Consider the following 115,343-nt stretch of genomic DNA (forward strand, 5'->3'; position numbering starts at 1 on the left):
CGGATAGATGGCGACGTAGTGCCATCATGGTGCGCTGATCACTGCCGGGTGCGCGCCCTAGCCCAAGATCGATGCGGTCAGGATAGAGTGACGCAAGGGTGCCAAACTGCTCAGCTATCACCAGCGGCGCATGGTTGGGCAGCATAACGCCCCCCGACCCCACGCGGATGGTACTCGTCCCGCCGGCAATATAGCCAATTAACACCGAGGTCGCGGCGCTGGCAATGCCGGTCATATTATGGTGCTCAGCCAGCCAATAGCGGTGATATCCCCACTTTTCAGCATGTTGAGCCAAATCCAGCGAAGCATGAAAGGCATCGCGTGGCGTTTTACCTTGCGCTATGGGGGATAAATCGAGCACCGAGAGTGGCACGAGTGATCTGCTTGCGAGAGAAACATTGTTATCATTCATAGAATCGTCCATCTTAATCTCATGTCGAGTCGCTTGAAGGGCGAACACATTAATTTACAAACATATTTTTAAAGCAATATTGCGTCATAACCGCATTTATTCACGAACAAAAAGTCACATAAAATGCAAAGCTATTACCTATAGCAGCATAAGCTAAATAGCCACTGCTGATGGGGTAATAAATGCGGCGATTAAAGGATTAGTGAACCTATGAAGAAGAAAACGTTATTTACCCTGTTATTAGTGGTGGTCGTTATTGCCATGGCAGTGCTATTTCGCGCTCATAATCAAGACTTGCTGTTGCAAGGGGAAGTGGATGCGCCGGAAGTGATTGTATCGTCTAAAGCCAAAGGCCGAGTGATGGAGCGCCATGTAGAACGCGGTGATGACGTCAAAGCCGGGCAATTGCTGATGACATTAGAAAGCCCGGAGCTGATGGCACAATTAGCCGGATTGGAAGCCGCGCGTGACCAGGCGCAGGCCCAGTTAGATGAATCGCTCCATGGTACGCGCGAAGAGAGTCTGCGTAATTTAAGGGCAAATTTGGCCCAAGCGCAGGCGGAATATGAGAATGCGCTCCATACCTATAACCGCAATAATAGTGTGGCGACCAAGGGGTTTATTTCGGCTTCAGAGCTTGAAGATTCGCGCCGTGCCAAAGATAGCGCCTATCAGCAAGTTCAAGCCGCCCAAGCTAATTTGGATGAAGGTTTACACGGCGACCGTTCAGAGCTGCGTGATAAATATGCCGCAGCGGTTCGTCAGGCCGAGCAAGATTTAGCACAATTGACAGCCCAAACCGACGATTTACACGTACGCGCCCCAGTTGCCGGTGAAGTCGGCCCGATCCCCGCGGAAGTGGGCGAATTGCTTAATGCCTCCAGCCCATTACTGACGCTAATCCGCCTACCACAAGCTTATTTCATCTTTAACTTGCGCGAAGATATTCTGGCCAATGTACGCAAGGGGGACAAAATCACGCTGAGAATTCCTGCATTAAAAGACCAAGAGGTGGTGGCGGAAGTGCGCTATATCGCCCCAATGGGTGACTATGCCACCAAGCGAGCAACCCGAGCTACCGGTGATTTTGACCTGAAAACTTTCGAAGTTCGCCTCTACCCAGCACAGCCTGTCGACGGCTTGCGGCCAGGGATGAGCGCATTGTGGCAGTGGAAAGAGTAAGTGGCCAAGGTCAGAGGCAGGGCGCTCGATAGAATACAGGCGGGTTGGCGCTGTTTTAGCCGCTATTTTGGTCAAGAAACGCGGTCAGCGTTGCGCAGCCCGGTATTTCACTGGCTAAGCTGGTGCTTCCCATTGCTGCTATTTATCTTAATTAGTAGCAATTTTTCTGAAGGGACATTGCTGGATTTACCCGTTTCCGTGGTTGATAACGACCATTCGCCGTTATCACAGTCATTAATCCGTCAGCTGGATGCGGGACCCCATGCCCAGGTTGTGGCTTATGACGGGGGGCTAGAGGAAGCATTGCACCGTCTGCGCAGCGCGCAGGATTATGCCCTACTGTATATTCCAACTGATTTTGAAGCTGATGCTTTGGCGGGCCGTCAACCCAGTATTGTGCTGTATTATAATGCATTATTCTATGGTGCCGGTTTATACGCGACCCAAGATTTCAGTGGGCTGATAGCCGAAGCTAATACCGGATTCCGCACGATTATTGCTGGAGAAATGGGGGAAACATTGCCTCCATTAGCCAATGTCACGCTTTCTTATGGCAGCTTATTCAATGCCAGTGGCAGCTATATTTACTATCAACAGTTTGCTGCCACTATCCATTTATTGCAGTTATTTGTTATCACCTGGATGATTTATGTATTGGCCCGCAGTAAGGCGCTGCTGACCGCCAAACCTTTCAGTCTGGCCCTGCTGGGTAAATTGGCCCCTTATACCTTATTTTTCACCACGTTACTGATGGTAGAAATTGCCATGCTAGTGGGGTTCTTTGGCGCACGGGTCAGTGGTAATCCGCTGTTTATGCCGCTGATTGGCTTCTTTTATGTCATGGCGGCGCAGAGTATTGGCGTGCTGCTATTCACCTTTACCAGTAGCGCAATCACGGCTTACAGCTTGATTGGGATTATTGTGAGTATTGCATTAACTTTTTCAGGTATGGCGGTGCCAGAGCTGTCTATGCCGTTGCCCGCGCGCATTATTTCCAATTTTGAGCCACTGACGCACGCCCTCTATGCCATGTTTGATGTGTTTTTGCGCCAAGTCCCGGCCAGTGCAATTTTTAGTGTTTGTGCCATTTTGCTGGTTTACCCGCTAGTGACCTCTTTGCTGGTGCGCCATCGCCTGCTGCTTCGGCTACAAAAGCAGGAGACTATTTGATGCCGAGCGGATTAAAAAGCTACTGGCAAACATTCAGCCGCGTGTTGCTGGGGATGCTGGAAAAACCGATGTGGCTAATGCTGTTGGTCTCACTGTGTGTGATGAGTATGGTTTATGCCAATCACACCGTATGGGATCTGCCGGTCGCCGTGGTTGATCAAGACCACAGCACTGCCAGTCGCCAATTGATTCGCCAACTGGATGCAACCTCAAAAATATCTATCAGAATTTATGACAATCTGCCAGATGCCCAGCGGGATCTGGCGTGGCGAAAACTGTTTGCGGTGATCATCATGCCGACGGATCTGGAGCAAAAGATCCTCAATGGCGACAGTATCGTGATCCCGGTTTATGGGGATGCGACCAACCGCTTGGCTAATGGGCAGATCCAACAGGATGTGGTGGCGGCTTATCAGCAATTATTGAATGAATATAACAGCGGTTTATTATTACGCAGCGGCTTTACCCCGCGCCAGGCCGAGGTGCTGTTGGCCCCGATTCGTGGACAAACGCTGGATGTGTTTAACCCCGGAATCAGTTTTGCCGCCATAATCTTCCCCGGCTTGTTAGTGATGCTATTGCAGCATTCATTATTGATTGCTTGTGTGCGGGTCAGTATTGCTCTGAAGAGCGCGCCCTCCGGCAAGCCCTCCATTCCGGTGTATCTGGGCGGGCTTTCTGCTTTGTTACCTATCTGGCTCTTTCTGTCTATTGTGTTGTTTGTGTTGTGGCCATGGGTGCTGGGCTACCGCCAGACGGCATCGATTCCTGAAGTGTTGCTACTGACTTTCCCATTCTTGCTGGCGGTGCTGGGGCTGGGGAAACTGGTGACAGAATGTCTGCGCAGTGTGGAAATGATCTATCTGACACTTTCGTTTGTCACCATGCCGATTTTTTATATTTCTGGCACGATTTGGCCGCTGCAAGCTATGCCCGGGTGGGTTCGGGCCATTTCCTCCATGCTGCCATCCACCTGGGCCACCAAAGCTATCGCCGGGGTCAATCAGATGGGGCTATCACTGCGGGATGTCGGGGGGGACGTGCTGATGTTATTGCTGCTGGGCGCGATTTATACTCTGATTGGCATTAGCGTTGGAATATTACGCAACCGCGTGAAATTGCGCGCGCTACTCCGGGGGAAATCGGCGGCTAAATAATGAAAAACCGGGCGAGATACTGCGCCCGGTAACATGCTAGGAAACTAACTCTAATCCGGCAAGTCGCCGCCAATAGCCGTTGCAATCGGCTTTATCAGTCAATATCAGCGGATTCAACCCCGACTCATTGGCGCGGAACTGCTCAATAACACTGAGGGTTTCTGTGCTTTGTGGCGAAAGTCGAACAATATCCACTAAACCTTGCATGGAAATCAGGTCATTGCCCAAGTTGTAGCAGTAGCCACTCTGGGTTTGAATGCCATTGAGGACAAACACCTGCTGGTCTTCTTGTGATAGCACCGCTCGCCCCTGCGGGTATTTTATACAGCATGTTTCGCACTCGTCCTTGGCCCGGTCTTCTGAGCGCGCAGTGAAACAGCGAGCAGAATAAGCCAGCGGTAAATGGCCGTAGCTCAATACCTCGACTTCAAATTGATTGCGAAACCCTAACTCTTCACACTGTTGCAGTACATTCACCAGCCAATCGCGCGACAATTCAACGGGCATACACCAGCGCATCATGCCCTGACGATGTAAAATCCGCAGAGTATAGGCGTTGTAGCAATTGAGGGCATGGCCAGCAACAAACGGTAAACTGCGTTCAGCGGCCATATTCACCGCGCCTAAATCATTGGCTTCCAGCAAAAACTCGCCGTTTTCCACATAGCGCTTCAATTCATTGAGTTCTGATGGCGCTTGCAACAGTGCCAGTGTGGAAATCACCACCTGCTTACCGCTGGTGGCGAGCTGTTTAGCGAGTGCCAGCCAGTCACCGACTTTCATCTCGCGGCGTTTGGTGCACACATTCTCACCAAGATAAATGATGTCGGCGCTGCTGGTGGCAGCGGCTTGATAAAAAGCTTCAATATCGGTTTTTGGCCAGTAATAGAGCACTGCGCCTAAGGCGTATTTCATGTTTCCTCCGGCTACTGCCACTTGCGATGATAAGCGCCCAGGGTCGTTTGGGTGCCCTCGGACATGGCGCCCAGTTGTTCCATCCACTCTTCTTTGGCAGAAAATTGCGCCGGATTGGCCAGATAGCGGTCAATTGCCTGACGCCACACTTTGGCAACTTGACTGACATAAGCGGGGCTGCGCTGGCGTCCTTCAATTTTCACTGAAGCAATATTGGCGGCAAACAACTCGGGCAGCAGCTCGAGGGTATTTAGGCTGGTCGGCTCTTCCAGTGCATGATAGCGCTGACCATCCACCCGATAGCGCCCTTTGCACAATGTCGGATAACCGGCATTTTCGTTATCCTCATAGCGGTCGATCAGCACCTCATTGAGACGGGATTCCATCCCTTGCGGGGTTTGCTGCCAGCGCACAAAGCGCGCCGGAGAACAAGCCCCCACCGTGTTAGGGGACTCGCCGGTCAAATAAGATGAAAGATAGCATCGGCCTTCAGCCATAATGCACAAACTGCCAAAGGCAAAAACCTCCAGAGGAACTGGGCTGGTGCGCGACAGCTGCTTGACCTGATGCATGGATAACACGCGCGGTAAAACAACACGCGCGACATCAAAGTGGCGTTGATAGAAGCGGATAGCTTCCTCATTAGTGGCAGAGGCTTGCACCGAAACATGGCGTTCAACTTCTGGGTAATGTTCAGCGGCATATTCTAGCATCGCCAAATCCGCCAGAATCAGCGCGTCAGCCCCCAGTTGTGCCGCCATATCTACCGCCCGTTGCCAACGCGAATAGCCACTCGGGTGGGCGAAAGTATTAATGGCGATATGCAGTTTGCGCTTACGGCTGTGGACGTAAGTGACCGCTTCCTGTAATTTTTTATCGGTGAAGTTAAGGCCGGCAAAGTGGCGGGCATTGGTATCATCTTTTAGGCCGATATAAACCGCGTCGGCACCATTATCGATTGCGGCCTTTAATGCGGGTAAATTGCCGGCAGGGCAAAGCAGCTCCATAGAATCTTCCCCATCCGAAGATGATATTCATATTTTATCGAGTGGCGATTTTAGTTAACCTGCCGAGCACTGACCTTGATTTAAGGCAGTTTCTTTCGCATTGGTGGCATTCTTCTGATTTTTAGCAATGCACTGATGCAAAATTTATTGATATAACCCGCTTTCCTATTTTACCAATGTGGCAAAATACCCTTCATACTTGAAACCGCAGGGGTGTTCGCTGCGGGTACTTACCCAAATCACTTATTGACATAAGCTCATTGGGATTGACTGGCTGGCAGCCGACCTGCAATTCCAATGACTTTGGGTAGTTATCTTTTTATCTGGGTTAAGAGGAGTCAGCCTGTGTTGGGAGAACTACGAGCACGTCTGGTGCGTCAAGGGCCAGCGCTGTTGCGGGGGCCGTTAAAATTTACCCCATTTGCTTTACAACGCCAGATACTGGAACAAGTTCTGGGTTGGCAATTCCGCCAGGCGCTGCTAGACGGCGATTTAGCGTTTTTGGAGTCTCGCTGGTTAAAAATTGAAGTGCGCGACCTTGCATTGCAATGGTTTATGACCGTAGAAAACGGTAGGCTGGTGGTGAGCCAACAGGCTGAAGCCGATGTTAGCTTCAGTGGTGATGCCAACGATCTGATTTTGATCGCTGCCCGTAAAGAAGACCCGGATACGCTGTTTTTCCAGCGCCGGTTACGAATTGAGGGAGATACCGAATTGGGCCTGTATGTAAAAAATCTGATGGATGCCATTGAATTGGAATCTATGCCGACGCCCCTGCGAGTGGGCCTGCAACGGCTGGCTGAGTTTATTGAAGCGGGTCAGCAAGAGGGTACGGCGAGTTCTGCCCGTACATTAGCATCGTGTTGATCAGGGTTGAAATTCCAGTCGATGCCCCGGGAATTGACACCTTATTACGCCGGGCGTTTGAGGGCGATGATGAAGCCGAACTGGTGCAGCAACTGCGCGAAGACGGCTTACTGACGCTGGGCATTGTGGCAACCGACGACGAGGGCGGTGTGGTTGGCTACGTGGCATTCAGCCCGGTCGATGTCGGCGGTGAAGACCGTCAATGGGTCGCACTGGCTCCGCTAGCGGTAGAGGAGAGTCTGCGCCGGCAAGGTCTGGCGGAGAAACTGGTGTATGAGGGGCTGGATTCTCTCAATGAGTTCGGTTATGCCGCTGTCGTGGTGTTGGGGGAACCTGCTTATTATCAGCGTTTTGGCTTTGTACCCGCCGCCCAGCATCAATTAACTTGCCGTTGGCCTGGCACTGAAGAAGCTTTTCAGGTTTATGCGTTAGCGGAAGATGCATTGGCTGACGTGGATGGCGAAGTGGTATTTTCGGCACCGTTTAATCGGTTTTAACCGCTGATTGCTTATTGATAATTTTCTTATCGATGAGCAAGGTATTTAAGGTAGAAGGCTGGTTTATCACCAGCTTCTCTTTTTGCTGCTTACTGAGTTGTTTCACCCGATATTCCAGTTTCAAGGCCGTCGAATGATCCCCGGCTTTGCAGTGAAATACCAGCGCTAACTCTCCTTTACCCCGCAGCGCTTTAGCGCCTTTCCCAGCTTGATGCTGCGAGAGTCTTCTTGCCACATCGGTTGTAATACCGGTATACAGCATGCCGGTGGCGGTGCGCAGCAGATAGATATACCAAAGGCTGTCCGACATAATCTTATTCCAGTCCGGGGGTAGCGGTTCGGAACATTATTACCGGAATTCCATGTTGCATCCTGACTTTTTTATCTGCTGGCACCTATTCTGACTAAATTGAGACTCTTTTACTTACTTCGCTTTTGCTGCAAATTCAAAACGCGGTGAAACTAAGCCGTACAGTGTCCAACCGAGGAAGGTCACAATTGCGCCCCACGTCATGGCTTCCTGACCGGAACTGTAAAGGGCATAGAAGCTGTACATCGCGCCGATAAAGGCGATGATATTCGCTTTACGCGCTTTGGCTGGCGCAACATTGGCGGTTTTCTGAATTATGACCAAGGCTGCCATCGACAGAATATAAGGGATGATATTGGTGACAACCGCCAAATTGACCAGCACGTTGAATTGTTTATTCAGTGATGGGCTAATGGTCATCAGCGACAACACACTCTGGATGATAACAATGGTCAGCATCCCTTTGATTGGTGCATCAGCTTTACTGACTTTAGAGAAGATTTTCGGGAAGAAACCTTCATCGGCAGAGGATTTGAACACCTGGGCGATGGTGAACTGCCAGCCCAGCAATGAACCCACGCAAGACATAATCATCAATGCCATGATGATTTTACCCACCGCTGGGGTGAACATATAGGCGAATGCTAAGCCAAACGGTGCAGTCGAGTTGGCCAAATCCATATTAGGCACAATACCGGCGATGACGTTAGTCGAAATAATATAAATAACCGCTGCACCTAAAGTCCCACCCAATACGGCGATCGGAACGTTACGTTCAGGGTTTTCGACGGCGTCGGTGTTCGCGCAAGCAGATTCCAAACCAAGGAAAGCCCATAATGTCATTGAGATGGAAGAACCGATAGCTTCAAAGGTCGGTACGCCATGTGGATTCCATGCCGCGACGTAAGCTGAGCCGCTAAACCAGAACCAGCCAATAATTGAAATACCCACCACCGGGATAATCACCCCCCAGATAGTTACGCTACTGATCTGCCCGGTAATCCGCGCGCCGCCGAAGTTAGCCACAGTGGCTAACCACAGCACGCCAATAGTGGCGAGGCAGATACCTAATGGGGTTAGTGTGGCACCCAATAATTCCGTCCCGTAGCCCACCGCCGAGATAGCAATGGCAATGTTGGCAATCAACAGGGATGCCCCATAGGTATAGTTGGCCATAAAGTTGCCGGATTTACCGAAAGCGTATTCGGCATAACCGCCCATCCCGCCAGATTTACGGCTAAACATCCCGCATTGAGCAAAAGCATAAGCCAGCGCCATGGAGCCGACGGCGGTGACTAACCATGAAACGATAGAAATCGTCCCAACTTCGGCGAGTTTGGTTGGCAGCATAATTATGCCTGACCCCATCATATTGACGGCCGTCAGAATTGTTAGCTGTACTACTCCCATCTTATTATTTGATTTACTCATTTTTATTATCTCTTTTTAAATTTCAGAGACTGCGGGAATAATTAATCCCCGCAGGTTTGAGCGAATGTTGGTGTTGTATCAATCCATTTCATATCTGAGGTTACAGCACTATTATTTACCTTGCTGCAACACCAAATAAGTTGTGGAATAAACTCTTTTTCTTCATTATTTCATCATATAGCCGTATGCGCGGTTCCATCCGTCTTCATCGACTTGTAAATAAACACCTTGTAATTCCGGTGCAAAACCTGGCAATAAATTGATACTTTCTTCAAGTGCCAGGAAATAACGCTGAGCTGCGCCACCCCATACTTCGCCAGGGACAACACATAATACTCCTGGTGGGTAAGGAAGTGCGCCCTCCGCAGCAATTCGACCTTCTGCTTTACACAATGGAACTAATTCAGCATGCCCACGGACGAATTCAATATTGGCATCTTGCGGATTCATCATGACTTTAGGGAAATACTGTTTACGGAACATTTCTTTTTGCAGCTGTTTCACATCGTAGCTGACATAAAGGTCATGCATTTCCTGACATAATTTACCGATGGTATAATCTTTATAGCGGGTTTCATTATTACGATAAACAGTCGGTAAGACTTCACATAACAGAGCGTCTTCTTCAATAAAACGTTCAAAACGAGCAATTTGTGCAACCAGGTGTTGCATTTTTGCTAAGTCTTCTGCTGGTGTTAATAAGAACAGAATTGAGTTAAGGTCACATTTTTCTGGCACAATACCATTTTCGCGCAGGAAATTAGCCAGAATAGTTGCTGGAATACCCGATGCTGTATATTCACCGGTATTAGTATCAATACCTGGTGTAGTTAATAATAATTTGCATGGGTCAACAAAGTATTGTGACTCTTCATAACCCTCAAATGCATGCCATTTTTCGCCGGGAATAAAATTAAAGAAGCGTAAATCTTGTGCCATGGCATCGGTGTCATATTCCTGCCAAGGTTTACCATTAACTTCTACCGGGACAAAAGGTTTAATCATGCTACAGGTATTTAACAGCATTTTACGCGCTTCAATACCGGTCTTAACACAATCGAGCCACATACGCTGGCCACTTTTGCCTTCATGCATTTTCGCATTGACATCTAATGCCGCGAATAATGGATAGAATGGGCTAGTAGATGCGTGCAACATAAAGGCATTATTAAAACGCTTATGATTGCAGTAACGATCTTGGCCTTTAATATGTTTATCTTTCTTATGTATTTGTGAAGTTTGCGAGAAACCCGCTTGTTGTTTATGTACTGACTGAGTGACGATAATACCTGGATCGTTCTCATTCAGTTCAAGTAATAATGGTGAGCAATCTTTCATCATTGGAATAAACTGTTCGTAACCCACCCATGCAGAGTCGAACAGAATATAGTCACAAAGATGACCAATTTTATCTACTACCTGACGAGCATTATAAATGGTGCCGTCATAAGTCCCTAATTGGATAATCGCCAGACGGAATGGGCGAGCTTCATTCGCACGTTCAGGTGCTACGCTACGTATTTGTTCACGCAGGTATTTTTCTTCAAAACAATGAGCATCGATACCGCCGATGAAGCCAAATGGGTTACGGGCAGTTTCCAGATATACTGGTGTAGCTCCTGCTTGAATTAGAGCGCCATGGTGGTTGGACTTATGGTTATTACGGTCAAACAGCACCAGGTCACCACGAGCTAATAGGGCATTAGTTGCTACTTTATTAGAAGCCGATGTCCCGTTCAGTACGAAATAGGTTTTATCGGCATTAAATACTTTTGCGGCATGTTTTTGAGCATCACAAGGTGCGCCCTCATGAATCAGCAAGTCACCTAATTTGACATCAGCATTACACATGTCAGAGCGGAAAATAGTTTCGCCGTAGAAGTCAAAAAATTGACGGCCAGCGGGATGTTTGCGGAAGAATTGACCACCTTGGTGCCCTGGACAAGCAAAGGTAGAATTTCCCATTTCGACATATTTTTTTAATGTGTTGAAAAAGGGTGGTAGCAACTCTTTTTCATATTTATCAGCGGCTGATTCTAGTTGTTTACCGTAAAAATCAGTATTATCGCCGCACAGTTCAAATACCCCATTTAAAGACGGTAATACATCGCTATTCAGTTCCTCTTCACAACAAACTGCCGCAAAAATAGGAATCTCTAGACCTAAGGAATGAATGCTTTCAATGACACCATTATTAATGTCTTGAACAGAAAGCACCACGGCAGCAACATCAGTAAAGTCTGTGTGTAAAACATCTACTACTTCACGCTGTGATTCGAAACAGGTTATGGCTGACGTACTCGCCGCGATATTTAATTTTTTCATTTATTTTTTCTCTCTTATTTTATTTAGGGTATATGAACCCATCCAACATTTTTGCAATTTGGATTTAGTCTTTTAATAAATTTTGTGTACAGCAGTCCGTATCAATGAATTAAAATTCATTAATAAAAAGTCTGCTTTTCTGCGTAACACTTTGCCGTTATGTAAAACAATAACTAAATTTCAGGCGAAGTGATCCTCATGTCATTAAGCATTGATGACAGAGGTGACATTATTTTTACGGGATAGCTATGTTTCTGCTGAAAGACTTTAAACACCAGGCCAATAGAGCGTGAGTTATAATTTTCAACAATCTATTAGGCGTAAAAATATTACCGAGTGTTAGTCTGTTCGGAGAAAGCAGATAATAGTTAACATAACGCAAAGGTAGCAAACACTTTTCGTATCTGTTAAATATTGAGCATAGACAATGACTATCCAATAAAAACGGATGTCATCGCAGGAAGGATATTATCTATAATGAAAATAGGAAAAGTTAAAATAACTACGATGTGCCGGCATCATTAAATGCGTTGTCCGCCTTATATGCGCCATTTTCTTGTTGTTATTTTCCATTTGCGTAAGGTCTCTGTTTTTTTTAAACAAATTTCTGGTTTTAAATAAGGTTTTCGTTTTAAACAGAATTTTCGAAAATCGAACTGATGGCGGCTATTTTAGTCATAACACTTATTCATTCTGTGACTCACGTCATGTTTTTATCTGATTTTTAAATGCCTTTTGACTAAAATGTGAATAAAAAAACGATTATATTCATTTTAAGCGGTATTTATTCAAAACTGTATTGGGTGTTATGCAAAACAGTGGCGTTATATTTAACATGGCGGATACATTGGTCGAGCTATTATTATGGAATATAAGCAATGAGAGCGGGTTATTAATAAAATTTGTATTTTATTTGTTAATCCAAAATTATTTGTTACATCCTGGTTTATACGCGAATTTTGCATATAAATTCAGATTGGTCATATGCGGTAAATGTTAGCTAAATCACGTTATTAGCCACTTTATCGCTAGAGGCCCTATTATCAGAGAGGATATGCTGTGAATGGCTCGGCTGAAAGAGATAAGTGTGGGGAAAGAGGGGCAATCCTGCCCCAGGCTAAATAAGTTTAACTGAATAGCGGTAGGCTACTGTCGGTAAAGGGGATTTTTACCTGTATTACCTGCTGCTGACGAGTCAATTTGATAGATAATATCTCGCCGTCATTGTCTATCTGCACCTGTGATAGCGGGGCGTGATGATTCATATCAAATACACAGGTCACCAGCGATTCGGCTTGCCGATGACGTAAAATCAGATAACTGATATCACGTACCGATGGGTTTGCCGGTGCTAACCCTTGGTATAGCGCGGCATCAGCTGCTAGCCAGAGTGACAGTGGGTGTGTAGCGGTTTGATAATGACACTGAATGACACCGGTCAGTGGTTGAGCGGTAACTTGATGTAAATATTGCATCGGCCCACTTTCGCTGAAAGTTGCACTTTCTCCCATTGGTGGCACTGCCACCCCATCGATATGTAGTGTCCAGTTCCACTCCTGTTGATGTGGATTGACGATATTGCTGAGATCAATAATGGCGTCTTCCAGCCACAAAATACGGCGGCGGAATTTTACATCTCGGTAAGCATCGCTATCCCACTGGACCCGGGTATGGCTATCCAATTCTGGGGCTTTTTTACCCCAATCGACTTCTGTATCCAACCAACTAAAGTTTGCCGATTGATGCCAGTTATGAATAACCGGCACGGCGGGTGGCTGATTTGCTTGGTTAATATTGAGTGTATTGTGAGTCGCACTGTTTTTGTAGTAGCCATAATGCAGTTGAGCACCATAGCCGGTGGTGCCTAAATCCGGCAGGATCTCTTGCCCTTGTTCAAACAGAATTAAATTCAGCCGATCATAATGATCATGTTCACCGCCATAAGGGCTGTGTTTTACCAACAAAGCACGATCAAACTGCGGTTGACGTAAAATGGTCAATCCACAGTCTGGTGCATGCAGCGTATCTGTTGGAATAACATCAATTATTTGCGGTGGTAACTCTTCAACGCCATACAGCAGCGCATCTAAATTTAGGCGGGGTTTCTGGCGATAAATATGGTGCAGGGCCGCAGCATATTCATCATTACCATAGGTTTTAAAAGCAAATTCATATACATGAGCATGATTGAGCTGCTCTTGGCCCGCAGTGCAATCATTAATGCGCGGGAATGTGCCATCGGGCATCAGCAGTTTTAAGGGGAAACTGAGCATATCCCGGTAATAAGGCAGCGCCAGCAAACTATAGCGGCTACCGGCGGCCAGTTTTTCAAATGACCAGAAACCTTGCAGCGCATAAAAGTGATAATGCACCGAGCCTTCAAACCATAATCCCTCATTGAACAGCCCGTGTTCTAGTTGATAACGCAGGCCATACTCGGCATTCACCGCAAACTCGACATAATGCTCATCTTCAAGGATCAAGCCGATGACCGCGATAGCGCTGCTGATTTTCACTTCATGGTTGTGCAATTGGCGGCTCCGGTGCTGCATCAGGAAATCAGCCCCTTCGCGCAATAAGCGCCCGGCGATACAGTCGCGTTGCTCCTGACTGAGTGCATCGGCAATAAAATCATAACCCAATGCGAAATCGAGCAGACAATTTGCCTCACACAGTGTCTGCGCATTGGCCTTGCCCGGCCCGTTGTAGGGAATGCCGCCGTGGATTTCATAGTCAGGATAATAGCGGGCATAATTGATGAGAATATCCCGCACCTTTTCGAAGTAGCGTATCTCCCCCGTCAGTTGCCACAATAAACCGAGTTGATTACAGGCCTTGGCATTTAAGCCGTTAAGTGCCCGCCACCAAGCACCATCATAGGGTTCCCCACTAAATGAATGAGAGTCTATCGGGCAACGGTGCTGAGTCGGTGAGTTGCGGCTCCATTCCAACTTCACACCGTGATCAGGGCAATAATAATAATGGTTCCAAGTGGCAACACCGGTGGTAGGGACTAGGGTATCTGAGTCTAAAATCACCTGATTATGTGCAATCAGCGTGGCAATAATCTGCGGCTGCTGCACTGGATTTCCCTGAGGTTGCATCACGCGCTGGCGAATTTTAGCCATCTGCCGATCCGTAAACTGCTTCATATCTGGTATGTCCTCGACGATGCTTATTTTTTGGTGTTCAGGGGCTGTGTTACTGGGTAGAGCAGGATTTCAATGGCATCCGGATATTTGGCTATCAGATATTGCGCTTTTTGTTGGAAATCAAGCTCAGCCGGGTAGGCACGGGCGGCTGTTATCATATTGACCAGTGCTTTTTTATCTTGAACGCCATCCAGGTCTTTGTACGGCCAGGCTTGGTCGGTGTTGATAAAGCCCGCCACATATTGATAGCCTTTTTTCAGGCTGTGTTCGTCCAGGCTAAAATTCCAGATATCTTTATCGGCCACTTCACCCAGTCGGCCCAGTTTGTTATAGGCTTCCAGATGGAAATTGCTGTAATGCCACGGCCGGGTGCGCTCCAGTTCTGCATTTTGTCGGCCTTGCATATCAAAATGCGCGGGAATTCGGCGAAGTTGTGTGATTTCGAGCCGTTTTTGCGCCGCGGCTAGTTGGTCGCTGAACAGGGCGAAAGAGGCGGCTTGCATGTCGAAGTAGGTGCCGTGATTATTGTGCCAATTATCTTCTTCGAAACCATTCTGACTCGTCGTCATCCATCGATAAAAATCTTTGTACCAGAGCTTGATAGCTTGATAGTCCGCCTCATTGAGTACATTCGCGGGCCTTATCAATTCAACAGCATCAATTACATCGACCAGTGCCCGGCTATCAATCAAGCCAATGCCTCGGCCCTCATTGATACCTGGAATTGCTTGCGCATATTGGAGATTCGGATTCATTCGGGTGTTTGGATTCACGAACCAGTTAACCAATTGATCGCGTGCTTTTTCGGCATACTCGGGCTTACCGGTGAAGCTATAAGCCAATGCCAGATAATAGACATCATCACTGAAGTTGTTCATGCGCTTTTTATCCGTCGCGTCACTGTTAGCATCAGGATTTGTTTCGCCATCTTTGCGCAAATAAGGCATGCCGTCTTTCTTGCTTGGGTCCGGCCACCAATAAGGCGGGAAGCTGTAATAGTCATGTTTATCACCGCTGGCGGCCAGCAAGCTTTTATCCATGACGGAATAGAGGGGCTTTTTCAGGGCAAGATCTGCCTTAGTGATCAGATTTTTATAGGATTTTTCATATAGCGGGTTATTTTGTTTAACTTGGTCAATGCTATAGTTTATATCATTCATTTTTAATAATAATGGGTGACTTTCCGCCGCATAAATAAAGGGTGAGGATCCTAGAAGAATAGCCATAAATAGGTTTTTTTTACCCAGAATTTTCATTATTACTTTCCTTATTTTTTATGTTTTACATGATTAAAAATAAAGTGACTTTGGTTAATTTAATTAATTTGTTCATTTTTACTAAATAGAATCCCCACCTAACAAGTACAAGGTTATTAAATATTCCTGATGCTATTTTAATAAAAAGAACACTGTTCCATTTCAGGTGGATTTGAATTCTAGGGTAAAGTTTTAGGACTTTTGTGATCTAGATCTATCTTATAAATTATCTGTGAATAAATGATTTAAGTTGTGATGATGGTCAAATTAAATCTCTATTTTAGACGTTTTTTAGCCAATTTAAATAATTGCATTATTTTTTTAGTTTTTAAAATGAAGATTTTATCATCATGTTTTTAATGGATAATTTTATTTTTTATCTATTTATTCTCATTTTTCAAGTGTGATCTTAAGCAGAAAATTCAAAATGGAATTAAGTTTTGTTTTTTGTGGTGTGGTTTTTTGTTTTCCTCTGGGTTCTAATGTTGACGAGTGTTTTGTGATTTCATTCTGTTATTTAAATTTCTGGGTAAATTCATAAAAATTAGATTTTAACGAGGACGCCAAGATGAAGAAAAAAATGATAATGTCAAAAGTAAAAATAAAATCTTTGCTGTTATTAACTTATTTAGCCATGGGGATTCCTTCTCTTCATGCAGCAGAAACCTTGCAAGTGTGGATCCGTGCCAGCAATGATTCCAAGAATATTTATAAAACTGAAGCCGAGACGTTTGAGAAGAAAACTGGCATTAAGATTGAATATTTCAATGCAACAACCGATTTTGAACAGCGTCTAGCACGAGCCGCGGCCGGTAATGCGCTACCGGACTTGATTTTCAATGATGCAGCAGCCATCGGGCAGTTCGTCCAACTCGGTATTGTTGAGCCAATTGAACCTAAAAATATCATTGGCGGGGAAGATATCTTAGATACCGCGTGGAACAGCGCCCAATATATTGATGGCAAATATTATGGCGTACCAACCTCCGCTCAAACTTTTGCTTTGTTTATCCGTAAAGATTGGCGGGAAAAGTTGGGATTGGAGCAACCGAAAAACTGGCAAGATATCAGCACCTTGGCGAAAGCCTTTACTTTCAATGATCCCGATGGCAATGGCAAAAATGACACTTACGGCTTTATTTTGCCAGCTTCTACCACCCGTGGTTACGCCAGCTGGTTTATCAGCTCCTATTTGTGGCAAGCCGGGGGAGATTTCATCCGCCCAGCCGGTGAGGGGAAATTTAAAGCTTCACTGGAAGAGCCCGCAGCGATTGAAACACTGACTTTCATGCGCGGCATGGTATGTGACAAAACCGTCCAGCCGGGCGCGATTAATGCCACCACGGCCGATGCTATTCCGTCATTCCGATCTGGCCAAAGCGGCATGTTTTTCTCTGGCCCATACCATATTGCTTTATTTGATAAAGATCCCGGTAAAGCCGCTTTTGAGGTGATTGCGCCACCAGCAGGGGCCAAAGGGCAGGCAACACTGGCCGAGGGCACCACCGTCTTTATGATGAAAAGCAGCAAGCAAAAAGAAGCTGCGCAGAAATTCATCGAATTTATGATTTCGCCGGAAGGCCAACAAATCGGTATGGGCATGGGCAGTAATAATATGCCGGTAGTGCGCTTATCAATTAATAAACAGGTTGATACCAAAGCTGTTTATAACGATCCGCGCTGGGCAATGTTTGCTGATTTGTATGCCGAGCATGGCCGCTATATTCCACAAGTGCCTAACTGGACGCCGATTCGCCAAGTGACGTCTGAGGGTTTCAACCGCATCTTAGCCAGCTGTGACAGTGATATCCCTGCTGAATTAAAAGCAGTGAATCAGAAAGTGAATGATGAGCTGGCTAAACAGAATGTCTTAGGGCAGTGAGTCAATCATGATAATGCTAACCCCCCGACTAAAACGTAATCTGGTTCCGTGGCTGTTCCTGGCCCCGGCACTGGTCATCTTCACCTGGTTTAAATTCATCCCGATGCTGCAAGGGTTGGTGATGAGTTTTTACAAGGTTAACTTTAACCAGCCAAATGAGTGGGTCGGGTTTGATAACTTTTCCCGTGCCATGGGTGATGAAGCGCTGCACTCGGCGGTTTTCAACACCCTGCTATATGTGGTGGTCACCATGGTGGTGGCCGCTTTTATCGCCTTCTTTTTAGCCATGCTATTGGAAGGGCCGGCACGGCATTTGCGTTTTATCCGTACCGCTATCTTCTTGCCCGCGGTGACCAGTGCGGCGATCGTCGCCGAAATGTGGCGAATTCTGTTTAACCCGACCAGTAATGGTGTGGTGAACCACATTCTGTCGTGGTTCAGCATTGAGGCGCAGGGTTTTCTGGCGGACACCGACCAGGCACTGTGGACGGTCATGATGCTGCATATCTGGAAAGCCGTGCCTTACAACATGGTTATCTTTATTGCCGGGCTGGCGGGTATTAACCGCGATTTATATGACGCCTCGAATGTGGATGGCGCTAACTGGTGGAACCGCCTGCGCTATGTCACTTTGCCGGGCATGATCCCCGCACTTTCGGTGGTGCTGATGCTGTCGTTCATTCGTGGTTTCCGCGTGTTTGCTGAAGTCTATGCCACCACTGGCGGCGGCCCGTCTAATGCGACAGAAATGATAATGACCCATATCTACAAACTGGGCTTTGAACAGTTTGACTATGGCTATGCATCCGCGGTGTCCTTCCTGTTATTCGCCTTCACTGTGGTGCTGACGATTTGTCATCTCACATTGAAAAAGCGTATCGCCCGTTACTAACCTGAGCCGGAGACTGGTAATGAAAAGTAAAACTTGGAACAGTATCGGCCGCTGGATAATTTATGGTCTGCTGCTGGTGGTGTTTGTCGGCCCATACTGGGGCATTATCGCCACTGCATTCAGCGGCGCGCCGGTAAAACCGGGGGAGTTGCTGGCCTGGCCGAATCAGTTCTCCTGGGAGAACTTTATCTTCGCCTGGATGGATATCGGCGTGTGGCAATATTTGCTGAACTCTATCATCGTGGTGTTCTTCGGCACGGTTTTACAAGTGTCGGTCAGTGCGCTGGCGGCTTATGCACTGGCGCGGAAAAAGTTTGTTGGCGTCTCGCTGACCAGCTTGGTCATTCTCTCGACCATGATGCTGCCGGAAGAAGTGATCGCCATCCCGCTGTACATGATAATTAACTGGCAGCTGCCGGTTATTGATGCCTCGCTGTATAACAGTTATCTGGGCATGATCTTGCCGGTTGTCGGCTGGGCTTTCTCAATCTTTGTGTTGACCGAGTTTATGGCCGCTATCCCGAAAGAATTGGAAGAGGCGGCGCGTATTGATGGTGCCAGTGAATGGCAAATTTTCTTCCATGTCATCCTGCCACTGGTTAAACCGGCATTGGGCACGGTGGTCACCTTCGGTTTTATCATGATTTGGGACCAATACCTGTTACCGCTGATTGTGGTGAATCAGGACAGTCTGAATACCATTCCGGTGATCCTCGGCACATTACGCACTGACGAGAGCATCACACCAAATATCTTTATTGCCATCACTCTGTTGGCGATGTTGCCGAGCATCATCGTGTATCTGGGTCTGCAAAAACATTTCAATCGCGGGATCATGTCTGGCGCGGTTAAAGGCTAGGGAGAAACAAAATGGGATCGGTTGTACTTAAAAACGTGTGTAAATCTTACGGTGACACCCATGTTATCCGCGATGTCTCGCTGGAAATTCCTGATGGTGAGTTCTGCGTATTGGTTGGCCCAAGTGGCTGCGGGAAATCCACCTTATTGCGCATGATTGCCGGGCTGGAAGAGATCTCCGGCGGCACTGTCGGCATCAATGATAAAGATGTCACCGATGTTGAACCCAAGATGCGTGACATCGCCATGGTGTTCCAAAGTTATGCCCTTTATCCGCAGATGACGGTGCGTGAGAACATGGGGTTTGCGCTGAAAATGGCCAAAATGTCCAAAGCCGACATCAGTAAAAAAGTCGAAACCACCGCCGAGTTATTGGGCTTACAGGCACTGTTAGAGCGGCTACCAAAAGATTTATCTGGCGGACAGCGCCAGCGGGTGGCCATGGGCCGCGCCATAGTGCGTAACCCGCAGGTGTTCTTGTTCGATGAGCCATTATCGAACCTAGATGCTAAATTGCGCACGCAAGTGCGTGGTGAGATCCGCGAATTGCATCAGCGGCTGAAAACCACCTCGGTCTATGTGACTCATGATCAGATTGAAGCGATGACTATGGGGCAGATGATCGTGGTATTGCGCGAAGGGCGCATTGAGCAGGTCGGCTCGCCATTGGATCTTTACGATCGCCCCGCCAATCTGTTTGTGGCCGGATTTATCGGATCCCCGGAGATCAACCAGTTGCCAGGCACGGTGATGCAACAGGGCGAGGAGTTCCTGCTGCGGTTAGAAGACAACTCCTTACTGACACTGCCTAGCGGCTTGCAAGTGACGGATGGGCAACGGGTGGTGTATGCCATTCGCCCGGAGCAGGTCAATGTGGTGGATGAAACGCACAGTGCCAGCGCACTCAAAGCGACAATTACGGCGATTGAAAATACCGGCTCGGATATGCAGCTATTTTGCAGCACCGGCGGCGGGCGTTTTACTTCAGTCTTTAAACAGCGCCTGGCGGTCAATGAGGGGGAAACGGTGTATCTGCAACCTAAGCTGGCCGGTATCCACATTTTTGATGCCGCCACTGGCGTGCGGGTTGCCTGTCAGGCCGCATAAAGGAAGCCATGCCCATGACGCCAATGAAATTGTACACACTAGATGTGGACTGCCTTATCAAGGCGAAAGCAGTATTGCAGCAACCATTTTCACCCCTACAACCGGCCTTGCGCCGGTTATTAAGTGACGCCGATGCACTGCGCGACCAACCGCCGGAAAGTGTGACACACAAAACGCTGCTGCCTGTCAGTGGCGACATTCACGATTATTACAGTTTTGGGACTTACTGGTGGCCGAATCCGCGTAAACCCAATGGTTTGCCCTATGTGCGCCGCGATGGACATACCAATCCGCAGAGTCAGAATGATGATACTGACACTCAGCGCATTGTACGGATGTGTGACCGCTGCCTAACACTCGGGTTGGCTTACTATTTTACCGGCAACAGCCGCTATGCGCAGGTGGCGGCAGAACAGATCCGTTGTTGGTTTTTAGATGCCAAAACCCGCATGAACCCGCACCTGAACTATGGTCAGGCCATCCCCGGCATTGTCTCTGGCCGTGGAACTGGGCTAATTGATACCCGGCTGATGTGGATGGTGATTGATACCATCGGGTTGATTCTCCCGGCCAAACTGCTCGATACCGAGGACACGGCGGTCTTGCAGCAATGGTTCCGCGACTTTAACCACTGGATGTTCCACAGTGAAGTGGGCCACTCGGAATATGTTTGGCACAATAACCATGGCACCTGGTATGACGTCCAGCGCGCTGCAAATGCTATGTTTTATGGTGATCGCGGGCTGGTTGCCACCATCATCCGCCAAGGGATTACCCAGCGGTTGGCGGCGCAAATCGCGCAAGACGGTAAGCAGTGGATGGAACTGGAGCGCACTGTGCCTTTCCATTACTCCTTATTCAATATGGAGGCGCATTTATTGCTGTGCCGCTATGGCGAACATGTAGAAATTGATCGCTGGGAGTGGGTGCAGGATGGGCGTAATGTGCAGCAAGGTATTGATTATTTACTGCCATTTATTGCGGAACCTGAATTGTGGCCTTACCGTGACTTGCGCGGAATTGACTATGACAGTGCTTTGCGGCTGTTATTGCAGGCGGCCAGAGGTTATCCACAAGATGCCAAGCGCTATCAGGCGGTACTCGCGACTTTGCCAGCAGACACCCTGACATCGCGTGATCGCTTGTTGTGGCAGAGTTAATCGCGCCAAAGTTGATGTACACTGAACGCTGTTTTTAAGCTGGAAAGTGACGTAAATAATGAGTGATGTGAATAATCCTGATGACCTAGCCTTCATTACCCGTTTCCTACGCCAGCAGCATGTCCTGACCCTGTGTGCTGGCAGTGGCATGGATATGTGGTGTGCCAACTGTTTTTATGTTTTTGATGAAGTGAAAATGGCGCTTTATCTGATGACAGAAAAGCACACTCGCCATGGGGAACTGATGCAAATTAATCCGCAGGTTGTTGGGACGATTGCGACACAGCCGCGCACCGTGGCATTGATAAAAGGCATTCAATATCGCGGTGAAATAACTGAAGTTAAGGGCGATGCTGAACCCATTGCCCGTCAGCGCTATTGTCGCCGTTTCCCAGTGGCTAAAGTTGCATCCACCGCTCTCTGGCAGCTCAATCTGCTGGAAATCAAGATGACCAATAATACCCTCGGTTTTGGCAAAAAATTGCACTGGAATGCCCCTCGTCCCTGACGTCACAGAGAGATCGTTATAACTGGCTGTTTTCCGGAGTTATGTCATAGTGTTTCTGGTATGTATTATCAGTAACAATTGATTCAATGATTGTCTCCATACTGTGGTGGCAGGTGCATTTCTATCGGGAGGTCAAATGGCAAAGGTATTATTACTGGGGGCAAGTGGCTTGGTGGGGGGCGAATTACTGCGCTTGCTACGTTTGGATGCTCGTGTGACGTCTATTATTGCACCAACCCGTAAACCATTGCCTGTTATGAATAAACTGATTAACCCGCAAGGTGAAAACATTGGCGAGCTGCTGAAAACCTTAAATGACCCGGTGGATTTAGTCTTTTGTTGTCTGGGCACCACCCGCAAGCAGGCGGGCAGTCAGGCGGCATTTCGGCAGGTGGATTATCGGCTAGTGCTGGCAACCGGCGAAACTGGCTTGCGGCTAGGGGCACGACATTTCCTGCTGGTGAGCGCGATGGGCGCAAATCCAAATTCCTGGCTGTTCTATAACCGCACCAAAGGTGAGGCTGAGCGGGATTTACAAACTCAGGGCTGGCCACAACTCACTTTTGCCCGCCCCTCGATGCTGGCCGGTCAACGCCCTCACCCCCGTTTGATGGAGAGCCTTAGTGCGCCTTTATTTGCCTTATTACCTGATAAATGGCGATTAATTAAAGCCAAAGATGTGGCGCAGGCGCTGCTAGACCAAGCTTTTGCCCCACCACATGACGGTGTGACCATTTTATCATCAGCCCAAATGCAGCATCCCCCGCGGACTTGAAACCGCAGCCATTGAGTATCAGCTATTGTAGGCTAATTGTTTGATTATCATGGGCAATAGTGATTCCTGCGGGCAAAGTATTGTCGAGCGCCCATGCATCCATCTGATGGCTGATATGTGTCAGCAGGGTTGCTTTGGGTTTCAATAACTCACTGATGGCGAGTGCCATGGTCACATCATTGTGATTGCGGGGCGGCGGCTGATGTGACGCTGGATTGTAGGGCGGATGGCTACAATCCTGCACCAGTAAATCAATATGTTTGCTGGCTAAAAACAGTGCGCTATCAGCCGGTAAGCCAATTGTATCTGTCAGATAGGCAATAGCCCGACTTGAGCTTTGCAACAGATAGCCGAAAGTGATTTTTGAATGATTTAGCGGCACGGGCGTTACCCGCAAATCACCAAATTTGATGGGCTGAAATGCCCGCAGAGGCGGTTGAAAAGCCAGTATTCCCGGGGACTTATACAGGTCATCGCACCCTTGAGGGTCTGGTGGGCCGTACACCGGAATTGCATTTCCACACCCCCAACGCAATGGAAATAACCCCTGAACGTGATCTATGTGGTAATGTGTAAGCAAAAAACGCTGAATTTCCCCTGCGGCAAATTGGCTCTCCAGTGTTGGCAACCCCGCATCAATCAAGCTGGTTTCCCCCTGGTAACACAGCATGGCACTGCAAGGTTTACGACCTAGAGTGGGCTGCTCGCGGGCTTTGGCGCAAATCACACACTCACAACCAAACACCGGTATCTGCTGGGCACATCCAGTTCCTAATAATGTCAGTTCCATGTTTACACCTCCCTTGCGTGGTCTGGCGAGCTATGCGCTGCCAATAATTGTTGAAATTGCTCCAGCGTATGGTGCAGTTCGCCATCATTACAAAGTTGCAGACAGTTAACCGCAAGCTGCTGCTGGTAATGCTGCGCTCGCTGTAAGCGCGCACTGATTTGCGCACTGTTTTCCCGCCCACGTTGCTGCAATCGCTGCGCTAAAATCGCTGGGGAGACAGTCAGGCAAAGTGGCAGTAACTGGCGGTGATAGCGCCGTAGCGCCTCGGGCAAATAAGCCCTGGAGCCATTTACCACCACATCGCAGCCCCGTTGCAGCCAGATATCTATTTCAATACCCACGCCATAATGGTGACCATGAGCCTGCCAAAACAGAGCAAATACCCCCTGTTTAGCGCGCCATCAGAACACCTGTATTCCCTGCCGCCAGACATTTTGTACATAAACATGCTGGCCCTGCGAACCGTCATGGGCGCGTGCCAATATCAAATCAGCGCGTTTACCTTCGCCAATCACTCCGCGATCCGCCAGCCCCAAAGCTTTCGCGGGGTTGCAGGTGACCAAATTGACTGCTTGCGGTAAGATGAAACTGTTGGTTGCATCGTGCGCAATACGAAATGCGGCATCCAGCAAGCTGGCGGGGTAATAATCGGAGGATAAAATATCTAATACTCCCAGCGATGCCAGTTGGTGCGCAGCCACATTGCCGGAGTGCGAACCGCCGCGCACAATATTGGGCGCGCCCATTAATACTTGTAAACCATGCTGATGTGAGGCTCTGGCCGCCACTTCGGTGGTGGGAAATTCGGCAATCACACTGCCCAATGCCTGTGATTCCGCCACATGTTCGGCGGTAGCATCGTCATGGCTGGCCAAGGCAATCCCGCGATCACGGCAATGAGCGGCAATGGCTTGCCGGTTTTGCCCCGACCAGCGCGCAGAAAGGCTGATTTGCTCTGCTTCAAACTCCGTCATTTGCTGGTCGTTGAGGTGATATTTACCCTGATAATATTCGCGGTACTTGGCCCGCGAGGCAAACTGGCGCTGACCTGGCGAATGATCCATCAGTGACACCAATGAAAGTTCCGGCTGCATCATCAGTTCTTCAAACAGCGGCAAAGTGCTGTCATGGGGTAATTCACAACGCAAATGAATCCGATGTTCAGCGCGATTTAATCCTGAGCGCTGACTGTCCACCACGGCGTGAATCATTTTTTGCAGGTTATCCAGCCGATGACTGCCATCCCGGACATCACCGACTGCCACGGCATCCAGCACTGTGGTTATCCCGCAGGCAACCATCAACGCATCGTGGCTGCTCATTGCCGAATGTGCGGGCCAATCCACATTCGGCCGAGGGGTAAAAAACTTGTCCAGATTATCGGTATGCAGCTCGATCAATCCCGGCAGTAACCAGCTTTTTTGCCCATCAATGGCTGCCGAAAGTTGAGTGGGGCGATCGCTATAGCTGCGGATCACACCGTGCTGGATTTCCAGTGATCCGCTGACCACACTGTCTGCCAGAATAAGATTGACGTTGTTGAAGATCATGATGGGATCCCCGTGCTGACATGCGAGGGTGGCGGTGTCATGACAAGTAAGCGGTCACTAACATGGTTACGCACATTTTCATCATGAAAAATGCCCACAATAGCGGCTCCCCGCTGTTTAGCTTTATCAATCAGGCTGATGACTGCCGCGCTGTTGGTGCTATCGAGTGATGCTGTTGGCTCATCCAGCAACAAAATGGGGTAATCCACAATAAAACCCCGCGCAATGTTGATCCGCTGTTGTTCGCCGCCGGAAAAAGTCGAGGGCGCTAGATCCCATAACCGTGGCGGCACATTCAATTGTGTCAACAAATCTTGCGCGCGCTGCTGACACTGGTTTTTGTCAACCCCCAACTCCAGTAAGGGCTGCATCACCACATCTAGAGCACTGATCCGCGGGATCACCCGCAAAAATTGACTGACCCAACCTATGGTATGGCGGCGTACCGCCATAATTTGCCGAGCTTCGGCACTGACCATATCCAACCATGCTCCCTGATGCTTCACCCAGATATGGCCGCTATCGGGTAAGTAATTGGCATATAAAGAGCGCAGCAATGTGGATTTCCCGCTGCCGGAATGGCCATGCAGCACCACACATTCCCCACTGCCGACTTCCAGCGCAGTTTGATGCAGCACTGGCAAGCGAATACCGTGCTGGTGGTGTAACACAAAGGTTTTACTGAGATTTTCAACTCTGAGTTGCAGGTGGTTCATAGTGAGTTCTCATTAGTTGACGGGCGGATTAAGCTCGAAAGCTAAAAATCAGTTTTGCAGCACTGAGGACACCAAGAGCTGGGTATAAGGATGATGTGGGTCATCCAGTACCCGGTCAGTCAGGCCACTTTCAATCACCTGGCCCTCTTTCATCACCAACAGGCGGTTAGCCAATAAGCGGGCAACCCCGAGGTCATGAGTGACAATGACCACCGCCAATTGCATTTCCACCACCAAATTACGCAGTAAATCCAGTAGGCGGGCTTGCACGGAGACATCCAGCCCGCCGGTTGGCTCATCCATAAACACCAGTTTCGGATGGGTCACCAGATTGCGGGCAATTTGCAGCCGCTGCTGCATGCCACCGGAGAAAGTGGTTGGCATGTCATCCAGGCGTGACAATGGAATCTCGACATCTTCCAGCCAGCGGCCTGCTTGTTGGCGTATTTCGCCATAATGGCGCTGGCCGATAGCCATTAATCGCTCGCCAATATTGCCGCCTGCCGAGACTTGTGGCCGCAATCCATCCAGAGGATGTTGATGAACTACCCCCCATTCGGTGCGCAGTAAACGGCGGCGTTGGCTTTCCGCTATCTGATATAAATCAACCGGTTGCTGCGTGTCTGGGCGATAAAAAATCTGCCCATGCTGCGGTGCAAGGCGGGCTGAAATGGATTTCAGCAAGGTGGTTTTTCCCGAGCCAGATTCGCCGACAATCCCCAGCACTTCACCGGGATACAGCTGAAAAGAGACCTGGCTGAAGCCCTTACCCGGGGCATACAAATGAGTGAGGTTTTCCACCGACAGCAGCGGGTGGGGGGTGATAGGGGGGGAAATCATCTGTTCAGCAATCATTGAATATTAACCTCTTGTTCGGCGGCTTGAGCCAGCTGCTGTTGGCAGAAATCCGTATCTGAGCAAACAAACATCCGGCTGCCTTTATCGTCCATCACCACCTCATCGAGATAACTGTGGCGCGAGCCGCACAGGGCGCAAGGTTCATCCCATTGCTGCACACTAAACGGGTGATCGTCAAAATCCAGACTTGCGACTTTGGTAAAGGGGGGGAGGGCATAAAGGCGTTTTTCACGGCCTGCACCGAACAGTTGCAGTGCGGGCATCATGTGCATTTTAGGATTATCAAATTTCGGGATTGGCGAAGGGTCCATCACGTAGCTATCATTTACTTTGACCGGATAAGCATAAGTGGTGGCGATGTGGCCGTAGCGGGCAATATCTTCATACAGCTTCACTTGCATCACGCCGTATTCTTCCAGTGCATGCATTTTGCGAGTTTCCGTTTCGCGCGGCTCAATAAAGCGCAGCGGCTCAGGGATAGGTACTTGATAGATAAGAATCTGATCTTCAGTCAAGGGGATTTCCGGGATGCGGTGCCGGGTCTGGATTAATGTGGCGTCAGTGGTTTTTTCCGTGGTGGCAACCCCACTGACCCGCTGGAAAAAGCGGCGGATTGACACCGCGTTGGTGGTGTCATCGGCCCCTTGATCTATGACTTTGAGTACGTCGTAGCGGCCAATCAAACAAGCGGTTAGCTGAATGCCACCGGTGCCCCAGCCATACGGCATCGGCATTTCGCGCCCACCAAATGGCACTTGATAACCGGGTATCGCCACGGCTTTCAGTAAGGCGCGGCGCAGGGTTCTTTTGGTTTGTTCATCCAGATAACCCAGATTGTAGCCGGCGAGAATCTCAGTCATGGCGCGGCTCCTGCCCTTGAGTGGCTGACAAATACTCACGACGCAGGCGTTTTAGCAGCGCCAGTTCGGCCTGAAAATCCACGTAGTGCGGTAATTTAAGATGAGAGACAAAACCGGCGGCTTCGACGTTATCGGCATGGGACAGGACAAATTCTTCATCTTGGGCTGGGCTGGTGACATTTTCGTCATATTCCCGGCTTTGCAGGGCGCGATCCATCAGTGCCATCGACATCGCTTTGCGCTCACCACGGCCAAATACCAGCCCGTAGCCACGAGTAAAATGCGGCGCTTGGGATTCCGGGCTGACAAAGCCATTCACCATTTCGCACTCGGTCAGCAAGATTTCGCCGATATCAATAGCAAATCCCAGTTCTTCCGGCGCAATGGAAATGGTCAGGTGACCGGTACGGATCTCTGCGGCAAATGGGTGAGTGCGGCCATAACCGCGCTGGGTGGAATAGCTCAGCGCCAGCAAAAAACCTTCATCGCCGCGCACCAGTTGTTGCAACCGTGCTGAGCGGTTGCCGGGGTAAACCGGTGGTTTACGGGTGATATCGTCTGGCTCCGTACCGTCATCTTGCTCCGTTTTGGTTAACTGCTCTTGTGCCAATAAATCAAATACATGGGGGCAATTATTCGTGCGTAAATCGCCCGGTTGCACCGCTTTACCTTTGAGCGCTGGCGGTGCATCGCCGGAGGCTAACAGAGTGAAATCCAGTAGCCGGTGGGTGTAATCGTAGGTTGGGCCGAGCACTTGCCCACCGGGTAAATCTTTATAAATCGCGGAAATACGCCGCTCCAGCCGCATATTATCGGTTGCCAGCGGTTGGCTAACGGCCAGACGCGGTAAGGTCGTGCGGTAGGCGCGCAGCAGGAAAATCGCCTCCACCAGATCACCGCTGGCCTGTTTAATCGCCAGTGCTGCCAGTTCGCGATCATAGATGCCACCCTCAGTCATCACCCGATCAACCGCCAAACCCAACTGTTGCTCAATTTGCTCGCAATCAACAGCGGGGATCTGTGTATCGCCACGCCGCTGGTGTTCCAGCAATTGATGGGCTGCCGCAATGGCTTTTTCGCCCCCTTTGACTGCAACGTACATCAGCACACCTCCACATGGGTGGTTCGTGGAATGGCCATCAGGTTTTCACCACAGGCCAGTAGAAAATCGATTCCCGCAGGGAATATGACGGGGCGGTTAAGTAGGTAATTTAATACGGCGGCCGGCAGTTGCGGCGCGATGGTGCGGCAGTGTTCAATGCCCGGCCCACGCAGGCGCAGCGGTGTACCTTGGTGCAGGCAATCGACCTGAATAATCCCGCCGACTTACCGTGGTCGCTGGTGATGGTCGATAGCTGCAACAAGGCATCCAGTAGGGCGCAAAGTTCTGCATGGGGCTTGTTGCGCCCGGCAATGTAGCTGTAGCCGTAAATGTCAGTGTGGTCGCTGAGCTTAATGACCGCGCGGGTGATGGTCATGTCGCCGAGAATAAAGCGGCGGCCAGTGCCCCCCATTCTGGCCTGCAATTGGTTTAAGCCAATTTCAGGCGCACGAATGACCTGATATCGCGGTGACAGATTCAAGGGTTGCCAGTGGGCGAGCACCTCAGCCGGCTGGCTGTGGGCCAACACCGACATCCAGTTTTGCCGAGCAGTAGAGTGGCTTTCCATTTAGTGCTCCATGGTCAGTTCAATCATGTCGGCCCGAGTCAGGCTGACGGAGTACTCCGCCACCTGCTGGCTAGCAACACGGATATTTAAGGTACGCACACATAGCAGTGGAGCATGGATGGCAATTTCCAGCAGGCGGCTCTCTTTGGCCTGAGCACGGCGCGCGCTGATACGGGTCTGACTGCGGCTTAGCGGTTGCTGCAAATTCTGGCTGATAAATTGATGCAGTGAGCCGGCGCTAAAATGTTGCAGCGCAGGCCACCAATTTAGGTCGGGCAGATAGTGATCAATAACACAGACCGGCACACCATTAACCCGCCGCAATGTGCGCAAATGGATGACCGTCGCCCCTTCAGTTAGTGACAATGCTTTTGCCACATGCTCAATACACGGGCGTAATACGGCTAGTAAGCGCTCACTGGTGGGGTCACTCCCTTGGTCGAGCAAGTTCTGACTAAAGCGCGCATTGGCATGCAGCGGATAGTCATAAGGGCGCATTAATACCAGAGTGCCGATACCTTGTCGGCGTTGCAGCCAGCCGCGCTCGACCAGTTCGTCGACGGCCCGGCGCAAGGTATGGCGGTTCACCTGATAGCGCGCAGCTAATTGTTGTTCGGAGGGCAGATAATCCCCGCAGCGATATGCGCCGCGCAATTCCTGCTCTAACTGGGCCGCAATTTGTTGATAGCGGGTGGGATAGCTGGTCGGTGGTCTAGATAAGTGCATGGCGGATAACCCTCTTTCAATCTGATTCGCACAGGCCATCAGCCACGATGAAAGAACAGTAAGGTGAAATCGGGCGGACAGCTGGCGAGTTACCATGGTGATAACCAGTAAGTGAATTTATCGCTATGTTGGCGGTTTTTAATGACAGTTGGGTTAAGCGGAGATGGCGATACGATGAAGGTTATCTGCTGTTCTCAGTGTGCGTTTTTATCGCGTAAATCGACTTGCTTATAGTAAAAAGATTTATCGCATTATCAATCTGATATATTTCTTCACGTAAAAATAGCATTTTATACAAAAAATAAACATAGCATTAACTTGAGGGAAACATAAGTGTCTCTTATAGTTATTTTACGCCGCTGTGGCGTTCTCTCTGGGGGGTTATACCATGTGCCCTGATAAGATCAGCCGTCTGAGCAAAATAAGTCTGGCAATATTACTGGCCTGCTCGCTTGCGGCATGTAGTGGAAGTGGCGGAGGTTCTCACAATACAGCGAAGAATAATGCGGGTCAGACCACAGGTGGAACAGGCTCAGGTAGTGATGATAGTGGTGGTGGCGGTGGAACGGGTTCTGGCGGCGGAAGTGGCTCGGGAAGCGGCTCTGGAGGCGGAACTGGTGGTGGGTCGGGCAATGGTGGTGGAACTACCGCGAATAACTCTGCGGTTGGTAATGTTGTCAGTGGTGTCGGGACTGCCGTGGATGGCGTAGGCAATACTGTCAGTGGTGTTGTTAGTCAAACACCGGTCGGCAACGTGCCTATCGTCGGGGGCGGTTTGGTCACCGTGGTCGATAGCGCGGGTAATGCCGTCAGTGAAGTTGGCACCGGTTTACAGAACGGTGTGGGCCAATTGGGAAATAATCCTAATGCATTAGGCACTACGGCGGCCAGTGTACCGAAAGCCGTGGCGGATGTAGGCACCGGTGTTTCAGGATTAGGTGGCACAGTTTCAGGTATTGCCGCTAATAGCCCATTGGGCGGTGTCACTGGCACTGCGGGCGGATTAGTCACTCAGACTGGTGGGGCGGTAACGGCCATTGGTAATGGATTGGCGCAAGACCTACAAACTGGGACGACCAGCAAATTAACCACGACGGCAACCGGCATAGTGACACCGGTGGTCGGCCAAGTACAAGATATTACTCAGACTGTGGGCACGACCACGGGCATTGGTGCGCCAGTCAACAACTTGCTGACGGCCGTTGGCGGTACAGTGGCGACCACTGGCACTCAAGTTGCCACCAACGCACCGGCTTTGGCAGGCGTTGGTCAGGTGCTACAAGGCACTGGGCAAGCCGTTGAAAACGCTGGGGGTTTGGTCACGCCACCAACTGCGACCGGGGGTTCTAATGGTCTGCTGGCGGGGGGCACTAATCCACTGACACCGACTACAGGTGGCAACAACAGCGGCTTGTTGGCGGGGGCAACCAATACTGTCGCGGGTGTGGCTGGTGGTGTTGCTGGAGGGGTGAGTGCGGGTGTGTCTGCTAACGCCAATGCTAGTGCTGGCGGTGGTTTATTGGGTGGTGTCGGCGGCATTCTGAAGCCGAAAACAAATTAACACTCATGCTTTTGGGCAGGTATTTCCGATGGCTCCCTCTTTATAGGGGGAGCCTTACGGCATATAAATAATAAAAATTATCATAATTATAATTCAATGTGCACATAAGGAAATATTCTATGAATAATAGAATGTGGATATTATATTTATTGGGCGCAGCAAGTGCATGGCCATTAGGTGCATTAGGCAATACTGTTCCAATGTTAATTGATCAGAATAACCCATCTAAAATATCGCGCGACATTACTAAGCCACAAACAATGCGGGTGGCACCGCCAACAATTTCTCCGCCATCGCCGAATACTAAATTGACATTGGACACTTTAATTGAAGTGAAGCATATTCAATTTATAGGAGGCACTCAATATGATATTAATGTCCTGAGTGAACCCTTTAGTGCTTATATTGGTAAAAAAGTGCCATTAAAAAAACTATTGGCCGCTGCCCAGTCTATTACAAAAATGTACCAGGAAGATGGTTATATTCTCTCTTATGCTTATCTGCCGACAGATAACTTTGCCCATGGTACGCTGAAAATAGGGTTAGTTGAGGGCTATATTGCTAATGCGCGTATTCAAAGCGAAAATGCAGCAATAGGGCGCTGGCTGACTAAATTGTCTCAGCGCATTATGGCAGAGCAGCCGCTAACCCAGGATACCTTTGAGCGCTACTCTATTTTGATGAGCCGCACACCGGATACTAAAGTGCTCGCCACGGCTAAAAACCCCGATAATATATACGGTGCCACATTATTGGATGTGAAAGCTGACCATCCGCGTCACTGGAATGTCACTACGGCATTAGACAGCCGCAAAGGGGTTTATAGTGGGGTACTGAATGCAACCTTAAGTGGTTTTACACCTTATGCTGAGCAACTGGGTGTTGCGACATTATTACCGCTCGACAGTAAAAATAGAGATCAATATTTGGGAGTGAACTATCAGCAATATTTAGGCAGTAATGGTTTGTTATTACAAACCCGTGGCAGTTATTATAAACAAGAACCCAAAGATTATACCGATGTGCTGACACTACTCCCACAAAACATTACTTTATCAAGCCGCACTGAGCAAACGCAATATACTGGCGGGGTGGTGTTAAGTTATCCGCTGCAATTAACGCGTAAGCGGCAATGGACAGTCAGTGGCGGTGTGGATTATCTGGAAAAAAGTTATAATTTAAAAAGCCGAGCTCGTTTTAATACATTTAATAATACATTGCTCGATTTAGAGGACCAAAATCAGCGCATGCGTTATCCAGCGGCTGAATTAGCACTGACGGGTTATCAGGAATATACCCAATCTTATTGGAGCACGCGCGCTAGTGTGCGCAAGGGGATAAATGGGGCTTTGGCATCCAGTTCGGTTCCATGGGGAGATTTGGGATTTACCCGTTGGAAACTCACCGGGGATGCGGCGTATTTAATGGCAGAGAAGTGGCGGTTAAGTGCCTCGGTTGAAGGGGATTGGTCTGACAATGATCTGCCGGAAGCGGAGCATGTCACTTTTGGTGGGCTGCGGTTTGGACGTGGTTATCCTGACAGCGAAGCGACCGGTGACTATGGTTATGGTGGGCAGGTAGAAATGCGCTATATGCATAATCGGGAAAAGGGGGACTGGCTCAAAACCATTCAGCCCTATGCGGTGCTGGATACGGCTCACACTGGGTATAACTCGCCCATATTCCGTTCACAAAAATTGGCTTCTTATGCCGTGGGTGTCACCTTGGGTGATAACAAGCACTATTCGCTCTCACTGGAAGGGGCGAGGCCAATTGGTGACCTGCCCAGTGATAGCTCACGCCGTGATTGGCGGTTTAATGCCACGTTGACTTATAACTTTGCTAATTAAGTTAAGAAGCCATTAACGCAGGTAATGGATAACCTGATTACCGCTGCCGCGCCAAATAAGTGACGGATCTTTTAGGTCTTGCACAAATTTGCCATCGACCAGAACATTAATTAAATTAACCACTTGCTGTTGTTCGTCAGTCAGCTCATTAAGTGTGTAGCCCGTCCAGAGCCAAATATCTTTGCCGTCGCACTGCTGGCGTACACGTGTTACCAGTTGCAAGATGGCTGACAGATTTTGCGGGTGCAGCGGATCACCGCCGGAGAGGGATAGCCCTTGCCGACGGATACGGGTGTCATTGAGATCTGCAATGATCCTATCTTCCATTTCTGCGGTAAATGGTTTGCCTGAATTCAGTCGCCAGGTACTTTTGTTATAACAGCCCACACACTCATGCACACAGCCGGAAACAAATAGTGTGCAGCGAGTGCCGGGGCCGTTGATAACATCCACCGGATAGTATTGATGGTAGTTCAAAGTGGTAATCAGCCCAGTTGTCCATTAGCCAGATGCTTGACTCGCCGTTTCACTTCTTCTTGCTTACCGGCGTTAAATGGTCGTGCATCCGGGCTACCTAAATAACCACATACCCGACGAGTGACGGACACTTTCGAGGGCTCGTGATTACCACATTTCGGGCAAGTAAAGCCCTTGCTGGTACAAGAGAATTCACCGGTAAAGCCGCATTGGTAACATTCATCAATTGGCGTGTTAGTACCGTAATAAGGGACTCGGCTGTAGCTGTAATCCCACACATCTTCCAGCGCCCTAAGGTTATGCTGTAAGTTCGGATATTCGCCATAACAGATGAAACCACCATTGGCTAATGGCGGGTAAGGTGCCTCGAAATCCAGTTTGTCGTATGGATTAACTTTCTTTTCAACATCGAGGTGGAAGCTGTTGGTGTAATAACCTTTGTCGGTGACGCCCTCTACCACACCAAATTCAGCAGTATCAAGGCGGCAGAAGCGGTCGCACAGATTTTCACTTGGGGTACTGTACAAGCTAAAGGCATAGCCGGTTTCATTTTTCCAAGCATCTGTTGCTTGTCTCATCCGCTCGACGATAGCCACGCCTTTTTCACGTAATTCTTTGTTATCAAAGACATGGGTATCATTGCCAAACAGGGCATTAACCGTTTCATGGATACCAATAAAGCCCAGTGAGATGGATGCGCGGCCATTTTTAAAGATTTCAGCGATATTGTCATCCGCTTGCAAGCGCACACCACAAGCCCCCTCCATATACAAGATGGGGGCCACGCGGGCTTTGATGCCTTCCAGCCGTGCAATGCGGGTCATTAATGCTTTTTTGGCTAACAGCAAGCGCTCGTCAAGTAATTGCCAGAATTTCTCCTCATTACCTTGGGCTTCCAGAGCGATGCGCGGCAGGTTAAGGCTGATAACCCCCAGATTATTGCGGCCATCGTGGATCTGCTGGCCATCTTCCTCATAGACCCCCAAGAAGCTGCGGCAGCCCATGGGCGTCTTGAAGGAGCCAGTGACTTTAACCACTTGATCATAATTGAGAATATCTGGGTACATGCGCTTGGTCGCGCACTCCAGTGCCAGCTGTTTGATATCGTAGTTGGCATCGCCAAATTTATGGTTCAGACCATCACGGATAGCAAAAACCAGTTTCGGGAATACCGCAGTTTTTCGATTTTTACCCAGGCCGGCAATGCGGTTACGCAGAATGGCCTGTTGAATCATACGTGATTGCCAACTGGTGCCCAGCCCGAAACCGAAGGTGACAAACGGGGTTTGACCATTCGCGGTATGCAGCGTGTTGACTTCATATTCCAGTGATTGGAACGCGTCGTAACACTCTTTTTCGGTACGCGACATAGCATAACCGGCGGCATCTGGGATCTGCCACTCATCGGCCACGGCCTTATGCTTATTAAAACTTTCTGTGACGAATGGTGCCAGAATTTCATCAATACGGTTAATAGTTGTGCCGCCATAAATATGGCTGGCGACCTGCGCGATGATTTGTGCGGTGACGGCGGTGGCGGTAGAAATGGATTTTGGTGGCTCGATTTCCGCGTTCCCCATTTTAAAACCGTGGGTCAACATGCCATCAAGGTCGATAAGCATACAGTTGAACATCGGGAAGAATGGTGCGTAATCCAAGTCATGGTAGTGAATCTCGCCACGTTCATGCGCCAAGACCACGTCCCGTGGCAAGATATGCTGTTTGGCGTAGTGTTTAGCGACAATCCCGGCCAGTAGATCGCGCTGAGTCGGAATGACTTTGCTGTCTTTATTGGCGTTTTCGTTAAGTAGCGCTTTGTTACTTTGCTCCACTAAACCCCGGATTTCTTGGTTCAGGCGACCACGCAGTTCCCGCGAGATATCCCTATCATGGCGATACTCGATATAAGCTCGAGCGAGCTGCTTGTATTGACCGGCCATCAGTTGGTTTTCGACCGCAGTTTGGATGTCGCGGATATCAACTTTCGGCTGGCTCTCCATCGTCTGAGCGACCACACGGGCAACAGTTGCACAATAATCTGCGTCTACCACGCCAACCGCCAGCGCAGCGCGCTCGACAGCTTCCTTGATTCGCACCTCATCAAAAGGTACCTGACAACCGTCCCGTTTAATCACTACTGTTTTCACAATGTCGCTCCTGTATCCTGCCGCGTAGCATGACCCGCAATACCATCTTATCCACAAGGCAACCCGCAGCAGATAAGGGCTACGAGGGGGTGTGGATGATTTTGTGGATAACTACTACATATAGGCATCTAATTTCCTATAGACACTATATATGGGTAATGGCAGAAGTGACAGCCAACATAATTGACCTAGAACAAGGAAATCGGATTTAGGTTAATTCCCTGTTCAGTACGTCACAAAATGGATATTTTTATGCTGCTTTTTTGCGCCATTGGCATGGGTTAGGGATTATGCGCACGGAAATGTTCTAGCAGAAAATCGACCCACACTCGTACCCGCGAAGGTAAATTGGCGCAAGCATAATAGAGCCACAATGGCACCGGCTCAGGCCAGTGCTGGGCTAATACCGGAACCAGACTCCCATCGGCAAAATGAGCTTCTGCATGCCACTGTGCCACATAGGTTATTCCCATATCGGCCAGTGCGGCATTCAGTAAGACTTCGGGTTGTGAAATGACCAAACGGCCCGCAAGTTCGAGGGATTGCACTTCATTATTCTGTTGCAGTCGCCATTTGACTATTCGCCCGGTTGATGGATTGCGATGTAGCAAACACTGGTGTTGATAGAGATCTTGCGGGTGGGTCGGGGTGCCATAGCGCGCCAGATAAGCGGGGCTGGCCGCTAACACCATTTGCATTGGGTAAAACTGGCGTGCAATCAAACGGCTATCGGGATCAATATGTGTGCCAATCCCAACATCGAACCCTTCACTAACCAAATTAACGACTCTGGCCTCCAATGAAAGATCTAAGTCAATCTGTGGATAGCGCGCCATAAATTCTGGAATTAGCGGCATTAACAGTTGTCGACCAAAACCGGGGATCACACTGACCCGAATCGTCCCGCTGGGATGTTGCTCATCATTACGTACCGTGTCCAGAGTCTGTGACAGCGCCTGCCAAAGAGGTGCTATCCGCGCTAATAAAGCACGGCCTTCATCTGTTAACACCACACTGTGGGTATTGCGCTGAAACAGGCGCAGCGCCAATTTTTCTTCTAACACGCGGATATTTTTACTCACGGCGGCGGGGGTGACGCCCAATTGGCGAGCCGCGACAGAAAAATTCTCGCTTTGGGCGGCGCTCAGAAATGCGGGCAATAAGCGGTGAATATCAACAGGTAATGACATTATGGTTGATACCTTGGGTTGAAATTAATATGACTGATTACAGCCTACACTGGCGGCGTTGAAAATGAAAAAATAACCCGATTAAAGCTAATGGAGTGTCTGTTATGTCGCGTGTTTTAGTGTTGACTGCCCATCGTAAACCGGATGAATCTCGTATCAACCATGGGTTAATAGAAGCGGTGCGAGTATTACCCCATGTCACCGTGCATGAACTGATTCGTGAATATCCCGACTTTCACATTGATGTCGCGCGCGAACAAGAGTTGCTGGCGGCCCATGATGTGATTGTGATGATGTTTCCATTTTACTGGTATAGCTCTCCGGCCATTTTAAGTGAGTGGCAAGATGCGGTTTTAACCTATGGTTTTGCTTATGGAAGCCGCGGGGACCAATTGCGTGGCAAATCTTTGCAGTTGGTGGTGTCGACCGGGGGGAAAGCACAGGATTATACCCCACAGGGCTATAACCGTTACCCGGCGTTAGATTTATTGTTACCTTTCCACGCCATGGCAAATCTGACCGGCATGGATTTTCTGCCGCCATTTTTGCTGCAAGGGGCCAATGCCATGGAGGAGGATACTTTGCAGCAGTCTATTCAGAGTGTGGTGAGGATGATGGAGGTTTTTTAGCTTTTAGTGAACGGCTCAGATGCTAATACACCGAGCCGCCTCTATTGTGCACGAAAAAATCTACCCCATAAAATGCTCGGCTAACTCGAGATCTCGCCGAGTAAATTCCCGCACTATCTTGCCGCTTTCCATCATTGCTGCGCGCTCAGACATGTGCGCCACCACATCACTGTCGTGGCTAACCAATAAATATGTCATGCCATGTTCGCGTTTCAAGTGATTGAGTAAATTGAGGATTTCCGCCTGAACTGACATATCTAATGCTGAGGTCGGCTCATCCAACAGTAGCAGTTTTGGCCGTAATAACAGGGCGCGGGCAATGGCAATGCGCTGGCGCTGACCGCCGGAGAACTGATGAGGGTAGCGCTGTGCCGCCGCAGCAGGTAAACCCACTTGCTCGAGTGCTTGGTCAATTCTTTGCTGAATATTATTCTCGCCATGAATCTTCAGTGGCTCACCCAGAGTGCGCTGAATATTGTGTTGCGGATGAAGTGAAGCATAGGGGTCTTGGAATACCATTTGTACATCTTTACGCAATTGACCCACAAAACGTTTCCCTGGCTGTAAGGGTTGGCCCAGCAGGGTAATTTCACCTTGCCACTCCCGCTGCAAACCCGCCAGAGTACGTAATACAGTGGATTTGCCACAGCCAGAGGCACCAATCAGGCTGAAAGTTTCCCCCTCTTCAACCGCAAAACTGACCGACTCAACTGCGGTTTTCACCTGATTTTTCTGGGCAAAACTGACCTGTAGATGGTTGACTTCAATCAGTGCCACGAGAACCTCCAGAGAAATCAGCGCTGCGATCTAATACTGGTAAATCAGTGCCATAGGTGCTGGCATTCGGGCGACAGGCCCACAGCGTATGGGTATAGGGGTGAGTTGAATGGGGCAGGTCAGCCGCAGCGCCTTGATCGACCAATTTTCCCTGATACATCACCAAAACTCGGTGACAATGTTCGGCAACCAACGGCAGGTCGTGGCTAATCAGCAACAAACTCATATTGCGCTGTTCAGTTTGCTCGACAATCAACGCCAGAATTTGGTTACGCAGCTTAGCATCCAATGCCGACGTTGGCTCATCGGCAATCAATACCCGCGGATTATTCACCAAAGCGATAGCTAACATCGCCCGCTGGCCCATGCCGCCGGACAGTTGGCCGGGGTAGCTGTGATAAGCACTTTCATTGAGCCCGACGGATGCCAGTGCATTTAACACGCGCTCGCGCGTATCTGCCCTGGAAAGGGTGTTATGCAACAGCAGAGACTCTTCAACTTGTTTGCCAACAGTGCGCACCGGATTCAGGGCATAGCGGGGGTCTTGCAGCACCATGGCAATCTCACTGCCACGTAATGCACCCCACTGTTTTGGCTGCAACTGCAATAAATTGTGCTCGATAATTTGGCCAGAATGGCCCTGTTGGTCAGTATTATCAGCATAATAACTCAGCTTTTTAGCACTGACTTTCCCCGGCGCGCGGACTAACCCCATCAATGCTCTGGCGGTAATAGATTTGCCTGAGCCAGATTCCCCCACGAGTGCAACCCGCTCACGACCGAGGTGGAATGAAATATTATCCACCACTCGCTGTTGTTGAAAATCGACAGATAGCCCGTCGACGGCAAAAATTTTATCAGTCATGGTGAGGATCCAAAATATCGCGCAAGCCGTCGCCTAACAGGTTAAATGCCATGCTGCTGAGTAAGATAGCGCAGCCCGGAATGGCCGCAATCCACCATTGGTCAAAGATAACCTGCATACCGTCGGCAACCATAGAGCCCCATTCGGACATCGGCGGGCGCGCCCCTAACCCGAGGAAACCCAGCCCTGCTGCGGCTAAGATGATTCCGGCTAAATCTAAGGCCAAACGCACCACCGCCGATGGCAGACACATAGGTAAAATATGGCCCCACAGCAAGCGCAAGCCTTTGATTCCCATCATTTCAGCCGCGGCCAGATAATCACTTTTACGTAATAATTGAATCTCGGCTCTGGCCTGGCGAGCATAGGCCGGCCAGGTGGTCAGTGCCAGCGCCAGCGCGCCATTAATTAGACCGGGGCCAAGCATGGCAACAAAAGCAAAAGCCAGAATCAGCCGTGGCATTGACATCACCACATCAGTGACGCGCATCAGAATGCGTTCGAGCCAGCCGCCGTAATAACCGGAAAGTACCCCGACCAGCAAACCTAGCGGCAAGGTTATCACCGTCACCAGCAGCACCAGCCCTAAGGTTGGCCGCGTGCCGTAAATCAGGCGCGACAGCATATCGCGGCCATAACTGTCAGTTCCTAACCAGTGCCCGGCACTCGGCGGCAGCAAGCGGTCAGCCGCGTTTTGCCAGTTGGGATCAAATGGCGCTAACCACGGGGCGAAAATGGCAATTATCACCAACGAGGAGAGAATAAACAGCCCGATACTGGCGGAGGGCGAACGCTTTAGCGCTTGGAAGAATTTTGTCATTGGCATATCAGCGCGTTCTCGGATCGAGCAGACGGACGAGTAAGTCGGTCACATTATTAATCAAAATAAAGCACATGCCGAGCAGCAGAGTGCCACCCATAATCGCAGTGGTATCGCCGGCAAACAGCGCACTGGTCAGGTAGCGGCCAATGCCCGGCCAGGCAAAAACAGTTTCGGTTAATACTGCGCCTTCCAACATGCTGGTATAGGCCAAAGCAATGACGGTTAGCAAGGTGCCACGGATATTCGGTAGCACGTGCATCAGTAAAATCCGCATTTCACCCGCGCCTTTAGCTCTTGCCAACGTAATGTACTCTTTATTCAGTTCACTCAAGCAGGCCGAGCGCGTCAGGCGAGTAATGCTGGCTAAGGCGTAGTAAGCGAGTAGGGCGACCGGCAAGATCAAATGGGCGATGGCATTGCCAAAGGCACCCACATCACCGGAGCGCCAAGTGTCGATCAGGGCAAAACCGGTTTTCGCTTCCACGGTATATTGATAAATATCATCAAGACGGCCGGGGCCGGGGCTCCATTGTAGCCGGGCGTAAAACAGCAACAGCATCAGCAGACCAAGCCAGAAGATCGGAACCGAATTCCCCAGCAACGTAATAAAGCGGATAGCGGCATCCAGCTTGCTACCTGCCCAGCGGGCGCACAGCAAACCGAGGATAATCCCCAGTGCTGCGCCGATGATAAGCGATAATGTCGCCAACTCTAATGTGGCAGGGAACACGGTGAGTAAGTCGTGTAACACCGGCTGACCGCTGGCGCTGGCAAGCCCCAAATCACCATGGGCTAACCGCTCCAGATAATGCCAGAATTGTACTGGTAAGGGTTTATCCAACCCAAGCTGTTGTTTAACTTGCTGGTAAGTGGCTTCACTGGCGTGGTCGCCCACGATTTGTAGCACCCTGTCCACCGGCGATAGCGCCGACAGAAAAAAGGTGATAACCAGCAGACCGAATAAGGTCAGGGCCAGGGTCAATAATCCCTGTAAAAACCCCCAAAGACGACGCCGGGATGAGTTTCCCGGCGTTTGATTTAGTGCTAAAGACATTAAGCTGCCTGAATTAAATATGTTTTATCAATAAGTCAGCGTTATTTGCTGACACGGTCATAATAGACCATATCTGCATTCAGACCTTGTTGGTAGCCTTTTACGTTATCCCGCAGCACAACTTGTGCTTTGGCTTGATCAATAAAGATATAAGGCGAGTTTTTTTGCAGCTCTTCTTGCAGTTGGGTGTAGCGCGCAGTGCGTTTGGCTGGGTCGGCCTCGGCGACGGCTGCCAGTGTTTCTTTATTCAGCTCAGGAATAACCCAGCCGTTCAAACCCGCCACTGTGCTGCTCTTACCATCGTTATAAGCAAAGGCGCTGGCATTAGAGTGCGCATCAAAGTAATCCGGGATCCACAGGCGCACTGCGGACTGATGCTGCTTAGCCCGCACGCGGCCATAGACCTGGCTACCCGCTGCTGGCAGCAACACCAGTTTCACCCCGCCCTGGGCAAAGCTGGCTTGCAAGGACTGAGCAATAGTAATAAATGGCGGTTTATTCTCAACATCCAGAGTCAATGTGGCGTCTTTGATACCGGCTTTCTTCAGAATCTCTTTGGCTTTAGCGGGATCAAAGGTGAATGGATTGCTTTCCAGTGCGCCCGGTAAACCGACGGGCAGGAAGCTTTGATGCACAAAATACTGGTCTTTCAGTAAGTCTTTGGTAATACCTTGATAATCAACCAAATAGCGGGCAGCTTGCCAAAATTCAGGCTTGCTCAGCAATGGATTCGCCGGGTTAGCAGTGTTAAAGACCAAATAGTTTTGTTCGGCTGATGGGATCTCGACAACTTTAATGCCCGCTTGGGTTTTCAGTGCCGCAGTTTGGTCTGGGCCTAATTCGCGGGCGATATCGGCATCACCCTGCTGGATAAGCAAGCGGCGAGCGCTTGGGTCTGGAACGTTTTTAATAATAACATTTTTAATCAGCGGTTTATCGCCAGGTGATGTTGGGTTGGCATCCAGTACAATGGCCTGATGCGGCTGATAAACACGCATTTTGAATGGGCCGCTACCGGCTGAATGCATTTTCAGCCAAGCATTGCCATAGTCGTTTTCTTTAACATTGGCGCTGACGGCTTTTTTATCAACAATTGAGGCAATCGGTGTTGATAAAATATTCAACGCCACTGCGGGGCTAACATCTGCACTCCAACTCAGTCGCACGGTATTGTTATCAATCTTCTTCAAATGCTGTTCGATATTACTCGCATCCCAACCTAAGACATTAAGAATAAAGGCCGGTGAGCGGTTCATTTTAACGGCACGATTAAAGGAATAAATCACATCATCGGCTTGCACCGGATTACCCGATGAAAATACTGCATCGGGGCGCAATTTCACTGTGAGGGTTTTTGCGCCAGCATCGCTTTGCCAGCTTTCAGCTAGCACCGGCACGACTTTCGCCGGATTATCACGATCGGCTTGCACCAGACGTTGATAGAGACTTGGAATAGTCTGGATGCTGGACAATTCATTGCTTTCAGCCGGATCAAGACTAACGATATCATCCAGGGATTGTACGACTACCAGAGTGTCTGGTGGTGTTGCCGCCAAAGCACTGCCAGATAGTGCTGTCAAAACCAATAACGACAGAATTTTAGCTTTCATTGAAACTCCCTGAAAATAGATTAACGCCATTATGCTGTTTAATAGATACGCGGATGATAGATAGTTACGTCAATAGGAAATTATTTTTTTTTCGACTATTTCAGCGCAGTTTCTCACAATAATAGCTTGGTTGTCTGTGGTCAAAGTCTCAACAGTTATTTATTATAGCAATTAGTGATAAGGGCATATTGCAAAAAAGTAATGATTCTGAGGCGGCGGAACGAGAGGATTGTACCAGACATGCAGAACCCTCTACTGGCATGAATAAATGTTAGGGAATTCGCACTCAATGACGGGTGAACTGGTTATAATGGAACGTCATTTCATTTATATAAAAGGAAAAACCATGATCACCGGAAACATTCATCATTTGGAATTATTGCCTTATCTGCCAGCACAATTAAAAGCAGCCATTGAATATGTGAAAAGTCATATCACGGCAGAAACCCCATTGGGTAAACATGATATTGATGGCAATAATATGTTTGTATTGATCTCCAATGACAGCACCGACTATCTGGAAAATCGCCGAGCGGAATATCATGCTAAATATCTGGATATTCAGATAGTTCTGGCGGGTGTTGAGGGAATGACTTTCAGTAATTTGCCAGCTGGCAAACCTGATACTGACTGGTTAGCAGATAAAGATATTGCCTTTTTACCGGCGGGTGTTGATGAGAAGCAGTTTGTGATGCAATCCGGTGATTTTGTCGTGTTTTATCCGGGTGAAGTGCATAAGCCGTTATGTGCAGTGGGCGAGCCTGCTAATGTGCGCAAGGCAGTTGTTAAAATCGCAGTTAACTAGGCTATTTTACTTGCCATTTTGAAGCTGGCTCGTGCTCGCCGCCGTCATTCTGTTGGTTGTGCGCTGTCGGTGAATATCTATTGGGGTAGAGAAAAGGCCAAACAGCGACTGTATTGGCCTTTTACGATGCTAACTATTTTTATGCATTACTCAGGGTGGCGACCATCACTGCTTTGATGGTGTGCAGGCGGTTTTCTGCTTGATCAAACACAATGCTATGTGCGGATTCAAACACTTCTTCGGTCACCTCCATGCCGCCCGGTAAGTCATAAAGCTCGGCCATCTGCTTGCCAACAGTGGTTTGGTCATCGTGGAATGCTGGCAGGCAGTGCAAAAATTTAACCTGCGGGTTGCCGGTCAGCTTCACCACCGCCATATTGACCTGATAAGGTTTCAACAGAGCGACTCGCTCCTGCCAGACTTCTTTCGGTTCCCCCATGGAGACCCAAACATCGGTATACAGGAAATCAGCCCCTTTGACCCCCTCGGCAATATCTTCCGTCAGGGTGATTTTAGCGCCAGTCTTTTTGGCCTGCGCCTGACAAGCGGCCACTAATTCGGCTTCTGGCCAGCAGGCTTTCGGCGCGACCAGCCGCAAATCCATCCCCACCAGAGCGGCGGCTTCTAACATCGTGTTACCCATGTTGTTGCGTGCATCACCGAGGTAAGCAAACTTCATTTCACTCAATGGCTTACCCGGTAAATGCTCCTGCATCGTCAGCAAATCGGCCAATAATTGGGTTGGATGGAATTCATTTGTCAGGCCATTCCATACCGGCACGCCGGCAAATTCTGCCAGTGTTTCAACCACCTTTTGGCCGTGACCACGATATTGAATACCATCATACATGCGCCCTAATACTCTGGCGGTATCTTTAATTGATTCTTTATGCCCAATTTGACTCCCTCCTGGGCCGAGGTAAGTCACACGCGCACCTTGATCATATGCGGCAACTTCGAAAGAGCATCGAGTACGGGTCGAGTCTTTTTCGAAGATGAGCGCGATATTCTTACCCACCAGTTTTTGTTGCTCACTGCCGGATTTCTTGGCTTGCTTCAACTGCGCGGCCAAATCCAGCAGCGCTGTAATCTCGCAGGGGGTAAAATCCAGTAACCTTAGAAAATGACGCTTATAGAACTGACTCATAGTATTCATCTCTGCATCCTGAATAGTTAAATTGAATTTAAATTCAATTTATACGTATAAATATTCAATTACAACCCCAATCAACAAATCTTTCTCGTTTGTAGTGGAGGCAACTGCGTGGGTGTGGGAAAATAGCGGCATACTAAGCCCATTGACTGAGGATAAAGGCATGGCAAACCGCGAAATGCTGGACGAACAACGTGACGAGACCCGCCTGATCATCGAAGAACTGCTGGAAGATGGCAGTGATCCGGATGCGCTATACACTATTGAACACCACCTTTCAGCCGAGAAGTTCGAAGTGCTGGAAAAGGCGGCTATTGAAGCATTTAAGCTGGGTTATGAAGTGACGGATGCTGAAGAGCTGGAAGTGGAAGATGGCTCTGTGGTGATGTGCTGCGATGTGATTAGCGAAGTTGCGCTGAATGCCGAAATCATTGACGCGCAGGTTGAACAGCTGATTGCACTGGCTGAGACCTGTGGTGTGAATTACGACGGTTGGGGCACTTACTATGAAGATCCTAACGGCGAAGACGATGAAGACGGCGAATTTGACGACGAAGAGTTGATTGATGAGGATGATGACGGTAAACGTCATTAATTTGATTTTTTTAAAAGTATAATTCTCTTTATCGATCAGACCCGCATTGGTTACAGTGCGGGTTTTTTATTAATCATAATATACCGTTAACCATTTAAAAATTAATACTACGGGCGATATCTTTCAGAGCAATAAATTCACGACAGGTTAAGTTTTTCTCTGTTTCAGCCAGTTGTTCAAGAAAAAGTTTATTTAATTGATCAAGTGTCGGATGATCAAAACCGTACCAAGTATTATATAAATGTTCAACACTCCTTGGTGGGCCAAAATACATCTCAAAGGCTAAGCGATTACGTAATGTATCGTCAAAAGTCACCATTTTCCGGCGGTTGATGGGGGGAATAGATTGACTGGCAGGTGGTGGTACGCGAAGACGTAAAGGGAAAATATTCTGTTGATACTGCCCCATAGCACCGTGATCGGCTGAATGAGCAACAGTGACATCCCAGATAAACATGGCAATTGCCCTAGCCAAATTATCTCCTTGTCTGATCTCTTGGCTATTAGGGAAGCCCCTAACCCAGGCGGCAATGGCATCACTCCAATAGATAATAACAGGATCATTAACAGAGAGATGGTGTACTACGCCACTGACAAATTCAAATATGACGGCATAATAAGCCGCTAAGAAATCCTCAAGATCAGTCCATAATTTTTCGGGATGCATGGAATAACGGTATTGAGGATAATTTTCGTATCCTTCTACCCCATTAAATGCATTATTAAGTAATCCAGGCCAGCCCATATTTTTGTGAATAACAGGAATATTTCCCCAACCACAATAAGGCGTATAAGGTAAATATTGGTTATTATGGGCAACAGAATAGGGAATAAAAGTCACCGCCTGATTAATCGCGAGTTGAATGCGGGTGTGAGCTGATAGTAATTTATACAGTATATGTTGCGTGGGTAAGCAGGTTAAACTAATTGCGCAGATGGCATCCATCGGGAAATGTGTTTTTGGATGGTCAGCCAATGTACTGGTAGTTAATATACCTTGTAGCACAAAATATTTTGCCAGCTCCCAAGAATTAATATTCTCTGGTGTAAGAATTAAGCCATTTATTTTTATTGCCAGTGGCGTACCAGTGATTTTATTTTGACGTTTGAAAATGGTTACTGTAGGAGCAGTATAAAGACCAAATAATGGAATTATTTTATTCATTGTTATCAAATCTAATTTTAAATAACGTGGTTCTCCATTTTCATCCAGCATATTTTTCTGATCAATAAACCCTTCGAAGTCAATATAATCTTGTTGGTTGAATTTTTCGGTTAATAATTTGCTAATCACGCCAAAGAAAATATTGTAAGAAAAAATCTCATCATCGGCAACTTGCAGTTTATAATCTCCAGTCAGCATTTTTAAAATAATTTTAACTCTTCCTGATGTTAATACTTTTCTATAATGAGATACTACATTGATTCTAAAATCATCTAATTGTTCTTGCGGGACATTATTTATAGCAGCAGGTAGTTCAGACATAATGTTATTTATTTTTGGCCATGGGCCTTTGTCACCATAGCGATAATCATTAAGTGTATAACCAGAGGTTGGGCCAGCCCATTTTTCATAAGTTTGTGCAGTCATTATTATCACCTAAATATTAAATTTAATAATGAGTATAGGCGATTAATATTATGTTGTTATTCATTATACTTGTTTATTATTACGTAAAAAATAATTTTACTAATTGTATGCCTATCTATAATAATTTTAATAGATAGGCGAGTAAATAGCTCACGACAGAAGAATTACAGTGTTTTCAACATGGTCACTTCGCAATCGACATGGCCGGTATTTCCCATCGGGCCGTTGATATGCTCAAAACCGAGTTTTTCATATAAACTGATGGCACGGGTCAGACTGGCGGTCGTTTCCAGATAGCAGCGCTCAAATCCCTGTTGGCGGGCAAACTCCAATGCTTGCAGTGCTAATTGTTTTGCCAACCCTTTACCGCGCAATACCGGCAGGAAATACATTTTCTGCAATTCACACAGATCTGCCACACCGCCCGATAAAGGTGCTACGCCGCCGCCACCGGCAATATTGCCGTCCACTTCAACCACCCAGTAAGCACTGCGAGGTTGGCTGTACAGCTCATATAAGTGGTCCAAATTAGGATCAGACACGGTGTAGCCTTTGTCGGCAGTTAAACCGAACTCAGCCGAAACGTCGCGGATAACATTCGCGATAGCAAGATTATCGGCGGCGGTAATGGGGCGCACCAGTAGGCGGATAGGTGTGGCAGTGGTCATGGCGTATTACTCTATAAATCGAATGGTAATAACTTAGTCATAATCTGTAATACCACTGAATGGTGTCAAGGTGCAATGGTAAAAAGTAGGGGCCATGATAGTGAATAATTATCATGACCCCCAGTTAGACTTAACGTATGTCTGATTAATTTACAGTGCAGCGATAGTCGCCTGCTGTTCAATTAACTTTTGTTTGGCTTCAGCACAGGCGGCCATTCTTTCGCGCTCTTTAGCAACGACAGCTTCTGGCGCTCGCGCCACAAAACCTTCATTACTCAATTTACTTTCGATGCGCTCAATTTCGGCTTCCAGCTTGGCCACTTCTTTTGCCAGGCGGTCAAGTTCGGTGGCCTTATCAATCAGGCCAGCCATCGGAATTAATACTTCGGCACCTTCAACCAATTTGGTCACGGATACCGGGCCTTTATCACCATCAGCTAACAGGGTGAGAGAAGACAATCGCGCCAGTGACTGGATGAAACTCTGGTTTTCCAAGACACGACGTTGAGCTTCAGCACTGGCACCACGCAGCATTACTTCCAGTGGTTTACCAGGTGCGATGTTCATTTCTGCACGAATATTACGCACGGCAATAATCGTCTGTTTGATCCACTCCAAATCACTCAGCGCTTTCTCATCAACCTGGCTGGCATTATATTCCGGGAACGGCTGCAACATAATGGTGTCCGCAGTGATACCTTTCAGGGTTTTGACTCGCTGCCAAATAGTTTCGGTGATGTAAGGAATGATCGGGTGTGCCAGACGTAATAGCGCTTCCAATACTTCAATCAGGGTATGACGAGTGCCGCGCAATTCAGCTTCTGAACCGCTGTTCATGACCGGCTTAGTCAATTCCAAGTACCAATCGCAGAATTGGTTCCAGGTAAATTCATACAAAATACCGGCTGCGAGATCGAAGCGGTAAGTGTCCATGGCTTCGCGGTAGGCTTTGATGGTCTGATTAAATTCAGCCAGAATCCAGCGGTCAGCCAGCGACAGCACCATTTCACCGCCATTCTGCCCGCAATCTTGCCCTTCGGTATTCATCAGCACGAACCGGCTGGCGTTCCACAGCTTGTTACAGAAGTTGCGATAACCCTCTAGGCGTTTCATATCCCAGTTGATATCACGGCCAGTTGAGGCCAACGCCGCCAGGGTAAAGCGCAGGGCATCCGTACCGTGCGGCTCAATGCCGTTAGGGAACTGCTTCTCGGTGCGCTTGCGGATTTTCTCAGCCAGTTGCGGCTGCATCATGTTGCCGGTACGTTTTTCCAGTAGCTCTTCCAGCGAAATGCCATCGACCATATCCAGTGGGTCAATAACGTTACCTTTCGACTTGGACATTTTCTGCCCTTCGTCATCGCGGATAAGGCCGGTCATGTACACGGTTTTAAACGGCACTTGCGGTTTGCCATTTTCATCTTTCATAAAGTGCATGGTCAGCATGATCATGCGAGCAATCCAGAAGAAAATAATATCGAAGCCACTGACCACCACACTGGTCGGATGGAAAGTTTTCAGTGCTTCGGTTTGCTCAGGCCAACCCAGTGTGGAGAAAGTCCACAGACCGGATGAGAACCAGGTATCCAGCACGTCCTCATCCTGACGCAAGGCAACATCAGCCCCTAAGTTGTTGTCACGGCGTACTTCCGCCTCATCGCGGCCAACATACACTTTTCCCTGCTCGTCATACCACGCGGGGATGCGGTGGCCCCACCATAATTGACGGGAAATACACCAGTCTTGGATATCGCGCATCCATGAGTAATACATATTTTCGTACTGTTTAGGCACGAATTGGATCTCGCCATTCTCGACCGCTTCTATCGCCACTTTGGCCAGCGGAGCCGTGCGCACATACCATTGGTCGGTCAGCATCGGCTCGATAACTACGCCGCCCCGGTCGCCATAAGGTACCGTCAGGTCATGCGCTTTGATCTCTTCCAACAGGCCGAGTTTATCGAATTCAGCCACCACCGCTTTACGCGCCGCAAAACGCTCCAGACCTTGGAATTGTGCTGGAATTGTACTGCTGCAAGCATCACTGGCTTCGCCGTTGGTATCAAACACTTCAGCTTCTGTGCGGATATCACCGTCGAAAGTCAAAATGTTGATCATCGGCAGGGCGTGGCGCTTACCGACTTCATAGTCATTAAAATCGTGAGCTGGCGTGATTTTCACGCAACCGGTGCCTTTTTCCATATCGGCGTGTTCATCACCGAGGATCGGAATACGGCGGCCAACCAGCGGCAAGATAACTTCTTTACCGATCAGATCTTTATAACGTGGATCTTCCGGGTTTACCGCCACTCCGGTATCACCCAGTACGGTTTCCGGGCGAGTGGTGGCGACGACCAGATAATCTTTACCCTCAGCAGTTTTCGCACCATCAGCCAGCGGGTAGCGCAAATGCCACATTGAGCCTTTGGACTCGCGGTTTTCCACTTCCAGATCAGAAATGGCGGTACGCAGCTTGGGATCCCAGTTCACCAGGCGCTTGCCACGGTAAATCAGATCTTCTTTATGCAGACGGACAAACACTTCTTTCACCGCGTTGGACAGGCCATCGTCCATGGTGAAACGTTCGCGTTCCCAATCCACGGAGTTCCCCAAGCGGCGCATTTGGCGAGTAATGGTGCCGCCCGACTCGCCTTTCCATTCCCAAATTTTATCAATAAATGCATCACGGCCGTAATCGTGGCGAGTTTTGCCCTCTTCTGCGGCAATCTTGCGCTCAACCACCATTTGGGTCGCGATCCCGGCGTGGTCGGTTCCGGCTTGCCACAAGGTATTTTTGCCCTGCATACGTTGATAACGAATCAAAGTATCCATGATGGTTTGCTGGAAAGCATGGCCCATGTGTAGGCTGCCGGTGACGTTCGGCGGCGGGATCATGATGCAGTAACTTTCTTTACTGGTATCGCCGTTTGGTTTGAAATAACCCTGTTTTTCCCAATGCTCATACAGCGGCTGTTCGATTTCCTGCGGGCTGTATGTTTTATCGAGGGACGGCTCAGTTTTGTCGATATTAGACGGTGTGTTTTCCATTTTCTTTTTATTTCAATTAGTTGGCGGCGTTGCCGTGGTCAAGTGGAAGCCGACGCTGCGATAAGACTTATATCGGTCGCGCGCCAACTGTTTCAAATTTTCTTCGTAAGGCACGAAGTCTACCACTTCATGGAAAGCAGTGGCAAAACCTGCGAACTCCGGCAGTAGACTAATCAGCAGGTCGCGCGGGGCATTTCCACGTCGCTCTGGCCAGGCCAATTCGACGGGAGCGCCATACTTTGGCCCTTCACCGGCCAGATTATGCGGCACAAATTGATCCGGAGCCCGCTGCCACAGCGCTTCATCCAGCCTCTGGGCTTGCTCCTGACTTTCACAGGCGATCAGCACCCGTTTACCTGCCCGCCAATGCTCAGCGGCAATCTCGCAGGCCAATGCTTCATGAGCGCGCAGCTCACCGGCAGGCGTGTCGTGTTCAAGTAGATAGAAAGTAGCGTTTTTCATAGGCTCTTTAACCACGCAAAGGGCACGAAAGTGTGCCCTTTGGATAACATCATGTATATATACCCAAAATGATTAATCGTCGCCGTTCAGCCCCGCGCGATTCAACAAGAACTGAGACAACAACGCGACTGGTCGGCCGGTTGCACCTTTGTTCTTGCCTGAACGCCATGCAGTCCCCGCGATATCTAAATGCGCCCAGCTATATTTGCGGGTAAAACGTGATAGGAAACAGCCCGCAGTAATGGCACCACCCGCACGGCCACCAATGTTTGCCATATCAGCAAAATTGGAGTCCAGTTGCTCATAGAACTCATCACCCAGCGGCAAGCGCCATGCGCGGTCACCCGCCTGTTCGGATGCGCCAATCAACTCGTGAGCCAGTGGATTGTGATTCGACATCAAGCCGGTGATGTGATGGCCCAATGCCACGACACATGCGCCGGTCAACGTGGCGATATCAATCACCACTTCTGGCTCGAAACGCTCAACATAAGTCAGCGCATCGCACAATACCAAGCGGCCTTCGGCATCGGTATTGAGCACTTCGACGGTCTGCCCCGACATAGTGGTGAGGATATCGCCAGGGCGATAAGCACGGCCACCCGGCATGTTTTCGCAACCTGCCAGCACCCCAATCACGTTCAATGGCAATTGCAGCTCAGCGACCACCCGCATCACGCCATACACTGTTGCCGCGCCACACATGTCATACTTCATTTCATCCATGCCCTCGGCCGGCTTGATGGAGATACCACCGGAATCGAAGGTTAGTCCTTTGCCCACCAGCACAATTGGCTTAGCGTCGGGATTCGGATTACCCTTATATTCTATCACTGACATTAATGATTCATTCTGCGAACCATGGCCAACAGCCAGATAAGAGTGCATGCCCAACTCTTTCATTTGCTGTTCACCAATCACGCGAGTGATGATGTTGGTGCTAAATGCATCGGCCAATTGGCGCGCTTGAGACGCCAGATAGGCGGCATTACAAATATTCGGCGGCATGTTACCCAAATCTTTCGCCGCTTTAATACCGGATGCCACCGCCAGGCCATGCTGAATGGCGCGCTCACCGCTGGTCAGTTCACGGCGGGTTGGCACATTGAACACCATCTTGCGCAACGGGCGACGAGGCTCGGTTTTATTGCTTTTAAGCTGATCGAAGGTATAAAGCGTCTCTTTGGCAGTTTCGACCGCTTGGCGCACTTTCCAGTAAGTATTGCGGCCTTTGACATGCAGTTCAGTTAGGAAGCACACGGCCTCCATTGAACCGGTGTCATTAAGGGTATTGATGGTCTTCTGGATCACTTGTTTGTATTGGCGCTCATCAAGCTCACGCTCTTTGCCACAGCCAATTAACAAGATGCGCTCGGAGAGAATATTCGGCACATGGTGCAGTAACAGCGTCTGCCCGACTTTGCCTTCAAGTTCACCACGGCGCAATAAAGCGCTGATGTAGCCATCACTAATTTTGTCGAGTTGTTCGGCAATGGGAGATAGACGGCGGGGTTCGAAAACGCCGACTACAATACAGGCACTGCGCTGTTTTTCCGGGCTGCCGCTCTTTACACTGAACTCCATGCACTCTCCTGAATCTTAAAGACAAAGGCGGGAGCTACCGCTAGAATGTAGCACTCCGCAACGATCTCTCTCCGTTGTGTTAACGACGTGTGTTAACCTTAACGGCATAAGTTGTTTTGTTTTGGCGACTATAAGCATGTTCCTATAGGACACCTAAACGCTAGATGTTGTAATACTATTTTAGCTGTGAAGGTTGCCATATGATGAGAATAAATGGCGGATTAACGATGAAACTATCGATTTTCCTGCAAAAAGACAAGTTTTCACAGGCGTATTAGCGTGATCATCATTAGATATCTGGTACGGGAAACACTTAAGAGCCAAATTGCGATTCTGTTCATCCTGCTATTAATCTTCTTTAGTCAGAAGTTAGTTCGGATATTAGGCGCTGCGGTTGATGGTGAAATCCCGACGAACTTAGTTTTATCCCTTTTAGGGCTTGGCGTGCCAGAAATGGCGCAACTTATCCTGCCATTGAGCTTATTCCTTGGCTTGCTAATGACTTTGGGCCGATTGTATACGGAGAGTGAAATCACCGTGATGCATGCCTGCGGCATGGGTAAGAAGTCCTTGATTATGGCTGCATTAATTTTGGCGTTGATCACCTCGGCGCTTGCAGCAGTTAACACTATTTGGCTGGGGCCCTGGTCGTCTAAACATCAAGATGAAGTCTTGAGTGATGCCAGAGCGAACCCAAGTCTGGCCGCTTTGGCTGGCGGGCAGTTTAAATCTTCAACGGATGGCAATTCAGCCTTATTTATCGGTAATGTGTCGGGCAAAGAGTTTAACCGTGTATTTTTGGCACAATTGCGGCCAAACGGTAATCAGCGCCCCTCGGTTGTCGTGGCTGACAGTGGTTATATGACTGAACGGCCCGATGGCTCACAAGTGGTTATCTTGAACAAAGGTACCCGCTATGAAGGCACTGCGTTATTACGTGACTTCCGCATCACTGATTTTGTCGATTATCAGACCATCATTGGTCATCAGGAAGTTCAGCAAGATAACTCTGTGGCGGAACAGATGACAATGCGCCAACTGTGGCATGCCACCGAGCCTGAGGCCCGAGCTGAATTCCACTGGCGTCTGACATTGATTGTATCGGTCGTGATTATGGCATTGTTGGTGGTGCCGTTGAGCGTGGTCAACCCGCGTCAGGGCCGAGTATTAAGCATGTTACCGGCGATGTTGCTGTATCTGATTTTCTTCCTACTGCAAACCTCGCTGCGCTCCAATGCCAGTAAAGGCAAATTGGACCCGCTAGTATGGCTATGGGCAGTGAACGGTGCTTATTTGGCTCTGGCCGTGTTGTTAAACCTGTGGGACAGTCTGGCTGCCCGTAAGTTACGCGCCCGTTTGAGAGGTATTTTCTGATGTTTGGCGTATTAGACCGTTATATCGGGCGGACTATCCTCAATACTATCTTGATGACCTTATTCATGCTGGTGTCGTTATCCGGCATCATCAAGTTTGTCGAACAGTTACGTAGAGTCGGGCAGGGTGATTATTCAGCCGCTTCGGCCGGGATGTTTACCTTACTGACGATACCAAAAGATATTGAGATTTTCTTCCCGATGGCTGCGCTGCTAGGGGCGCTGCTGGGCTTGGGGTCACTGGCTACCCGTAGTGAATTGGTGGTTATGCAAGCCTCTGGTTTTACTCGGATGCAGATTGCCGCCTCGGTGATGAAAACCGCTATTCCGCTAGTGTTGCTCACCATGGCCATCGGCGAGTGGGTTGCACCACAAGGCGAGCAAATGGCGCGTAATTTCCGTGCGCAGCAAATGTACGGCGGTTCATTGCTATCAACACAATCTGGCTTGTGGGCAAAAGACGGCTCCGACTTTATTTATATCCAGCGCGTATCGGGCGACAAAGAGCTCACTGGGGTCAATATTTATCATTTTGATAAACAGGATCGTTTGCTCTCGGTTCGCTATGCGGCCACCGCCACTTTTGAAGACAATCTGTGGCGTTTATCGCAAGTTGATGAATCTGACCTCAGTAATCCTAATAAGGTGACTGGCTCGCAGACATTAACCGGTGAATGGAAAACGAACCTGACACCCGAGAAACTGGGGGTGGTTGCCATGAATCCAGATTCACTCTCTATCAGTGGATTGCACGATTACAGCAAATATCTGCGACAAAGTGGCCAGGAATCGAACCGCTACGAACTGAACATGTGGGGCAAGATATTTGCGCCATTCTCGGTTGCGGTGATGATGCTGATGGCGCTGTCATTTATCTTTGGTCCGTTACGCAGTGTGGCAATGGGGGTTCGGGTCGTCACCGGTATCTTCTTTGGTTTTGTTTTCTACGTATTGGATCAGATTTTTGGCCCACTCAGCTTGGTTTACAATATCCCGCCGGTGATCGGCGCGCTGTTGCCGAGTATACTTTTTCTCCTAATCAGTGTTTATTTGCTGCTAAAACGCCGTTGATGGCGGTTTTTTCAACACTTAGACTAAACATGATGGGATAACAGTTGCATGCGGATCTCAGGTAAGTATAATTCACCTCGTTCTCCGCATACTACTTCAGTGCCGAAGTGGCGAAATCGGTAGACGCAGTTGATTCAAAATCAACCGCCGCGAGGCATGCCGGTTCGATTCCGGCCTTCGGCACCATTAGTATGTAAATAGACCTCAACTGAGGTCTTTTTTTATGCCTGAAATCCAGTATTTACCCATCATTCCCGCTATATTAACTCTCTCAAGGTCAATCGACTTCAACGTACATCTACCAACAGATGTTGGTACAGATGATGGTATTTCCGGTTCGATAATGCTTGTACCAACAGGGAGGGGATAAGCATGGCTCTAACAGATATCAAAGTCAGAACAGCTAAGCCAACAGATAAGCAATATAAGCTGACTGATGGCAACGGTATGCATCTTCTCGTCCATCCCAATGGTTCTAAATACTGGCGTTTGCAATACCGATTTGGCGGAAAGCAAAAAATGCTGGCTTTAGGAGTTTACCCTGACGTATCTCTTGCAGATGCCAGAGCCCGCCGTGATGAAGCTCGTAAGCTTTTGGCAAACAGCATCGATCCGGGAGATAAAAAGAAAAATGATAAGGTTGAGCTGGAAGAAGCGCGTACTTTTGAGCAGCTTGCTATTGAGTGGCATGCCACAAATAAAAAGTGGTCGGAAGAACATAGTCGACGAGTGCTCAAAAGCCTAATGGACAACCTCTTTCCAGCCATAGGTAAGCGGAATATTGCTGATCTCAAAACTCGAGACCTGCTAGCCCCAATCAAAGCGGTAGAGTTGTCGGGGCGACTAGAGGTGGCATCCCGTCTACAGCAGCGCACTACTGCAATTATGAGATATGCCGTTCAGAGTGGTTTACTTGATTACAATCCCGCGCAAGAGATGGTTGGTGCTGTCGCTTCAAGTAACCGTCAGCATAGACCTGCATTAGAGTTGAAACGTATTACCGAACTGCTTCAACGGATTGATAACTATACCGGCAGGCCTCTAACTCGCCTTGCTGTTGAGCTAACCCTTCTTGTTTTCATTCGTTCCAGCGAATTGCGTTTTGCCCGATGGTCTGAGATCGATTTTGAAACATCAATGTGGACGATTCCAGCCGAGCGAGAAGCTATCGAAGGGGTAAAACACTCACAGCGTGGCTCAAAAATGCGCACACCTCATTTGGTGCCGTTATCTCGTCAGGCGTTAGCAATCCTTAAACAGGTACACAAACTTAGTGGCGATCGCGATTTTGTTTTCATTGGCGATCACGACCATCGCAAACCGATGAGTGAGAACACGGTGAACAAGGCGCTGCGCGTTATGGGTTATGACACGAAGGTAGAGGTTTGTGGACATGGTTTCAGAACAATGGCCTGTAGTTCGTTGATTGAGTCTGGATTGTGGTCGAGGGATGCCGTGGAACGGCAAATGAGCCATATGGAACGTAACTCAGTACGTGCTGCTTACATTCATAAAGCTGAGCATCTGGATGAGCGCAGACTGATGCTGCAGTGGTGGGCTGATTTTCTGGATGTTAATCGGGAAGGGGTAGTGAGTCCTTTTGATTTTGCGAAAATTAATTCAGGGAAATAGATAAGCCTTATTGAGTATAGTATTTGTAACATACGACATAGTGTTGCTGGCGATCTATCTCCAAGAGGACCTTTGATAAAAAAATGTCAGTAAAGCAGGCATCTGAACATGAGGATGGTTGGATGTCTGCTTTAAGCTTCACTGAATAGATTAACAAATACTTAATTTCATCTATTTACATACTTCAGGAAGCATGCTTTTAATTGGCGTGTTTTTGTGCAACTGTTCCCACGAAAATAATATCATGATCTTAATATATTTTCTCGATGCCATTTTAGATAGTGATGATGCTGTGCCGAGAATGGTGGGATATTTTCAGGTAAGTTTAGTTGTGTTTTTACTTCAAAATCAAGTTCAGTGCTAATTAAGATGTGCCCATTATTACTAAATGACAGCCATCCTTGGTCAAAAAGAGCATCAATATGAGCTGCCAATATTATTCCATTATAAGGATCCAGTCGCTCATGACCATTCTGGCACGCGGCCCAAGGCTTAATATGGCTAGCCCTTAACAGAGGTTGAAAAGAAATACCAGTTATAGGACAGGCAGGGAACAGTTTAAGGCATTTTTTCCTGAATTCACCTTGTCCAAGCCTTGAAGCGATTAATCGTTCTTTCATCGTTTCATCCAGACTTTTATCTTGTTGAATAGGTAATATATCAGCCAGTTTTTGTTCTGAGGGGGTTATCGACAGCCAAGATAGAATTTTTTGTTCAATAAGTGACTCTGATAGTTTGTTCATTTTGTTCATAACAGTCTGAGCAGACAACGGGAGCTCGCCAGGAGAACCATCAGCATTCCGCCAGCCTGTGCGTACAACACTTAGCCACGAATCAAAACGATCACGGTGGTTTTTTAGACTGTTATAAAATTCAATTCTCGTCTTACCTGCACCAAATGTTGGATAAAATAGTGATATTGCAGCTTTCCATGTGTCAACACCTAGAACTTCAGGAGGCTTTTTTTTTCCATACTTAGCCGAGACTGTAATTAAAATTGTGTAATTGCCTGTTTTTGATATGTTCACTCCAACAACGGAGACAGGCAAATTATGGACGAGAAGAAACTTAAAGCTCTCGCTGCAGAACTGGCTAAAGGCCTCAAAACCGAGGCCGATCTCAATGCGTTTTCCCGTATGCTGACGAAGCTTACCGTCGAAACAGCGCTCAATGCAGAGCTGACTGAACACCTCGGACACGAGAAAAATGCCCCAAAAACCGGTTCAAATACCCGCAACGGCTATTCATCCAAAACGCTGCTGTGCGACGATGGCGAGATTGAACTGAGCACGCCTCGTGACCGTGAAAATACCTTCGAGCCACAGCTTATCAAGAAAAATCAGACGCGTATCACGCAGATGGACAGCCAGATTTTGTCCCTGTACGCCAAAGGCATGACAACCCGTGAAATCGTCGCCACATTCAAGGAAATGTACGATGCGGACGTGTCACCCACGCTGATATCTAAAGTCACCGATGCGGTTAAAGAACAGGTTGCTGAATGGCAAAGTCGGCCTCTGGATGCGCTGTATCCCATTGTTTATCTTGACTGTATCGTGGTGAAAGTTCGTCAAAGTGGTAGCGTGATAAACAAAGCGGTGTTCCTCGCTCTCGGCATTAATACTGAAGGTCAGAAAGAACTTCTGGGCATGTGGCTGGCTGAAAACGAAGGGGCGAAGTTCTGGCTCAGTGTGCTGACGGAGCTTAAAAACCGGGGCCTTCAGGATATTCTGATTGCCTGTGTGGACGGCCTGAAAGGCTTCCCGGATGCGATAAACAGCGTGTATCCACAGACGCATATCCAGCTTTGCATCATTCACATGGTGCGCAACAGCCTGAAATACGTGTCGTGGAAGGACTACAAAGCCGTCACCAGCGGACTGAAAACGGTGTATCAGGCTCCGACAGAAGCGGCGGCACTGATGGCGCTGGATAACTTCGCGGCAACCTGGGACGATAAATACCCGCAAATCAGCAAAAGCTGGCGTGCGCACTGGGGAAATCTCAATACGTTCTTTGGCTACCCGCCCGACATCCGCAAAGCCATCTACACCACTAATGCTATCGAATCGCTGAACAGCGTGATCCGTGCAGCTATCAAAAAGCGCAAAGTGTTCCCGACAGACGACTCAGTGAGAAAGGTTATTTATCTGGCGATCAAGGATGCTTCAAAAAAATGGAGTATGCCGATCCAGAACTGGCGGCTGGCGATGAGTCGTTTTATTATCGAGTTCGGTGACCGCCTGAGCGATCACCTTTAATATGGTGGCAGTTACACAGAATTATTTACAGGGTCACTTAGCCAGATACCAAGCTACTTCTAATAATCCACTTTCATATGTATTCATTTTTTTTATCCTTAGCACGAAGATTCATTTTTATATCAAGCTGAACAAATTAAATCAGACTAATGATATTTGTGTTTATAAGAGAGTACAGATGATCACTAAGTGCTTCTGGAATCCCTCCGCCTGTAATAAGAACTCCTGCTTCAATGTTTCTCTCCATGGCATACCCAGTTAGATTTGCGCTTGTAATAAAACAAGTGTGACCATCGGCAACAATTACTTTCGCATGCACGCGACCTTCTGAAAATTCATTGTTTTTATTATTCCAGGCGTAAATATGTGCGCCAGGTATAAGCGTCTGCATCTTACCGATTATATCAATATTGATACTGCCACCATGCTCTTGTGAAGATTCCAGCAACATTGTAATGGTAACGCCACGCTTTATAGCCATATTCAATTCATTCACAATACTCGACACATCATAGGCAACAAAGCTGGTAATAAATAAAGACTGTTTTGCCGCATTGATTATTTGTAGCAGCACTTGCTCTGTACGGCGAACAGATACAAAAGGTGTTGTTGGACCAGTCCATACAAGTTCAGTACTTTGCTCAGAGCTAACTTTAAAGTAAACATGGCTTGCAGCAAGAAGCATAGATGCTAGTTCATCTGAACTGACCATGGTGTTTCGCCATGCAATTGCTAGTCTCTCAATAGCTTTACTTGCCTTGGGAGTTCCTACTGCACCTGGCAGTACCAGCAGAGCCTTGCAGGCTTCAGTCCGTCGAATTCGGCCAGCGATCGCTTGTATCTTTTCAGGAGAAACTAGACAAACTAGCTCGGCAACAGCATCTAAGAGTTCATCCATGTTAAAAACCCTTAAAAAATGCAGCGTGAATACGCTCAAGTGTTGGTACTAATAGTGATCGATCCAAATAGCGATTGCCTTGCTCACAAGAGGTTTCTGCTACCAGAGTACATGCATGGCAGGCTGCGGCATGTAATGACCGATCTTTCTCCGGGTTATGTTCAGAACATAGTGGGTCAGAAGAACAGATCTTAGAACGATTTAATGCTTGTACCAGCAGGCGACCAAGATTCTCTGGTTTACCAAGATCTACAAGACCACCCAGTGTGCCATCAGAATCAGCTGCTGCCGTGTAGATCAAGATACCAGCTTGTGGACTGCCGTTTGATGTATCAGCATAGATACGTTCGCGAATACTTGCTGCGTTGTATCCACATTCCAGGGCTAGTTCACGGATCAACAAATGAGATAGGGTATGCAGCATGGCATATCGGATACCTGGGTAATCTTCATTCGGATCGAGATTACGAGAGTTACGCCAACCGGTATGCCCACCACGAAGCATCTTGTCTACTTGCTTGACGGCATCCAGTGATTCCCAATCTACAAGAGCTTTTTCATCGAATTGGATGAAGATACCTTCCCCATGCACCTGGTTAGCTGGCACCCATTCAGGTTTATTGCGTGCCAAGCTAGCCATCTGAGGACGTTCATTTATCTCTCCGGATCCTTCTGGCGCCTCTACTCGAGTAAAACCAAGCAGAGCATTAACCTCTCGTAGTCGTTCAAGTAGTAATACACGGCTGATGTACGGTATGAATTGTGCTGGGGTTCCGATCTTCTTACTCATGAAGTGTGGATAATCCGTGGGAGGGTTGGCCTCTGTCAGCACTTCCCATTCTGGACCTTTGATATCGGCTTCACCTACAAATTCGCTATCGCCACCAGAACGATGCATTTCGATGGCTGACCAGATGTCTGACACGCTATATTTGTCGATTCCAGGGAGACCGCCAGTTAGCTTGAGTGTCTGCACAACGATGGGAACCATGACTTCAGCTGTAATTGCTTCAAAGAACGGCCATCCATCTTGAATCAACTGACTGAGAGGATTTTTTGTTTGGGGTATGGCCAATGCAGAAAGCGTTATCGGAAACCAGCTGTTTGTGGCTCCTAGCAGTACTGCCCGTGGTTCTTCACCGCAGTCAATGTCGAATTGATCCAAATGTGGGTGGCGACCTCGACAAGCTGGAAGATTTTCTTTACCGGCTTTGCCGAAGGCATGGGCCATGCTTCGTGATGCCTCACAGCTATCACACCGTACCCACAGGTTTTCGGTTTGTAAGGATGCACCGCTCTCAAAGAAGCGCAGTGTCCCTTTGCAGGTACTATTGCCACCATGGACAAAGTAGTGCCAAGGAAAGTCATCTAGGTGACCGTCACGACAGGCAAGCAGAAAACGTGCTGGAACGGCATCAGCATCCTTAGCGGGTAAATTCCTTTTAGAACCTGTACAACCTTTGTGAACAAAGCGAGTTCGTTCGGCCCTGAATCGATCCTCTCTGATCTCAAGCAGACCATCATCAAAGGGCGACAACAAACCACACTTTACACAGCGCATCCAGCGAGGAAATGGACGAACAGGTACACCTATGTTGGCCTCGGCTGACCAAGGGTCAACGAGCTCACTTTTCTGAAAGGGCGGCATTCTCAAATTTTCGACTTGTGATCCTAATACTTTCCGAACAGCAGCAAGAAGCCGGGCCTCTTGAATTGGCTGGCAGCGATCTCGCTCCCACTGGTCAATACCTAGTGTCACTACAGATAGGCTCGGTAGATCGATTAGCGCGCCAGGCCCATAAGTCCATAGCAACTGGCTTGGGCGTACTTCGCCGACTGGAGTTTTGTTATTGATGATCATATTCAATCCTCGTCATTCGTTGCAGGACGAGGCTTCCAATCGTGATCGTCCTTGATAAATTTGGTGTCCATAATCAGGCGTACTCCAGACTCAACTTCTCGCATTGACATAGGTACAGTCCAGTTGTCCCACGCTTGAAGCCCTGGTGATTTGATCAACGCCACAGTCTTGTCTTTTTCGGGGCCTCTCTTTTCATATCCCAAAATTCGTCCGCCTTTACTGGCCTCTTTGGCCCATTCGTCGGCACGCTCTTTCAGTTCATTTTCAGCTAACAACTTACGTGTATTATCTTCTGCTACATTGCCTGCACGAGTCGCTAAAACTTCAATTGCATGAGCGAGTTCACTCTGGTTTGACATATCCAATTTACCCGCACCTTCATTCGGGCTGAACTCGTTATTCTTCAGACGCATAAGACTTAGCAACGACCCTGTCAAACCACGATCCATAGCACGTGGAGAGAATGGCGTTACCGATTGTGCCTCAACATGCTTGTAGAAGGTGGCGTGGTAATGTTCGAATGTTTCGTAATGAGAGAGGTCACGCGGTCGGGCCCACGTAAGTACGGTGCAAACTAGGCCGGGGAATGAACGTCCAACACGACTGGTAGCCTGAATATACTCGGCCGTTCCCTTAGGTTGTCCATTCACTGCCATCAGGCCGAGTCTATTCACATCGACTCCCACTGATAGCATATTGGTCGCCAGCACTACATCAATAGCACGAGTATCACCCTCCTGCCATTTCGTTACGTATTTACCTGCAGAGTTATCAAACTCGGCCTTAAACTTGACCTCAAGATTGTCGAGGTACTTTGGGATATCCTGGCTGGATACACGAGAAGTCAATTCGCGGATGTTGTTGACACTACGTTGTGCCAATGCAGGCCGTTCCACCATGCTCATTTGCACGCGATAGGAACGTGTCTGCACATCATCTTCTGCCAATCGCTTCATTCCACCTAGTTCACGCAGAGAGTTGAAGTAGCCGACCATAGTCATATAAGGATCAGCAGGTTCACCGAAGTGGTCAAATAGTTCCTGTGCCGCAGTTAAGAAAGCGGTATAGACACGAATAAGCATTGCTGGGCGCGAGCTACCGGGTGAGCAGACTCCCAGATAACGTCGCCCAAATTTATCCTTAATGTGGCGTTGAACTGAGAAGAAGTTATCTTCCACATCTAGTCCATGTGGCGGGAATACCGAAACTTGACGCATAAATACATTATTTACTTGTTCTTTGGCTTTGCGCACCGTCGCCGTTGAGGCGATGATTTTCGGTTTTACTGTTTTTCCGTTGAGCGTCCAGCTACACAGCTCATCGACGGCAGTTTCATACAAACCTACCATGGTACCCAGTGGCCCACTTATTAGGTGGAACTCATCCTGGATTATTAAATCAGGTGGTCGGATGGGGGGGATGGCCTTCACTTTAGCTGAAGGTTGTCCTTTGAATGCTTGGTGGTTTCCAGTGCAATTGGCCCCAGGCCAGAGTAAACCGTGCCGCTCACATTCTTTTTCAACTCGGCCAAAAAGAGTCCGCACTTGGCCACGCCATGCCATCATGGCGAACTTATCCACTGTGGCAATCATCATTGTCGGAGGACGATGGTAGATTTCTTCATCTACCACCAGTACTGGTATTCCAGGGTGTAGTTGCTTGCTGGACTTTCCCTTGGAAAATTCGCAACGTCCTTTTTTGTCACCACAATAGATAAACGTTCGGCCGCCAGCTTTATCCTTTTTAACTTCGACATCTTGCCCAGGAATGATTTCGGTACCACACCATGGACAGCTGGTAAGTTGGACGGGTGAGGCTGTTCCCGCATTATAACTACCCGGGTTACGTGTTTTTTCGATAGCATTATGGCTATCTTCAGTCGTTCCCGGAGTCACTTTATTGCCGACCCATAGGCCAATAGTGAATGGCTCCGTTCCGAGGGACTTATCACCCTTATTTAGTGCCTCGCGTCGCAGCACTTCCATTGCACAAATAAGTGCTGTAGCACGCTGGAACTGTTGCAGTGTCAGCAAACGAAGGGTGTAACGCATTATCACAGTCAAACCACGTGAGCTATCGTACCCGCCTAGATTGCCCTGCATACGTCGAATGGCCATGGTGAAGGCGGCTACACCCAGATAGGCTTCAGTCTTACCACCCCCGGTAGGAAACCACAACAGGTCCGCATAAGCCTCAATAGGTTTGACTCGGTCTGGGTGACACGGATCCGCCAGGGATGGAATCGACAGCAACAGAAAAGCTAACTGGAATGGACGCCAGCTGCGGTTCTTCAGAGCATCGAACTTATCTAGGGTAACGTCCTCGCCTCGGCGCATGGCAAGTGCATACAAGCTGCGTATACGCTGCGTGGCCATCGCTTGGTTGGCGAAACGGAAGGCCGCCAGAGCATTCTCATTATGCTTAAGTGTATTGATACCTTGTTGCAGGCGGGTATGGATCTCCTGACAACGATCTAAGGCCGCTTGGGCTTGGGTTTTGAAGCCCTTGGCCTTGCTGCTCACATTCAAGTTCTGTTCATCAATCCAGGTAGCGTAGTCATTAGTTAGCACACTCAAGGCATCAACTAATGGGTCAATGTCCAAAGTGGCTAGTCGTTGCATATCAAGCAGACCACTGCTGACCATTTCTCGCATAGCTGGACGATCGGATAGCTCAAGCCCAGGAGTCTCAGTTGCCTGAACTTCGTACTGTGGCATCACTGTGGTACGCACTTCGGTGGCTAGTGTGACGTCATCCGCTATTTCTGCATGAACTGCAACTCCATGACCCACGGCGAACTCGACACGATCTCGGTAGATCATCTCAAGTGCTTCGCGCTCTGGGTCCATACCATCTGCATCTAGTACCGGCCTGCGCCTGAAAATGGCAGGCTTGGCAGCATCTTTCTCTGCTCGAACGATCAGCTCTGGTTGAAACACCCATGCCGTATCACGGTTTGTATCCGGTTCTTCCTGCGCATTAACGAGGAAGAGTGTAATCAGTCGATCACCATTGTCATTTTTGGCTCGAATAGAGCCCTGCACTCTAACTTCCGGGGAAGTACTATCCGGAGCATTGTGTGAAATCGAGCCTTCGATCAGGGGGAGTACGATCTTGCCGCCACAAGGAATGCGTTTCCACACCTTAGCTTTTTGCCCATTGGACTTAAAGAATTGATGTTCATCATTTGGCACACGCTCATACCGTCCCCAACGCGCTTCGATCTCAACCCGATCGACGTCGCCATCCACGCAGAAAGTCATGCCGAGGCTACTGGGCACCAATGACTGATTGCTGGCGGCATCAATCTCTTCTGCCGTGTCGGTTTCGCCGCTACCAAGGACTGAGGGAGAGTTCACCTTTGCAGTCTTCGCTTTGACGATCAGGTCTGGCTCTTGATCTTCAATATCGTCAGCATCAACAGGAAACTCTTGTCCTCTTTCGGCTGCTTCACGTGGGGCGAGTTTGCCAACTAGGTAGCGGTCGCGTACACCCATATCGACGATGAGCTCATTAGGGCCACCAGCAGGGCCAAGCAAGTCGTCCATCACCGCCAGTTGCAGCAGTTCGCGGATGTAAGTTTGATCCTCGATCTTTGGTATGTCTGCAATGGTTATGTGGAACTCTTTAGGCAAGGTCTCAATGAAGTCAGTCCATTGGATACGACCCGCTCTGTCTTTGGGAGGAAATTTGAATGGGGTTATGCCGATCGAAACCACCGACTTAACCTGCAACATTCGATCGAAAAAGATAGTTGTGGTTTCAAGATCAGAACGTATCCGCAGGATTCGTCCAACTCGCGTGATATTACCTGTAGTATCTAGGACTAAGATCCAATCATTGTCGGAGATGGCTTGGTGCAGTGAATGTTCACCTTTTAACTGTAGCGTGTAGTATGTTAATACTTGAGCTCTTGAAAAGTTATGGTCAATGGCGATCCAAGCGTTCGGTGTTTTACTAGATTTGTTGTTATCAGTCATATGTGCTTCCCATCAATCATCAAATGCACCAACGCCATCTGGATTCTTACCTGCCTTGAGCATTTCAAACTCTTTTAGGAACTGTTCTAGCGATTCTCGTGCAGAGTCTGGAACGAGGCCTTTTTGTCGCAGGCCTATCAGGCGCTCATAGCAAGCTTGAGTGTCAATATATTGTTCTATCGGGTCTGAGCTTGGACGATCAGTAGAGAGATTAGTCATTAGTTCGCACCATCAGACAAATCAAGTAAGTTTACCGTAGCGTCTGCTTTTGAGCGGCGCCCGCGTTTAACTGGATTAGCAGCATTTTTCTGAGTCAACGAAAACTCCTCAAAACGTTGCCGGTTTAGCTCAGTAAGTCGTCGCATCAACTCTGTTGTTAGGTCTTCTGAAAGTGCCCAGCGCCACGGGTCTCTTACTGAGCCACTATTGAACTCCTGAAAATCGTATGAAATATCAAGATCATTCCATCCATAAGCCTGTGCAACTTCAGCGTCTATTCCAACCATTATTTGGCGTAGTTCGTTTATGACGGGATCATTGTAGCTTGGCGTGTTTACGGCATTCATTGCGCTGGTTAAACCACAGTTATTTTGCTCGCTCCATGCGACGAGAACGTTTTGAAAACGTTGTGCATAGTTACAACCGACATTCGAAACTCTCGTTATTGGTAACGTGAAAGTTGATACAGCTTCTCGAATGGAAAGCGTGAGTGTATTAGTGTCTGCCCCCAAACTACGGACAGAGAATGCATAGAGCCAGCTTCGGAAAAATGAGCTTAAACAAATGGCATAAAGATCATCTCTATCTGCACCAATAAGCAGGATTTTATTTGTATAGATCCATTCAGTGGGAGTCATTAAGCAAAACGGATACTTGGTCACCTTTGCGAAGGCAATGAAATATTCTTGTTTGCGCAACTTGCGCATGAGCTCGGCTCGATGGTTCCAGAATTGCCACCAACGGTCATAGAGTCCTTTGTAGCTTTTCAAGGCTTGAGGAGTTCGGGTTGGTTGAACTTCTTGAATTAAAAATTGGAATGCAATGGGCCAGTTTTTCTCAATGTCTTCCAGATTTCTGTCTGCGATATCCAGAGCCCAACGGTCGGTTCTACGAAGTGCATAACTTGTTATATCGTCTCCGGTGATGTATGGGCGCAGAAGGCTATTCGATTCGTTTTTGAGTTGATAGAACCAAGGATTTTCTTCGGTTAATACAAATGCCATCCCCTTGCTATTATTTACGCCCTCAAAACTTATGATAGAATCAGGCTGCTCTTTGGGTATCCAAGTATCCGTAGCTTCCGGTTCTAAACGTGCACCGATACGATTACAAGAATTCCCCTCAGAATCACATTTTCCTGCCCATCGTCCTTTGAAAAAACCAATAACAGCAACAACTACAGAAGCTGTACCAGGCCATGGCATACCTTTTCTGGAGAAATATATGTGACCGTTTTTAACGATCATACCCAGACCAATAGCAACCGCGCTTCCTTCGGCGATGTTGCTTGCGGCCAGCAAACCATAACATCCATCTGCTCGAAGCAAATCGACAACACGCCGATGGAAGACAACACTTAAGTCGATTTTACCGGGCGGTGTTCCTAGAATCATCTGACATTGCCATTGCAACTTATCACCCATTGAACTTTTCCATAGGCGATTACCGAGAAATGGTGGGTTTCCTACGAATGCATCAAATCCGGATCGTTCTCTTAAAAAAACTTCGGGAAATTCTAAAGGCCAATGGAATGGCCGCCGTGCATGTCCAAGTGTCAGATCACTGGTAAAGGAGTTGGAAATACGGTTTGCAATAGATTGAGTAGCCTCAATGCTTCCACCTACTGCCTGGTCTGCCAAAATGGAGAGTGAGGAAAGCGCATTCTCTAGTGTGGGCGAATTGCCCCCGGAGACCAATACCTCGGTAATAAACGCATCGGCAATTAGTTTATGCACTTCAAGATGGCCACGAGACCTAGCATCTAAACTAGCCATGATCTCTACGTCGTGAATGTCACGTATTGGCATAGCGCGCAAACGTTGGCGAAGTTCGATTGCTTGTCGTACTGATCTCTCTATGTCTTTGCCAAACAGACGGTCACTTCGTTTTCCCTTTTGTTCTGGTGTCATGCATAATTTGGTGAGCTGGTCCAACCGATGAATACCAAGCAGACTGTCTCCACAACGCAGACTGTGATCAAGAAAGCCGAAGGGCAGCCCTTTCGCCAGTGTTACCAGCCAGATGGAAAGCTTGGCAAGCTCGACTGCCAGCGGGTTCAAATCTACACCATATAAGCATTGCTCGGCGATGAGGCGTCGGGCTATTACGATACGTGCATCAGTATCTCGTGGTAGCCGCTCCTTAGTATCCAGATCCTCCAGTACGTCTCCGTCCACACTTATCATTTTTCCTGTTGCTTCAGCCTGCGACCAGGCTTCGACGAGGCGATCGGCCAACCAGCGACAAGCCTGTACCAGAAAAGCACCCGAACCCATCGCAGGGTCACAGATTTTAAGGTCGAGTAGTTCAGTGGGGGATTTGAGTTGCCACGCTTTACGCGGTGTGCCTTCAGCCGGGCCGATGTAGGCTATCGGTGTTAGCGTTTCAGTAACGATGTTTTCAGTAAGCGATTTTGGTGTGTAGTGGGTGCCAGTCTCGCGTCGGTTGGAACCGCTTGTGACGATGAAGGCACCAGCGGGGTAGACTAGCGGATAACCCCAAGGGTCAGTGCGCAGCAGATGGGCGTAAGGTTTGATACGGTCACGTAACTGGATGTCACCTTGGCAGGTAGTGAGTAGGCGATCAGCCAAGGTATCATCAACGTCCCTGGCCAGATCTTTGCGCACCCGGCTGACAGAACTACCGAAGCGCTCTTGCAGCAACTCAACTAGCTTCTCAGGACTGTTCATGCTTGCTGAATCTAGCTCGGCTAGTTTGACCCATGGATACTGTGATTTCTTGGTGGCATCCAGTTCCAGTGTGACTTCATCGGTGCGCCTTACGGTGCGTTCCAGCAGACCTTCATACACGTAACCGATTTGTTCGACGTCCAGTGCGCGATATGAGAGTGTTCGGCCCTGGAATTGCTGGATAGCCTCTAGCAACAACAGAACTGTGCGGTTATCAATCGGCAGTGGCTTGGCTGTATCTGTCCGCCAACTGGAACCTTTAGCCCGTCCTTCCAGAAAAGGAAAATGATCAGGATCGAATAGTGAACTACCCAGTGCAGGCAGACGAAGATTTTCATGTTCCACCCCGCAGAAAACAGCACGGAAGACCGCCAGTAGGCGCGACCAGGCATCCCAGCGTCGTTCTAGGATTTCTTCGGGTACCTTGCGTAACTGCATACGTAAGGTGGAAAGTGCATAGTTGGCTTCGTATCGTTCATCGCCCAAAAGAAGCAGGCCGCGCTCCTCTGCCGAGAGCAGAAACACTAAGCGCATCATCACTGTCAGAGCCGCTTCATAGAGTTCGGATTCTTTTACGTTGTAAAGTAGTTCACGGTTGCGATCCTGATCAGCTTTATCAAGGGACTGGATTAATACTTCTACAGCGCGACGTACTTGTTCTCCCAGTGCATCGGTTACTTCATCCTGATATTTCAGAGAACTGTCGAACAATGCGGGTAGTTGTTCGGATTCATCGACGAAGAAACGGCGGATACCGAGCAGGTGCACGAAGGCCTGCAGTGTTATGGGCTCCTGGTTCCAGATTCGAGCATACCAGCTGGCGAAGCTGGTGACAGCGCCTACAGGGGCATCCACCAGCATCCAGCGTTCGCCATTGGTCACCAAACCAAGGCGACACTCCCTAGAGCGGCACAGCTGAACCATACGTTCCGTGGGTGTAGTGGCCCATCCGTCTATTTTCAACGTTGCGTCAAGATCGATATCTTGCGCATAGGTATGAATGAGCATCAAAGGCTTGTTCGCACATTGCTCGTCGACAATTGCTAGAGTAGGTGACAGAGCTATGCCATGATCAGGGAGAAAAGTGTTCAAGTTGGCGGCGCACCAATCTGTGCCCTTCAGTACATCACCTTTCCCGTCCTCATCAAACTCAAGGCCACGTGAAAGAACTTCTTCAATCCACGCGAAATGCAATTTGTTGAACTGAGGATCTTCTTGTTCCAGTGCTTCTCGCCACTCATCGTAAGCTTGGCGCAGTCGTTTGCGCTTAGCAGCGTCTAGCTCTTCCAGCCCTTGCGGGAATGCATCTTTTAGTACTGGTACAGCAAGGAAGGGGCCTGAAATGTCGATTAGCGAGAGCCAATCATCGTGTATGCTGGCCATACTCATGCTTCCCCCCTCTGAACAGTAGATTCAGGTACTAGGAAGGTAACAGCAACGGGAAAAGTACGATCGTCGAGTTTAGCGTAGCGAGTTTCGATGGCTTGGATCTCCTGTTCACGCTCTTCAGGAATACGTAAAAGGCGAGCTTTCAGAGCTGCGGTGTCACGTTTGAGCTGGGTTCGTTCATCCTCTGAGAACAGTGAAAATTGCTCAGGTTGTTGATCTTTTTTTAATTCGATACAGATGGTTTTTTCAAGTTCATCAAGCACTGTGCTAATGTCCGTCAATTCTCGATTCTTACTGAGCTGAAGAGTATTACTCAAATCTTTGAGCCGGTCTTTTGACCTAGCGTTCACTGACTGTAAAATAGCGTGTTGTGCACGCTCAAAACGAATACGGATATCATCAAATAGTGAGTCAGAAGCTGTCATTGGCTTACTATTATCTAGCCATAGCTGAACTTTACTGACCCCTTCTTCACGGCGGAAGGATTTATCCCCAAGATAACCTCCAGCTGTTGTCAACTCTTCGTGGAGGCGATGGTAATTGCCTCCGGTGATAACCAGCCTTGAACTAACTACTACGGCAAGGCCATCAATTAGTGTGTCGGGCACCGAACGTACAGTAACACGATGCAACTTCTTCACGTCATCGCGAGCCCATACTTCTGCTCGTAACAGACGTAGGCACATCTGTACCAGTCGATGATTCAAATGAACGAGTACGACATCGTCACGTCCTCTCGCAACGGTATGGTCAAAGGTGATAGGGCGAGTTTGCAGAGTATAGGGATGGCGTAGCCCCTCCAGGCAACGAGCCCAGGATCCTGACAATGCTGGCATTTTGAATGTTGAACCAGCTGGAGCATCCGGAAGAGCAAACGGCTCCAAATGTGGTCGGCCTGCCAAAGAAAGTCCCGTATTTACAGCCATAAGGATATGTTTTGGCGTGAGATGGAAATCGTTTTGAGTGGATAGTAGCCGGTCGTGTAACCGGGCTATCCGCTCTTTCAGTTCACGATCGGCGCTAACGAATCGTTTAGTTTTGGCAATCCGAGCTTCTGCAATACGAGTATCAAAACCCCTGATAGATCCTTCAATCAACTTCGACATCTGTGGCGCGATAACCGGATTGACACTACCCATGTCTGATCGCATAGATTCGAGCTTACGTAGAGCTCGGATGATGTCTCCACTATGGCCTCCAATGCTAGCTTGGCTATTTTCATCGCCATCGACAGGATGCCAGATCAATACTTCTTTCTGGCGTTGACCATGACGGTCAATACGACCATTGCGCTGCTCCATGACATTGGGATTGTAGGGAATCTCAAGATGGATTAAGCAGTTACAGTGGTTCTGCAGATCGATACCTTCAGATGCTGCATCGGTAGCAAGAAGAATACGAACGGCAGAGTCTTTGGGAGCGGTCTGGAAGGCTGCTTTTACTTTCTCACGTTCGTCCTGCGCTATACCACCATGTAAGATCGCAAGGCGCTCCCCACCAAATCCATGGCTGGCTAGGATCTCATGTATCCACTGGAGGGTAGTGCGATATTCAGTGAACAGAATTACCCGATGTTCGTTCCAATGACCGTTTGTTTTCAGATTGGTATCAAGCCAGCTGAGCACGGCTTTAGCTTTGGAATCGACTTGGTTTCTGGCTATCTGTGCCCATTTACGTAGTTCACTCAGCATTTGTTGCTGGTCGGTCGTGAGCGGCTGAGCTCGACATGAAGCTTCTTCAACAGCCTCAGATTGCGCGTTCTCTACCTCTTGGTCGTTAGCGTAATCTTCATCAACACGAAGAATAGCTTTGCGCAAGATGCGGTCGTCCATCGGACTATTATCACTACGCAGGTTTCCATAAGTCAGACTAGCGATGTGTTTTTCGAGTGTTGATGCGAAGGCCGCAGGGGAGGAAAAGAGCCGTTTTTTTAGTAGCTGATTCACGAAAGCAGTTCCGAATGTGCTAACGGTTTTCTCTGCACCTAGTTCTCGGCTCTTACAGTAGTCATTGAGTTTTGAGTGAATTTCGCGTTCTTTGGCAGTGTAGAAGATCGGTAAGGCTTCAAGCTTACGTTGGGCGTAAAGTAGATTGCCGTCAGCATCGACGAGATCGCTCTTGAGGCGACGAATCATTACTTGATTGAGCTGCTTATCGTCCGGGAGTATATTTCTGGCGAAACGTTGGTCATCCAGAAGTTCGAGCAGTGAGGTGAAGGATTCGGTATAGCCATTATGTGGCGTAGCGGTCAGAAATAACCTGTGCTGGAAGTGAGGACTGATTGAACGGATGAAGCGCGTTCTCTGACTCTCTAATGCGTAGTTTGCCCCAGCAGCCGGTGCGATATTATGTGCTTCGTCAATGACCAATAGATCGAACTTGCGTGGGTAGCTGCTATACAAGGGCAACACATCGCGCATAGCTCTCAAGCCTTCGCCACTTTTGGCCCAATCCATGGATGTGATCAGACGAGAATGCGATGTCCACGGGTTGGCATGGATCCCTCGTTCTCGGCGTAATTGCTTGATATAGCGAGTGTCGACGATTTGAAATTCCAGTCCAAACTTTTCCTGCATCTCCATCCGCCACTTTTCCTGTAGCGACGCAGGGCAGATAATCAGGACTGTACGGGCTCGATGCCGAAGCAGCATTTCCTGAATGATTAATCCTGCCTCGATAGTCTTACCTAAACCGACATCATCGGCTATGAGGAGATTGACACGTGCCATATCAATTGCACGCACCAACGGATCGAGTTGGAAGTCTTCTATACTAACGCCACTTCGAAATGGGGCCTGCAGGAAGCCTCGGTTAGCATTAGTGGCTGCTCCCCAGCGCACTGCGTCAAGGAAAGCATCAAGAGTGCTGGAGTCGTCTTGGCCACTGATTGTGGGCAGCCCAGCTCGTTCAATAATCTGGGCACCTACCTCAATTTCCCAAATAACCTCAAGTTCTTCCCCCAAACCATCTTCATCAATAGATGACAAAGTTACTGCATGCTGTTGAGCTGAGGCAGGTAACAATTGAGATGAAGTAACTTCCACAACAATCCATTGACGCCGACGGACCTCAACCAACTGACCGGGTTCTGGAATAGTTCGCTGTACTCGGATATCAGGTGTATTAGAAATTTCCATATTGTTTCCAGGCTCTAATTCAGCGAAGCTAATGATTAGTAAAGAGTTGTCATTCCACAGTGACCATATTCACATTTGCAAGATGTGAATTAATGCTACGTGCAATTGCTCGGCCAAGTTCAACAGGAACTGCATTCCCGATTAGGCGCCCTAGAATCCTTAAACTTACTGGCCCATCATGGGGAATAAATGCATAGTTACGGGGAAAACTCTGAAGAATTGCCGCTTCTCTCAGGGAGATTGCGCGGTTCTGTTCAGGATGCCCAAATCGACCATTTCCGAAACCATAGCACTGCGTTGTCATGGTTGGTGCTGGTTTGTCCCATTCCATACGGCCATAAACACTAGCGTAAGTTCTGCCACTTTCTGTTCGATGACAATCGGCAACAAGATGTTCTGGCCAGTCACGCCAAGTTCCTCCTGGTTTTGAGGCCTTAATACGCTCCAGATTCTTATCTGACAATGTGGAGGTAACATGCAGTTTATCTCCTGGAGCCGCTTCACCAGCATTTAATGCGCGCAGATGGCCTATAGCTTCTCTTACTGTTTTGGGTTTTGCACACGTTGGAGAAGACATTTTTATCTCGCCATGGAGTGATGCCAATAAAACCATTCTCTTACGTGTTTGTGGGACACCGAAATGAGTGCAATCAACAATGCTAAACCATACGCTGTAGCCAATACACTTCAATGCCTCGACGAAGTCGTGGAACACTTGGTGTTTAGCCACAGTAGGAACATTTTCCATCGTGATCACGTCTGGGCGAGTACCTTCTGCTAGGCGTGCAAACTCATACAGGAGCCCCCATTTACCATCCTTACCATCCGATTCATAACGTTGTGTATAGGTAGAAAATGGTTGGCAAGGCGCGCAGCCAGCGAGAATTTTGATGTCAGCATCGCCAAACAATGCATCTAATTCGGTTGTTGTTACTTTGCTTATATCCCGTTCTATAAATTTGGCATTGTTGTTTGATTCATAAGGAAATTTGCAGGCCGGATCCATGTCAATTCCTGCAACTACAGGTAAGCCTTCAAGTACAAGGCCATGCGTTAATCCACCTGCACCACAAAACAAATCGACACAAGATACTTTCTTCATTTAATTCTTCTCATCTTTTCAAAGACTTAGAGATACTCATAAATTAATTACTACAAGAGTATCAAGATCTTATTCCCACTTCATTAGTATTTGCACAACGTCCAAGATGCAACCATCTGCGAGCTCCTTTAGCTTACAACTTCCATGATGAAGTATTTTATGTATAAAAATACAGCATTTTGGGGCTGCACATAAATGGTGATTTTGCTGTTACCAGAGTCTTCTATGATTCATTCAACCGATGACCAGCGATCTAGACTGAAAAGCCCCATACCAGAAGTTATTTGCTTATATGATCTCATGAACAGCTGGTAGGGTAAATGAATACTGGATACAGGTTTGGTGCCTGGTCGTGGGCGTTGAACAAGATAGTGGCAGGTTGATAGTCCGCCTGCCTGATGTAGTACCCATCAACGAGGTTTATAATTGTGCGGAACGTACTTACTGGGTTTCTACTGAAGGCTATTTCCCGAGCTCCACCTCAGAAAAATATGCGTTATATTCCTCAAGCATTTGTTGCTGATGAGCCAATGCTAGCACGTCATTCCACTGCTCATTTTCATAAATAAGTGCCAACTTGAGTGAGTCCACCCTGCTCTGGTTACGCTCAATGAAACGAGCCCGTTTTTCAACATAGGGTTTGTTGCCGTACTCTGAGTTGATACTGCGTGAAACTAGCCCTAAATTACCAAAACAGTCCAGTATTTCAGAGCTCACTCGGTTGGAATCAAAATGCTCAGGCTGCTGTGGGGAAACATGCTCCACTGAATTCCTGGCCGTCATTCGGAATGCCTGCCAGGCACTCCCTTTTTGAAAGCGGTAATGCTCCCAAAGAATATATTCCAGCTTGTAAAACCAGTAGTGAGAAAATCCGGTTCCCTCATCAGCTCTCAGCACTGCCTGCATATCGCGGATCGGATAGCTATCGCACCATGGATTTAACACAAACGCACGGGTTCGTTCGATCAGTGGCTGTTCACTGCCACTGCAAAGCAAGTGATTGTCCAGATATTGCAGGTATCGGTGGGCACCTTCACCGCCATGGTTTAGTAGGTAACTAAGCAGGGGAGTTAGCCAGTAATGGGTGGTCAATTGCTGTGAGTGATAGAGCATGCTTTGTAACATAGCAAACCCGCTATCGGCATCACGGCTAGCGCGAATAAGGCTTTGGTAACCGTTCCGATTTTCATTCACTCGGAGGCGACGAATACCATGACTTTCTTCATTAGCATCATCGCTAATCCATTTGATGATATGTTTGTCAAACAGATAGCGGCAACGCCACAACAACTTGATAAAGCGACGTATCTGATTGGCTTGTTCTGATTTCTCACACTGGGCTAGCCCCGCCAGCCAATGAGTCTGGAAGATCTGTAACAGCTCTTTGTCTAGGATTTTGCTGATATCATCGCGTTGCTGATGTAACAGAAAAAGGCGTAAAACATGCTGTAAGAGCATGGAAAAGCCGATAATACTGCGTACATCATCGGCTTCATAGGCCTCGTTATTTTCAGAAGCATTGTTAGATGGCTCCGTCAGGAGTGTCTCATCATTGAGGATATCGTCTAATGAGTGGTGTCTGAGGTCTTGTTGTGTACCTAATTCCAGCAGTACGTCACGTATAACCAAGGGATCAGAGAGCATCTCCCGGTCTCGTTTAGCATCCTCGACATTATAAAGCGGGATCAGCTTTATTCCTTTAACGGTACGTAGGTTCTTTTCGACATAGGCCCCCATAAATGAGCAGGCATCCCACATCTGGCCATAGGCTTCGCGCTCAGCGCTATCTGGCAGTAACGCCAGCAAGCGAGCTTTCAAAATTTCATGGTGCTGCAGCTGCACACCGCGATTGTTGATGACTTCAAACAACTTGTTAAGGTCCGTGTTGGCCGGTACCAGGGTCAATACCAGTTGAACCCGATCACGGATGAACGTACCCAATTTGACAAGATCAATCCGGTGGGTGTCATCCGTTCTATGGGTGAAGTAACCCTCCATGACCTGCATCGCATAACTCAACGCAGCGGCCTTTTGCTCATCAGATGCAGCTCGGCCATCAAGTAAGGCTGCAAAAAAACGGCTTACCTCAGGGCGAATGGCAAACCGAATCCGCGGTTCACGACTATTTCCCAACTGGGCATAGAGAAAACAGGAAAGGGGGTTTTGGCTTCGCTCACTGTTTTTCGATGATGAGAGCAGGCGCTCAATTACTACGCTAAGCAACCACAAGGTGGTAAAACGTTGCTGACCATCAATCAGATCCAACAAGGGGTGCCCAGATTCTGTCCTTCCTTGCTCAATCACCAGCGTACTACCCAAGTAAAATACATCCTTGTCTGCATTACAGGCGGAGACTAGATCATCAAGTAATACTTTGATCTGGTCACTACCCCATACATAGAGGCGTTGATAGATAGGAATATTGAAAAGTCGTTTTTCATCAATGAGTTGAGCCAGTGACATTAATTTTGATTCATATTGCATCTACTTTTCCATCCCTAGCCAACGTTTAAGTACCCAACTGTCACCCTCAGGGATACCATCAAGATTGAAATAATCCAGCAACGCATTAAGGTAACGCCCCTGTACGCCCTTAGATAGGACGATGGAGACAGCCTTCCCGTATCCCTTACTACGTTCGATTTCAGAACGTAAGAATGTCATCACCTCTTGTGGGCGATAGGCCCCACATATCTCATCAAGCAGATTGTAAGGAGCGTCACGTAAGTACTTGAGTGGTGATTCTTTAAAGATATAACTTTTCTCCAAACGTAATCCCCCCAACACTAGTTCCAAACCCACTGCAAAGGCTAATAGATGTTGATAACCAAAACGGTCGACATACATCAGAAGGGCCAAGTTAAAGAGCTCCTGTAAGTAATAGGCATTAGCACGTACCACACGCCGATAAAATTCTCGGAATGCCTCTAATTCGTGGCAGGTATTCTCTTTGTACAAAAGATCATCAAGTAAAGAGGCATATTTTTGAGCGTAAAGGAAAAAACAGATGCCTTTATGAATGGGCTGGCGCAATGTAAATGGTAAATTAGCCGCGCTTCCACTAATTTGTAAGGGGTTCAATGCCAAGCGATAGTCATCGCTGCTTTGCAATTTGAGGGAATTGGCAAATTGATTGTGATAACCCGGATAGAGCGGGATCTCATCAATCTCACCACCACCAACACTCTGTTGTTGAAAGGCTTCCAGCAGACTATCGTGATCTTCACGCTCCATTTGCTTATTACCCCGCCAATTGCGGGCACGCCACAAATAGTACTGAAACAACTCGGGTGCAAAATCTTGCTGTTCACAATCCTGCCGCCTAGGGCCTGCCATTTGAACATGCTCCCAACGTCGAGCACAGATTTGCTGCAATGACTCGACATGCTGTACGTTGGGACCGTTCACAGCCCGCAGGTGATAAGCTTTGAGCAAATCAGTCGCTTTAAGTGGTACTCCGCGAAAATTCTGAGTATCAAAAAAGGTAAAAGCGAGATCTTCGCGCTCAACTGTGATCACCGTAAAACACAATTGCTCAACGATGGATGGCTCTAGAGCTGACTCACGATGTTCGCTCATTAGCTTGCGTGCTACTCGCAAATTACGAGCTGAGATGGGAGAGCGGTAATGAAATTCTAACCCTTTGGGTAATTCATTGTGCAAGGCATGATACAGCACTGCTAGGGTACTGAGGCGCTGTTGGCCATCGATTACAAAGCGGGCTTTTTTTTCGTCATTCCGATGCAGCAATAGGGTACCTAGATAATAGACTTTCTGCCCATTGCCGTTGTGCCTGAACTCGTCCAAATCCTCCAGCAACTGATTGACCTTGTGTCTGTCCCAAACATAGGGTCGTTGGTAGTGGTCGAGCTGTAAAGTTGCTCCATTGCTGCACAAAGTGGCAAAATCCATCATGCAGACCTCGACGGGCTGCTTAATCGTCATGACTGTGGCTCCAATGGCTGCTGGGTAAGATCACTTAGCGGTTTTTCTTTACCATATCTTGATAAATAGGAAGCAATTTCCAGCAGCTCTTTTTTTGATGTCCTCATGTCCGCTCCCTATGAAACATTTTTACATCCCCATCGTTGCATGACATTATTGAATCAAGGAATGATAATGAACATATAATTTTTTGTATCAATGTGAGCTTATCCAACATCGTTTGATATGGCGCTAACATTTAGAAGTTTAGGGGGTTATTCCTTCTGTACATCCCACTGCCGACAGTAGACCCCGTCTTACACACTTGGCATTTTTTCTCACCGCGAAAATCTACGCTGCACATGACGCACTGCCAGTCACGCATCGGCAATAGCGACACCACGCCATTCAGAACCGTCTTCAGGAACTACAATAGGGCCTGAGTTTTTGTGCTTTCCTCCAGATAATCATAACGGGCGATATGTTCTGGTTTGATGTCAGCTCCGATATGTCTGAAGCAGGCTTTCTAATTGAGAGTGGCGGGATAAAAGGCGGTCGAGTGGCATAGATGGCAGGTATAACGGTCGTAAGGGAGGCTGTGCCGTTTAAGTACCGGTCAGATGAGCGTTGCCGCCGAGAGTGATAAAGAATTTAGCAAACATAAACAGGCTCCTGCAGGCAGGCGCAAGCCGCCCCTGAAGCGTAGTGACCGGATGCGTCTATGCTGAGTTGATGATCAGCCAAAGCCCATCTCGGTTAAGGTAATGGCAGAAACCTACATTCCGCCTAGATAACTGTTTTGAAGAATGGGCGAGTGGACCACCACCATTACCGCTAACATATCCTTAACTCGCACTTTTTTCCTTAGTCTGATATCCATCAGCAACACGAGGACATTTTCATGATGATACATACCAGGTTATCTCAGTATGACTCAGAACATAGTTGCCCTAGGAACAGATTGGTAAACTGATTGACAACAATATCCTTTCACCTTTAATTACATGTATTAAAGATTCGATTTTGTCGGTAGTGCGATTTAATTAATTGCTAAAGCCTGCAGTTGCTGAGCTCTGAAAAGGTCATGTATGAAAAGAATATCAGTTGAATTTGGTACCACTCTTGATGTTTGCTTGAAGCTTCTGCTTCGGATCAACGCACAGCATCGACTTTTCATCATATTAGACCAAGGCGACTGATGTTCAACACCAAATTCGGGCCATTTAACGGATCTACCTGGGAAAGTCTTTGTCAGCAGGTCTTTAAGCGGAAGTATCAAGCTGAATGCTATCAGCAGATGCCAGCATCTCCAGGAGACTACGGCATAGAGGGCTACACCTCAGATACTGGGTGGGCATTTCAGTGCTATTGTCCTGAGAAGCACTACGAACGCACTGAGTTGTATGATAAGCAGCGCGACAAAATTACTACTGACCTTAGAAAGCTGAAAGATTACGCGCAGGAACTTCAAACACGACTGGGAAGCACGAAGATTTCTCGATGGGTGTTTGTCACTCCCGAGATAGATCGTAATGCGCTCCTTGCACATGCAAAGGCCAAGGAGGCGGAAGTCCGTGCTTGGAAACTGCCCATCCTAACCGATGACTTCACAGTATTGCTCCACGATGGCGATCACTATTTGGTCGAAATTAATGAGGTACGCGCTGCCTGTGGAGAGGCTTTGGTCTTCGACGACACAGCACCAGTCCTGGCTGCCTTAACTGGTCAGCAAGAACAGTACGAGATAAACGTTCATCGTAAGTCAGGCTATCGACTCGCCGAAAAGGCTCAGGTGCCGGACTTTCAGACTCGCGTACAACTGCTTAGTCAGCGCACCATTGAGCAGTTCCTTGAGGCTGACGGATATTTCCGCCGTGTCGCATCAGCGTCACCAATCACACATGTGCGACTTATTCGCCTTATCAACGAGTACGAACAATACGTCATTGAAACTTCAGCTACTTGGTCTGGAACCGCAGAAGAGTTGACTATCCAAGTTCGTGATGGATTGGCAAAGATTATTTCCGACGAACTCGCACCTGAGTTTGATAAGGCCAACACTTTGAAAGTGGCAAGATACATGACCGCTCGGTGGTTGGCAGTCTGCGAGTTGGACTATGGTTGAGGTCAAGGAGCAAAAACGGCTTCGCTTCGAACGGCGACCGTCACCAGTATTAGCTGAACATAGGCCTATGTATAAGATTGGGCAAGTGTTGCTTATCCTGTCTCTGGCTTCTCGCGGAGGGAAGTCAAGTTTACCGCGCCTGCAACTATTCAACTGGGCTATGAAGTCGACCAAACGCCAGCAACAGTTGGTCCTAGCTGTTGAAGAGAAAATCTTGCAAGTTCCCGCATGGGGTTTCGATCCTGCATTAGCTATTGCTGTTCGACTTGCCATTGCGGAAGGCTTAATCATTGAAAACTCCACTGGCTATGAGATTTCGACGGCTGGGAAAGTCTTTACCAAAGAAATATTGAAAGACTCCAATTTGTTCGGACGCGAGCGTTCGTTTCTATCTGATATCGGAAAAGGGCTGACAGAGAAAATGATCGAAGCAACTGCTAGTGGCTGGGAGGCACAGTGATCATTCGTGGCGTAAAATTCAGGGCTACCACTAATGAAGGGGAATATGGGTTTAGTTTCAACTTTGCGCGGACTCTGACCATCATCCGGGCCAAAAATTCAAGCGGGAAAAGCACATTATTCAACAGCTTGCTCTACGGTCTAGGCATGGAAGAACTTGTTGGGGGTAAAAATGAAAAGTCCCTTCCCTACGCCCTCAAGGAGTATATCGAATACAATGATCGTCGAATCCTAATTACAGCTTCGGAGATGATGCTTGAAATAGAGAGTCGCTCTGGAGAAATAGTTACGCTTCGACGTGCAATCAGGGATGCGGTGAGGGACCCTAGGCTCATTGAGGTATTTGCGGGAGCTCATTTAACTGAAAAAAAAGCATTTGGCGAAGCCAGGCCTACCTACGTGCACGATGGCGGTGGTGCTAAACGGCCCGAGGGTTTCCATCTTTTTCTTGAGCGTTTCTTGGATTTGAGTTTGCCGAGAGTGCCAACTACGAACGGTGGTGAGGCAAAGCTGTACCTACAGGTAGTATTTGCAGCTTTAGCCGTGGAGCAGAAGCGAGGATGGACAGACTATATCGCGAACATTCCGTTTTTTGGCATTCGTGATGCGCGAACCAGAGTGGTTGAGTTCTTGCTTGGTTTGGATGTATTCGAGACGAACGCTACACGCAATCGGCTTAACGTCGAATCGGTTAAGATTGATGCTGACTGGCGCAAGCTTTATTCGGAGTTGCTACAAGAAACGAGTCCGCTTGGAACTGCAATCTATGGCGTTTCCTCAATCCCTTCGGCTCTCTTCAAAGAGGATGAGGCAAGCATCAGAAAACTGGCTGGCAATTCATCTGTTCCATTGAACGAGTACATCAGCCAACTACGATCCGAGTACGCTACCTTGCAGAAACAGGCTGAGCAGTATCATAAGACCTCTGGGGGCGAGGCGATTCATAGCGTTACAGTTGCTATGGACGAACTGCAGGAACTTGTTATGTTGCATGAGCGTGCTACAACCTTCTACGCGGAGCAGCGAAGATCCCTGAAGGATTACGAGAATCTGCTCGTCGAGGCTAACGAGGACCTGGAACGGAACAAGACAGCAGCGAAGCTCCGTGACTTGGGTGCGAAGTACGATGTGGCGACCGCTATTGGTAAGTGTCCTACATGCAATCAGCCGGTTGACGACACACTTTTGGCCGGGGCAGTGACTGGTCCCCAAATGGACTTAGCGGCCAATATCACCTATTTGGAGAGCCAACGTCGTATGCTTATACGTCAGATTGCTGGCTTGAAGAGTGGTTTGCAGGCGACTGACCTTCGAGTAATTGAGTTGGCTGCTCGTATAGCTAGCAAGCGTGACCTACTCGTCGCAATGCGCGGTGATATAACATCTGGAGCATCGGAGTCGAAGGCAATCGTGCGTCGGCAGGTTCAGATTGAAGTTGAGGTAGAAGCGCTTGAGAAGCTCCAGATCACATCTATGGAGCTGTTAGCAAAATTCAGGCTGATTGCAGAGCGCATGAGCGTCAATCAGGCGACAAGAAGAGGCATGCCAAAAGAAAACTATAGCGAGGCAGACATCGAGCGAATCCGCCGCTTCCAATTAAATTTCAGAGCAAATGCTGGATCGTTTGGCTACGAAAGTGCTCCGATTAGAGAGATCGAAATCAGTAAGGACACGCTCATTCCATGCCTAGCCCAGATGGCATTAAGGGAGATACGGACTGACATTAAATCGGACTCTAGCGCCAGTGACTTTGTTCGCCTCATCTGGAGTTACTTGCTTGCCTTGTATCAGACCTCGACCATACCCTCATCCCTCGGAAATCATCCTGGCCTGTTGATGTTTGACGAGCCAGGACAACATTCAATGGCGGTTGGCAGTCAGCATGCTCTTCTCAAGCAACTAGCAAACGAAGCAAGCTTGCAGAGCATCGTCGCCGCCTCTTTCGATGAGTCGGAAGAAGTGTTCCGTCAAGCAACACAAGGCGTCCAATACACTCTCATCGAATGGGATGGCAAACTTTTGCAGCCCCAGTAAATGTGATTATCCTTTTTTCATCAGTGCCCATCATTCAGCCTTAACACCACATAGAAAACCCAATCTTTTGATTAGATTGGGTTATTCTTATCATTTTTTCAGTATGCCGTTTGCTGTTGATTAGAGTGTTACCTAACTGAATCATATTGGGTGGGTTAAATGTATTTTTCGTTGCTGACTCTGTTCCACTCGATCACTCGCTTACGCCAATGAATGTCGATTGCTTGGGTGAAATCGGGTCGAACCAGCTTAGCGCGAGCTTCGCACCACTCTGCTGATTCTCGGCGGACCACTATAGCCTAAGTCGGGCTAGGCTGAATTTCGGGATTCGTCAATACGGTAATACAACCATTCTTCCAATTCGCTTTTTAACCAACGGGAAGATCTTCCCAGCTTAATAGGTTTAGGGAATGCCCCATCCTGTATCAGCTTATAAAACCATTTATCGCTCAGGCCAGTAAGCTGGGTAATGAATTTCATATCAATGAATTGATCTTCAAGTAGTGCAGGTTTTGTATACATGATGATGTGTTCCGGTTAAGGATGAATAACCGGAGCCGTTAGTAAACTAATGGTTACTGCCAGCCCCTCCACATCAATGGCTTCTGTTGTAAAAAAACTTCGGCTCAATGTTTACCTGTTGCTATTCCTTCCTGGGCCTGCCTCTACGGCTGCGTGGTGGTATAGCATTCATACCTGCAATAACACCCCGGGACTTCTGTTCAGACTTGGCCAAGTAACTGATTACGTAACGTAGTTCATCTACTGCTTGCCTATTGCGGTGATCCACTATCGTTCCGGAATTCGCAACGAAATGTTTTTTCCGTACACACAGATGAAAGAGACCTTCATCGTCAGTCAATCTGCGCCATTCTTCCCCTATCGCACGCGAAGTTGGATAACATTTCCGATGCTTCTGCCCATCAAGATAAATCATGGCATGCACATGCAATCCCTTACGCTGCCTGTATTCAATTACCCAGTAGTACCCAATAACCATCTTTCGGCCAATTACCACGTCCATCAGGTGCTGTATCTCGCCCTCCATCTCATCCATGAGATTACGCTGCGAGCGTTCACTTCCTTGTTTCCAGCCAAAATCCATACGAAAAGCCAGTAAGCGGGAATAACGCTCAAACATTTCATCCAGGTGGTGGTTTATATCTTCGAGAAGAAAACGATGCATAGGGTAATTAGGGTTGGCATTGTAGGGTTCTTTCATGATCTATCCTCAAACTAAATGGGGTTCAATAGATAGATGTGTGATGTATTTTTTATACAGGGATGAGTATCGATTACAGGAGGGGGATGGTTAACTCCGGGTGATAATACTAATTAACCTTAATTCAGTAAGAACAGATGGTTTCAGGGATTCTATCGCAGGTTCGCAGGGTGGTCTTACACGGGAAGAAATGTGTGCGCGAAATCTGAAGTATTGCAGTGCGATCTGGCGCTTTACTGGCCTCCGTGATAGGTTGTTATGCATAATCAACAAAATGCATAACAATTATGATAAAGAGAATAACATTTAACATCGATGATAATTTAACGATTGATTCAATCGACAGGTATGCCGAATCCAATGGCACGTCACGTTCGAAAGTAATATGTGAGTTATTACGATCCACTGCACCTATTCTTGATTTTGTGACATATCAAAATAGAATTACTCAGGAGGTTGAAAGCAGGCTTTTTAGCATGTTTTATCATGAGGTCCGTCACTTCGAAACGCAGCAGCATAAAGATGATTCCACGCTGAAGTATCTTCATTTGCTGTCTGAGAAACTTGTTTTTCGTATTCGATCTGAACCAATAATGTCCTTTTCTCTTCCAATGTTTGATGAATGGGATTCTTACAAAAAAGAATTTAAGGCAAAGATAGAAGAAAATATTGAAGTTCATATGCCAGAAGATGACGGTATATCTAAATATATTTACTTATGCATAAAAAAGCATCCTGTTGAAAAGTTCGAATTCGATTTAATCCAGATAACAATTCCATTTTTCATTGTTGACAAGTATTTGTTTGATATCCAATCAATCTGCTTTGTTCGCGCTATTGATTTTTGCAATATTGGAATTAATGAATACATGCAGAGAAATAAGAGGTATCTGCATACAGCGTATCTTTCATGGGTTCCTGTTGCGGCCTTTCGGGATGGGTTTATTTTTGTTGCAGCTTTGCACATCGATAAAGCGTTGCCTAATCAACTGTATCCTCCTAAAGCCACCATTAACCTTCCTTACGAGTACTGGAAGTATTTAGGATGATTCAATAGAAAATCATCATTCAAACCATATTCAGATATATATTATTTTCATGAACATACCAGCATAACGGCAGAACTTCACGGTCCTGCCGTTTTTAGTTTTATTTATTGCAGGAGTAATCATGAATAACCCACGAGGTTTAGAGTCACTAAACCATACTCTTTCCGACCTACCGCAATGGGTGTCTGAGCGTATATTGCAGCAGATAAATCAGTTAACCCGCTACGAGCCAGTGATCGGCATTATGGGTAAAACCGGGGTGGGGAAGAGTAGTCTGTGCAATGCCCTGTTTGCTGGAGATATATCACCGGTCAGCGATGTGGCTGCCTGCACCCGTGAACCTTTGCGATTTCGCCTGCAGGTTGGCGAGCGCTATATGACCGTCGTGGATTTACCCGGTGTAGGCGAAAGTGGCGTTCGCGATACCGAGTATGCTGCGCTGTACCGAGAACAGCTTTCTCGCCTCGACCTGGTGCTGTGGCTGATTAAGGCCGATGACCGGGCGCTGGCAGTGGATGAACACTTTTATCATCAGGTGATTGGTGAGGTATACCGGCATAAAGTGCTGTTTGTTATCAGCCAGTCGGACAAGGCCGAACCCACCAGCGGTGGGGGACCATTGTCTACGGCGCAGAAGCAGAATATCAGCCGCAAAATCTTTCTGCTGCATGAGCTGTTCCAGCCTGTGCATCCAGTATGTGCGGTGTCTGTCCGTCTGCAGTGGGGACTGCGGGTGATGGCCGAGCGGATGATTAAGTGTCTGCCACGCGAAGCTACCAGCCCGGTGGTGTCGCAACTACAGTCTTCCTTTCGCACGACGGTAGTCCGGGAGCAGGCTCGTAGCGATTTTGGTGAAACCATCGGTGCTGTACTCGATAGCATCAGTGCCTTTCCCCTGATACCCGCCCCGGTGCGGGCCGTCATTCAGGCCATGCGCACCACCGTGGTGTCAGTGGCCCGTGCCGTCTGGGATTTCTTCTTCTGAGTATTTAACCCATCCCTGTTATTTCCCTATCCCTGTCGCCGATGCGACGGGGATTTCTTTATTTGTTTTCCCGTTATGAGGAGTCTGCTTATGACCCGTCTGGCTTCGCGCTTTAGCGCCGCAAATCTTATCCGTCGTGACCGTCCGTTAACCCGTGAGGAGCTGTTTCGCGTGGTGCCCAGCGTATTCAGCGAGGACAAACACGAGTCCCGTAGTGAACGCTACACATACATACCCACCCACCATCTCCCTGCTCGACAGCCTGCAGCGGGAAGGCTTCCAGCCGTTCTTTGCCTGTCAAACCCGTGTGCGTGACCCGGCGCGTCGTGAGCACACAAAGCACATGTTGCGTCTGCGTCGGGAGGGACAGATCACCGGTAAACAGGTCCCGGAAATCATTCTGCTTAACTCCCATGATGGCACCAGCTCTTACCAGATGTTGCCTGGCCTGTTCAGGGCTGTGTGCCAAAACGGTCTTGTCTGCGGTGAGTCGTTTGGGGAGGTGCGGGTGCCGCACAAGGGGGACGTGGTAAGTCAGGTAATAGAAGGGGCGTATGAGGTACTGGGGATTTTTGACCGGGTGGAGGAGAAACGGGATGCCATGCAGTCGTTGCTGTTGCCATCACCGGCGCAGCAGGCACTGGCAAAGGCTGCCCTTACATATCGCTTTGGTGAGGACCACCAGCCGGTGACTGAGTCGCAAATACTCTCCCCGCGCCGCTGTCAGGATGAGAGTAACGACCTGTGGACCACATACCAGCGTATTCAGGAGAACCTGATTAAGGGCGGGCTCAGTGGTCGTAATGCCAAAGGGGGACGGTCACATACCCGTGCTGTGCGTGGCATTGACGGGGACGTGAAGCTCAACCGTGCACTGTGGGTGATGGCGGAAGCGATGCTCACGCAACTGCAGTAACCGCTTTATGTTGCCGCATTGTTAATGTCGGACACCACCTGTCCGCATTGCACCGTGCTGGCGGTCCTCACTCACCGAGGGATGGCCTGTAACCCCCGCCGTCTCTGGCTTTTGCAGAAATGAAAAATAGTTTCTGCGGTGTCCATACCCTGTCCGCCCCCTTATTTAAAGTAATCACATCATTTTCAGTCAGTTAACTTTCACGGAGAACGTCTCATGACACAGGCAGAACGCCGCCATGACCGGCTGGCTGTCAGACTGTCACTGATAATCAGCCGTCTGGTGGCGGGGGAAACGCTGAGTGTGCGTAAGCTGGCCGCTGAGTTTGGTGTGTCGGTGCGCACGCTGCGGCGTGATTTTCATGAGCGGCTGATGTATCTGGACCTGGAGTATCAGTCCGGATACTGCCGCTTACGCACTGCTGGCAGTGAGATGCAGATGGTGCCCGACGTGCTTATCTTTGCCCACCGCAGCGGGCTGGCCGGGCTTTTTCCCGGCCTTGACCGCCGTCTGGTGAATGCACTGCTGATGTGCGATGAGTCTCCCTGCGTGATAGCACCAGCCAGTCCGGTTCCTTCGCCTTCAGGAGCATTGTCTTTCTGGAGACTGATTCAGGCCATTACCGGGCGCAGGCGGGTGACGCTGATTGCGGAGGGGCGACGCTGTGAGCGCCTGGCTCCCTGCCGGTTACTCATCCACCAGCAGACCTGGTATCTGGTGGCTGAACACGAAGGGCATATCGCCGTATTCACACTTGATGAAATCCATCTGATTCAGCCTTTGCAGGAGACTTTTCGCCGCAATGACTGTTTGTGCCGTCTGACTGAAGACCCGGTCTTCATTCAGGCCTTACCCCATTTTCGCTTTATCCAGCAGTCACTGCTTACGTTTGTTCCGGCTGACAGCCCACCGGAATAGCGCAGGCGTTGTTATCAACCCGGCAACAGGGAGGAACCCGATGCCCGTTATTGCCATTATCGCCATTGTTGTCATCGTCATCATTCTGAACAAAACCGGGGTGTCCGACAGCCTCACGGCCCTGACACTTGCAACCGTTGCCGCACTACTGACGGGAGGTGGCGCAGCCGGTGCTGCCAGTGTCGCGCTGACGCCGTTCGTCGGCGTGCCGGTCGGCATTTTCGTAGGCATTTATGTCTTTGCCAAAGTGGTACGTCTGATTTCAGGGAAAAAATAATGAAATGTAAAACACTACCTCTGCTGGCGATGGTTGCCACCACTCTGTTTCTGAGCGCCTGCGATGACAGGAGTGATGACCTGAAAGCTATCAGTAAATTTAAGGACCTCACGCCTCCGCGCTTCAGCGATGTGGTCAGTCGGCAGGATGATGTCAGCGAAGAATGGTCACAGGTTGGCTTTTCATCAGGTCTCACCCTGCAGGTCTTACGTACCCGTGAGTCGCCCGATGGCTGCGAGGGCGGTAGTTACTACTACCTCGTGGATATGCAGGAAAAAACCGTCCAGCCGCTGATGAATGCGCTTTGTATTGCCGACAATATCAAACTGGAATACCACGAGGTTACGGACCCGTATACCAAAGAAAGATACTTTGAGTACGCCCATGACGGCAAACTGATGGGTCGACTGCTGATACCCTCGAACCCTGACAATCAGGAATAAAAACAATGATAAAGGAGAGAGAAATGACAATACGTTCACTAAGCCGATTTATGCTGGCGGGTGTACTGCTCGCGAGCTTTAATGCCTCTGCGATCCCGGGGCTCTGGCAGCAGGGTTACGGTCAGGGCAATACGGAATACAGCGTCACGGATGCTAACGGGCAGACCTTTACCATCAACTGCACAGGAAACCCGGACCAGAATGGTTTCTATCAGCATTCAGTCTTTCTTACCCTTGCTGGGGACAAAACGGTCAGCTCACATGATGACAATACTGACATCACCGTGGTGATGGACCATAAGCAATATGCCGTTCCCTCAACACTTGGATGGCGTAACGGCGATAACGCCTGGTTTGACTTCATCATGGATATCCGTAAGACCGGGCAGTTTGACGTTTACGTCAATGACCGTAAAGCGGGGGCTTTCACTGTGGACCTGAAGAACGCAGAGAAAGTTCTACCCATTCCCGGAGACTGCAGTAACGACTGACAGCCGCATCTTCCCCCGCAAACTAACCCCGACAGCCACCAGGCTGCCGGGGTTTTCCTTTATCAGGAGCCTGCAAATGTCCCCATCAGTGTTGCCGCCACCGGGACCGTTCACCCGGATACAAGCGGAAGTTGTCATGTTAACGTATCGCAATATCACCATTGAAGACGACCAGGGTAGTCACTTCCGACTAGTGGTTCGTGACCCCGAAGGCCTGATGGTCTGGCGGGCATGGAACTTTGAACCTGACGGCGGAGCTGGGCTTAACCTTTATATCCGGCAGTACAGCATTATAAAGCAGCCCTCAGCACTCTAATTGAACGCGCACTTAACGCGGCATCACGCTTCACACCACATCATTTATTCCCCATCACGCCAGCCTGAGTTGCTGGCGATTTTATTCCCGGAGAACACCATGACACAACACACCCTCATCCTGGCTAACGAGCCACAGTTGATTATCACCGCTACAGCTGTACCCGATGAACAACGTATCGGCTTCTGGCCACAACACTTTGGTTCTATTGCGCAGTGGATAACGCTGGAACCACGTATTTTCGCCTGGATGGACCGCTTCTGTGATGAGTACAGCGGTGGTATCTGGTCCTTTTACACGCTCAGCAATGGCGGCGCGTTTATGGCCCCTGATGCTGACGTTGACGATAAATTGCATCTGTTCAACGGCATGAACGGCAATGGTGCGCAAATGAGCGTGGAAGCTGCAGGTATCGCAGTCTGCCTGATTGAATACAGCCATCACGCCTGTCGCACCGAATGCGATGCCATGACTGAACACTATTACCGACTGCGGGATTACGCTCTGCAGCACCCTGAATCCCATGCCATTCTTGCCATCATTGATTAAGGGGTTTTGTCATGGAGAAACAACTGACTCTCTTTACACCGGAGCTGCCATTGACCTCACTGCGCACCATCAAACGAGCCCTGAGTCTGCTTGACCAGCACCTGCGCGAACCCGGTGTGGCGTTTACTTCCACGCAGGCTGCTCGCGACTGGCTCAGGCTGAAGATGGGAACCCTTGAGCGCGAAGAATTTATCGTGCTGTACCTCAATAACCAGAACCAGTTGCTTGCCCACGAAACGCTTTTTACCGGCACCCTCAGCCACACTGAAGTTCATCCCCGCGAGGTGGTGAAACGCGCCCTGTACTTTAACGCTGCAGCAGTGATATTTGCCCATAACCACCCCTCAGGAGAGGTTGCTCCGAGCCAGGCAGACAAAGCCATCACCCAACGGCTGGTACAGGCGTTGATGCTGGTGGAGATCCGGGTCCCCGACCACCTGATAGTCGGCGGCAGGCAAATATTCTCATTCGCCGAACATGGTCTTCTTTAACAGGAATAAAATTATGTATAAAGACGCTACACCAACCTGGGGGCTTAGACGAGATATCACTCCGTGTTTCGGAGCCCGACTGGTGCAGGAAGGTCATCGCCTGCATTTTCTGGCTAACCGGGCAGGATTCACCGGCTCATTCAGTGAGGTGCAGACCTTACAACTGAATGAAGCCTTCCCGCATTTTGTCGCATATCTGGAGCTGATGCTGCTCTCCTGCGAGCTGAATCCCCGGTACGCGCACTGTGTCACACTGTACCGTAACGGGTTGACTTGTGAAGCAGATACGCTGGGCAGTCATGGGCACGTGTATATGGCAATTTATCCCTCAAATCAGGTTAAAGACTGATCTTCAGCAGCATCTCAGCTTTGTAAGCCTTCAAATCTTCCGTTCCTTTATTTAAGAGACTCAACATATGCAAATCTCAACTGTACCGGCCACGATGCCGGTTTCGTCACGCCTGTCGCCCGTGCAGGTCTGGCAGCAATTGTTAACGTATCTGCTGGAGCACCATTACGGCCTGACGCTCAACGACACACCATTCCATGATGATGCGGCCATCAAGGAACATATCGAGGCGGGTATCACGCTTGCTGATGCGGTGAATTTCCTGGTGGAACGTTATGAACTGGTACGCACTGATCGCAAGGGGTTTACGTGGCAGGAGCAGACACCATTTGTAACCGCTACAGATATTCTCAGAGCCAGAAGAGCTACCGGGCTGATGAATAAGTAAATTCTGCGAGCTTCATTCCTGATTTTTACCTACGCGCTTTCTACTCTTCTTATTCATCGCATAACACGCCTGCCACTTACGGCAGGCGTGTTTGCTTTTATGGATAATTGACGATGCAAACAGAACCCGAGGTATTAAGCGAATTCAACGAACGGATGAATGATATTTTGGAGAAGCATTAATCGGGGATGCTGTCATCATGTTAGAATCTGGTTGGATCAACTCCTTGGTTTTGCCCCGATTCGAGTCCCAAAATCAATGATTTAATGTGTTGGTATCGATGTTGGTACATTATCCGGATGTTATTTTTTATTTCTTTTAAATCAAAGGATTAATCATTATGTGCGAGTCCGGCCTTCGCACCATTAGTATGAAAATCAAGTCACCGCAGGGTGGCTTTTTTTTGCCTGAAATCCAGTCCCCGCAAGGCTTTACCCCGCTTTTCAGTCAACCGACGTCAATCTGAGTTACCCCACATCAACATGCTTGTGAGTATAGAATCGAGTATATATGCTGGTTCGATAATGCTTATATACTCACGGCAGCATATGGAAGGAATACCATCATGGCCCTGACTGATACCAAGGTGCGTTCGGCAAAACCTGAAGCAAAGGAATACTCGCTAGTAGACGGCGATGGCATGTTTTTGTTGATACACCCTAACGGCTCCAAATATTGGCGCTTCCGTTTCCGCTTCGGTGGTAAACGGAAGCTGCAGGTTTAATCCCGTCAGGCTCTCGCCATTCTAAAAAAGATCAAAAGCATGAGTGAAAACACGGTGAACAAGGCTCTACGAGTTATGGGGTATGTGTTATCCAACAACTAGAGACATTAGCAGCAATCTACCATGTCTATTGAGTAATTGGCGTAAATCTTAAAGGGGTAGGTGTCATCAATAATTGGGGCCAAAAGATTATTTTTCGGCTTGGTGCTCATCATCTCAATAGGATTGAAGTCGCAAGGATTGTGACTCAGCCCCGCGAGATGCCGGATCAGTCCAACGTTAACCAGATAGTAGAAAATACCGACATTGCCCTTGAGTTGGAGCATATGTGATATGCCAGATTTGGGAAAGGTACTGTCTCCCGAGAAGATCAGAATATTGTCCCCCTGACGTTGGAAGGTTGCCCAAATTTTCTTTGTTGCAGGGAATCTGGATAATTTCTAGTTCCAATTCGGGGGCTTTCAGCGGAAACGCGTTCAAAATGATTGTCACCATTCCGTAAGGACAATCCGCCGTCATAACTTTGTTTTTACATGATATAACCCCTTTTCGCCGAATTGCAGGCACGTGTTCTCTGTCCCTTGAGGGCTGATATTGATGCAAGCAGTGGGGGGAAATCGTGCGGTGAGATTAGTGCCGATTAATGACTAAATAAGGGATTATTGACGGGATTGGGCGATGCGTTCATTTAACCAGTTTTCTACCTCGCTTTATAGCCATCGAGATTGGGAAATAAGCCATCTTTAATCAGTTTGTAAAACCACTGCACTTCACTTGATTATTAAGTAGTAAAGTTAATGGATTGGCGCGGGATGAGCGGCTCCCCCTATGGCAAGTGATTCTTGCTCTGCGGGTGGAGCCGTGAATTATGGATAAACTTCCCCGATGAAGCCCTGGTGAGGCGATATCAGCATTTGCAGACGGAGCATGAGAATAAAGATTACCATTACAAAATATATTGGTATTTTTAGCTCCGTCACAATAAATATAAACACTTAACATGATGGTGGGAACGGGTGAAAACCACTCTTGTAACACTTAAAGGAAAATGATATTACAAGCAGTTGTGATAAATTAATTTGTACCCGTCATTTTTCGCGATACAGGTGTGTTGGCTGTGTTCAAATCTGCTTCGGGCAGATTTGTCACCCCAATAACAGGCTTCTGTAAGCTATTAGGATTGTGAACCTCAGCTTACGGGCCAGCACTTAGCTGTCTTCCTGTATCTCGAAATTTATAGGGAGTATTGCGGTTTTAACTATTAAAATAGGAAGGTACGTTTCGAAAATGAATATCAACGTTACAGATAAACCTAATCCGCAGGATGAAGAGTATGTTATTGATGGCCTTTGGGCTCACAATGATAAAACCCAGACTGTAGATATTCACCCGCTTTTTTTAACAGTGACTGACGACGACAGTAAAATAGTTGCAGGCTTGGTTGCCAGAACATGGTGGGGTGGGCTTGAAATTCAGTATCTATGGGTCAGTGACGAATATCGTAAAAGCGGCTACGGCCGTCAGCTAATGGAAAAAGCGGAAGAAGAAGCGGTGAAACGCGGATGCCACATGGCTTATGTCGATACTTTCGATTTTCAGGCCAAAGGCTTTTACGAGAAATTAGGTTACCGTGCATATGGCAATTTAGGCGGGTATGCCAAAAAGCATACGCGACACTATCTGGCAAAAGAAATTTAACCCATTTCTCATCGGCGAGGTTGCTATGGATTTGCCCGATAAAAATAATGAAACTTATTTCAAGGGCCTGATTGCCATGATGGAACACTTAAGTGAGCCATGGGGCATTAAAGATCTGAACTCCCGCCACATATATATGAATAAGGCCGCTTACCTTTATACTAATACTCCGTTGAGTTTTGAAGTCGAAGGGAAGATGGACCATGAGTTTCCTGGAAATTGGACTGAATTTGCACCTGATTTGATAGAGCATGACAAACGGACAGAAGAAACGCAGGATCGAGTTACTGTAATAGAAACCCATTATTGGTATGGGAAAAATACTCTGACCCCCTTTATCAGCGAAAAACTGCCCGTTTATAACGACAAAAAAGAAGTTATTGGTGTGATGTGGAATGCTAAACCATTTAATACTTTATCCCCACTAAAATATATCAATCAACAAAAACCCAGTATTCTGACAACTGAAGTTAATAACAGTATTTTCACTCGAGCTGAGCTTGACGTTATATTTTTAATGTTGCAAAGACTTTCTGTTAAAGAGATTGCGAAGATATATAACATCAGCACTAAAACGATAGAAAACAGAATATATACAATTTATCAAAAATCTGATGTCCACTCGCTGCAACAGTTTGAGGAGTTTTGCAAATTTGCGCATTTGGATAATTACATTCCCGATCGGCTGGTGGCAAAAGGAATCCAGTTTATCTGAACAACAAGGTACACTTTATCGTGATCAAAATTGAAGATTATCCATTAAGCAGGGTGCCACAGGATAAAAGAGTTTCATTTTTAAGTGTTGCTATTGTTCATATGGGGATGCTGACCGCGCTGGATCAATTTATGCTCGGTGCTGTACTCGGTAACTCTATGACACTGACTGATGCGTTTACTGCAATTCTTATCGGCAGCATAATATTTGGTGTGGTGACTTACGGGCTTGGATTGGCGGGGATGCGTGAGGGTATTTCTGGCAGCTTATTGGCCCGTTGGTGTGGCTTTGGGCGCTTAGGGTCAGTATTAATTGGGGTTGTGGTGGCAATTAGCCTACTCGGTTGGTTTGGCATTCAAAATGCTATTTTCGCTAAATCACTTGATTTTGCTTTGGGCCATAAACTCGGATTTGGATTCGCGGCGGCTTTATCGGGGAGCCTGCTGACTATCTTGGTCGCGTTTGGTTTTAAAGCATTGCGCATTGCCGCCCGAATTGCCGTGCCGATGTTTATTCTGTTGGTGGCTTATATCTCAATTAGCACCTTGTCCGGCCATAATTTGAATGAAATTATTCAGTTGCTCCCGCCTGGTGAATCGTTATCTGTCAGCGCGGGTATTACAATCGTGGTCGGTGGGGCGATTGTGGCGAGCCTAATGACGCCAGATCTGACGCGCTATTCCCAAAACGGCAAGCATGTGCTTGGCGTAACAATATTTACTATCGTGGCTGGCGAATTTATTGTTAATGGGTTAGCAATCTTGATTGCTAAAACTCTCGGGACGGCTGACGTCGTGACTATCATGTCCCAAGCCGCTGGTGGTGTGGGTTTGCTGGTTGTGGTGTTCTCCACTTTAAGGGTCAATGACCTTAACCTGTACTCATCTTCACTCGGCATAGTTAATGCAGTCGAAGGGCTGACGGGCAAAAAACTGAAGTATTTATCAACCACTTTGGTCATTGGTGTGCTGGGTACCACATTGTCGGTACTCGGGATACTTGACCGGTTTGTCGATTTCCTAACCGTGCTTGGCGTGGTATTCCCACCGATTATTGGCATCATGTTGGTGGATTATTACGTGTTGCGCTCTCATCGCAAAATCCTGGATAAAAGTCGACAGGAGGGAATATTGCCTGATGATTCGCAAACACCGGTTATTGGCTGGGCCGCGATTATTGCCAGTATTGTCGGCAGTATTATTGGGCTGGTGACCGAGTGGGGGATTCCGACACTTAATTCACTGGTTGCTGCCAGTGTTATTTATTGGGTATTCAAAGTCGTGGTTAGACGTAATCAAAAACCAGTTGAATCAGAAGAAATGGTTTAATTTCCGGTTAAATAATATAAATACTCCCCCGAAGTATGGGGAGTATTGTTACCCTTCATTTCATTATTTCAACAAGAATGACTGACCCTGTTTCAGCACTAAATCACAGGCTTTGGTTTTAATTTTTTCCGTGATTTGCTCGCTGCCCAAGTCGTTCAAATTCAGGTTCTTCCCATCACCGGTTTTTAGCAATCCACCAAGGCCTTCTTGATAGTCCTGACTCTTGGCATTCTCAGTGCTAGTGATCCCCAATTTACTCATTAATTGATCTTTAATTGCCGTCGTGCCGTTGGCTGACAACACATTATTTTGAACGCAATACTGCAAAATACCCGCCGCATTGGTCATCGTGCTGGCACTCAATGCTTTATCGCCGCCATTGAGTAAACCGGTCAACGATGACAGTGAAGATGAGCTATCACCTGACTTACTATACTGATCCGCTGCACTTTTTACTGAGTCTAATAAGCTGTTTGCGTTAGCTGAGCCAGCCAGTAATGTGGTGGAAAAAGTCAAAGCCAGCACCAGGCGATGAGTCGTGTTCATAAAAACTCCTATTTGACTGTGGGGGAACAGTTCTGGATTAGCGAAATCATTATCTTCGGCGCTAAGAATAGCGCAATAGCGGAATTTTACTGATAGGTGTTATCTGATAATGTAGATATTTATCGTCAGCATCTCTTTGAGTTTGATGGCTGAATCGGTGAGTTGACTCTCTCGTCATGCTAGTGTTTTATAGCATTTATCTGAATGGACTGTTATTTATTTTAAAGGACTGTTATGCGCCAGTTATTTCTGCTGCTTTTTGTTCCCCTCTCATTATTTACCACATCAGTTTTGGCGATGGATTGCAGTAAAGCTAGCACACTGACTGAGAAAAATATCTGTGCCAGCAGCCAGCTACTGCAGTTGGATGCTGTGTTGAATAAAGATTATCAATCCTATTATATTCAACAGCAAAACAAAGCGGCAGCTAAGCAGCAGCAATTGGCTTGGCTAAAAGAACGTGACCAATGCCAAGATGAAATCTGCCTAAGTAATAGCATGATTAGTCGGATTAAAATGCTATCTGGCAGTGGCAATGTCTCTATTATTAAAGGGGCTTCTGAGCAGTGGGATTTTATTCTGAGTGTCGCGGGGTGTAATAATGATAAATCCTATTCAACCTGCGAAGGGGCGGGGGCGTTAGATATTTTCAAAAAAAATAGAGGCGATTTATTTCAACGGATTGCGATGGAAAATATCTTTATCGAGTTGGATACCAAAGGTAAAGCAACCGCTAATTTAATCGAGCTATATGGTGAGAATAACAGTGGGTTGGTTATCGAGGATATTAATTTTGATAATCATGATGATATCGCTTTGCGTAATGGAAATAGTGGCGCTTATGGCGGCCCATCCTATGACATTTATCTCTTTGATGTGGCCAAACAGCAATTTCGCATCAATGACAGCCTGACAGAACTGGCAAGTTCTAATTTGGGTTTATTCAGTGTTGATAAAAAGATGAAAACACTCAGCACTTTCACCAAAAGCGGGTGCTGCTGGCATCAATCTTCAACTTATCAGCTCGCCGATAATAAACCGACCCTGATTGAGGAAGTGACCGAAGCTTATTCAGGTGATGGTGAATTCGTGATACTGACGACCCGCGAATGGGTAAACGGTAAATGGAAAGTGACCGAGACGAAACAAAAGGCTGAATAAAATGTGGGCTGGCGAGGTGAGCAGCCAGTTTATCTATGGCCGCTTATTTGATTGCGTTATTTTGAGCCACTGCTAGCCGCAGCTCTATTATTCCATTGGCGGCTAACTTGGTTGCAATGAGGTCAGTAATAAGGCCAGCAGTGTGTCAATTTATTGAGTTCTTTGCGTCTGTGGTGACCAGAAAACGATTATGTTAATAGCCATATCTTAAGCGCAAAACCTCCGGATAAGGATTAAAGTAGCGTTGCTGGGATAGGTAGGCATCAGGGTATTCCGCCAGATAGTGTTGGAGCAAGGTAATAGGGGCGAGCAGCGGTTGGCTGCCTTGGCGATATCGCAGAATGAGTTGTGCCAATTCATTGCGCTGGCGTGGGCTAAGTTGGTGGCTGAAATAGCCTTGGATATGTTGTAAGACATTGGTATGCCCGCGGCGTGAGGAGCGGTGGCTCATCAGAGCCATCAGCCGATTGCGGTATTCAAAGGCGCACTCATTCATTGATTGCCACTGATCGAGCGCCGCCACAAAACGGCCCAATTCACGATAGGCGGGCTGTGAATGTGCCAGCAGTAATAATTTATAGCGGCTATGAAATGCGACCAAACTGGCGCGGCTCATGCCTTGTTGCCACAGCCGGTTAAACTCGTGCAAAGCATAAAGCCGCGCGACAAAATTCTCTTTCAATTCAGCATCACACAGGCGGCCATCTTCTTCAATGGGTAACCACGGCATTTGGCGCATCAATTCTTGGGTAAAAATACCTGTGCCACTTTTGCGGTTGTTCTTACCCTCGGCTTCATATACGCGCACCCGCTCCATGCCGCAGCTGGGTGATTTGGCGCAAACCACATAGCCACTGAGATGTTGTAGCCCAGCAATTTTTTTAGCTGAAAACGCCTGCATGGCGGATGTCAGGTCGGTTTCCGGTTGATTGCTAAAACTGATTCGGACTTCATTTTCCTCAGTTTTAACCAATCGCAGAGCAGGGCGGGGAGAGGGAAGGCCCAGTGCGATTTCGGGGCAGATGGGTTCAAAGTGCACCAAGGAGGCTAATTCGTCGGTGGCAAATGCCAGGCGTTTATGCCCACCATCAAAACGGACTTTTTCACCTAATAGGCAAGCACTGATGCCAACGATGATTTTGTCTGACATGGCGTTGCCTCACTCTCGATTAAGATTTGGGTTTATTTATCTTCATTATAGTTAAAACCAGAATTATCACTGCGTTCTGAGTTTGGCGAGTATTCACGAAATGAGCATAAGTGCGGGAAAGGAGGCAGGGCAGCGCGAGGTAGCGACTGCCCGCATCAATTAAGGCATTAAACCAATAAAGACGGTTTTCTTGCGCGGGCCGGTCATCAACCCCGCAAGTTGTTCGACACACTTGAGGTAATGGGGCGTTTTCTTATGTGCCGCCACCGCTTCTTCATCAACATAGGCTTCATAGATATAAAAGCGCGTTGGGATGGATTCATCCTGCAAGACATCAAAACGTAAATTTCCCGCCTCTTGGATTGACCCCAAATGATTGGCGCGGAAAACCTCAATAAACTGCGCAATTTTGTCAGCTTTTACATTAATTTCGACGAGGGTGACATGCATACCTTTCTCCTTGTCATTGCTTGCCAGCCACAGCTGGCCACCATATTGGCTCAACCTTTTTCATGTAAAAACAGTTTGTACGCCGTTTCTGCATTCTCGTTTTGATGCACGACAGCATGAACCGCTTTCAGCATGGCTATCGGCGCGGCTGATTGGAAGATATTGCGGCCCATGTCGACACCTGATGCCCCCTGATCAATGGCCTGATAGCACATTTCCAGAGCATCCCGTTCCGGTAACTTTTTACCGCCAGCAATCACGATAGGCACCGGGCAACCGGCAGCAATTCGTTCAAAACCACTGTCGACATAATAGGTTTTAATCACCTGGGCGCCCATTTCGGCGGCAATGCGAGTTGCTAAAGAGAAGTAGCGCTGGTCGCGCGCCATATCTTTACCCACCCCGGTGACGGCCATGGTGGGCATCCCATAGCGCAAACCTTGGTCAACTAACTGAATAATATTCTTAATTGACTGATGTTCGTGCTCGGTGCCGATATAAACCTGTGCCGCCACCGCGCAGGAGTTAAGCCGCAGCGCATCTTCCATCGCCACCGCTACCGCCTCGTTGGATAAATCAGTCAGAATTGAGTTTGCCCCGGATGCACGTAGCACTACTGGGCGATTGGCGGCCGCTGGCACAATGCTGCGCAAAATACCCCGGGTGCACATTAAGACATCGGCATAGTCAAATAGCGGGGCGATATTGATATCAATCCGCTCCAAGCCGGTGGTGGGCCCTTGGAAATAGCCGTGATCAAATGCCAGCATCACCGTGCGATTAGTTTTCGGGTTGAAAATCCGTGCCAGACGAGATTGCATGCCCCAATCGAGCGAGCCACAGCCTTTTAGCGTAAATGCCGGATTTTTCTGCGGCACGCCAATACCGAAATCTTTACCGTCTTTAATATCGTCTAAATCAGCCATCTGTAATTACTCCAACCGGAGGTGAGAAAGAATATTGTGGCCCGCTGCATTGGCGGCGGGCCGTCGAGATTAAAAATCGTATTTGTCGATGTTTTCTTTGGTGAAAATGACCCGCTGTGGCAGTAAGACAATGCCGTTGCCTTTGGCTTCAAAGTCATAACCTTGCGCACTGTTTGGCACCACTTCGACCAGGCCAATGTTCGGAATATCTATTTTATCGCCGACATTCAAATCACCTTTTTTCAGCATTTCATTGGCGACGTATACTGAGATTTTGCCTTGATTAACCACATCCCACAGGCCGAATTCCTTGACCGTGCCGCGCTCAACATAAGGGCGCATCACATTCGGGGTACTGAAACCGACGATGGCCACATTGTCGCGTTTCAGGTTCTCTGCGGCCTGGGCCGCGGCCGGGAGGGCGTTGGCATCAGGAGCAATAATGGCATCGAGATCACCATAGGCTTTCAAAATACCCTCGGCGGTTTGTAATGATTTGGTGGCGTCGTTATAGCCAAACTGGGTGGTGACAATTTCCCAGCCGGGGTGCTCTTGCTGGATTTTTTTCTTCGCTTCATTCACCCACTGATTCTGGTCAGTCACTGTTGGGCTGGAATAAAAGAACGCCACTTTGGCTTTGTCTTTTTTCACCTGATTTGCCGCCATATCGACCAGCATTGAACCCAATTGATTTGGAGTACCTTGGTTGATATACACCGAGCGGCATTCTGGTTTAGTGTCTGAGTCCCAAGTCAGAATTTTGACGCCCCGTTGCATTGCGCGTTTTAATGCCGGGCATAGGCCATCGGGGGAAACCGCAGAGACCACAATGGCGTTATAGCCCTGATTGACGAAGTTATTGATCAACTGAACCTGGCCGGAAACACTCGGTTCGGTCGGGCCATCATAGGTCACATCCACCCCCAGCTCTTTACCGGCATCGACAGCACCTTTACCGCCGCTGGTGAAGAAGCCGACCCCGACCAATTTCGGGATAAATGCAATGCGTTCCGCCGCTTGTGCGGCACTGATAGAGCTAAAAGTGATATAGGCAAATCCGAGGGCACAAACCAGCGCCAGTTTTTTTAATCTTGGTATTTTCATGGCTATCTCCGATATAGGTATAGAGGTGTTGGCAATTTCTTTATAAAAAAGAGCAGGTTAAACAACAGTATTTTTGCGACGTTGCAGCCATTCATAAATCAAATGCCGGTGCAAGCTGATAGAGCGCCCGACAACGACCAGAATCAGTAATGCACCGGACAGCGCGCTGGATATTTGATTGGGGGTACCAATCATTTGCAGGCCTTGTTGCAAGTAACCCACCAGTAAGACGGCCAGTGCTGTGCCCAGAATTGAGCCGGAGCCGCCATAAATATTGGCGCCTCCCAATACGACAGCGGTGATAGCAGGCATCAGGAATGATGCCCCTAAGTCAGATCGTGCCGAGCCAAAGTAAGACACCAACAAGACGGCGGCAATGGCGGAGGCCACACCGGTCAAGGCATACAAGAGGCACAAGGTGCGTGCGACGGGCAGGGCGCTGTAGCGTGCTACCCGGCTGTTTTGCCCGATAAGAAAAACGTTACGGCCACTGTGGGTGCGGTGCATCAGTAACCAGAACAGCAACACGCAAACCATAAAGACCACCAATGGGATCGGCAGGCCGAAGAGAGTTTGGTTGGCGAAATCAGTAAAGGCTGCTGGGAAGCCGCCAATGCCTTCATAACCTGTGGCCCCAGAGATCCCGGACAATAGCAGGGCGCTGCCGCCAAACAGGTACATGGTGCCGAGGGTGATCACCAGTGGGTTGACGCCGGTGTAAAGAATCAGCCCGGCATTAATCAAACCGCAGAGTGCGCCCACCAAAAATGTCAGCGGGATGGCGATACTCATGGGAACGCCCGCCTGAAACATCACGCCAAGGAATATTGAACACAATCCAATGGTGGAACCAAATGAGATGTCGATGCCACCACTGACAATCACCATGGTGAGTGGCAGGGCGACTATCCCGATGCAGATAAAATCACTGGTACTGAACAGCAGCACATTGATATCCAGCATGCGCGAATTTGATAAGCCAAACAGCAGGATCTCCAGCACCAACAGTGCAGCCAGGGCCAGTTCCCATCCATAACGCCGATAAAAGTTTGTGTACAGACTCATGGTGCCACCTCTTTTTTATACTCTTTGGCTACAGTGGTTTTCTTCTTATTGGCCCTGACTGGCTGGGCATTGAACCTGGCATATTTCTGTTGGCGAATATTGCGCTCGACAGCGCAGCGCAAGCGGCCATCGAACACCAGCACGGCCAGCAGTACCAGACCGGCGATAAAGTCATTCCACCAGGCCGGCAGGCGCAGCAATACCAGCACGCTATCAATCTGAGTCAGTAGATAAGCCCCGAGAATGGCACCAAGGATGGTCCCGGTGCCGCCGAGCAAGCTGATCCCACCGAGAACACAGGCGGCAATAGCTTTCATTTCCAGACCGCTGCCGGTCTGGTTAGGGATAAAGCCAATTTGGGAGGCAAAGACTATCCCGGCCAGCGCGGCCATCACGCCATTCATTGAGAAAGCAAAGATACGAATGCTATCTGTGCGGATCCCCAGTTGACGTGCGCCCTGTAAGTTATCGCCAGTGGCATACAAGCTGCGGCCAAAGGCGGTTTTCCCCAGCAAGATGGCCATGGCTACAATCAGCAACATAATCAGCCAGCCAATGGGTGAGATAGAAAACAGAATTGGCGTTGATAAACTTTTCAGATCCGCCGGTAGCCCTTCAATCCATTTGCCGCCGGTCAGCAGCAGCATTAAGCCGCGATATAACCCCAAAGTGCCCAATGTGGCGACAATTGCCGGAATGCGCAGCCAGGTCACCAGAATGCCATTAAAGAAGCCGGTTACCATGCCGACGAGCAGAGCAAACAGGCAGGACAGCGCCAGCCCGAAGCCAGCATTGAGCGCCATACCGACAGTCACCGCACATAAACCAGTGATTGAGCCGACTGACACATCAATATTGCGGGTTAACATCACCAAAGTCGCGCCGATAGCCAGCAGGATAAGAATCTGCGCGCTGCTGAAGATCATGGTGAAAGTTTGTAAATTGAAGTAATTTCTGTCGATGACACCGAGCAGGGCAAATAAGGCGAGGATTGCCAGCAGCGCCGTGGCTTCGCGGTTATTTTGGATGAATTTCAACATGATGCGCCCTCATTTTCAGCAGGCTGATGGGTGTCGGTATGATGTTCACCGAAAGCCAAATGCATAATGGTGTCGACATTCATGGCGCTGCCCTCTAGTGCGCCACTGATTTCCCCCTGGTGCATCACCAACACGCGATCCGCCATTTGCACCACTTCTTCCAGATCAGACGAGATAAAAATGATCGCCACATGTTGATCTGCAATGCTGCGGATCAATTGATAAATATCACTGCGGGCTGCTACATCCACCCCACGAGTCGGCTCATCAATAATGAGTAGCAGCGGATTTGCTTCCAGACATTTGGCAATCAGCAGTTTTTGCTGATTTCCCCCGGATAAAGTACGAACGGGCTGCTCAAGGTGGCTGAATTTGATATTCAACGCGCGACGATAGCGCTCCAAAATGGCGGCTTCTTGGGCGGGATGAGTCCAAATCCCTTGATGACCTTGCGTCAATGAACAGACATTCCAGCTCAAAGGGGCATCCAGATACAGCCCGGAGGCTTGGCGGTCTTCCGGCAGGTAAACCAGGCCGGTTGCCAGGCGGTTGACGGTCTTCATGCTGGTGATGTCGATATCCTCCAGCATGACGCTGCCGCCGCTGGCCGGCCGTAAACCATAGAGGGTTTCAGCCAATTCAGTGCGCCCAGCCCCCACCACCCCGGCTAACCCCAGAATTTCACCGGCGTGAACTTCAAAGGAGATATGGGCAAAACCTTCGCCGCTCAGGTCATTCACTTGTATCACCGGCTGATTGGATTGCGCCCGTGCTTGGGAGCGGCGGTTGCCGGGCAACTCTAGCCATAACTTTTGGGTATCAGATAATTCGCTATTTTTAGCTTGCGGGGTAATTGCCTGAATAATGGTCTCGGTGGAAAAATCGCTAGTGGCCCCGCTCAGCGCAATACCGCCATCGCGCATCACACTGACCCAATCGGCCAGTTGACGAATTTCCGGCAATTTGTGGGAGATAAACACCACCCCGACCCCTTGGCTCAATAACATTTTTATTTGGCTAAATAAGCGATGGGTTTCCGCCGGTGTTAGTGAGGCGGTGGGTTCATCAAGGATCAAAATCCGGGAGTCACGCATTAGGCCGCGCATGATTTCGACTAATTGTTGGTCAGCAACATCGAGCGAACCGGCGCTGACGGATAAATCTAAATGGCAGCCCAAACTTTGTAGCAATTGGCGCATTTTGTTTTTGTCAGCCTGATGCTTGGGCAGCCGGAACAGAATATTTTCCTGCACGGACAGATTGGCAAACAGCATCGGCTCTTGCGGCACCAGATAAATCCCAAGCTGGTGGGCCTTGGCCGGGGTGAGATTTAGGCAAGGTTGCCCATTGATTTCAATCGAGCCGCTGTCTGGCGGCAGTACCCCGGCGATGATTTTCATCAAGGTTGATTTACCCGCTCCATTCCCCCCTAGCAGCGCGTGGACTTGGCCCGGTTGCAGAGTAAAGTCGATACTTTTCAATACCACTACGCCGGAAAATTGTTTGCTAATACCACGAACCTGGAGCAGCGCTGGTGGGGGAATATGGGTATTCGGCATTGTGACTCCAGGTGAACAAAAATAATTTAAAATTAAAAGTGTTCAAAAAAGATAGCCGTATAATCCCATTCACGGCGTAATCAAGATCACATTTTCGTGAATAAAAAAATTTAAATTAAAATGTGTTCAAATATGTTGGTTAAGCTGTTAGCGTAGTTATCAATTGAGATTTAACATTCGTTGTTCAGTGATTGCGCTGATGAATGATGAAAAGCATCAGAAGAGAAATGTCGGTAATGATGAAAGAAAAAGCGGTAACAAAAGAAAAACCTATGTCGTCCAATGATGAATACAAATATCCGGGTAATAGCATGAGTGAAGAGGAACTGCTCGCTCGCATTGCGTGGTTTTATTATCACGATGGCTTAACACAAGGGGATATTGGTGAACTGCTGGGGCTGACCAGATTGAAGGTCTCCAGATTACTGGAGAAAGGCCGACAGTCGGGGGTGATCCGGGTGCAGATTAATTCGCGCTATGAGGGTTGTCTGGAACTGGAAAATTCGCTGCAACAGCATTTTGGCCTCAAACATATCCGCATTTTGCCGTCACTGGCTGACCTCAGCATTAATAGCCGGTTAGGCATTGGTGCTGCCCATTTATTGATGGCATTGATACAACCGCAGCAGCTACTGGCGGTCGGCTTTGGCGAAACGACGATGTGCGCCTTACAGCATCTGAGTGGGTTTATTGCTTCACAGCAGGTGCGGTTGGTCACTCTCTCCGGCGGCGTGGGGTCTTATATGACCGGGATTGGTCAGCTCGATGCCGCCTGTCAGGTCAGTATTATTCCTGCGCCACTGCGGGCCTCCAGTGCAAAAGTTGCTGAAACATTCCGCCAAGAAAACAGTGTGCGCGATGTGATGTTGGCGGCACGGGCGGCGGATGTTGCGGTGGTCGGTATTGGCTCGGTGAATCAGCAAAAGGAAGCCACTATTTTGCGCTCCGGCTATATCGGTGAGGGCGAACAATTGATGTTCAGCCGCAAAGGGGCGGTCGGCGATATCCTCGGCTACTTTATGCAAGCTGATGGTGCATTGGTGCCGGATATGCAAATTCACCAAGAGTTGATTGGTATTTCATTGGCAGAGCTGACCAATATCCCGACAGTCATTGGTGTGGCCGGTGGGGTAGAAAAATCAGAAGCTATTGTTGCGGCTTTACAGGGCAAATATGTGAATGCCTTAGTGACTGATGAGCTGACAGCGCGTTCAATCATCAAACTGATTTAATGGGCTATTTGGCTTATCAGCTTGAGATTGGGCAGTGCGCAATCTGATGACGAAAAGAGCACCCTAGCTTTGGTTATTTTCTAAGTAATAGGCAGTAGAGGGCAGGTTTATTCATAAATTTATATAAAACAGGGGATAGCGTAATGAGTCAATTCTCGACGACCGCCCCATCGGGTGATTATCTGATGGCTCTGGATGCAGGCACCGGCAGTGTTCGGGCGGTGATATTTGACCTTAATGGTCATCAGATAGCCGCTGGACAGGCTGAATGGCGACATCTGCCCGTCCCCGATGTCCCTGGGTCGATGGAGTTTGACTTAGCGACCAACTGGAAATTGACCTGCCAGTGCATCCGTCAGGCATTGCATCAGGCTAAATTACCCGCCAGCGCTATCCGTGCCGTTGCGGCGTGTTCCATGCGCGAGGGCATTGTGCTCTATGACCGCAGTGGTCAGCCAATTTGGGCCTGCGCCAATGTGGATGCGCGCGCCAGCCGCGAAGTCAGCGAATTGAAAGAATTGCACAACTATGGATTTGAACTTGAAGTCTATCAGTGCTCTGGCCAGACACTGGCACTCAGCGCGATGCCCCGGTTACTGTGGCTAGCGCATCATCGGCCAGATATTTATCGCCAGGCCGGTACATTAACCATGATAAGTGATTGGCTGGCGAATATGCTCAGTGGCGAATTGGCGGTGGATCCCTCCAATGCGGGCACCACCGGGATGCTGGATTTAGTCACCCGCAACTGGCAGCCGAATTTGCTGGAAATGGCCGGGTTACGTGCTGATATTTTATCACCCGTCAAAGAGACGGGCAGCTTGCTCGGGCAGGTCACGGCACAAGCTGCAGAAGAGTGTGGTTTGCTGGCCGGAACCCCGGTGGTAATGGGCGGGGGGGATGTCCAGCTCGGCTGCTTAGGGCTTGGTGTGGTGCAGCCGGGGCAAACCGCGGTATTGGGCGGGACTTTCTGGCAGCAAGTGGTTAATTTGCCACAGCCAATCACAGATCCCAATATGAATACACGCATTAATCCTCATGTTATTCCCGGCATGGTACAAGCGGAGTCCATCAGCTTCTTCACCGGCTTAACCATGCGTTGGTTCCGTGATGCTTTTTGCGCCGAAGAGAAATTACTCGCCGAGCGACTGGGTATTGATACCTACAGCTTGCTGGAGGACATGGCGGCGCGGGTGCCTGCGGGGGCTTATGGGGTGATGCCAATTTTCTCTGATGTGATGCGCTTTAAGTCCTGGTATCACGCCGCGCCTTCATTTATTAACCTGTCACTCGACCCTGAAAAGTGCAACAAAGCCACCTTATTCCGAGCACTAGAAGAAAACGCCGCGATAGTATCGGCCTGTAATCTGGCACAAATTGCGGAGTTCTCCGGCGTCAAAGCTTCCTCCGTGGTATTTGCGGGCGGCGGTTCAAAAGGTAAATTGTGGAGCCAGATTCTGGCCGATGTGACCGGTATTCCAGTCCGAGTGCCGGTTGTTAAAGAGGCCACGGCTTTAGGCTGTGCCATTGCCGCCGGGGTGGGGGTCGGGCTGTATGACGCGCTCGATAAAACCGGTGAGCGGTTGGTGCGCTGGGAGCGGGAATACCAACCAAACAGTGAGCATCAGGCACTTTACCAAGCGGCCAAAACTAACTGGCAAGCGGTGTATACCGACCAATTATCGCTGGTGGATAGCGGGTTGACGACGTCGCTGTGGAAAGCGCCGGGCCTGTGAAATTAACTATCTTGTTGGGCAGTTTGAGCTTCGGAGCCGTGCTCAAGCTGCCCGCAGCGATAACGTCAATGGGTTTAGTTGGGTAAGCCAACAGCAAAAACCATTGCTATGTCGCAAGTGCTTGGATAGCATTGTTGCCCCCTTTTGTTGCCGATGATGCCACATTCGATGATGAATACATCAAACAAGACTGAATCACCTGCTGGGCAATTTAACCTGCCAAGTTTGTTGCAGATGAAAGAGAATGTTCAACGCATTTTAGTGATTAAGTTGCGTCATTTCGGCGATGTTCTCCTCACAACTCCGTTGCTAAATACGTTAAAAGCCAATTATCCGCAGGCCAAGGTTGATGTGCTGCTATATGGTGGCACGCAAGATATGCTGCGGGAAAACAAAACAGTTAATCACGCGTTTATTGTGGACCGTGGCCTCAAACATGCGGGCTTAAAGGCTCAAATCAGTGGTGAAAAAGCGCTGTTTGCGGCTTTGAAAGCACACCATTATGATTTAATCCTCAATTTATCTGATCAATGGCGAGCCGCAGCCTATTGCCGGTTATTAAAGCCGGGCTTCAGCATTGGTTTTCATTATCCCAAACGCGATACCTGGTTGTGGCGTTATTGCCATTCCACACTCGTCGATATACCAAATGCCGCCGAGCGACACACTGTTCTCAATAATTTGGACATTCTTGCGCCATTACAACTGACCAATATCAGCACTGACGTCACCATGTCTTATGGGCCGCATGATATTGAGCGAGTAAAACAATTGTGTCAGCAACGTAATATTGCTGATTACATATTGATTCAACCCTCTGCTCGCTGGAAATTCAAAACTTGGGCCAGTGAATCATTCAGTCAATTGATAAACCATCTTACGGAGCAAGGCGAAACTGTGCTGCTGACCGGTGGTAAAGATAAAGCTGAGTTGGATTATATTGCCGAAATTATTGCAGGCTGCGCACAGCCAGAAAAAGTGATTAATTTATCCGGCCTTTTGGCGCTGCCAGAACTTGCCGTCCTGATAGATAACGCTAAGCTATTTATTGGTGTCGATTCCGTGGCGATGCATATGGCTGCTGCATTACAAACTCCTGCGGTGGTGTTATTTGGCCCCAGTAATCTGCACCAATGGCACCCATGGCAAGCGCCACATACCCTTTTATGGGCGGGTCATTACCGCACTTTGCCACATCCTAATGAGATAGATACTGACACCACGGATCGTTATTTGAACGCTATCCCAGTGAATGATGTCATAGATGCCGTTGATGCTTGGCGTACGCAGAGCCGATAACGCGTCAATCACAGATTTGTATCAGCCAATTTTTGGCCTTCCAAGCAGCTTAAGCTGAGAGAATTATGATAACCCCATCGACTTCTGCGCCGGGCATCTCCCCGTCTAACCTGCGTAGTGACATGCTGAGCAGTATTGCTGCACTGCTACTAGGTATTGCTTTACCAACCTCTAATCCACTTATTAATATCTCGCTGGTTTTAATCCTAATCAGTTTGGTGATTCATCGTAAATCGCTGCAATTAAAACCGTTACTGACGAACCCACTAGTCTACCTACCGGCGATCATGTTTATCTTATTGGCGCTGTCATTGCTGTTTCATCACAACAGCTATGGCCCGGATATGGTGGGTAAAGATAAGAAATTTCTTTATATCCTGCCATTGGCATTGTTCTTTATTCACCACCCACAGCGGGTAAAACTTTTTTGCATCGGTTTTTTAACCGCCAATGCTGTGGTGCTGGCGGGTAGCTTGGCTGTGGGAGTATTACACATTCCGCTGGGCAATATTGACCCTGCCAATCCAACCATCTTTAAGCTGCAAATTACGCAAAACTTCTTTCTTGCCTTGTCGGCGATGCTGTGACTGATGCTGGCGTTTAAACATCAGGGTTGGAAACGTTGGGCCTACACTCTACTTGTCGTCGCGGCCTGCTACAGTGTTCTGTTCTTGGTCTTGGGCCGAACAGGGTATGTCGCGCTCGTTGTTGGGTTGGGTGTATGGCTGTTCTTCTCTCTGGGGAGCCGCCAGCGCTGGTTATTGGTTGCGATGGGGGGCTTCGCCTTTGCTGCACTGCTGCTTATCCCCAATAAAGCGACGGAACGTATTACGCAGGGTGTTGATGAAATTAAAGTTTGTATGACGGCATCTTCAGGTGATGCCGGTGGTGCTTGCCGTACTTCGATGGGGCAACGTTCAGTTTTTGCGATTGAGGCGGCTCGGTTGATCAAAGAAGCGCCGATGCTGGGGCATGGTGCCGGTGGGTTCTATTATGAAGACCCGACAATAAACTACAAAATCAATAACCCACATAATCAGTATTTGTTGGAGACTGTCCAGTCAGGTGTTATTGGTTTGCTTATCTTCCTGGCCTGGATTGTCTGTTGTTACCGTGTTATTTGGCAGCAGACACCGGCTCTACGTAATGTCTTGCTGGCAATATTGACCAGTTATATGGCCTGTAACTTCTTTAATTCATTCTTGCTGGATTCTTCTGAAGGCCACCTATTTATGATTTTTGTCGCCATTTTGGCGGGGTATTCCGTAACAAGTGCTCAGCAGAATTCGGATAAGCGATTGACACAATAGCGAATATCTCGAGTAAACAGAATATATAACTAGCTAAGAAACGGTCCCACTGGGGGCCGTTTTCGCTTATTTCATCAATATAGCCAGGCAAGATATCAGGTATTTCAGTATCAAACATCAATTCTTCTAATACCGTCAATGAGAAAAGTCTGTATTTTATTATTAATATTAATGAGTTACTGATTTATTTTGTTCTGTGTGATTTATTTTCATTGAAGTAAAACACTGATATTTGATTTTTATGAAGCGGTGTATGGCGGCGATTCACTTTAGGGAAATGTAAAAATCAATAATTAACATTAAATCAACAATTATTGCCGAAATCTAAATGAATACTAAATAAAACCTAAATAATGACTATCCTATCACTGGTTTTATTGATTTTTGGAGCCAGAGTGACTACTCGTCTGATTATAAAAAAGAGATTTAGTTTGGTTTTATAAAAACCAAAACACAGGTTATAAGTTTCGCCATTGTTTGTTTTTTATCTGTAATTAAGAGGGGTGATACAAAATTGGGATTATGCAGGGAAAGAGAATTTTTCTAAGAAATGGACTATTTCTTTAAAAGAAAAAATTGAGCTCAACTTGTTGATTTATATTGATTTATATTGATTTATATTGATTTTTTAATTTAATTTCTAGGGCTTAATCATTAAGACTAGACCATGGGTTTAGCCTGTGCAACATGGTGTTAATTCTATTTATGCCCGCATGATTGAAAAAGTGTACCCATTGGAATCATCCTAAATTGCTTATATAAAGAAAACAGATTTCTATGCTAATGGAGTGGCTTTTATTTGGTTAATTCAACTGGCGAGTTTTTTCTTAAATATATGAAATGATGATGTAGATCACTATTACAAAATTTTGATGTATGTGATAGTTTTTTCAATAATTTACATATTGTAAGATTTGGTCTACTTTCCGGGCATTATGCAATAGTTTTAAAGGAAGCTATGATAACTATGTATTTTATATGGTAAGTGGGTCCAGGCGAATCTGTTGGTGGGATAAACAGAATCTACGTTTAATTTAATTTATCCAACGTCATTGAGAACATCATGGCCAATTCATCTACGAATAAATTATCTTTGCCGGCCCTAACATCTTTAGTGGTCGGTTCAATGATCGGTGCCGGTATATTTTCATTACCCGCAACTTTCGGCAGAGCAACGGGTGGGTTTGGTGCACTCATCGCCTGGTGTATCGCGGGTGGTGGGATGCTAATGCTGGCTTTTGTTTTCCAAACATTAGCTCAACGCAAACCTAATCTCGATTCCGGTGTATTCATATATGCAAAAGAGGGATTTGGCGATTATCTTGGTTTTGCTTCTGCATTAGGTTTCTGGGCCGGTACGTGTATTGGTAACGTTTCTTACTTTGTGCTTATCAAATCAACATTAGGGGCATTCTTCCCTATATTTGGCGACGGTAACACTATTCCTGCGGTATTAGTGGCCTCCGTGATTCTATGGGGATTCCATATTCTGATTTTGCGCGGTGTTAAAGAAGCGGCGGCGATTAATACCATTGCCACCTTTGCCAAAATAATTCCTATCTTCATTTTTGTCATCGTCCTTATCTTTGCTTTCAAAGGTGATGTGTTTGCCCTGAACTTCTGGGGCACGCCAGATGTGGTTAAAAGCGTTGATTTATCTCACCTGAATGACTACGGCTATGTCGGCCATGCGGCGGCAGTTCTGCCTGCGGTTGTTGAACCTGAATCTTTATTCTCTCAAGTGCGTAGCACCATGTTGGTCACAGTGTTTGTGTTCTTAGGCATTGAAGGCGCGAGTGTTTATTCGCGTTACGCTAAAGAACGTAGCCATGTGGGTATTGCCACGGTTCTGGGCTTTATCGGCGTGCTGTGCTTATTAGTGCTAATCACCATGTTGTCTTACGGTGTATTACTGCGCCCTGATTTAGCGGCATTACGTCAGCCGTCTATGGCCGGAGTCCTAGAAGCTATTGTGGGGCGCTGGGGCGCAATCTTTATTAGCGTAGGTTTGATTATCTCAGTATTGGGTGCTTATTTATCTTGGTCACTGCTGGCAGCCGAAGTGCTGTTCTCGGCGGCGAAAAGTAAAAGCATGCCAAAAGTATTCGCGACTGAAAATAGCAATGCGGTGCCTTCAGCAGCGGTCTGGCTGACCAATATCTTTATTCAAGTGTTCTTAATTCTGACACTGTTTACTGATTATGCTTTCCAACTCGCATTGGAATTAACCAGCTCACTCACCCTTATCCCTTATTTGCTGGTTGGGGCATATGGGCTAAAACTGGCTTGGACGGGTGAAACTTACGAAACAAATACCCGCGGTCACAGAAAAGATCTTATTTTTGCCCTCATCGCGACATTCTATTCCGCACTAATGATTTATGCGGGCGGTCTGAAATACTTGCTGCTATCGGCCATTATTTACGGCCCGGGCACAATTTTGTATTTGATTGCCAAACGTGAACAGCATCAAAAAGCATTTAATACCTACGAAAGAATACTGTTTATTGTTCTGATTGTGGCTGCAGTTGCTGCGATTTATAGCATTGCCACCGGGATTATCACCATATAATTTATTGGAGTTCTTATGTCAGATAAAGCTAAGAAAACTCACGCGAAGACTAAGTTTGGCGTTCACTCTGAAGTCGGGAAATTGCATAAAGTGATGGTTTGCGCGCCAGGGCGTGCCCATAACCGCCTGACTCCAAGTAATTGTGATGAATTATTATTTGATGATGTTCTGTGGGTAGAAAGAGCTAAACGCGACCATTTTGATTTTATGACCAAAATGCGCGAACGCGGTGTTGATGTGGTTGAGATGCATAATCTGCTGGCTGAGACGGTGGCCATCCCGGCGGCGAAAAAGTGGATTTTAGACCAGCAAATTGTGCCGAATGAAGTGTCATTGGGCATCTTGCAAGAAACTCGCAGCTACCTGGAAAGCCTGGAGCCGCGAGTGCTAGCCGAAGTGCTGATTGGCGGTTTGTCTACCACTGAGCTGCATAAAGACGGTAAATGCGACAAAGAAGAACTGAAGCTGATCCGCGAAGCGGTTGGCATCACGGAATATTTGCTCCCTCCGCTACCGAATACACTGTATACCCGCGATACCACCTGTTGGATTTATGGCGGTGTGACCCTGAACCCACTGTATTGGCCGGCACGTCATGAAGAAACTATCCTGACCACCGCCATCTATAAATTCCACCCAGACTTTGGCGACGCGAATGTGAAAGTATGGTGGGGCGATCCGACACAGCACCACGGTACCGCCACATTGGAAGGTGGTGATGTGATGCCGATTGGCAATAAAACGGTGTTAATCGGCATGAGTGAGCGCACCTCTCATCAGGCCATTACACAGTTGGCTCAATCACTGTTTAAAAATAGCGCTGGGCAAGTCGAGCGCGTGATGATTGCCGCTATGCCAAAACTGCGTGCTGCCATGCACTTGGATACGGTATTTACTTTTTGCGACCGTGATGTCGTGACTCTTTACCCGGCAATTGTGAATCAGATTCAGACTTTCTCATTACGTCCAGACAGTGGCCCAACCGGCATTAAATTAAGCCGCGACAAAGGCACATTTGTTGAGGCAGTGGCCGGCGCACTGAACCTGAAAAAACTGCGTGTAGTAGAGACCGAAGGTAATGATTACGACACCGAACGCCAACAGTGGGACAGCGGCAATAACATGGTCGCATTGTCGCCAGGTGTCGTTCTAGCCTATGACCGTAATACCAAAACCAACACCCAACTGCGTAAAGAAGGGGTGGAAGTCATTGAAATTGTTGGCAGTGAGTTGGGGCGTGGACGTGGTGGTGGCCATTGTATGACGTGCCCAATCATCCGGGATGCCGTCGATTACTAATCCCCTTCGGCCTTGCAGCCACAGGGTTGTTAGCTGCTCGCACTCACCCGAGTCACTGACTTGAGTCAGCTCATCGGGATTCGTTTGTTGGCAGCCTACCTGTGGCTCCAATGACTTTGGGGATGCCCTTCGGCCTTGCAGCCACAGGGTATTTGACGGGTTCGCTCTTAAAAAAATAGCCGATAGTGGGTAGCAGAACAGCGCTATTTTGCTATCGGCTATCGGTTTTTTAATACTTAAATGTGGTGGGCTGAGATGAAAAGGATCCTGGCGTGAAATATGTTTATGGCGTGTGCTTCTGCATAATCGTGGTGCTAACCACACTGTTTGCGTTCCAAAATAGTGGAACAGTGAACTTATCTTTACTTTTCACGCAAATAACACTACCCATTTCAGTACTAATTGTGCTGATCTATTTTTTAGGAATGTTTACCGGGGGATTATTAATCACACTGATAAGAGCGCTGGTACGTAATATGGCGCAGAAAAACCGAGATATCTCGCGTTCTTGACGTTGTAGGGTGGCTAGCTCTGTGTACTGACTTGCGTAAGCTCATCGGTTCAATCGCATACAGCTTACCTGCAACTCCAATGACTTGGGGTATAAAAAGTGTGAATAACTAATCTGCAATAATTTTGAAAATCTGACTCAACGAGATCTTATAGTGAAGATAAAAACAGTAGTCACTCTGTTATTAGCGTTTCTTCTCGCTGCTTGCGACCGAACTCCCCCAGAAGTCGTGGAGAGTGTGCGTCCGGTAAAAATATTTACTGTTGAAGACAGTGGACAAAATGGGACTCGTTATTTCCCAGCCCGATTACAGGCGGGCGATGAAACCCAACTCTCCTTTAAACGCAGTGGGCAGTTGCAACAATTGCTGGTTCGCGAAGGTGAGCAGGTGAAAAAAGGCCAGGTTATCGCCAAACTGAATGACACTGACTTGAGCTTGCGAGTCAG

100 protein-coding genes, 1 tRNA gene and 4 pseudogenes (2 of these 105 only partly in view) are annotated in these 115,343 nt (G+C 48.2%); 50 read left to right on the top strand and 55 right to left on the bottom strand.

The window, feature by feature from the left end; all coding sequences use genetic code 11:
- Positions 1 to 412 carry the 5' portion of a luciferase-like monooxygenase gene (locus D5F51_RS02495; RefSeq protein WP_129195503.1) on the bottom strand. It extends 632 nt beyond the left edge of the window, so only the first 412 of its 1,044 coding nucleotides appear in the window; the start codon lies at positions 410 to 412; the stop codon falls past the left edge of the window.
- Between the two features lie 210 nt (positions 413 to 622).
- Between D5F51_RS02495 and D5F51_RS02500 the strand changes: the two genes are divergently transcribed.
- Genes D5F51_RS02500 through D5F51_RS02510 form a run of 3 tightly spaced genes read left to right on the top strand, consistent with a single transcriptional unit; the run spans position 623 to position 3,921 of the window.
- Positions 623 to 1,594 carry an HlyD family secretion protein gene (locus D5F51_RS02500; RefSeq protein ID WP_129195504.1) on the top strand — a complete coding sequence of 324 codons (972 nt, stop codon included), beginning with the start codon at positions 623 to 625 and terminating at the stop codon, positions 1,592 to 1,594.
- On the top strand, positions 1,595 to 2,764 hold the full coding sequence (locus tag D5F51_RS02505; RefSeq protein WP_129195505.1) for an ABC transporter permease: 1,170 nt from the start codon (positions 1,595 to 1,597) through the stop codon (positions 2,762 to 2,764). It begins immediately after the preceding gene.
- Positions 2,764 to 3,921, top strand: coding sequence for an ABC transporter permease (locus D5F51_RS02510; RefSeq protein WP_025379681.1), 1,158 nt, complete (start codon positions 2,764 to 2,766; stop codon positions 3,919 to 3,921). The genes D5F51_RS02505 and D5F51_RS02510 overlap by 1 nt, the downstream gene beginning before the upstream one ends.
- A 36-nt stretch (positions 3,922 to 3,957) precedes the next feature.
- Here the strand turns inward: D5F51_RS02510 and D5F51_RS02515 are convergent, their stop codons facing one another.
- Entirely contained in the window at positions 3,958 to 4,836 is an 879-nt protein-coding gene (locus D5F51_RS02515) for a U32 family peptidase (protein ID WP_129195506.1), read from the bottom strand.
- A gap of 11 nt (positions 4,837 to 4,847) precedes the next feature.
- Positions 4,848 to 5,843: a ubiquinone anaerobic biosynthesis protein UbiU gene (ubiU, locus tag D5F51_RS02520; protein ID WP_129195507.1), complete on the bottom strand. Its 996-nt coding sequence runs from the start codon at positions 5,841 to 5,843 to the stop codon at positions 4,848 to 4,850.
- A 345-nt stretch (positions 5,844 to 6,188) separates the two neighbouring features.
- On the opposite strand from ubiU, the gene ubiT reads away from it, so the two are divergent.
- Together ubiT and D5F51_RS02530 are read left to right on the top strand one after the other, a co-directional pair.
- Positions 6,189 to 6,710, top strand: coding sequence for a ubiquinone anaerobic biosynthesis accessory factor UbiT (gene ubiT / locus D5F51_RS02525; protein ID WP_129195508.1), 522 nt, complete (start codon positions 6,189 to 6,191; stop codon positions 6,708 to 6,710).
- Entirely contained in the window at positions 6,704 to 7,207 is a 504-nt protein-coding gene (locus D5F51_RS02530) for a GNAT family N-acetyltransferase (protein WP_025379677.1), read from the top strand. Before ubiT ends, D5F51_RS02530 begins: the two co-directional genes overlap by 7 nt.
- On the opposite strand, the gene D5F51_RS02535 is transcribed toward D5F51_RS02530, so the two are convergent.
- The 6 genes from D5F51_RS02535 to D5F51_RS02560 all read right to left on the bottom strand — a co-directional run bounded on the left by D5F51_RS02535 (position 7,194) and on the right by D5F51_RS02560 (position 15,681).
- On the bottom strand, positions 7,194 to 7,517 hold the full coding sequence (locus D5F51_RS02535; protein WP_129195509.1) for a GIY-YIG nuclease family protein: 324 nt from the start codon (positions 7,515 to 7,517) through the stop codon (positions 7,194 to 7,196). The genes D5F51_RS02530 and D5F51_RS02535 overlap by 14 nt on opposite strands.
- A gap of 114 nt (positions 7,518 to 7,631) precedes the next feature.
- Positions 7,632 to 8,948, bottom strand: a complete 1,317-nt coding sequence (gene potE / locus D5F51_RS02540) for a putrescine-ornithine antiporter (RefSeq protein WP_025379675.1) — start codon at positions 8,946 to 8,948, stop codon at positions 7,632 to 7,634.
- 165 nt (positions 8,949 to 9,113) lie between these two features.
- A complete protein-coding gene (speF, locus tag D5F51_RS02545) occupies positions 9,114 to 11,273 on the bottom strand; it encodes an ornithine decarboxylase SpeF (RefSeq protein ID WP_025379674.1) in 2,160 nt (719 codons plus the stop codon).
- Positions 11,274 to 11,741: 468 nt separating this feature from the next.
- Complete coding sequence (gene speFL / locus D5F51_RS02550) at positions 11,742 to 11,846, bottom strand: leader peptide SpeFL (RefSeq protein WP_115175270.1); 105 nt, start codon at positions 11,844 to 11,846, stop codon at positions 11,742 to 11,744.
- Between the two features lie 554 nt (positions 11,847 to 12,400).
- The gene (locus D5F51_RS02555; protein ID WP_129195510.1) at positions 12,401 to 14,425 is read right to left on the bottom strand and encodes a heparinase II/III domain-containing protein; all 2,025 of its coding nucleotides are present in this window, start codon (positions 14,423 to 14,425) and stop codon (positions 12,401 to 12,403) included.
- Positions 14,426 to 14,448: 23 nt separating this feature from the next.
- Complete coding sequence (locus D5F51_RS02560; RefSeq protein ID WP_129195511.1) at positions 14,449 to 15,681, bottom strand: alginate lyase family protein; 1,233 nt, start codon at positions 15,679 to 15,681, stop codon at positions 14,449 to 14,451.
- Positions 15,682 to 16,249: 568 nt separating this feature from the next.
- Here D5F51_RS02560 and D5F51_RS02565 point away from each other — a divergent pair.
- The 7 genes from D5F51_RS02565 to D5F51_RS02595 all read left to right on the top strand — a co-directional run bounded on the left by D5F51_RS02565 (position 16,250) and on the right by D5F51_RS02595 (position 22,863).
- Positions 16,250 to 17,563, top strand: coding sequence for an ABC transporter substrate-binding protein (locus D5F51_RS02565; protein WP_129195512.1), 1,314 nt, complete (start codon positions 16,250 to 16,252; stop codon positions 17,561 to 17,563).
- 7 nt (positions 17,564 to 17,570) lie between these two features.
- Positions 17,571 to 18,455 carry a carbohydrate ABC transporter permease gene (locus tag D5F51_RS02570; protein WP_025379670.1) on the top strand — a complete coding sequence of 295 codons (885 nt, stop codon included), beginning with the start codon at positions 17,571 to 17,573 and terminating at the stop codon, positions 18,453 to 18,455.
- Between the two features lie 19 nt (positions 18,456 to 18,474).
- Positions 18,475 to 19,314, top strand: coding sequence for a carbohydrate ABC transporter permease (locus D5F51_RS02575; protein WP_025379669.1), 840 nt, complete (start codon positions 18,475 to 18,477; stop codon positions 19,312 to 19,314).
- Positions 19,315 to 19,325: 11 nt separating this feature from the next.
- Positions 19,326 to 20,420, top strand: coding sequence for an ABC transporter ATP-binding protein (locus tag D5F51_RS02580; protein WP_129195513.1), 1,095 nt, complete (start codon positions 19,326 to 19,328; stop codon positions 20,418 to 20,420).
- Between the two features lie 14 nt (positions 20,421 to 20,434).
- Positions 20,435 to 21,580, top strand: coding sequence for an alginate lyase family protein (locus D5F51_RS02585; protein ID WP_162301670.1), 1,146 nt, complete (start codon positions 20,435 to 20,437; stop codon positions 21,578 to 21,580).
- A gap of 58 nt (positions 21,581 to 21,638) precedes the next feature.
- Entirely contained in the window at positions 21,639 to 22,088 is a 450-nt protein-coding gene (locus D5F51_RS02590) for a YhbP family protein (RefSeq protein WP_162301671.1), read from the top strand.
- A gap of 136 nt (positions 22,089 to 22,224) precedes the next feature.
- Positions 22,225 to 22,863 (top strand): Rossmann-fold NAD(P)-binding domain-containing protein, encoded by a 639-nt coding sequence (locus D5F51_RS02595; RefSeq protein WP_129195515.1) that lies wholly within the window; start codon positions 22,225 to 22,227, stop codon positions 22,861 to 22,863.
- A gap of 22 nt (positions 22,864 to 22,885) precedes the next feature.
- Here D5F51_RS02595 and phnP read toward each other — a convergent pair whose 3' ends face one another.
- From phnP to phnF, 10 genes and pseudogenes are all read right to left on the bottom strand, one after another.
- Positions 22,886 to 23,653, bottom strand: coding sequence for a phosphonate metabolism protein PhnP (phnP, locus tag D5F51_RS02600; RefSeq protein ID WP_129195516.1), 768 nt, complete (start codon positions 23,651 to 23,653; stop codon positions 22,886 to 22,888).
- Between the two features lie 2 nt (positions 23,654 to 23,655).
- Positions 23,656 to 24,051 (bottom strand): annotated as a pseudogene (gene phnN, locus D5F51_RS02605) (ribose 1,5-bisphosphokinase); the annotation flags it as partial.
- A gap of 3 nt (positions 24,052 to 24,054) precedes the next feature.
- The gene (gene phnM, locus D5F51_RS02610; RefSeq protein ID WP_129195518.1) at positions 24,055 to 25,203 is read right to left on the bottom strand and encodes an alpha-D-ribose 1-methylphosphonate 5-triphosphate diphosphatase; all 1,149 of its coding nucleotides are present in this window, start codon (positions 25,201 to 25,203) and stop codon (positions 24,055 to 24,057) included.
- Positions 25,200 to 25,919, bottom strand: coding sequence for a phosphonate C-P lyase system protein PhnL (gene phnL / locus D5F51_RS02615; RefSeq protein ID WP_129195519.1), 720 nt, complete (start codon positions 25,917 to 25,919; stop codon positions 25,200 to 25,202). Before phnL ends, phnM begins: the two co-directional genes overlap by 4 nt.
- 48 nt (positions 25,920 to 25,967) lie before the next feature.
- A complete protein-coding gene (gene phnK / locus D5F51_RS02620; protein WP_129199141.1) occupies positions 25,968 to 26,759 on the bottom strand; it encodes a phosphonate C-P lyase system protein PhnK in 792 nt (263 codons plus the stop codon).
- Positions 26,760 to 26,770: 11 nt separating this feature from the next.
- Positions 26,771 to 27,637 (bottom strand): alpha-D-ribose 1-methylphosphonate 5-phosphate C-P-lyase PhnJ, encoded by an 867-nt coding sequence (locus tag D5F51_RS02625; protein WP_129195520.1) that lies wholly within the window; start codon positions 27,635 to 27,637, stop codon positions 26,771 to 26,773.
- A complete protein-coding gene (locus D5F51_RS02630) occupies positions 27,630 to 28,739 on the bottom strand; it encodes a carbon-phosphorus lyase complex subunit (RefSeq protein WP_025379658.1) in 1,110 nt (369 codons plus the stop codon). The genes D5F51_RS02625 and D5F51_RS02630 overlap by 8 nt, the downstream gene beginning before the upstream one ends.
- A complete protein-coding gene (locus D5F51_RS22950; RefSeq protein ID WP_425471889.1) occupies positions 28,739 to 28,951 on the bottom strand; it encodes a phosphonate C-P lyase system protein PhnH in 213 nt (70 codons plus the stop codon). The genes D5F51_RS02630 and D5F51_RS22950 overlap by 1 nt, the downstream gene beginning before the upstream one ends.
- On the bottom strand, positions 28,849 to 29,307 hold the full coding sequence (gene phnG, locus D5F51_RS22900) for a phosphonate C-P lyase system protein PhnG (RefSeq protein WP_129195521.1): 459 nt from the start codon (positions 29,305 to 29,307) through the stop codon (positions 28,849 to 28,851). Before phnG ends, D5F51_RS22950 begins: the two co-directional genes overlap by 103 nt.
- Positions 29,308 to 30,033 carry a phosphonate metabolism transcriptional regulator PhnF gene (gene phnF, locus D5F51_RS02645; protein WP_129195522.1) on the bottom strand — a complete coding sequence of 242 codons (726 nt, stop codon included), beginning with the start codon at positions 30,031 to 30,033 and terminating at the stop codon, positions 29,308 to 29,310.
- Between the two features lie 388 nt (positions 30,034 to 30,421).
- Here phnF and D5F51_RS02650 point away from each other — a divergent pair, with 388 nt between their 5' ends.
- On the top strand, positions 30,422 to 31,594 hold the full coding sequence (locus D5F51_RS02650) for a collagen-like triple helix repeat-containing protein (protein WP_129195523.1): 1,173 nt from the start codon (positions 30,422 to 30,424) through the stop codon (positions 31,592 to 31,594).
- Between the two features lie 119 nt (positions 31,595 to 31,713).
- Positions 31,714 to 33,444 (top strand): ShlB/FhaC/HecB family hemolysin secretion/activation protein, encoded by a 1,731-nt coding sequence (locus D5F51_RS02655; RefSeq protein ID WP_129195524.1) that lies wholly within the window; start codon positions 31,714 to 31,716, stop codon positions 33,442 to 33,444.
- 12 nt (positions 33,445 to 33,456) lie between these two features.
- Here the strand turns inward: D5F51_RS02655 and nrdG are convergent, their stop codons facing one another.
- The 3 genes from nrdG to D5F51_RS02670 all read right to left on the bottom strand — a co-directional run bounded on the left by nrdG (position 33,457) and on the right by D5F51_RS02670 (position 37,258).
- Entirely contained in the window at positions 33,457 to 33,921 is a 465-nt protein-coding gene (gene nrdG / locus D5F51_RS02660) for an anaerobic ribonucleoside-triphosphate reductase-activating protein (RefSeq protein ID WP_025379653.1), read from the bottom strand.
- An 8-nt stretch (positions 33,922 to 33,929) separates the two neighbouring features.
- A complete protein-coding gene (gene nrdD / locus D5F51_RS02665; RefSeq protein WP_129195525.1) occupies positions 33,930 to 36,068 on the bottom strand; it encodes an anaerobic ribonucleoside-triphosphate reductase in 2,139 nt (712 codons plus the stop codon).
- A gap of 281 nt (positions 36,069 to 36,349) precedes the next feature.
- Positions 36,350 to 37,258, bottom strand: a complete 909-nt coding sequence (locus D5F51_RS02670) for a LysR family transcriptional regulator (protein WP_129195526.1) — start codon at positions 37,256 to 37,258, stop codon at positions 36,350 to 36,352.
- A gap of 104 nt (positions 37,259 to 37,362) precedes the next feature.
- Between D5F51_RS02670 and D5F51_RS02675 the strand changes: the two genes are divergently transcribed.
- Positions 37,363 to 37,887 (top strand): NAD(P)H-dependent oxidoreductase, encoded by a 525-nt coding sequence (locus D5F51_RS02675; protein WP_129195527.1) that lies wholly within the window; start codon positions 37,363 to 37,365, stop codon positions 37,885 to 37,887.
- A gap of 60 nt (positions 37,888 to 37,947) precedes the next feature.
- On the opposite strand, the gene D5F51_RS02680 is transcribed toward D5F51_RS02675, so the two are convergent.
- From D5F51_RS02680 to D5F51_RS02700, 5 genes are read right to left on the bottom strand one after another with little or no spacing between them, the layout of a single operon-like run.
- Positions 37,948 to 38,664: an ABC transporter ATP-binding protein gene (locus tag D5F51_RS02680; RefSeq protein ID WP_129195528.1), complete on the bottom strand. Its 717-nt coding sequence runs from the start codon at positions 38,662 to 38,664 to the stop codon at positions 37,948 to 37,950.
- Positions 38,651 to 39,529, bottom strand: a complete 879-nt coding sequence (locus D5F51_RS02685; protein WP_129195529.1) for an ABC transporter ATP-binding protein — start codon at positions 39,527 to 39,529, stop codon at positions 38,651 to 38,653. The genes D5F51_RS02680 and D5F51_RS02685 overlap by 14 nt, the downstream gene beginning before the upstream one ends.
- Positions 39,522 to 40,355 carry an ABC transporter permease gene (locus D5F51_RS02690; protein WP_025379648.1) on the bottom strand — a complete coding sequence of 278 codons (834 nt, stop codon included), beginning with the start codon at positions 40,353 to 40,355 and terminating at the stop codon, positions 39,522 to 39,524. The genes D5F51_RS02685 and D5F51_RS02690 overlap by 8 nt, the downstream gene beginning before the upstream one ends.
- A gap of 1 nt (position 40,356) precedes the next feature.
- Entirely contained in the window at positions 40,357 to 41,406 is a 1,050-nt protein-coding gene (locus D5F51_RS02695) for an ABC transporter permease (protein WP_129195530.1), read from the bottom strand.
- A gap of 41 nt (positions 41,407 to 41,447) precedes the next feature.
- Positions 41,448 to 43,016 carry an ABC transporter substrate-binding protein gene (locus D5F51_RS02700; RefSeq protein WP_129195531.1) on the bottom strand — a complete coding sequence of 523 codons (1,569 nt, stop codon included), beginning with the start codon at positions 43,014 to 43,016 and terminating at the stop codon, positions 41,448 to 41,450.
- Between the two features lie 346 nt (positions 43,017 to 43,362).
- On the opposite strand from D5F51_RS02700, the gene D5F51_RS02705 reads away from it, so the two are divergent.
- The gene (locus tag D5F51_RS02705; protein WP_025379645.1) at positions 43,363 to 43,821 is read left to right on the top strand and encodes a NanQ anomerase/TabA/YiaL family protein; all 459 of its coding nucleotides are present in this window, start codon (positions 43,363 to 43,365) and stop codon (positions 43,819 to 43,821) included.
- Between the two features lie 139 nt (positions 43,822 to 43,960).
- Here D5F51_RS02705 and argF read toward each other — a convergent pair whose 3' ends face one another.
- Positions 43,961 to 44,968: an ornithine carbamoyltransferase gene (gene argF / locus D5F51_RS02710; RefSeq protein WP_129199144.1), complete on the bottom strand. Its 1,008-nt coding sequence runs from the start codon at positions 44,966 to 44,968 to the stop codon at positions 43,961 to 43,963.
- 169 nt (positions 44,969 to 45,137) lie between these two features.
- On the opposite strand from argF, the gene rraB reads away from it, so the two are divergent.
- Complete coding sequence (rraB, locus tag D5F51_RS02715) at positions 45,138 to 45,569, top strand: ribonuclease E inhibitor RraB (protein ID WP_129195532.1); 432 nt, start codon at positions 45,138 to 45,140, stop codon at positions 45,567 to 45,569.
- A gap of 94 nt (positions 45,570 to 45,663) precedes the next feature.
- Here the strand turns inward: rraB and D5F51_RS02720 are convergent, their stop codons facing one another.
- The 5 genes from D5F51_RS02720 to pepA all read right to left on the bottom strand — a co-directional run bounded on the left by D5F51_RS02720 (position 45,664) and on the right by pepA (position 52,922).
- Positions 45,664 to 47,160: a hypothetical protein gene (locus D5F51_RS02720; protein ID WP_129195533.1), complete on the bottom strand. Its 1,497-nt coding sequence runs from the start codon at positions 47,158 to 47,160 to the stop codon at positions 45,664 to 45,666.
- Positions 47,161 to 47,324: 164 nt separating this feature from the next.
- Positions 47,325 to 47,828, bottom strand: coding sequence for a GNAT family N-acetyltransferase (locus tag D5F51_RS02725; protein ID WP_025379641.1), 504 nt, complete (start codon positions 47,826 to 47,828; stop codon positions 47,325 to 47,327).
- 150 nt (positions 47,829 to 47,978) lie between these two features.
- The gene (locus D5F51_RS02730; protein WP_129195534.1) at positions 47,979 to 50,876 is read right to left on the bottom strand and encodes a valine--tRNA ligase; all 2,898 of its coding nucleotides are present in this window, start codon (positions 50,874 to 50,876) and stop codon (positions 47,979 to 47,981) included.
- Positions 50,877 to 50,888: 12 nt separating this feature from the next.
- Positions 50,889 to 51,338: a DNA polymerase III subunit chi gene (locus D5F51_RS02735; RefSeq protein WP_129195535.1), complete on the bottom strand. Its 450-nt coding sequence runs from the start codon at positions 51,336 to 51,338 to the stop codon at positions 50,889 to 50,891.
- Between the two features lie 72 nt (positions 51,339 to 51,410).
- On the bottom strand, positions 51,411 to 52,922 hold the full coding sequence (gene pepA, locus D5F51_RS02740) for a leucyl aminopeptidase (RefSeq protein ID WP_005175279.1): 1,512 nt from the start codon (positions 52,920 to 52,922) through the stop codon (positions 51,411 to 51,413).
- 279 nt (positions 52,923 to 53,201) lie between these two features.
- Between pepA and lptF the strand changes: the two genes are divergently transcribed.
- The 4 genes from lptF to D5F51_RS02760 all read left to right on the top strand — a co-directional run bounded on the left by lptF (position 53,202) and on the right by D5F51_RS02760 (position 56,998).
- Positions 53,202 to 54,296: an LPS export ABC transporter permease LptF gene (gene lptF / locus D5F51_RS02745; RefSeq protein ID WP_025379638.1), complete on the top strand. Its 1,095-nt coding sequence runs from the start codon at positions 53,202 to 53,204 to the stop codon at positions 54,294 to 54,296.
- A complete protein-coding gene (gene lptG, locus D5F51_RS02750) occupies positions 54,296 to 55,366 on the top strand; it encodes an LPS export ABC transporter permease LptG (protein WP_025379637.1) in 1,071 nt (356 codons plus the stop codon). Before lptF ends, lptG begins: the two co-directional genes overlap by 1 nt.
- Positions 55,367 to 55,467: 101 nt before the next feature.
- Positions 55,468 to 55,552, top strand: a tRNA-Leu gene (locus D5F51_RS02755).
- Between the two features lie 186 nt (positions 55,553 to 55,738).
- Positions 55,739 to 56,998, top strand: coding sequence for a tyrosine-type recombinase/integrase (locus D5F51_RS02760; protein ID WP_129195536.1), 1,260 nt, complete (start codon positions 55,739 to 55,741; stop codon positions 56,996 to 56,998).
- A gap of 242 nt (positions 56,999 to 57,240) precedes the next feature.
- Here the strand turns inward: D5F51_RS02760 and D5F51_RS22565 are convergent, their stop codons facing one another.
- Complete coding sequence (locus D5F51_RS22565; RefSeq protein ID WP_391592406.1) at positions 57,241 to 58,020, bottom strand: HNH endonuclease; 780 nt, start codon at positions 58,018 to 58,020, stop codon at positions 57,241 to 57,243.
- Between the two features lie 30 nt (positions 58,021 to 58,050).
- Here D5F51_RS22565 and D5F51_RS02770 point away from each other — a divergent pair, with 30 nt between their 5' ends.
- Positions 58,051 to 59,259: an IS256 family transposase gene (locus D5F51_RS02770; RefSeq protein WP_129195537.1), complete on the top strand. Its 1,209-nt coding sequence runs from the start codon at positions 58,051 to 58,053 to the stop codon at positions 59,257 to 59,259.
- Positions 59,260 to 59,395: 136 nt separating this feature from the next.
- Here D5F51_RS02770 and drmC read toward each other — a convergent pair whose 3' ends face one another.
- The 10 genes from drmC to D5F51_RS22955 form a co-directional block, all read right to left on the bottom strand.
- On the bottom strand, positions 59,396 to 60,157 hold the full coding sequence (gene drmC, locus D5F51_RS02775) for a DISARM system phospholipase D-like protein DrmC (RefSeq protein ID WP_129035726.1): 762 nt from the start codon (positions 60,155 to 60,157) through the stop codon (positions 59,396 to 59,398).
- 1 nt (position 60,158) lies between these two features.
- Positions 60,159 to 62,018 (bottom strand): DUF1998 domain-containing protein, encoded by a 1,860-nt coding sequence (gene drmB / locus D5F51_RS02780; RefSeq protein ID WP_046458785.1) that lies wholly within the window; start codon positions 62,016 to 62,018, stop codon positions 60,159 to 60,161.
- Positions 62,019 to 62,020: 2 nt separating this feature from the next.
- Positions 62,021 to 65,998 carry a DISARM system helicase DrmA gene (gene drmA / locus D5F51_RS02785; RefSeq protein ID WP_129195538.1) on the bottom strand — a complete coding sequence of 1,326 codons (3,978 nt, stop codon included), beginning with the start codon at positions 65,996 to 65,998 and terminating at the stop codon, positions 62,021 to 62,023.
- Positions 65,999 to 66,010: 12 nt separating this feature from the next.
- The gene (locus D5F51_RS02790) at positions 66,011 to 66,217 is read right to left on the bottom strand and encodes a hypothetical protein (protein WP_129195539.1); all 207 of its coding nucleotides are present in this window, start codon (positions 66,215 to 66,217) and stop codon (positions 66,011 to 66,013) included.
- Positions 66,217 to 70,296, bottom strand: a complete 4,080-nt coding sequence (locus D5F51_RS02795; protein WP_186368153.1) for an Eco57I restriction-modification methylase domain-containing protein — start codon at positions 70,294 to 70,296, stop codon at positions 66,217 to 66,219. The genes D5F51_RS02790 and D5F51_RS02795 overlap by 1 nt, the downstream gene beginning before the upstream one ends.
- Positions 70,293 to 73,433 (bottom strand): DISARM system SNF2-like helicase DrmD, encoded by a 3,141-nt coding sequence (gene drmD / locus D5F51_RS02800; RefSeq protein WP_129195540.1) that lies wholly within the window; start codon positions 73,431 to 73,433, stop codon positions 70,293 to 70,295. Before drmD ends, D5F51_RS02795 begins: the two co-directional genes overlap by 4 nt.
- Positions 73,434 to 73,482: 49 nt before the next feature.
- On the bottom strand, positions 73,483 to 74,535 hold the full coding sequence (locus D5F51_RS02805; protein WP_129195541.1) for a DNA cytosine methyltransferase: 1,053 nt from the start codon (positions 74,533 to 74,535) through the stop codon (positions 73,483 to 73,485).
- 462 nt (positions 74,536 to 74,997) lie between these two features.
- A complete protein-coding gene (locus D5F51_RS02810) occupies positions 74,998 to 77,019 on the bottom strand; it encodes a DUF262 domain-containing protein (protein ID WP_129195542.1) in 2,022 nt (673 codons plus the stop codon).
- Complete coding sequence (locus tag D5F51_RS02815) at positions 77,020 to 78,480, bottom strand: DUF262 domain-containing protein (protein WP_129195543.1); 1,461 nt, start codon at positions 78,478 to 78,480, stop codon at positions 77,020 to 77,022.
- A 238-nt stretch (positions 78,481 to 78,718) separates the two neighbouring features.
- The gene (locus tag D5F51_RS22955) at positions 78,719 to 78,844 is read right to left on the bottom strand and encodes a putative zinc ribbon protein (RefSeq protein ID WP_161623231.1); all 126 of its coding nucleotides are present in this window, start codon (positions 78,842 to 78,844) and stop codon (positions 78,719 to 78,721) included.
- Positions 78,845 to 79,657: 813 nt separating this feature from the next.
- On the opposite strand from D5F51_RS22955, the gene D5F51_RS02825 reads away from it, so the two are divergent.
- From D5F51_RS02825 to D5F51_RS02835, 3 genes are read left to right on the top strand one after another with little or no spacing between them, the layout of a single operon-like run.
- On the top strand, positions 79,658 to 80,584 hold the full coding sequence (locus tag D5F51_RS02825) for a hypothetical protein (protein WP_129195545.1): 927 nt from the start codon (positions 79,658 to 79,660) through the stop codon (positions 80,582 to 80,584).
- Entirely contained in the window at positions 80,577 to 81,044 is a 468-nt protein-coding gene (locus D5F51_RS02830; protein ID WP_129195546.1) for a hypothetical protein, read from the top strand. The genes D5F51_RS02825 and D5F51_RS02830 overlap by 8 nt, the downstream gene beginning before the upstream one ends.
- Complete coding sequence (locus tag D5F51_RS02835; RefSeq protein ID WP_129195547.1) at positions 81,041 to 83,077, top strand: ATP-binding protein; 2,037 nt, start codon at positions 81,041 to 81,043, stop codon at positions 83,075 to 83,077. Before D5F51_RS02830 ends, D5F51_RS02835 begins: the two co-directional genes overlap by 4 nt.
- A gap of 309 nt (positions 83,078 to 83,386) precedes the next feature.
- On the opposite strand, the gene D5F51_RS02845 is transcribed toward D5F51_RS02835, so the two are convergent.
- A complete protein-coding gene (locus tag D5F51_RS02845; RefSeq protein WP_129195548.1) occupies positions 83,387 to 83,599 on the bottom strand; it encodes a helix-turn-helix transcriptional regulator in 213 nt (70 codons plus the stop codon).
- 121 nt (positions 83,600 to 83,720) lie between these two features.
- The gene (locus D5F51_RS02850; protein ID WP_034493089.1) at positions 83,721 to 84,299 is read right to left on the bottom strand and encodes a rolling circle replication-associated protein; all 579 of its coding nucleotides are present in this window, start codon (positions 84,297 to 84,299) and stop codon (positions 83,721 to 83,723) included.
- A 287-nt stretch (positions 84,300 to 84,586) separates the two neighbouring features.
- On the opposite strand from D5F51_RS02850, the gene D5F51_RS02855 reads away from it, so the two are divergent.
- The 13 genes and pseudogenes from D5F51_RS02855 to D5F51_RS02915 form a co-directional block, all read left to right on the top strand.
- A complete protein-coding gene (locus D5F51_RS02855) occupies positions 84,587 to 85,348 on the top strand; it encodes a ribbon-helix-helix domain-containing protein (RefSeq protein WP_129195549.1) in 762 nt (253 codons plus the stop codon).
- Between the two features lie 121 nt (positions 85,349 to 85,469).
- Entirely contained in the window at positions 85,470 to 86,333 is an 864-nt protein-coding gene (locus D5F51_RS02860; protein WP_129195550.1) for a GTPase family protein, read from the top strand.
- Between the two features lie 90 nt (positions 86,334 to 86,423).
- Positions 86,424 to 87,249 (top strand): annotated as a pseudogene (locus D5F51_RS02865) (DUF932 domain-containing protein).
- A gap of 216 nt (positions 87,250 to 87,465) precedes the next feature.
- The gene (locus tag D5F51_RS02870) at positions 87,466 to 88,167 is read left to right on the top strand and encodes a DeoR family transcriptional regulator (protein WP_129195551.1); all 702 of its coding nucleotides are present in this window, start codon (positions 87,466 to 87,468) and stop codon (positions 88,165 to 88,167) included.
- A gap of 40 nt (positions 88,168 to 88,207) precedes the next feature.
- Positions 88,208 to 88,444, top strand: a complete 237-nt coding sequence (gene ypjK, locus D5F51_RS02875) for a protein YpjK (RefSeq protein ID WP_032181217.1) — start codon at positions 88,208 to 88,210, stop codon at positions 88,442 to 88,444.
- On the top strand, positions 88,444 to 88,887 hold the full coding sequence (locus D5F51_RS02880) for a YfjS/YafY family lipoprotein (RefSeq protein WP_105607671.1): 444 nt from the start codon (positions 88,444 to 88,446) through the stop codon (positions 88,885 to 88,887). The genes ypjK and D5F51_RS02880 overlap by 1 nt, the downstream gene beginning before the upstream one ends.
- 23 nt (positions 88,888 to 88,910) lie before the next feature.
- Positions 88,911 to 89,378, top strand: a complete 468-nt coding sequence (ykfB, locus tag D5F51_RS02885) for a protein YkfB (protein ID WP_129195552.1) — start codon at positions 88,911 to 88,913, stop codon at positions 89,376 to 89,378.
- A gap of 76 nt (positions 89,379 to 89,454) precedes the next feature.
- Positions 89,455 to 89,694, top strand: a complete 240-nt coding sequence (locus D5F51_RS02890) for a DUF905 domain-containing protein (RefSeq protein WP_129195553.1) — start codon at positions 89,455 to 89,457, stop codon at positions 89,692 to 89,694.
- 99 nt (positions 89,695 to 89,793) lie between these two features.
- A complete protein-coding gene (locus D5F51_RS02895; protein WP_129195554.1) occupies positions 89,794 to 90,243 on the top strand; it encodes an antirestriction protein in 450 nt (149 codons plus the stop codon).
- Positions 90,244 to 90,254: 11 nt separating this feature from the next.
- Complete coding sequence (radC, locus tag D5F51_RS02900; RefSeq protein WP_102217336.1) at positions 90,255 to 90,734, top strand: RadC family protein; 480 nt, start codon at positions 90,255 to 90,257, stop codon at positions 90,732 to 90,734.
- A 13-nt stretch (positions 90,735 to 90,747) separates the two neighbouring features.
- Positions 90,748 to 91,083, top strand: a complete 336-nt coding sequence (locus D5F51_RS02905; protein WP_105607669.1) for a type IV toxin-antitoxin system YeeU family antitoxin — start codon at positions 90,748 to 90,750, stop codon at positions 91,081 to 91,083.
- A gap of 67 nt (positions 91,084 to 91,150) precedes the next feature.
- Positions 91,151 to 91,471, top strand: a complete 321-nt coding sequence (locus D5F51_RS02910; RefSeq protein WP_053266278.1) for a TA system toxin CbtA family protein — start codon at positions 91,151 to 91,153, stop codon at positions 91,469 to 91,471.
- A 565-nt stretch (positions 91,472 to 92,036) separates the two neighbouring features.
- Positions 92,037 to 92,186 (top strand): annotated as a pseudogene (locus D5F51_RS02915) (Arm DNA-binding domain-containing protein); the annotation flags it as partial.
- Between the two features lie 116 nt (positions 92,187 to 92,302).
- Here D5F51_RS02915 and D5F51_RS02920 read toward each other — a convergent pair.
- Complete coding sequence (locus tag D5F51_RS02920; protein WP_129195555.1) at positions 92,303 to 92,521, bottom strand: hypothetical protein; 219 nt, start codon at positions 92,519 to 92,521, stop codon at positions 92,303 to 92,305.
- A gap of 961 nt (positions 92,522 to 93,482) precedes the next feature.
- Between D5F51_RS02920 and D5F51_RS02925 the strand changes: the two genes are divergently transcribed.
- From D5F51_RS02925 to D5F51_RS02935, 3 genes are read left to right on the top strand one after another with little or no spacing between them, the layout of a single operon-like run.
- Positions 93,483 to 93,893: a GNAT family N-acetyltransferase gene (locus tag D5F51_RS02925; protein ID WP_025379635.1), complete on the top strand. Its 411-nt coding sequence runs from the start codon at positions 93,483 to 93,485 to the stop codon at positions 93,891 to 93,893.
- 25 nt (positions 93,894 to 93,918) lie between these two features.
- Positions 93,919 to 94,608 carry a helix-turn-helix transcriptional regulator gene (locus tag D5F51_RS02930; protein WP_025379634.1) on the top strand — a complete coding sequence of 230 codons (690 nt, stop codon included), beginning with the start codon at positions 93,919 to 93,921 and terminating at the stop codon, positions 94,606 to 94,608.
- Positions 94,609 to 94,628: 20 nt separating this feature from the next.
- Positions 94,629 to 95,936 carry a cytosine permease gene (locus D5F51_RS02935; RefSeq protein WP_025379633.1) on the top strand — a complete coding sequence of 436 codons (1,308 nt, stop codon included), beginning with the start codon at positions 94,629 to 94,631 and terminating at the stop codon, positions 95,934 to 95,936.
- A gap of 63 nt (positions 95,937 to 95,999) precedes the next feature.
- Here D5F51_RS02935 and D5F51_RS02940 read toward each other — a convergent pair whose 3' ends face one another.
- On the bottom strand, positions 96,000 to 96,482 hold the full coding sequence (locus tag D5F51_RS02940; protein ID WP_025379632.1) for a YjjA family protein: 483 nt from the start codon (positions 96,480 to 96,482) through the stop codon (positions 96,000 to 96,002).
- A 234-nt stretch (positions 96,483 to 96,716) separates the two neighbouring features.
- On the opposite strand from D5F51_RS02940, the gene D5F51_RS02945 reads away from it, so the two are divergent.
- Positions 96,717 to 97,643 (top strand): lysozyme inhibitor LprI family protein, encoded by a 927-nt coding sequence (locus D5F51_RS02945; RefSeq protein WP_129195556.1) that lies wholly within the window; start codon positions 96,717 to 96,719, stop codon positions 97,641 to 97,643.
- A 193-nt stretch (positions 97,644 to 97,836) separates the two neighbouring features.
- Here the strand turns inward: D5F51_RS02945 and D5F51_RS02950 are convergent, their stop codons facing one another.
- The 7 genes from D5F51_RS02950 to lsrA form a co-directional block, all read right to left on the bottom strand.
- Positions 97,837 to 98,793: a YbgA family protein gene (locus tag D5F51_RS02950; RefSeq protein WP_129195557.1), complete on the bottom strand. Its 957-nt coding sequence runs from the start codon at positions 98,791 to 98,793 to the stop codon at positions 97,837 to 97,839.
- 159 nt (positions 98,794 to 98,952) lie between these two features.
- Positions 98,953 to 99,243: a (4S)-4-hydroxy-5-phosphonooxypentane-2,3-dione isomerase gene (gene lsrG, locus D5F51_RS02955; protein ID WP_129195558.1), complete on the bottom strand. Its 291-nt coding sequence runs from the start codon at positions 99,241 to 99,243 to the stop codon at positions 98,953 to 98,955.
- Positions 99,244 to 99,293: 50 nt separating this feature from the next.
- A complete protein-coding gene (gene lsrF, locus D5F51_RS02960; RefSeq protein WP_025379628.1) occupies positions 99,294 to 100,169 on the bottom strand; it encodes a 3-hydroxy-5-phosphonooxypentane-2,4-dione thiolase in 876 nt (291 codons plus the stop codon).
- A 69-nt stretch (positions 100,170 to 100,238) separates the two neighbouring features.
- Positions 100,239 to 101,273, bottom strand: coding sequence for an autoinducer 2 ABC transporter substrate-binding protein LsrB (lsrB, locus tag D5F51_RS02965; protein WP_025379627.1), 1,035 nt, complete (start codon positions 101,271 to 101,273; stop codon positions 100,239 to 100,241).
- A 57-nt stretch (positions 101,274 to 101,330) separates the two neighbouring features.
- Positions 101,331 to 102,338 carry an autoinducer 2 ABC transporter permease LsrD gene (lsrD, locus tag D5F51_RS02970; protein ID WP_087768437.1) on the bottom strand — a complete coding sequence of 336 codons (1,008 nt, stop codon included), beginning with the start codon at positions 102,336 to 102,338 and terminating at the stop codon, positions 101,331 to 101,333.
- On the bottom strand, positions 102,335 to 103,378 hold the full coding sequence (gene lsrC / locus D5F51_RS02975; RefSeq protein ID WP_129195559.1) for an autoinducer 2 ABC transporter permease LsrC: 1,044 nt from the start codon (positions 103,376 to 103,378) through the stop codon (positions 102,335 to 102,337). Before lsrC ends, lsrD begins: the two co-directional genes overlap by 4 nt.
- Entirely contained in the window at positions 103,372 to 104,937 is a 1,566-nt protein-coding gene (lsrA, locus tag D5F51_RS02980) for an autoinducer 2 ABC transporter ATP-binding protein LsrA (protein ID WP_129195560.1), read from the bottom strand. Before lsrA ends, lsrC begins: the two co-directional genes overlap by 7 nt.
- A gap of 239 nt (positions 104,938 to 105,176) precedes the next feature.
- Between lsrA and lsrR the strand changes: the two genes are divergently transcribed.
- The 8 genes and pseudogenes from lsrR to D5F51_RS03025 all read left to right on the top strand — a co-directional run.
- The gene (gene lsrR, locus D5F51_RS02990; RefSeq protein ID WP_129199146.1) at positions 105,177 to 106,169 is read left to right on the top strand and encodes a transcriptional regulator LsrR; all 993 of its coding nucleotides are present in this window, start codon (positions 105,177 to 105,179) and stop codon (positions 106,167 to 106,169) included.
- 143 nt (positions 106,170 to 106,312) lie between these two features.
- Entirely contained in the window at positions 106,313 to 107,905 is a 1,593-nt protein-coding gene (gene lsrK / locus D5F51_RS02995) for an autoinducer-2 kinase (protein WP_129195561.1), read from the top strand.
- Positions 107,906 to 108,073: 168 nt separating this feature from the next.
- Positions 108,074 to 109,204, top strand: coding sequence for a putative lipopolysaccharide heptosyltransferase III (gene rfaQ / locus D5F51_RS03000; RefSeq protein ID WP_129195562.1), 1,131 nt, complete (start codon positions 108,074 to 108,076; stop codon positions 109,202 to 109,204).
- A gap of 65 nt (positions 109,205 to 109,269) precedes the next feature.
- Positions 109,270 to 110,514 (top strand): annotated as a pseudogene (gene waaL-ps / locus D5F51_RS03005) (O-antigen polysaccharide ligase WaaL-ps).
- Between the two features lie 1,063 nt (positions 110,515 to 111,577).
- Entirely contained in the window at positions 111,578 to 113,086 is a 1,509-nt protein-coding gene (locus tag D5F51_RS03010; protein ID WP_025379619.1) for an amino acid permease, read from the top strand.
- A gap of 15 nt (positions 113,087 to 113,101) precedes the next feature.
- Positions 113,102 to 114,385, top strand: a complete 1,284-nt coding sequence (gene arcA, locus D5F51_RS03015; RefSeq protein ID WP_025379618.1) for an arginine deiminase — start codon at positions 113,102 to 113,104, stop codon at positions 114,383 to 114,385.
- Positions 114,386 to 114,657: 272 nt separating this feature from the next.
- Entirely contained in the window at positions 114,658 to 114,897 is a 240-nt protein-coding gene (locus D5F51_RS03020; RefSeq protein ID WP_087768434.1) for a lipopolysaccharide assembly protein LapA domain-containing protein, read from the top strand.
- 153 nt (positions 114,898 to 115,050) lie between these two features.
- Positions 115,051 to 115,343 carry the beginning of an efflux RND transporter periplasmic adaptor subunit gene (locus tag D5F51_RS03025; RefSeq protein WP_129195563.1) on the top strand. The gene runs 790 nt beyond the window's last position, so only the first 293 of its 1,083 coding nucleotides appear in the window; it begins with the start codon at positions 115,051 to 115,053; its stop codon lies off the right edge, out of view.

It is taken from the genome of Yersinia hibernica (assembly GCF_004124235.1).
Taxonomy (GTDB): domain Bacteria; phylum Pseudomonadota; class Gammaproteobacteria; order Enterobacterales; family Enterobacteriaceae; genus Yersinia; species Yersinia hibernica.

Excerpts from the sequence above, each read along its gene's own strand:
- D5F51_RS02500 (WP_129195504.1), top strand. The coding sequence starts at position 623 with ATGAAGAAGAAAACGTTATTTACCCTGTTATTAGTGGTGGTCGTTATT.
- D5F51_RS02510 (WP_025379681.1), top strand. The coding sequence starts at position 2,764 with ATGCCGAGCGGATTAAAAAGCTACTGGCAAACATTCAGCCGCGTGTTG.
- D5F51_RS02515 (WP_129195506.1), bottom strand. The coding sequence starts at position 4,836 with ATGAAATACGCCTTAGGCGCAGTGCTCTATTACTGGCCAAAAACCGAT.
- ubiU (WP_129195507.1), bottom strand. The coding sequence starts at position 5,843 with ATGGAGCTGCTTTGCCCTGCCGGCAATTTACCCGCATTAAAGGCCGCA.
- D5F51_RS02535 (WP_129195509.1), bottom strand. The coding sequence starts at position 7,517 with ATGTCGGACAGCCTTTGGTATATCTATCTGCTGCGCACCGCCACCGGC.
- potE (WP_025379675.1), bottom strand. The coding sequence starts at position 8,948 with ATGAGTAAATCAAATAATAAGATGGGAGTAGTACAGCTAACAATTCTG.
- speF (WP_025379674.1), bottom strand. The coding sequence starts at position 11,273 with ATGAAAAAATTAAATATCGCGGCGAGTACGTCAGCCATAACCTGTTTC.
- speFL (WP_115175270.1), bottom strand. The coding sequence starts at position 11,846 with ATGGAAAATAACAACAAGAAAATGGCGCATATAAGGCGGACAACGCAT.
- D5F51_RS02555 (WP_129195510.1), bottom strand. The coding sequence starts at position 14,425 with ATGAAGCAGTTTACGGATCGGCAGATGGCTAAAATTCGCCAGCGCGTG.
- D5F51_RS02560 (WP_129195511.1), bottom strand. The coding sequence starts at position 15,681 with ATGAAAATTCTGGGTAAAAAAAACCTATTTATGGCTATTCTTCTAGGA.
- D5F51_RS02565 (WP_129195512.1), top strand. The coding sequence starts at position 16,250 with ATGAAGAAAAAAATGATAATGTCAAAAGTAAAAATAAAATCTTTGCTG.
- D5F51_RS02570 (WP_025379670.1), top strand. The coding sequence starts at position 17,571 with ATGATAATGCTAACCCCCCGACTAAAACGTAATCTGGTTCCGTGGCTG.
- D5F51_RS02575 (WP_025379669.1), top strand. The coding sequence starts at position 18,475 with ATGAAAAGTAAAACTTGGAACAGTATCGGCCGCTGGATAATTTATGGT.
- D5F51_RS02580 (WP_129195513.1), top strand. The coding sequence starts at position 19,326 with ATGGGATCGGTTGTACTTAAAAACGTGTGTAAATCTTACGGTGACACC.
- D5F51_RS02585 (WP_162301670.1), top strand. The coding sequence starts at position 20,435 with ATGACGCCAATGAAATTGTACACACTAGATGTGGACTGCCTTATCAAG.
- D5F51_RS02590 (WP_162301671.1), top strand. The coding sequence starts at position 21,639 with ATGAGTGATGTGAATAATCCTGATGACCTAGCCTTCATTACCCGTTTC.
- D5F51_RS02595 (WP_129195515.1), top strand. The coding sequence starts at position 22,225 with ATGGCAAAGGTATTATTACTGGGGGCAAGTGGCTTGGTGGGGGGCGAA.
- phnP (WP_129195516.1), bottom strand. The coding sequence starts at position 23,653 with ATGGAACTGACATTATTAGGAACTGGATGTGCCCAGCAGATACCGGTG.
- phnM (WP_129195518.1), bottom strand. The coding sequence starts at position 25,203 with ATGATCTTCAACAACGTCAATCTTATTCTGGCAGACAGTGTGGTCAGC.
- phnL (WP_129195519.1), bottom strand. The coding sequence starts at position 25,919 with ATGAACCACCTGCAACTCAGAGTTGAAAATCTCAGTAAAACCTTTGTG.
- phnK (WP_129199141.1), bottom strand. The coding sequence starts at position 26,759 with ATGATTTCCCCCCCTATCACCCCCCACCCGCTGCTGTCGGTGGAAAAC.
- D5F51_RS02625 (WP_129195520.1), bottom strand. The coding sequence starts at position 27,637 with ATGACTGAGATTCTCGCCGGCTACAATCTGGGTTATCTGGATGAACAA.
- D5F51_RS02630 (WP_025379658.1), bottom strand. The coding sequence starts at position 28,739 with ATGTACGTTGCAGTCAAAGGGGGCGAAAAAGCCATTGCGGCAGCCCAT.
- phnG (WP_129195521.1), bottom strand. The coding sequence starts at position 29,307 with ATGGAAAGCCACTCTACTGCTCGGCAAAACTGGATGTCGGTGTTGGCC.
- phnF (WP_129195522.1), bottom strand. The coding sequence starts at position 30,033 with ATGCACTTATCTAGACCACCGACCAGCTATCCCACCCGCTATCAACAA.
- D5F51_RS02650 (WP_129195523.1), top strand. The coding sequence starts at position 30,422 with ATGTGCCCTGATAAGATCAGCCGTCTGAGCAAAATAAGTCTGGCAATA.
- D5F51_RS02655 (WP_129195524.1), top strand. The coding sequence starts at position 31,714 with ATGAATAATAGAATGTGGATATTATATTTATTGGGCGCAGCAAGTGCA.
- D5F51_RS02670 (WP_129195526.1), bottom strand. The coding sequence starts at position 37,258 with ATGTCATTACCTGTTGATATTCACCGCTTATTGCCCGCATTTCTGAGC.
- D5F51_RS02675 (WP_129195527.1), top strand. The coding sequence starts at position 37,363 with ATGTCGCGTGTTTTAGTGTTGACTGCCCATCGTAAACCGGATGAATCT.
- D5F51_RS02685 (WP_129195529.1), bottom strand. The coding sequence starts at position 39,529 with ATGACTGATAAAATTTTTGCCGTCGACGGGCTATCTGTCGATTTTCAA.
- D5F51_RS02690 (WP_025379648.1), bottom strand. The coding sequence starts at position 40,355 with ATGCCAATGACAAAATTCTTCCAAGCGCTAAAGCGTTCGCCCTCCGCC.
- D5F51_RS02695 (WP_129195530.1), bottom strand. The coding sequence starts at position 41,406 with ATGTCTTTAGCACTAAATCAAACGCCGGGAAACTCATCCCGGCGTCGT.
- D5F51_RS02700 (WP_129195531.1), bottom strand. The coding sequence starts at position 43,016 with ATGAAAGCTAAAATTCTGTCGTTATTGGTTTTGACAGCACTATCTGGC.
- D5F51_RS02705 (WP_025379645.1), top strand. The coding sequence starts at position 43,363 with ATGATCACCGGAAACATTCATCATTTGGAATTATTGCCTTATCTGCCA.
- argF (WP_129199144.1), bottom strand. The coding sequence starts at position 44,968 with ATGAGTCAGTTCTATAAGCGTCATTTTCTAAGGTTACTGGATTTTACC.
- rraB (WP_129195532.1), top strand. The coding sequence starts at position 45,138 with ATGGCAAACCGCGAAATGCTGGACGAACAACGTGACGAGACCCGCCTG.
- D5F51_RS02720 (WP_129195533.1), bottom strand. The coding sequence starts at position 47,160 with ATGACTGCACAAACTTATGAAAAATGGGCTGGCCCAACCTCTGGTTAT.
- D5F51_RS02725 (WP_025379641.1), bottom strand. The coding sequence starts at position 47,828 with ATGACCACTGCCACACCTATCCGCCTACTGGTGCGCCCCATTACCGCC.
- D5F51_RS02730 (WP_129195534.1), bottom strand. The coding sequence starts at position 50,876 with ATGGAAAACACACCGTCTAATATCGACAAAACTGAGCCGTCCCTCGAT.
- D5F51_RS02735 (WP_129195535.1), bottom strand. The coding sequence starts at position 51,338 with ATGAAAAACGCTACTTTCTATCTACTTGAACACGACACGCCTGCCGGT.
- pepA (WP_005175279.1), bottom strand. The coding sequence starts at position 52,922 with ATGGAGTTCAGTGTAAAGAGCGGCAGCCCGGAAAAACAGCGCAGTGCC.
- lptG (WP_025379637.1), top strand. The coding sequence starts at position 54,296 with ATGTTTGGCGTATTAGACCGTTATATCGGGCGGACTATCCTCAATACT.
- D5F51_RS02760 (WP_129195536.1), top strand. The coding sequence starts at position 55,739 with ATGGCTCTAACAGATATCAAAGTCAGAACAGCTAAGCCAACAGATAAG.
- D5F51_RS02770 (WP_129195537.1), top strand. The coding sequence starts at position 58,051 with ATGGACGAGAAGAAACTTAAAGCTCTCGCTGCAGAACTGGCTAAAGGC.
- drmC (WP_129035726.1), bottom strand. The coding sequence starts at position 60,157 with ATGGATGAACTCTTAGATGCTGTTGCCGAGCTAGTTTGTCTAGTTTCT.
- drmB (WP_046458785.1), bottom strand. The coding sequence starts at position 62,018 with ATGATCATCAATAACAAAACTCCAGTCGGCGAAGTACGCCCAAGCCAG.
- drmA (WP_129195538.1), bottom strand. The coding sequence starts at position 65,998 with ATGACTGATAACAACAAATCTAGTAAAACACCGAACGCTTGGATCGCC.
- D5F51_RS02790 (WP_129195539.1), bottom strand. The coding sequence starts at position 66,217 with ATGACTAATCTCTCTACTGATCGTCCAAGCTCAGACCCGATAGAACAA.
- D5F51_RS02795 (WP_186368153.1), bottom strand. The coding sequence starts at position 70,296 with ATGAGTATGGCCAGCATACACGATGATTGGCTCTCGCTAATCGACATT.
- drmD (WP_129195540.1), bottom strand. The coding sequence starts at position 73,433 with ATGGAAATTTCTAATACACCTGATATCCGAGTACAGCGAACTATTCCA.
- D5F51_RS02805 (WP_129195541.1), bottom strand. The coding sequence starts at position 74,535 with ATGAAGAAAGTATCTTGTGTCGATTTGTTTTGTGGTGCAGGTGGATTA.
- D5F51_RS02810 (WP_129195542.1), bottom strand. The coding sequence starts at position 77,019 with ATGCAATATGAATCAAAATTAATGTCACTGGCTCAACTCATTGATGAA.
- D5F51_RS02815 (WP_129195543.1), bottom strand. The coding sequence starts at position 78,480 with ATGACGATTAAGCAGCCCGTCGAGGTCTGCATGATGGATTTTGCCACT.
- D5F51_RS22955 (WP_161623231.1), bottom strand. The coding sequence starts at position 78,844 with ATGCGTGACTGGCAGTGCGTCATGTGCAGCGTAGATTTTCGCGGTGAG.
- D5F51_RS02825 (WP_129195545.1), top strand. The coding sequence starts at position 79,658 with ATGTTCAACACCAAATTCGGGCCATTTAACGGATCTACCTGGGAAAGT.
- D5F51_RS02830 (WP_129195546.1), top strand. The coding sequence starts at position 80,577 with ATGGTTGAGGTCAAGGAGCAAAAACGGCTTCGCTTCGAACGGCGACCG.
- D5F51_RS02845 (WP_129195548.1), bottom strand. The coding sequence starts at position 83,599 with ATGTATACAAAACCTGCACTACTTGAAGATCAATTCATTGATATGAAA.
- D5F51_RS02850 (WP_034493089.1), bottom strand. The coding sequence starts at position 84,299 with ATGAAAGAACCCTACAATGCCAACCCTAATTACCCTATGCATCGTTTT.
- D5F51_RS02855 (WP_129195549.1), top strand. The coding sequence starts at position 84,587 with ATGATAAAGAGAATAACATTTAACATCGATGATAATTTAACGATTGAT.
- D5F51_RS02860 (WP_129195550.1), top strand. The coding sequence starts at position 85,470 with ATGAATAACCCACGAGGTTTAGAGTCACTAAACCATACTCTTTCCGAC.
- D5F51_RS02870 (WP_129195551.1), top strand. The coding sequence starts at position 87,466 with ATGACACAGGCAGAACGCCGCCATGACCGGCTGGCTGTCAGACTGTCA.
- ypjK (WP_032181217.1), top strand. The coding sequence starts at position 88,208 with ATGCCCGTTATTGCCATTATCGCCATTGTTGTCATCGTCATCATTCTG.
- D5F51_RS02880 (WP_105607671.1), top strand. The coding sequence starts at position 88,444 with ATGAAATGTAAAACACTACCTCTGCTGGCGATGGTTGCCACCACTCTG.
- ykfB (WP_129195552.1), top strand. The coding sequence starts at position 88,911 with ATGACAATACGTTCACTAAGCCGATTTATGCTGGCGGGTGTACTGCTC.
- D5F51_RS02890 (WP_129195553.1), top strand. The coding sequence starts at position 89,455 with ATGTCCCCATCAGTGTTGCCGCCACCGGGACCGTTCACCCGGATACAA.
- D5F51_RS02895 (WP_129195554.1), top strand. The coding sequence starts at position 89,794 with ATGACACAACACACCCTCATCCTGGCTAACGAGCCACAGTTGATTATC.
- radC (WP_102217336.1), top strand. The coding sequence starts at position 90,255 with ATGGAGAAACAACTGACTCTCTTTACACCGGAGCTGCCATTGACCTCA.
- D5F51_RS02905 (WP_105607669.1), top strand. The coding sequence starts at position 90,748 with ATGTATAAAGACGCTACACCAACCTGGGGGCTTAGACGAGATATCACT.
- D5F51_RS02910 (WP_053266278.1), top strand. The coding sequence starts at position 91,151 with ATGCAAATCTCAACTGTACCGGCCACGATGCCGGTTTCGTCACGCCTG.
- D5F51_RS02920 (WP_129195555.1), bottom strand. The coding sequence starts at position 92,521 with ATGCTCCAACTCAAGGGCAATGTCGGTATTTTCTACTATCTGGTTAAC.
- D5F51_RS02925 (WP_025379635.1), top strand. The coding sequence starts at position 93,483 with ATGAATATCAACGTTACAGATAAACCTAATCCGCAGGATGAAGAGTAT.
- D5F51_RS02930 (WP_025379634.1), top strand. The coding sequence starts at position 93,919 with ATGGATTTGCCCGATAAAAATAATGAAACTTATTTCAAGGGCCTGATT.
- D5F51_RS02940 (WP_025379632.1), bottom strand. The coding sequence starts at position 96,482 with ATGAACACGACTCATCGCCTGGTGCTGGCTTTGACTTTTTCCACCACA.
- D5F51_RS02945 (WP_129195556.1), top strand. The coding sequence starts at position 96,717 with ATGCGCCAGTTATTTCTGCTGCTTTTTGTTCCCCTCTCATTATTTACC.
- D5F51_RS02950 (WP_129195557.1), bottom strand. The coding sequence starts at position 98,793 with ATGTCAGACAAAATCATCGTTGGCATCAGTGCTTGCCTATTAGGTGAA.
- lsrG (WP_129195558.1), bottom strand. The coding sequence starts at position 99,243 with ATGCATGTCACCCTCGTCGAAATTAATGTAAAAGCTGACAAAATTGCG.
- lsrF (WP_025379628.1), bottom strand. The coding sequence starts at position 100,169 with ATGGCTGATTTAGACGATATTAAAGACGGTAAAGATTTCGGTATTGGC.
- lsrB (WP_025379627.1), bottom strand. The coding sequence starts at position 101,273 with ATGAAAATACCAAGATTAAAAAAACTGGCGCTGGTTTGTGCCCTCGGA.
- lsrD (WP_087768437.1), bottom strand. The coding sequence starts at position 102,338 with ATGAGTCTGTACACAAACTTTTATCGGCGTTATGGATGGGAACTGGCC.
- lsrC (WP_129195559.1), bottom strand. The coding sequence starts at position 103,378 with ATGTTGAAATTCATCCAAAATAACCGCGAAGCCACGGCGCTGCTGGCA.
- lsrA (WP_129195560.1), bottom strand. The coding sequence starts at position 104,937 with ATGCCGAATACCCATATTCCCCCACCAGCGCTGCTCCAGGTTCGTGGT.
- lsrR (WP_129199146.1), top strand. The coding sequence starts at position 105,177 with ATGAAAGAAAAAGCGGTAACAAAAGAAAAACCTATGTCGTCCAATGAT.
- lsrK (WP_129195561.1), top strand. The coding sequence starts at position 106,313 with ATGAGTCAATTCTCGACGACCGCCCCATCGGGTGATTATCTGATGGCT.
- rfaQ (WP_129195562.1), top strand. The coding sequence starts at position 108,074 with ATGATGAATACATCAAACAAGACTGAATCACCTGCTGGGCAATTTAAC.
- D5F51_RS03010 (WP_025379619.1), top strand. The coding sequence starts at position 111,578 with ATGGCCAATTCATCTACGAATAAATTATCTTTGCCGGCCCTAACATCT.
- arcA (WP_025379618.1), top strand. The coding sequence starts at position 113,102 with ATGTCAGATAAAGCTAAGAAAACTCACGCGAAGACTAAGTTTGGCGTT.